The following is a 115,343-nucleotide window of genomic DNA, read 5'->3' as shown; positions in this document are numbered from 1 at the left end:
AGGTCGGCGACGTGGCCAAGGACGAGATCTTCGGCGCCATGGCAGTGTTCACCAACGAGAAGCGCAGCGCCACGGTGATCGCCAGCGAGCCCTGCACCGTCATGCTGATACCGCGCGACCAGTTTCTCAGCCTGACCCAGACCAATCCGCGGATCGCCCACAGCCTGATCGAAAGCATGGCCCGACGCATCGACCTGCTCAACCGCCAACTGACGGCCGCCGACAGTAGCCCTGAACAATCTTGATGCAAATAGTTCTCACTAGCTCTTGACGGCAAAATGAGAAAGGTTATTATTAGCGCATCCAGTCGCAAGACTGGATGATGACTTGGAAGGACCTTGGTCGGACCTTCCAGATTATCTCCTCATCAGGCTAATCACGGTTTTTGACCCGGATTTTTTCCGGGTCTTTTTTTGCCCGCGTTTTGCCTGAGCCGAGCTTTATAGCGCCACTGCCAAGGGGCGATCGATGTACACCTGCTGCGCATCCAGGTAGACACCACAGGCCAATACCTCTACGCCCTCCTCGATCGCTGACCGCAATGCCTGGCTGTACGCCGAATCTATTTCTTCCGCCGGCCGTACGGCCTCGATCCCGCTCAGGTTCACGCAATACAGCTGCACCGCACGAATCCCGTGGCGCGCCAGCTTGGCCAGTTCGCGCAGGTGCTTGGCGCCGCGCTGGGTTACCGCATCGGGAAAGGCCGCTACCGGCGACCCGTCGAATCCCAGGGTGACACTCTTGACCTCGACGTAGGCCGGCCCCTCGGCGTAATCCAGGCGAAAATCGATGCGGCTGTTCTCCTCGCCATAAGGGACCTCGCGCTTGAGCGCATGAAAGCCGCTCAACGCTTCGATCCGCCCGGCGCGCAATGCCTCTTCCACCAGGGCATTGGCTCGCCCGGTGTTGACGCAGGCCAGACGCCCCTGCGGCGTCTCGCTGATTTCCCAAGTACCCGGCAGCTTGCGCTTGGGGTCATTGGAGCGGCTGAACCAGACCCTGCCGCCCTCGCTCATGCAGTTGAACATCGAGCCGGTATTGGGGCAGTGAATGGTCAACTGCTCGCCACTGGGGAGTTCGATATCGGCGAGAAACCTCTTGTAACGCTTTATCAGGCGGGCCTCTTCCAGAGGCGGCATGAAAATCATAGCGGGCTCCAGCTGCGCAAGCCGCGAGCGATGCGCTCTACCGCCTGTTCCAGACGCGGCAGATCCTGGGTATAGGCGAAACGCACATGATGGCCGGCCTGATAACGGCCAAAATCCAGGCCGGGGGTGAAGGCCACGTGCTCGGTTTCCAGAAAATGCCGGCAGAAGGTGAAGGCATCACCGCCGAACGCCCGGATATCGGCGTACAGGTAGAACGCGCCCTCCGGCTCCACCTCGATCCCGAAACCCAGCGCACGCAGCGCCGGCAACAAATAGTCACGGCGACGGGCAAAGGCGTGCCGGCGCTCTTCGAGGATTTCCAGAGTGGCCGGTTCAAAGCAGGCCAGCGCGGCATGCTGGGCCAGGGTCGGCGCACTGATGTAGAGGTTTTGTGCCAACTTCTCCAGCTCAGGTACGGCAGCGGGAGGCGCCACCAGCCAGCCAAGGCGCCAGCCGGTCATTCCAAAATACTTTGAAAAACTATTCAGAACAAAGGCCTCATCGTCCACTTCCAGCACGCTGGGCGCATCCATGCCGTAGGTCAGGCCATGGTAGATCTCGTCGACAACCATGTGGCCGCCCCGCTGCTTGAGCGTGGCGCAGAGACTGGCCAACTCGTCGCGGCGCAGCACTGTGCCGGTGGGGTTGGCGGGCGATGCCAGCAAGGCGCCAACACTTTCCTGATTCCAATGCTGCGAAACCAGCTCGGCGGTCAGCTGATAACGCACCTCAGGGCCGACCGGCACCAATTGCGCCGCGCCTTCCACCAGCCGCAGGAAGTGACGGTTGCAGGGGTAACCGGGGTCGGCCAGCAACCAGTGCTTGCCCGGATCCACCAGCAGGCTGGCCGCCAGCAGCAGCGCACCCGAGCCACCCGGGGTGACCAGGATGCGCTGGGGGTCGATGTCCAGGCCGTGTCGGGTCTGGTAGAAGCCGGCAATCGCCTCGCGCAAGGCCGGCAGGCCTCTGGCTGCGGTATAGCGTGTCTGCCCGCTGGCCAGCGCCGCTTGCCCGGCCGCGATAATAGGCCCTGCGGTGGTGAAATCCGGCTCGCCGATCTCCAGGTGGATGACATCATGCCCGGCGGCCTGCAGCTCATTGGCCCGCGCCAGCAGCGCCATCACGTGAAAGGGTTCGATGTCGCGGCTGCGCGCACTGTACAGCTGGGCCATGGGGCCTCCCTTGAGTGGAAGTGCAAAGCGAAGTGAAAAACCGCGATTCTACCGAACGATTCCGCAAACCACCGATCGATATCAACCACGTTCCTGCGACAGGCCCCACAGCCACAGGCTCGACAACCGGGAGTAGCGCACCCCGATTCGATCTGGTAAGTTCGCCGGCTTGCAGTCGCAGGGCCGGCGGGTGTCGGAGATGGAGCATCCTGCGCAATGGATTAGTAGAGCGAGAGGCGGTCAATTCATGCCCACCAATGAAAAGCAACAAAGCAATCAGCTTGTGCAAGGCTTCGAACCCTACGTTGAAAGCAAGGGCGAAGAGTACATGGGCGAGCCCATGCGCAAACACTTCACCAAGATCCTGAACAAGTGGAAACAGGACCTGATGCACGAAGTGGACCGTACCGTGGACCACATGAAAGACGAAGCCGCCAACTTCCCGGACCCCGCCGACCGCGCCAGTCAGGAAGAAGAATTCAGCCTCGAACTGCGTGCTCGCGATCGGGAGCGCAAGTTGATCAAGAAGATCGACAAGACCCTGCAACTGATCGAAGACGAAGAATACGGCTGGTGCGAATCCTGCGGCATCGAGATCGGCATTCGCCGTCTGGAAGCCCGTCCCACAGCCGATTTGTGCATCGACTGCAAGACATTGGCCGAAATCAAGGAAAAGCAGGTCGGCAAATAAGCTGACCGCTCTTCTTCAAGCGGTATTCGCAGAAAGGGCGCTCATGGCGCCTTTTCCTGTTTCAGGTTCTCCCGCCATGACCTCATCATGACTGCCTATATCGGACGCTTCGCCCCCACGCCCAGTGGCTTTCTGCACTTCGGCTCGCTGGTGGCGGCCCTTGCCTCGTACCTGGACGCGCGCGCGGCGGGCGGTCAATGGCTGTTGCGCATGGAAGACCTGGACCCACCTCGGGAAGTGGCCGGCGCTCAGGCCGGGATCCTCCAGGCCCTGGACAACTATGGGTTGCATTGGGACGGCGAGGTCGAGCACCAGAGCCTGCGCCACGCCGCTTATGAAGAACTGATCCAACGCCTGTTCCAGCAAGGTCTGGCCTATGCCTGCACCTGCTCGCGCAAACAACTGGAAGGCACCCACGGGATCTACCAGGGCACCTGTCGCAACGCCGGACATGACCCGCACGACGCGGCGATTCGTCTGCGGGTGCCGGAACTGACCTACCACTTCATCGACCGGGTCCAAGGGCGCTTCGAGCAGCACCTGGGCCACGAGTCGGGGGACTTTGTCATTCGCCGCCGTGACGGCCTGTATGCTTATCAGCTGGCCGTGGTGCTGGACGATGCCTGGCAAGGGGTGACCGACATCGTGCGCGGCGCCGACCTGCTGGACTCGACCCCGCGCCAGCTCTACCTGCAGGAGCTGCTGGGGTTGGCGCAACCGCGCTACCTGCATGTACCGTTGATTACCCAGCCGGATGGGCACAAGCTGGGCAAGCGCTACCGCTCACCCCCGCTTCAGGCCGACCAGGCCGCACCCTTGCTGGTGCGGGCGCTGCATGCACTGGGCCAGGCGGTGCCTGCTGGCTTGGCGCGAGCGAGCGTGGCCGAGGTGCTCGGTTGGGGAGTGGCGCATTGGGATGCAGCGTGTATCGCCAAGGTTCAGGCATTGCCGGAGGCGGATCTACCCTCCGTCTCAGGCCTGTCTCTGTAGGACCGAGGCAGTTCATCCAGGCCAGCGCCATTCCTCCATTTGCAGCCCCCCCCACTTCCGTTACCATCCCCCGCACCTTTGCGCACAGAGGCCGCCATGTACATTTATCGATTGGTCCTGCTGCTGGTGGTAGGCATCTACCTGTTTTCCCCCGCCATCATGGATTGGTGGATCGAGCCCACGGGTGCGTGGTATCGACCTTACCTGCTGTGGCTGATTCTGATCGTGGTGACCTTTATCCTGCAGAGTCAACGAGATGCCGATGAGCTTTAGCCTGACCCAGATGCTGCTGGTCAGCGCCGCCTACCTGCTGGTGCTGTTCGGTGTGGCCTGGATCAGCGAGCGTGGGATGATCCCGCGGGCAATCATTCGCCATCCACTGACCTACACCCTGTCGCTGGGTATTTATGCCAGCGCCTGGGCGTTCTACGGCAGCGTGGGGCTGGCCTACCAGTACGGCTATGGCTTTCTGGCCTGCTACCTGGGGGTGTCGGGGGCCTTTCTGCTGGCGCCGGTCTTGTTATATCCGATCCTGAAAATCACCCGCACCTACCAACTCTCGTCCCTGGCCGACCTGTTCGCCTTCCGCTTTCGCAGTACCTGGGCCGGCGCCCTGACCACCGTGTTCATGCTCATCGGCGTACTGCCATTGCTGGCACTGCAAATCCAGGCGGTGGCCGACTCCATCGGCATTCTCACTCACGAACCGGTGCGCAACCGCGTGGCCCTGTCGTTCTGCGGGCTGATCATTCTGTTCACCATTTTCTTCGGTTCACGGCACATCGCTACCCGGGACAAACATGAAGGGCTGGTGTTTGCGATGGCCTTCGAGTCGGTGATCAAGCTCATCGCCCTGGGCGGGGTCGGCCTCTACGCACTGTACGGCGTGTTCAATGGCCCTCACGAGCTGGAGCAATGGCTGCTGCAGAACCAGACCGCCCTGACCGCCCTGCACACGCCGCTTCAGGAAGGCCCTTGGCGCACCCTTCTGCTGGTGTTCTTCGCCTCGGCTATCGTCATGCCACACATGTACCACATGACCTTCACCGAGAACCTCAACCCCCGCGCACTGGTCAGCGCCAGCTGGGGCCTGCCGCTGTTTCTGCTGTTGATGAGCCTGGCAGTGCCGCTGATCCTCTGGGCCGGCCTGCGCCTGGGGGTGACCACCGACCCCGAGTATTTCACCTTGGGCATCGGCATCGCCGCCAACCAGCCGGCCTTGGTACTGCTGGCTTATGTAGGGGGCCTTTCGGCGTCCTGCGGGCTGATCATCGTGACCACACTGGCCCTGTCCGGAATGATGCTCAACCACTTGGTGCTACCGCTGTACCAGCCGCCGGCCGAGGGCAACATCTATCGCTGGCTGAAGTGGACCCGGCGCGGCCTGATCGTTGCCATCATCCTGGCCGGCTACGGTTTCTACTGCCTGTTGGGGACCGGGCAGGACCTGGCCAACCTCGGCATCGTCGCCTTCGTCGCCACCTTGCAGTTTCTGCCCGGCGTGCTGTCGGTCCTGTACTGGCCCAGCGCCAACCGTCGCGGTTTCATGGCCGGCTTGCTGGCCGGCGTACTGGTCTGGGGCGTGACGATGCTGCTGCCGCTGATCGGCAACCTGCACGGGTTCTACATTCCGCTGCTGAACATGATCTATGTGCTCGACGACACCAGTTGGCACATGGCGGCGATCGCCTCGCTGGCCGCCAACGTGCTGGTGTTCACCCTGGTGTCCTTGTTCACCGACGCCAGCAGTGAAGAAGTCAGCGCGGCCGAGGCCTGCGCGGTGGATAACGTGCGGCGACCGCAACGCCGCGAGTTGCATGCCGTATCGCCTCAGGAGTTCGCCACGCAATTGGCCAAGCCGCTGGGCGCCAAGGCCGCGCAACGGGAAGTCGAACAGGCGCTGCGCGACCTTTACCTGCCGTTCGACGAACGTCGCCCCTATGCCCTGCGACGTCTGCGCGACCGCATCGAAGCCAACCTGTCCGGGCTGATGGGCCCCAGCGTTGCGCAAGACATGGTCGAGACCTTCCTGCCGTACAAAAGCGGCAGCGAGAACTATGTAACCGAAGACATCCACTTCATCGAAAGCCGCCTGGAAGACTACCATTCGCGCCTGACCGGCCTGGCCGCCGAGCTCGATGCGCTGCGTCGCTATCACCGCCAGACCTTGCAGGAACTGCCCATGGGCGTTTGCTCGCTGGCCAAGGACCAGGAAATCCTCATGTGGAACAAAGCCATGGAGGACCTCACCGGCATCGCCGCACAACGAGTGGTCGGCTCGCGCCTGGCGACCATCGCCGAGCCTTGGCGCGCCATGCTGCTGGGCTTCATCAACCTGCCGGATGAGCACTTGCACAAACAACGCCTGGGCCTGGACGGCCAGACCCGCTGGCTGAACCTGCACAAGGCGGCCATCGACGAACCCCTGGCCCCGGGCAGCAGCGGCCTGGTGCTGTTGGTGGAAGACCTGACCGACACGCAGATGCTGGAAGACAAACTGGTGCACTCCGAACGTCTGGCCAGCATCGGCCGCCTGGCGGCCGGGGTCGCCCACGAAATAGGCAACCCGATCACCGGTATCGCCTGCCTGGCGCAGAACCTGCGCGAGGAGCGCGAAGAAGACAGCGAGATCACCGAGCTCAGCAGCCAGATCCTCGAACAGACCAAGCGCGTGTCGCGCATCGTCCAGTCACTGATGAGCTTCGCCCATGCTGGCAGTCGCCAGCACAGCGACGAGCCGGTCAGCCTGGCGGAAGTGGCCCAGGATGCCATCGGCTTGCTGGCCCTTAATCGACGTAACTTCGAAGTTCAGTTCTATAATCTATGCAATCCCGAACACTGGGTCGAAGGTGACCCGCAACGCCTGGCACAAGTATTGATCAACCTGCTCTCCAACGCCCGGGATGCCTCCTCCGCCGGCGGTGCGGTCAGGGTCAAGAGCGAAGCCAGCGAACACACGGTGGACCTGATCGTCGAAGACGAAGGCAGTGGTATTCCGAAGAACATCATGGACCGGCTTTTCGAACCATTCTTCACCACAAAGGAGCCAGGGGAAGGCACCGGACTGGGCCTCGCTCTGGTCTATTCCATCGTTGAAGAGCATTATGGACAGATCACCATCGACAGCCCGGCCGATATAAAGAGCCAGCGAGGCACCCGCATCAGGGTCACTCTGCCGCGGCATGTCGTAGCGACGTCCGCTGTGAACTGAGACCGTCGAGAGAATCGAATCAATGCCTCATATCCTGATCGTTGAAGACGAAACCATTATTCGCTCTGCCCTGCGCCGCCTTCTTGAACGCAATCAATACCAGGTCAGCGAAGCCGGTTCCGTGCAGGAAGCACAGGAACGTTTCACCATCCCCACCTTCGACCTGATCGTCAGCGATCTGCGTCTGCCAGGCGCTCCCGGTACCGAGCTGATCAAGCTGGGCCAGGGCACGCCCGTGTTGATCATGACCAGTTACGCCAGCCTGCGCTCGGCGGTCGACTCGATGAAAATGGGTGCGGTGGACTACATCGCCAAGCCCTTCGACCACGACGAAATGCTCCAGGCCGTGGCCAAGATCCTGCGTGATCGCCAGAACAGCCCCGTCCCTGGCGCCGAACGTCCGGCAGCCAAGAGCGCCGGCAGCGACAAGCCCGCATCCGAGGCAGCCAACGGCGAGATCGGCATCATCGGCTCCTGCCCGCCGATGCTCGACCTTTACAGCAAGATCCGCAAAGTCGCACCCACTGACTCCAACGTCCTGGTACAGGGCGAGTCGGGTACCGGCAAGGAGCTGGTGGCGCGGGCCCTGCACAACCTGTCCCGTCGCGCGAAGGCGCCGATGATATCGGTCAACTGCGCGGCCATTCCCGAGTCGTTGATCGAGTCCGAGCTGTTCGGCCATGAAAAAGGCGCGTTTACCGGCGCCAGCGCCGGGCGCGCAGGCCTGGTGGAAGCGGCCGACGGTGGCACGCTGTTTCTCGACGAGATCGGCGAGCTGCCACTGGAGGCCCAGGCCCGACTGCTGCGGGTGCTGCAAGAAGGCGAAATCCGACGTGTGGGCTCGGTGCAATCGCAAAAGGTCGACGTCCGGCTGATCGCCGCCACCCATCGTGATCTCAAAAGCCTGGCCAAAGTGGGGCAGTTCCGCGAGGATCTTTATTACCGCCTGCACGTGATCGCTCTCAAACTTCCGGCATTGCGCGAGCGTGGTACCGACGTCAACGAGATCGCCACTGCGTTTCTCGCACGCCAAAGCCTGCGCATGGGCCGCCCCGACATGCGCTTCGGGGCCGATGCCGAACAGGCCATCCGTCACTATTCCTGGCCCGGCAATGTGCGTGAGCTGGAAAACGCGGTGGAACGCTCGGTGATCTTGAGCGAGAGCTCGGAAATTTCCGCCGACCTGCTGGGCATCGACATCGAGTTGGGTGACCTGGACGACGATCCTTTCAGCAACCTGCCGCCGCAGCAGCCTCACAGTGCGGCCGGCGCGAACCACGAGCCGACGGAGGACCTGTCGCTGGAGGACTACTTCCAGCACTTCGTCCTCGAACACCAGGACCACATGACCGAAACCGAGCTGGCACGCAAATTGGGCGTGAGCCGCAAGTGCCTGTGGGAACGCCGCCAGCGCCTGGGCATCCCGCGCCGCAAGGCTGGGGTGGCGAGCGAAAGCTGATTCGTTTCAGCGATTTACAAACTGTTACCCCGTCATCGGCACGTAACAAAGCACGGGGTTTACGGTAACGAATTCAGGACGTTTTTGTGCCACAGCTGGCACAGCGAAGCCGGCAAACCCCTGGTTTCAGGGGGGTTGCAAAAGTTGGCACAGGTCCTGCTATATCATTGGTACAAGAACAATAAAAAGCACGGTAACCCATAATAAAAACAAGACGAATCGACTCACGCATAACAAGAACAACACGGCGGAGGCGTAGCTAACTGATTCTTTTGGAGAGGCGTTGTATTTGGGGCTTGCCCCACACCCAGGCCGAGAACAACAAAAACTGCACTCATAGCAGGGCCCGCACTGGATGGATCGGTTGATCATTGCAGCACAGCGACCAAAGCAATCCGTTTGCTCTTGACTCCCGACTAGGGAGCGTCCTGAGGCCAAGGCCTTCTGGACTGGGCAATCTACAAAAACAAGAAGCCCGACAAAAAAACAATAAAGAGCATGCACACTACTTTCTTGGGGAGCTTCGGCTCCCCTTGTAGCTTCTGCTTTTTGTCGACGCCGAAGCGTGCCTGCCAGCGTCCTTCCTGCCCTTCGCTACACCATCCCTCGACTAAATGCTAGAATCCCCGCCCATCATGCGGTCATTCTTCGTTTATGGCCGAAAATTCCTTCAAACAGTGCATCCCATGCTGAAGAAGCTGTTCCAGTCACTCCGTCCCCCTGTGCACGTGACGCACCATGTGCGCACGACGCCTGAAGTCCTCAACAGCGGCCAACATTCGCTGCAACGCGGCCAGTTCAGTCGCCATGCCGTGGGCATCGTCGAGCGCCTGCAGAGCGCTGGCTACCAGGCCTACCTGGTCGGCGGTTGCGTGCGCGACATGCTGCTAGGCATCACGCCCAAGGACTTCGATGTCGCCACCAGCGCCACGCCCGAGCAGATCCGCGCCGAATTCCGCAACGCGCGCGTCATCGGCCGGCGCTTCAAGCTGGTCCACGTGCATTTCGGCCGTGAAATCATTGAAGTCGCCACCTTCCGCGCCAACCACCCCCAGGATGAAGAAGAAAACAGCAACCACTCCTCGCGCAACGAGAGTGGACGCATCCTGCGGGACAACGTCTACGGCACCCTTGAAGACGATGCCCAGCGCCGCGACTTCACCATCAACGCGCTGTACTACGACCCCGTCACCGAGCGCATCCTCGATTACGCCAACGGCGTCCACGACATTCGCAACCGCCTGATCCGCCTGATCGGCGATCCCCGCCAGCGTTACCAGGAAGATCCGGTGCGCATGCTGCGAGCAGTGCGCTTCACCGCCAAGCTGGACTTCGGCATCGAGAAGCACACGGCGGCACCGATCCGCGAACTGGCAGCCATGTTGCGCGAGATTCCCTCGGCTCGCCTGTTCGAGGAAGTGCTCAAGCTGTTCCTCGGTGGCCATGCGGCCGACACCTTCGAAATGCTGGTGGACCTGAAACTGTTCGACTCCCTGTTCCCGGCCAGCGCCGAGGCCCTGGAAGAGCAGCCGACGTACACCCACACGCTGATCAGCCAGGCCTTGGTCAACACCGATTTGCGCATCAAGCAGGGCAAGCCGGTCACGCCGGCGTTCCTGTTCGCCGCCCTGCTGTGGCCCGCCCTGCCAGCCCGGGTGCTGCGCCTGCAATCGCGCGGCATGCCGCCAATTCCAGCCATGCAGGAAGGCGCCCATGAGCTGATCGCCGAGCAATGCCAACGCATCGCCATTCCCAAGCGTTTCACCATTCCAATCCGGGAAATCTGGGACATGCAGGAGCGCCTGCCACGGCGCAGCGGCAAACGCGCCGACCTGCTGCTGGACAACCCGCGCTTCCGTGCCGGCTACGATTTCCTGCTGCTGCGCGAAAGCGCCGGCGAAGAAACCGACGGCCTGGGCGAATGGTGGACGGAGTATCAGGATGGCAATGACAGCGAGCGCCGGGTGATGATTCGCGACCTCGGCTCGCGTGATGATGCCCCTGCCGCCGCCCGCAAGCGCAAGCGCAGCCCGTCCAAGCGCAAGCAAGCCGATGGCGCACCAGACAGCGAATGAGCCGGGAGACCGCGTTCATCGGCCTGGGCAGCAACCTTGACGAGCCGGGCGAGCAATTGCGCCAGGCACTCGAGGCACTCGGGCAATTGCCCCGGACAGTGCTGACGGCGCATTCGGCTTTCTATACCAGTGACTCGCTGCTGGCGGGCCAGCCGCGTTACACCAATGCAGTGGCTGCGTTAAGTACCGAACTGCATCCCCTGGAGCTGCTCGACAGCCTGCAGGCAATCGAGAGCGGTCAAGGGCGGGTGCGCAAGGAGCGCTGGGGGCCGCGCACGCTGGACCTCGACATCATCCTGTACGGCCAGCAGTTGATCGATGAGCCTCGCTTGAAGGTGCCGCACTACCATCTGCATGCGCGGGCTTTTGTCCTGTACCCACTGGCGGAGTTGGTGCCGGCTGATTTTGTCTTGCCGGATGGGCGGGCGTTGAACGAGCTGCTCGCCGCGTGTCCGTTGATCGGGCTGGAGAAGCTTTAGGTCTACGGCAACACCCGATTGACTTCCCACCCCCTCCTCACGACTATAGGCGGCGCGTCGCTGCCCCTACCGCAAAAACGACGCGAACCCTACCGGAACAGGTCGCTTTCAAAACATCACCCCAGAGGATGTCCTGCTCCGGCAACAACGATTTGTCCGCACACGGCCTATGCCACAACGGCTGACCGAGGAGCCTTTGATGCCTGATATCACCCTGACCACCCTGCAGAGCCTCAAGCTCAAGGGCGAGAAAATCACCATGCTGACCTGCTACGACGCGACCTTCGCGCGAGCGGCCAGCCAGGCCGGGGTCGAAATGCTGTTGGTGGGCGACTCGCTGGGTATGGTCCTGCAAGGCCACGACAGCACCTTGCCGGTGACTAATGCCGACATGGCTTACCACGTGGCCAGCGTCAAGCGCGGCAATCAAGGCGCATTGATCGTCGCCGACCTGCCCTTCATGGCCTACGCCACCGTCCCACAGGCGTTGAGCAACAGCGCCGAACTGATGCAGGCCGGTGCCCATATGGTCAAGCTTGAAGGCGGCGCGTGGCTGGTGCCCACCGTGCAGCAACTGACCGAACGTGGCATTCCGGTGTGCGTGCACATGGGCCTGACCCCGCAATCGGTCAACGTACTGGGCGGCTATAAAGTGCAGGGTCGCCAGGAACATCAAGCCCGGCAGTTGCAAGCCGACGCGCTGGCCCTGGAACAGGCCGGGGCGGCGTTGCTGTTGCTTGAGTGCGTACCCAGCGACCTGGCCACGCAGATCACCCAGGCAGCCAAGGTCGCGGTGGTCGGTATCGGTGCTGGCAGTGGCACGGATGCCCAGGTGCTGGTCCTGCACGACATGCTCGGGCTGAGCCTGAGCGGCCGCGTGCCGAAGTTCGTGAAGAACTTCATGGCGGGCCAGCCGGACATCCAGAGTGCCCTGGCTGCCTACGTCAGAGCCGTCAAAGACGTCACCTTCCCTGCCCCCGAACATGGATTCAGCGCATGATCACCGTACACACCATTGCCCAATTACGCGCCGCCGTGGCCCGTGCCCGCCTCGAAGGCAAACGCATCGGTTTTGTACCGACCATGGGCAATCTGCACAGCGGCCATGTGGCGCTGGTGACCACGGCCACTCACCACGCCGACTTCATCGTCGCCAGCATCTTTGTCAATCCACTGCAATTCGGGCCCAACGAAGACCTGGACAAGTACCCGCGTACCCTGCCCGCCGACCAGGACAAATTGCTCTGGGCCGGCTGTAACCTGCTCTTCGCCCCCGGCGTAGAGCAGATGTATCCCGACGGCATGGCCGCGCAGACCATCGTCAGCGTGCCGCGGGTGTCCGAAGGCCTGTGTGGCGCGAGCCGTCCAGGACATTTCGATGGCGTGGCCACGGTGGTCAGCAAACTGTTCAACATGGTCCAGCCGGACGTGGCTGTGTTCGGCCAGAAGGACTATCAGCAACTGGCGGTGATCCGCGCTGTGGTCCGCGACCTGAACCAGCCCATCGAGATCATCGGCGAACCCACCGTGCGTGCGGCCAATGGTCTTGCGCTGTCGTCACGCAACGGTTATCTGAGCGAGGCAGAGTTGGCCGTGGCGCCGATCCTTTACCAGACCTTGGTTAAGGTGGCCGAAGCCATTCGCCAGGGCGAGCGCAACTACCCGGCCTTGCTCGCGACCCACAGCGAAAGTATTCGCGCCGCCGGCCTGCTGCCCGAATATCTGGAGATACGCCACGCCCTGGATCTGCGCCCGGTGACGGCCGAGGACCGGGACCTGGTGATCCTGGTGGCCGCCGTGCTGGGCAAGACACGCTTGATCGATAATCTGCACCTGGATCTGGACGCCAGCGTCCGAGATTGAAACGCCGGACTGAAAAAAAGTACCGAGCATCTTCATGCGAAGGCGCAGACAAGCGGCTTGCGGGCGTTTACTGTGGGTTGATTTGATCTGACAGACGTCCCGCAGAAGCCGATCGATCCGATTGCACACATTTCATACAACCTTTGCGATCCGTTGATTGTCCTAAAGCTGTTCAAGAAAAAGGAAGCCCACAGCAATGGCGTACTACCGCAACCCTCCCGACGTTACCACCCTGCCCGCGTGGCAGGCACTCGTGAAGCACCGCGAAGCCATGCAGGATTTCAGCATGCGCGATGCTTTCCAGGCCCACCCTGAGCGCTTCAAGGAATTCTCCCTCAGTACCTGTGGGCTATTCCTGGACTACTCCAAAAACCTGATCACCGGAGAGACCCGCGACCTGCTGGCGCAGTTGGCCAAGGACGTGGACCTCGAACAGGCCATCAAGGCCATGTTCGCCGGGGAGATCCTCAATGCCTCGGAACAGCGACCCGTCCTGCACACCGCCCTGCGTCGGCCCATCGGCGACAAGCTGAAGGTCAACGGCACGGACATCATGCCTGACGTGCACAAGGTGCTGAACCAGATCACCGAGCTGGTCGGCCGCATCCATGACGGCCTGTGGCGCGGTTACAGCGAAAAGCCGATCACCGACGTGGTCAACATCGGCATCGGCGGCTCGTTTCTGGGCCCCGAACTGGTCTCCGAAGCGCTGCTGCCCTACGCCCAGAAAGGTGTGCGCTGCCACTACCTGGCCAACATCGACGGCAGCGAGTTCCATGAGCTGTCGGCCAAACTGCGCTCCGAGACCACCCTGTTCATTGTCTCGTCTAAGTCGTTCAGCACCCTCGAGACTCTGAAGAACGCCCAGGCAGCCCGGCGCTGGTACCTGGCGCAAGGCGGTCCCGAAGCCGAACTGCATCGTCACTTCATCGCCGTCTCCAGCAACAACAAAGCGGCCGTGGAATTCGGCATCCGCGAAGAGAACATCTTCCCGATGTGGGACTGGGTCGGGGGTCGCTATTCACTGTGGTCGGCAATCGGCCTGCCCATCGCGATGTCCATCGGAATGGCCAACTTCAAGGAGCTGCTGTCCGGCGCCCACGTCATGGACCAGCACTTCCAGACCACGCCGTTCGAGCACAACATGCCGGTGTTGCTGGCACTGCTGGGTGTCTGGTACGGCAACTTCTGGAACTCGCACTCCCACGCGATCCTGCCGTACGACCATTACCTGCGTAACATCACCAAGCACTTGCAGCAGCTGGACATGGAGTCCAACGGAAAGAGCGTGCGTCAGGACGGCAGCCCGGTGACCACCGAAACCGGCCCGGTCATCTGGGGCGGCGTGGGTTGCAACGGTCAACATGCGTATCACCAGCTGTTGCACCAGGGCACCCAGATGATCCCGGCTGACTTCATTGTCCCGGTGGTCAGCTTCAACCCGGTGGCCGATCACCATCAGTGGCTGTTCGCCAACTGCCTGTCCCAGAGCCAGGCCTTGATGGTGGGCAAGACCCTGGGCGAAGCCGAGGCCGAACTGCGCGCCCGTGGAATGGCCGAAGCCGATGTCGAGAAGCTGGCACCGCACAAGGTCATTCCGGGCAACCGCCCCAGCAACACCATTGTCGTTGAGCGCATCAGCCCTCGCCGCCTGGGTGCGTTGGTGGCCATGTACGAGCACAAAGTGTTCGTGCAGAGCGTGATCTGGGGCACCAATGCCTTCGATCAGTGGGGTGTCGAACTGGGCAAGGAGCTGGGCAAGGGTGTGTACGAACGCTTGACCGGCGCCACCGACGAGCCTGCCGAAGACGCATCGACCCAAGGTCTGATCCACTTCTTCCGCAGCCGTCACCGCGGTTGATCGCCTGACCGCAAGACAGCCCGGCCGTGACTGGTTTCACGGGCGGGCTGGTCGGCGGCAACTATTGCCGCGCCCCGCCTTGACTCTGATCAATACTCGCCCACATTTACCCTGAACGTCCTATTCACGTGAAAGGGTCCCAACATGCTCGATATCAGCGCCTATCCCGCTGCGCACAAGGTCAGCCTTGCGGCTGTGCCAAGCGACGCCGACTACCAGCGCCTGTATCGTCAATCCATCGATGACCCGCACACTTTCTGGTCCGAACAGGCACAAGCCGCCCTGAATTGGTCACGCCCCTGGAAACAGATCAACGCGTTCGATTCGGCCACCGGCCATACGCTCTGGTTCATGGGCGCACAATTGAACGTCAGCCACAATTGCATCGACCGGCACTTGGACCTGCGCGGCGAGCACACCGCAATTATCTGGGAAAGCGACGACCCGGAAGAATCCCTGCGCATCAGTTACCGCCAGTTGCACCGTTATGTCTGCCGGCTGGCCAACGCGCTCAAGGCGCGGGGTATCGGCAAGGGCGATCGGGTGTGCATCTACCTGCCGATGGTGCCGGAAGCGCTGTACGCGATGCTGGCCTGCAGCCGGATCGGCGCGGTGCACACCGTGGTGTTCAACGAGTCGTCGGCGGAAGCCTTGCGCGACCGCCTGCTGGATGCCGACTGCCATACCTTGATCACTGCCGACGAGTCCGTGGCTGCGGGCAAGCATCACCCACTCAAGCTGCAAGCCGATCAGGCCCTGCTGGAATGCCCGGCGGTGAAAACCGTGCTGGTGGTCGAGCGTACGGGGGGGCGCATCGACTGGGTCGCCGGGCGCGATTACTGGTTTCATGAAGTCCTGCGTTTGGCCCCCGAAGACTGCCCGGCCGAGCCGATGAACGCCGAGGACCCGCTGTTCATCCTGTACACATCCGGCAGCACCGGCAAACCCAAAGGCGTGGTTCACAGCACGGGCGGCTATCTCCTGCAAACCGCCATGACTTTCAAGACGGTGTTCGATTACCACGAGGACGAGGTGTTCTGGTGCACCGCCGACATCGGCTGGATCACCGGCCAGAGCTACATTGTCTATGGCCCCTTGGCCAACGGTGCCACCACGCTGATCTATGAAGGCATTCCTGATTACCCGAACGCCGAGCGGTATTGGCAGATCGTCGACCGTCATCAGGTCAACATCCTCTATACCGCACCGACCATCCTGCGCTCCCTGATGCGCGAGGGGCCGCGTTTTCTCCAGGAAAGTGCGCGCACCAGCCTGCGAATTCTCGGCAGTGTCGGCGAACCCATCGACCCGGAAGCCTGGGAATGGTACTTCAATGCCGTGGGCCTGCAACGCTGTCCGATCATCGACACCTGGTGGCAGACCGAAACCGGCGCCATCATGCTCAGCCCCTCAGTGAGCAGCCAGCAGCTCAAACCCGGCTGTGCGATGCAGCCGTTCTACGGCGTGCAACCGGTATTGCTGGATGACGATGGCGAGGAAATCCACGGGCCGGGCGCCGGTGCGCTGGTCATCAAAGGCAGCTGGCCGTCACAACTGCGCGCCTTGCATGGCGACACCGAGGGCATGACGACCCGTTACTTCCAACCCCATCCAGGCTACTACTTCACCGGCGACGGCGCTCGCCGCGATGCCGACGGCGACTGGTGGCTGACCGGCCGTATCGACGACGTTATCACCCTCTCCTCCCAACGCCTGGGTGCCGCCGAAATCGAAAGCGCCTTGCTGCTCCACCCCAACATCGCCGAAGCCGCCGTGGTCGGCTATCCCGACCCGGACAAGGGGCAAGGCATCTATGCGTTTGTCACGCCCATGAACGGCGTCAGCGCCGACGAAGACCTGCATCAGGAATTATTGACCTTGGTCAGCACGCAAATAGGTCGTTTCGCCCGTCCTGCGTGGCTGCAATTCGCGCCGGCCTTGCCAAAGACCCGCTCGGGCAAGATCATGCGACGACTCCTGCGCAAGATCGCCAGCAACGACCTGGGCAGCCTCGGCGATATTTCGACCCTGGCTGACCCCGAGGTGGTACAGGCCTTGATCGAGGCGCGTCTCAACACTTGAACCGCAGGCCGTATGGACTTCATTCGCCGCCGCATCGAAACCCAGATCATGAGCCTGACCGGTCTTTCCCTCGGCCAGCTCGACCTCGAAAACCCCAAGGGTGATCCCGGCCTGTTCGGCCCTGATTCCATCAGCTGGAAGGTCCACGGCGATTTCACCAGCATGCTGGTGGGCGGCATCAGCGCGTTGATGCTGCAGGCCCTGCACCCGCTGGCCCTGGCCGGCGTGTGGGACCACTCCAACTTTCGCCAGGACATGCTCGGCCGGCTGCGCCGCACCGGCCAGTTCATTTCCGGTACCACTTTTGGCGCCCGCCACGACGCCGACTGGCTGATCGACAAGGTACGCACCATTCATTTGCAGGTGGCGGGTCATGCCGAGGACGGCCGCCCCTATGCCGCCAGCGATCCGGCACTGCTGACCTGGGTGCACGTGGCCGAGGTCAGCCATTTTCTCGCTGCCCACCTGCGCTACCGCAACCCACTGCTGTCCGGTACCGATCAGGACCGCTACTACGACGAGATCGCGCTCGTCGCCGAACGCCTGGGCGCCACCCACGTGCCGCGCTCTCGGCAGGACATCGCCGATTACCTGAGTGATGTACGTCCCCAGTTGCTGTGCGACCACCGCAGCCACGAGGTGATCCGCCTGCTGCTCGACGCGCCGGCACCTAGTCGGCTGGCGCGGCCGATGGGGGCGCTGATGATGCAGGCCGGTATCGACCTTTTGCCACGCTGGGCCAGCGCCATGCTGGCACTACAGCAAGGGACGATCAAGCGCGAGCTGGTGCGCCAGGGGGTGCTCAGCATTGCCCCGGTGTTGCGCTGGTCGGTGCGCAATGGCTCGGTGCAGCGCGCGCGCAGAAGGATGGGCTTGCCGGAGACCGTGTAAAGGCCATCGCCGGCAAGCCTTGCCAACAGTGCGGTCAACCTGGGAGGCCATGGCCGGCCGCCATAGCGGTTGTCCCCGATGCAGGCGGTCTGACAGCCGATACCCACCCCTGATAAAATCCGCCGCATTCTCCTTCAAGGCTGCACCATGTCCTCTTTGACCCCGGCCCTCACCGCCGCCCTCGAACGGCGCCAGCCCCTGCTGGCCCGCCTGCATGCCGAAGGCACCGACTGTTACCGCCTGTTCCACGGCAGCCAGGAGGGCGCCGGCGGCCTGACTGTCGACCGCTACGGCCGGCAACTGCTGGTGCAAAGCTTTCACCAGCGCCTGTCCAGTGACGAACTGCTGGCCCTGCACGCCCAGGTCGAGCATGCCCTCGATTTGCCGTTGCTGCTGGCCTACAACGACCGCTCCCAAGGCAACTCGCGGATCGATCGCGACGACCCTGTCTACCGCGCCAGCCCTGAAGCCCTGGCCGACCTGGTGGGCCGTGAGTGGGGCCTGAACTACCGTGTCCGTGCCCGTCACGCCGGCCAGGACCCTTTGCTGTTCCTCGACCTGCGCACCGCCCGCGGCTGGGTCAAGCAACACAGCCAGGGCAAGAGCGTGCTCAACCTCTTCGCCTACACCTGCGGCGTGGGCCTTAGCGCAGCCGCAGGGGGTGCACGCGAAGTCTGCAACCTCGATTTCGCCGAAGGCAACCTGGCCGTGGGCCGGGAAAATGGCCAGCTCAACCCGCAACTGCCGACCATGACGTTTATCCAGTCGGACTACTTCCCCGCCATCCGCCAACTGGCCGGCCTGGCCATCACCCAGCGTCGCGGCCAGAAGCTGCCCAGCTACCCGCGGATGGATACGCGCCAATACGACCTGGTATTTCTCGACCCTCCAGCCTGGGCCAAGAGCGCCTTCGGCACCGTGGACCTGCTGCGCGATTACCAGAGCCTGCTCAAGCCCGCCGTGCTTGCCACCGCCGACGACGGTGTGCTGGTCTGTTGCAACAACCTTGCCCGGGTGGCCATGGAGGACTGGCGCGAGCAGGTGTTGCGGTGCGCCGAGAAAGCCGGCAGACCGGTGCGCGAATGGCAGATCCTGCAGCCCGCCGAAGATTTTCCGTCCTTCGACCAGCAGCCGCCCTTGAAAACCCTCGTGCTGCATTTTTAGGCGCCAACGTATCCAGAAAATCATCTGATGCTTACAGGCCGGTACAAGGGAACCCGTCTAGCGTGCCATACTCAAAGCACCTTCGATCGACAGGCGATGCCTTGCAATGGCCAAAGCTTTGAAACGCATCATCGGCACCCTGGTGGTATTGTTGGCGCTGTACAGCCTGCTGGGGTTCTTGATTCTTCCGGGCGCAGGTCTGCGCATCGCCAACCAGCAGCTGGCCAATTACGCCACCCTGCCCGCCCACATCGAGCGCCTGGAGTTCAACCCGTTCAGCTTCGAACTGACTGCCTGGGGCCTGCACATTGGCGAGCCGGGCCACGAACAGGTGGCCTTCGAGCGGTTGTACGCCAACCTGCAAGTCGACAGCCTGTGGACCGGTGCACTGCACCTCGAGGCGGTCGAACTGGACAAGCCGCGCAGCGAATTGCTGTTCGGCAAGGATGGCAAGCTGAACCTGGCCAGCCTCTTCAAGCTGCCGCCTGCCGCACCGCAACCACAGACCCCGTCCAAACCCTTCCCCCTGCGTATCGGCAGCATCAAGCTGGTCGACGGCTACCTGCACTTCAAAGATGAACGCCCCAGCGAGCCCATCGAGTTCCTCTACAACACGATGAACCTGGAGCTGAAGAACCTCAGTACCCTGCCGGACGACCAGGCCGACATGACGCTGGTGGCAGCCGGCCCGGAGGGCGGGCAGATCGAATGGAGCGGCACGGTGGGACTCAACCCCATCGTATCCGCCGGCAAGCTCAAGCTCAGTGATGGACAGATGAAAGTCTGGTGGCCCTATGTACGTGATGCGCTACCGTTGGTGCTGGAAAACGGCGTACTCAATTTCAGCACCGACTACCAGCTGGACCTCAGCCATGACACCCAGCTGCACCTGAACAACGCCGCTGTGAGCATCGCGCCGTTTGCACTCAATACGCCTGACGGCCGGCCGCTGGTGAAACTCGAACGGCTGGACGTCACCGATACCTCGCTGGACCTGGCCAAGCAGCAAGTCACCGTAGGCCAGATCCGTAGCCAGAAGCTGGAAACCTGGGCCGCCCGGGAAAAAGACGGTCAGCTGGACTGGCAGAAGCTGTTTGCCAGCCAGCCCGCCAAGCCGTCACCCCAGGCTGCAGCAGCGCCCGCGACCGCCGATGCCCCAACGCCGCCCCCTGCGCCGTCGAAGCCCTGGCAGGTGTTGCTCAAAGACGTGCAACTGCGTGACTACAGTGTGCATCTGGCAGACCGCATGCCGGCCGATGCAGTGGCCATCGACCTCGGGCCGCTAAACGTCGACCTGAAAGACTTCGACAGCCTGGGCCAGAGTCCCTTCACCCTGAAGCTGGACACCGGCGTGGGCAAGCAGGGCAAGGTGACTGCCAGCGGCTCGGTCAGCCTCAAGCCCATGTCAGCCAAACTCGCCGTCACCACCCGCGACATCGACCTGCGCGTCGCTCAGGCCTACATCAGCCCCTTCATCAAGCTGGAGCTGCGCAGCGGCATGCTCGACAGCGACCTGGCCGTCGACCTCAAGAGCACCGAGCCGCTGGCCCTGAACGTGACCGGCCGGGCCGAAGTGGACCAGCTGCACACCCTGGACACCGTCGGCTCGCAAGACTTCGTCAAATGGCAGCAACTGATCGTCGAGGGCCTGGACTTCCGTCTTGGTGACAGCCTGACCATCGCCAAGGTCACCCTGCAGCAGCCCTACGTGCGCTTCATGATCAACGCCAACCACACTACCAACGTGGATGACCTGCTGATCCCGCAGCCGGTGGACAAGCATGCACCGGCCCCGGTGAAGTCCAAACCCATGGGCATCCGGATCGGTCAGGTAGCGATCAACGACGGTTCGGCCAATTTTGCGGACTTCAGCCTGACGCCCAACTTTGCCACCGCTATCCAGCAGCTCAACGGCCAGGTTGGCACCCTCGACAACCGCCAACCACTGCCGGCCAAGGTCGATATCAAGGGCAAGGTCGATCGCTATGCGCCGGTGACCATCGCCGGCAGCCTGACGCCCTTCGACCCCCTGTCGAGCCTGGATATCGCGACCAGCTTCAAAGGCGTCGAGCTGACCACCCTGACTCCGTACTCTGGAAAATTCGCTGGCTACCGGATCCGCAAGGGCCGCCTGAACCTGGACTTGCACTACAAGATCGACAAGGGCCAACTCGTTGCCCAGAACAAAGTGCTGGTCGAACAATTACAGCTCGGCGACAAGGTCGACAGTCCGGACGCCACCAGCTTGCCGGTACGCCTCGCCGTGGCCCTGCTCAAGGACACGGACGGCAACATTTCCATCGAACTGCCGATCTCGGGCAACCTCAACAATCCGCAGTTCAGCGTGATGCCGATCGTTTGGCAGACTCTGCGCAACCTGGTCTTGCGGGCCGCTCAGGCACCCTTCAAGTTCATCGCTGGCCTGGTGGCCGGCGGCGATAACCAAGACCTCGGCAATGTGGCATTCGCCCCCGGGAGCAGCGACTTGAGCCCCGCGGCGCAGCAGACCCTCGGCAAGCTCGCTGCCGCCCTGAAGGCGCGTCCGACTCTGCGTCTGGAAGTCGAGGGTACCAGCGCGCAAAACGCTGATGGTCCGCTGCTCGCCCAGCAGCGCCTGGCCGTGGAATTTCAGAATAGCTATTACAAGATTCTCCAGCGACGTGGCGACAAAGTCCCCGCCCAGGCCTCGCAATTGCAAGTGCCCGATAACGAGCAACTGCCCTTGCTCGAAGCGATCTATCGCACCCGCCTCAAGCAGCAGCCTCCCGAGCAATGGGCGAAACTGGAAGAATCCCAGCGCACCGAACAACTGCGTAACGCCGTGCTGGGCACCTGGACCGACGACGAAGCTCTGCTGCGCAAGCTGGCCCAGGCGCGCGCAGGCAGCGTCAAGGCATGGATGGTGGATCAGGGCAAGCTGAGCGACGATCGTGTGTTCTTGCTTGACGCCAGCTTTGGACCGCCTGAAAGCGATGGCAAGGTGGTAACACAGATGCATCTGGACGCCGAGTGATGAGTCGCCTTCGCTATGCGGTGGTGCTGGCGTTTGCTGTCCATGGCCTCGCCCAGGCCGCTGACACCTTGCGCTGCGGCAGTACCATCGTGTCCCGTGGCGATCCGGCCGAAGAAGTGCTGCGCAAGTGCGGCCAGCCGGTCAGCCGGTCCTTCGTGGGCTACCTTGAGGCACCCGGCTACGGCGGGCGCTACAACCAGTCGCCCATCGAAGAATGGCTGTATGGCCCCACTAACGGCATGTACCAGTATTTGCGCTTTGAAGGTAACCGCTTGAACGAGATCCGCAGCAAGCGCGGCGATTGATCCCCCCCATAAAGTCGAGAGCAAAAAAACCCTGGCACCAGGCCAGGGTTTAAAGTGGCCGGATCCTTCCGGCCTTCGCATGAACTTACTCGGCTTTCAGACCGTCAGCCGATACGGCGCGTACGCCGTGGATCTTTTTGGTGATCGCCACGGCAGTGGTTTTCTGCGCTTCGGTGACCGCGACAGTCGACGACAGGGAAACCACGCCTTTGTTGGTTTCTACCTTGATGTCGGTGCCAGGAATGCCTTTTTCGGTGACCAGATCGGATTTGACCTTGGTGGTGATCCAAGTGTCGGAGGTAGCGCCTTCAGCCTTTTTCATCGACGCGCCGGCCGAATCAGTGGCGGTCTCGGCCGCGAAGGCAACGTTGCCCAGAGCCAAGGTCAGGGCGGCGGCAGTAGCGGCAGCAATTGCAAACTTCTTCATACGAGTCACTCCTGTTTTTCGAAAAACTGCAGCCTGTTGATCCTGGCGGCAGGGTTAGTCAGGTAGTTGCACGGCCTGTGCCACTTGGCCAAAAACATAAAACCCATAAAATTCAAATAGTTACGTTAACAGCGTGATTCATCGATCGTGCACCTTGCACGCTTGCCGGAAAAGCTGCGTGCAAGTTGCATGTTCGCTAAAGGTTGGACACCGACGCGGCAGGCAGGCTCATGCCTGCACGCCGATGGTGTTTGAGCAGGCAAAAAAAAGGACCCTCGCGGGTCCCTTTTTTTCAAACCATCAGATGTGCTTAAACACCTGACTTCTTGGCATCTTCAACGTCCTTGATGGACAGCTTGATACGGCCGCGGTTGTCCACGTCCAGTACCAGCACTTCCACTTCCTGACCTTCCGTGAGGATGTCAGTGACTTTGTCGACGCGTTCTTTGCTCAGCATCGAGATATGCACCAGGCCGTCCTTGCCAGGCAAGATGTTGACGAAGGCGCCGAAGTCGACGATACGCTCGACCTTGCCCACGTAGATCTTGCCGATCTCGGCTTCTGCGGTGATGCCCAGAACGCGCTGACGTGCTGCTTCAGCTGCCTCCTTGGATTCGCCGAAGATCTTGATCGAGCCGTCGTCTTCGATGTCGATCGAAGCCTTGGTCTCCTCGCAGATGGCGCGGATGGTGGCGCCGCCCTTGCCGATCACGTCACGGATCTTGTCGGTATCGATTTTCATCGCAATCATGGTCGGCGCGTTTTCCGACAGCTCGGAACGCGACTGGCCAATGATCTGGTTCATCTGGCCGAGGATATTCAGGCGCGCTTCCAGGGCTTGGCCCAGAGCGATTTCCATGATTTCTTCGGTGATACCGTTGATCTTGATGTCCATCTGCAGCGCGGTCACGCCCTTGGCGGTACCGGCTACCTTGAAGTCCATGTCGCCGAGGTGGTCTTCATCACCCAGGATGTCAGTCAGGATGGCGAACTTGTCGCCTTCTTTCACCAGACCCATGGCGATACCAGCAACCGGAGCCTTCAACGGCACACCGGCATCCATCAGGGCCAGGGAAGCGCCGCAGACCGAAGCCATGGAGCTCGAACCGTTGGACTCGGTGATCTCCGACACCACGCGGATGGTGTAAGGGAACACGTCGGCGGCAGGCAGCATGGCCTGAACCGAACGGCGGGCCAGACGGCCGTGACCGATTTCGCGACGGCCTGCGCCGCCCATGCGACCACACTCGCCCACCGAGAACGGAGGGAAGTTGTAGTGCAGCATGAAGGGGTCTTTCTTCTCGCCTTCCAGGGTGTCCAGCAGCTGCGCGTCACGGGCGGTGCCCAAGGTCGCAACGACCAAAGCCTGAGTTTCACCACGGGTGAACAGGGCCGAACCGTGAGTCTTGGGCAGAACGCCCACTTCGATGTTCAACGGGCGCACGGTCTTGGTGTCGCGGCCGTCGATGCGTGGTTTACCGTTGACGATGTTCTCGCGCACGGTACGGTATTCGATCTCACCGAAGATTTCTTTGACCTCGCCAGCGCTCGGGCCGCCTTCGGTGGCGAACTTGGCCACGACCTGGTCACGCACTTCGCCCAGACGGGCATAACGATCGGCCTTGACGGTGATGGTATAGGCGTCGGAAACAGCCGCACCGAATTCGCCACGGATGGCGTCCAACAGCGGGGTATTCTGCGGCTTGGCCGACCAGTTCCAGGTCGGTTTGGCAGCTTCGGCGGCCAGTTCCTTGACGGCGGTGATCACCGACTGGAACTCGTCGTGGGCAAATAGCACGGCGCCCAGCATCTGGTCTTCGGTCAGCTCTTTGGCTTCCGATTCAACCATCAGCACGGCGTCGGAGGTACCGGCCACGACCATGTCCAGGCTCGAAGCAGCCAGTTGCTCGTAAGTCGGGTTCAGCAGGTAGCCGGTGCTTTCGTGGAACGCCACGCGAGCGGCGCCGATCGGGCCTTCGAATGGAATGCCGGAGATGGCCAGGGCTGCCGAAGTACCGATCATCGCAGCGATGTCCGGATCGGTTTTCTTGCTGGTGGAAACGACGGTGCAGACAACCTGCACTTCGTTCATGAAGCCTTCAGGGAACAACGGGCGGATCGGGCGATCGATCAGACGCGAGGTCAGGGTTTCTTTCTCGGAAGGACGGCCTTCACGCTTGAAGAAACCACCGGGGATCTTGCCGGCCGCGTAGGTTTTTTCCTGATAGTGCACAGACAGGGGGAAGAAGCCCTTGCCTGGATCGGCTTGCTTGGCACCGACCACGGTCACCAGCACGGTGACGTCGTTGTCGACGGTAACCAGCACGGCGCCGGAAGCTTGACGAGCAATACGGCCCGTTTCGAGGGTAACGGTCGATTGACCGAACTGGAATTTCTTGATGACCGGGTTCACGGTTTCCTACCTTCTTTGTTGGCTCTTGGGGAATCGTTTTCTTTCGAATTTGTGGGCAGCACGGGGTATCGGCCCCATTTTGCTGCGCCAGATAAAACTTGAGGCTGGATGCCTGCCTCGCCGGGTGATGCAATCACCGCAGCATGACAAACAACCAACCTCATTGATACGCCGACGCGAGCGTCGCTCCAGGCATGACTGCCCGGCTCGACGGCCTCGCGTCTGCACACCACTCTGGCAGGGCCGCTATTAGCGACGCAGGCCCAGACGACCGATCAAGGTGCTGTAACGAGTGGTGTCTTTGCCTTTCAGGTAGTCCAGCAGCTTGCGGCGCTGGTTAACCATGCGGATCAGACCACGACGGGAGTGGTGATCTTTGCCGTTGGCTTTGAAGTGACCTTGCAGCTTGTTGATGTTGGCGGTCAACAGGGCGACCTGAACTTCAGGCGAACCGGTGTCGCCGACAGCTTGCTGGTAGTCGGTAACGATTTGAGCTTTTTCTTCAACGCTGAGTGCCATGAGGGCTTCTCCATTTCAAGGAAACCGCGAACGATTTCCAACAGGCCGAGGACAGATCCTCGTATTTAAAAGTAGGGACAACCGTGCCTGCTGACAGCAGCCCTAGTTCGGTCATTCCGACCGAATCAAGCGACGCGGCGCAATGCGCCCGTCTTCGGCCACTTCACCGATACCGATGAAACGACCTGTGTGATCTTGCACCCGCACCATGCCGAACTGCGGCGCGTCGGGAGCTCGGACAGCCTGGCCGTGTAGCCAGTAGAACGCGCTGTGCTCGGAAAACTGCAGCAGCGGCCAATCCTGCAAGCCACTGTCGGAGGGCATCAGGAACCGGTCGAGGGCTTCATTGCCACCTTCGGCGTGAGCTTGTTCCAATGCTTCCAGCGTGACCGTCTGCGCCAGGCTGAAGGGGCCTGCCTGGGTACGGCGCAGCTCGGCGACATAGGCACCACAGCCCAGACGCTCACCGATGTCTTCCACCAGAGTCCGAATATAGGTGCCTTTGGTGCAGTCCACCACCAGCCTTGCCCGGGTGCCTTCGTGTTCCAGCAACTCCAGGCGCGCAATAGTAACAGAACGCGGCTCGCGCTCCACCACTTCCCCTGCACGCGCCAGCTTGTACAGCGGCTGCCCGTCGCGCTTGAGCGCCGAATACATCGGCGGGATCTGCGAGATAGGGCCGCGGAAAGCCGGCAGCACGGCCTCGATATCAGCACGACCGACCGTCACTTCGCGGGTTTGCAGGACCTCACCCTCGGCATCGGCCGTGGTGGTGGTCTGGCCCATCTGCATGACGGTCTCGTAACCCTTGTCGGAGTCGAGCAGGTATTGGGAAAACTTGGTCGCTTCGCCGAAGCACAACGGCAGCACGCCACTGGCCAACGGATCGAGGCTGCCGGTGTGCCCTGCCTTCTCGGCGTTGAGCAGCCAGCGCACCTTCTGCAAGGCAGCGTTGGAGGTGAACCCCAGCGGCTTGTCGAGCAGGATGATGCCACTGACGTTACGACGGATACGCTTGACCTGAGCCAACGGGGCTACTCCTTGTCTGCCTGGTCGGCGTCATCGGCCACGTGCTGGCTGTCTTCAGCCACTGCGCGTTCGATCAGGGCCGACAAGTGGGCACCACGGGTCACGCTTTCGTCGTAGTGGAAGTGCAACTGCGGCACGCTGCGCAGCTTCATTTCCTTGCCCAACTGCACGCGCAGGAAACCGGCGGCGCTGTTGAGCACCTTGATGCTCTGAGCGATGTCTTCCTTGCTGTCTTCGCCCATGACGGTGATGAACACCTTGGCATGACCGACATCGCGGCTGACGTCGACGGCGGTGATGGTCACCAGGCCGACGCGCGGATCCTTCACTTCACGGCGGATCAACTGAGCCAGCTCGCGCTGAATCTGATCACCGATACGTTGGGTACGGCTGTATTCTTTTGCCATGTCTTGCTACCTGTCACTGAAGCGGCAAACGCCCGGTCACGTTGTCCCTGAATGGGCTTCCCTGACCGGGCGTCACCTTTGGAGCCGAGCCCGCGAGGGCGTCGACTCATGCAGCTCGCGTCTCTGGTTTTGAAACCTTAGAGGGTACGAGCAACCTGGACCTTCTCGAAGACTTCGATCTTGTCACCGACCTTGACGTCGTTGTAGCTCTTGACGCCAATACCGCATTCCATGCCGGCACGGACTTCCGAAGCATCGTCCTTGAAGCGGCGCAGGGATTCCAGCTCGCCTTCGAAGATAACGATGTCTTCGCGCAGAACACGGATCGGACGGTTACGGAAGACCGTACCTTCGATGACCATGCAACCGGCGATCGCACCGAACTTCGGCGAACGGAACACGTCACGCACTTCGGCGATGCCCAGGATATTCTCGCGAACGTCGCTGCCGAGCATGCCGGTCAGGGCTTTCTTGACGTCTTCAATGATGTCGTAGATCACGTTGTAATAACGCATATCCAGACCTTCCTGCTCGACGATCTTGCGCGCACCGGCATCGGCACGTACGTTGAAGCCGAACACGACCGCATTGGAGGCCAGTGCCAGGTTGGCATCGGATTCGGTAATACCACCGACGCCGCCACCGACCACACGCACTTGTACTTCGTCGTTGCCCAGACCGTTGAGCGCGCCCTGCAAAGCTTCCAGCGAACCACGGACGTCGGATTTGAGGACGATGTTGAGCGTCTTCTTCTCTTCCTGGCCCATGTTTTCGAAGATGTTTTCCAGCTTGCCGGCGTGAGCACGGGCCAGTTTCACTTCGCGGAACTTGCCTTGACGGAACAGCGCGACTTCACGGGCCTTCTTCTCGTCAGCCACAACGCTCATTTCGTCGCCAGCATCCGGGGTACCGTCCAGACCGAGAATCTCGACCGGGATGGAGGGGCCGGCTTCCTTGATCGGCTTGCCGTTCTCGTCGAGCATGGCGCGCACGCGGCCATAGTTCGAGCCGACCAGGACCATGTCACCTTGACGCAGTGTACCGTCCTGAACCAGAACAGTTGCCACCGGGCCACGGCCCTTGTCCAGGCGCGATTCAACGACCACACCACGACCCGGAGCCGAAGGCGTTGCCTTCAATTCCAGTACTTCGGCTTGCAGCAGCACGGCTTCGAGCAATTCGTCGACACCGGTACCCATCTTGGCCGAAACCGAAACGAACGGCGTATCACCGCCCCACTCTTCGGAGGTCACGCCATGCACGGACAGCTCGCTGCGGATACGATCCAGGTCAGCGCCGGGCTTGTCGATCTTGTTCACGGCCACTACCAGCGGAACGCCGGCAGCCTTGGCGTGCTGAACGGCTTCAACGGTCTGCGGCATCACGCCGTCGTCCGCTGCAACCACCAGAATCACGATGTCGGTGGCCTTGGCACCACGGGCACGCATGGCGGTAAACGCGGCGTGGCCCGGGGTGTCGAGGAAGGTCACCATGCCACGGTCGGTTTCGACGTGGTAGGCACCGATGTGCTGCGTGATACCACCGGCTTCGCCAGCGGCCACTTTGGCACGACGGATGTAGTCGAGCAGCGAGGTCTTGCCGTGGTCAACGTGACCCATGACGGTGACAACCGGTGCACGGGAGAACGCCTCGCCTTCAAACTTCAGCGATTCAGCCAGGGAATCTTCCAGTGCGGTGTCGCTGACCAGCGTCACTTTGTGGCCCAGTTCCTCGGCAACCAGTTGGGCAGTTTCCTGATCCAGTACCTGGTTGATCGTGGCTGGGGTGCCCAGCTTGAACATGAACTTGATGACTTCAGCAGCCTTGACCGACATCTGTGCAGCCAGATCGCCAACCGTGATGGTCTCGCCGATCTGCACGTCACGCACGACAGGACCGGTAGGGCTCTGGAAACCGTGGGCGTTGCGCTTTTTCAGCTTCGACTTGCCACGACCGCCGCGACGGAAGCTGTCGCTTTCCTCTTCGGTGGTACGCGGGGCGGCACGTGGAGTCGGCGCCTTTTCCTTGACCGATGCACGATGCGGCGTGTTCTTGCGCTCGCTGTCGCCACCACGACGGTTGTCGTCGGCGCGCGGCTTGTCCGGGCGACGTGGCTCCTCTTTCTTGCGAGCGTCGGCAGCCGGAGCTGGGGCAACGCTGGCCAGATCGATATCAGGCACGGAAGCGACCGGCGCAGGCGCCGCGGCCGGAGCCGGTGCAGCCGCCTGGGCAGCCGCAGGCTGGCCGGCGGTCCCGGGCTGGCGACGGGTTTCTTCGTCGGAACGCTGACGAGCTTCGGCTTCAGCCTTCTGGCGCGCAGCATTTTCAGCGGCACGACGTTCTTCGAGCTCGCGCTTTTGCTCGGCCTGAATTTCTTCAGGGCTGCGCTGCACGAACACTTTCTTCTTGCGTACTTCTACGCTGATGCTTTTGCTACCGGCCACACGCAAGGTGCTTTGGGTTTTACGCTGCAAGGTAATCTTGCGCGGTTCTTCCACTTTCACCTTGTGGCTGCTTTTCAAATGAGCCAGCAGAGCCTGCTTCTCATTATCGGTCACAACTTGAGCGGCGTCGGTGTGCGGCAGACCTGCCTCACGCATCTGCTGCAACAGGCGCTCTACCGGTGCGGCGACCTCTTTGGCCAGTTCTTTCACCGTGACTTGCGTCATGCACTTCTCTCCTCAGGCCGCGCCTACTTACTCGAACCAGTGGGCTCGGGCGGCCATGATCAACTTGCCGGCACGATCATCGTCAATGCCGTCGATGTCGAGCAGGTCGTCAATAGACTGCTCGGCCAGGTCTTCGCGGGTAATTACGCCGCGCACCGCCAGTTCCATCGCCAAATCCTTGTCCATACCCTCAAGCGAGAGCAGGTCTTCGGCCGGATGGGCGTCTGCCAGCTTTTCCTCAGTAGCGATGGCGTGAGTCAACAAACGATCCTTGGCCCGAGCGCGGAGCTCGTTGACGATCTCCTCGTCAAAGCCGTCGATGTTGAGCATTTCTTCCAACGGTACGTAGGCAATCTCTTCCAGGCTGGTGAAGCCTTCGTCTACCAGCACCTGCGCCAGGTCTTCGTCGATTTCCAACTCGTCGATGAAGTTGCGCAGGATGTCGCCGGTTTCCGCTTGCTGCTTGGCCTGGATGTCCGATTCGGTCATTACGTTCAGGGTCCAGCCGGTCAACTGGCTGGCCAGACGCACGTTCTGCCCGCCGCGACCAATGGCCTGAGCCAGGTTGTCGGCGCCGACCGCGATGTCCATCGCATGGGCGTCTTCGTCAACGATGATCGCTGCCACTTCGGCAGGCGACATGGCGTTGATCACGAACTGCGCGGGGTTGTCGTCCCACAGCACGATGTCGACACGCTCGCCGCCCAACTCACCGGAGACTGCCTGGACGCGCGAACCGCGCATACCGATGCAGGCACCCTGTGGGTCGATACGCTTGTCCTTCGAGCGAACGGCGATCTTGGCGCGCGAACCCGGGTCACGGGAAGCGGCCATCACTTCGATCAGCCCTTCGGCGATCTCCGGCACCTCGATGCGGAACAACTCGATCAGCATTTCCGGCGCAGTACGCGACAGGATCAGCTGCGGGCCGCGGTTCTCGGTGCGGATTTCCTTGAGCAGTGCACGCAGGCGCACACCCACCCGGAAAGTTTCACGGGAAATAATGTCTTCGCGAGCCAGCAAGGCCTCGGCGTTATTGCCCAGGTCAACGATGACGTTGTCGCGGGTCACTTTCTTGACCGTACCGGCGATGATCTCGCCCAGACGTTCGCGGTAAGCGTCAACCACCTGGGCGCGCTCGGCTTCACGAACTTTCTGCACGATGACCTGCTTGGCGGTCTGTGCAGCGATACGGCCGAATTCGATGGACTCGATCTTTTCTTCGACGACATCGCCAACCTTGGCTTCAGGGTGCGTGAGCACAACCTTGTCAGGCCAGGTTTCGATGGCGGGATCGTCCAGATCGGCTTCTTCGACCACGGTCCAGCGACGGAACGTTTCATAAGCACCGGTGTGGCGGTTGATTTCCACACGCAGGTCCACTTCATCTTCGAACCGCTTCTTGGTCGCGGTTGCCAGCGCAATTTCCAGCGCTTCAAATATTACGCCTGCCGGTACACCCTTTTCATTGGATACCGACTCAACAACCAGCAGTACTTCTTTGCTCATCGTACGCCTCGCCTTTCGCACGCCATCGGATCCGCGGGATCCGCAGTATCTGGCACGTCTCAGTCAAAACTGGGAATAATGTTGGCCTTGTCGATCGAATCGATCGGCAGCAGGAATTCATGGTCATCCACTTGCACCACGACGTCCTGCTCCTCCACCCCGCGGAGAAGGCCCTGAAAGTTGCGGCGACCATCAAAGGGCGTGCGCAACCTTATCTTCACTTGATCGCCGGCATGCGAAGCGAACTGTTCAAGAGTGAACAGCGGGCGATCCATGCCTGGAGAAGAAACTTCAAGGGTGTATTCAACGCTGATTGGATCTTCGACATCCATGATCCCGCTGATCTGGCGACTGACGATTTCGCAGTCCTCCACCAGTACACCGCCTTCTTTATCGATATAAATACGCAACAATGAGTGGCGACCCTGAGCCGAAAACTCGATACCCCAGCATTCATAGCCAAGGGCCACGACCACCGGGGCCAACAAGGCCTGCAACTGTTCTAGCTTGCTCGACACCTGAACCCCCTCGTGCATGCTTCACAAATAAAAAATGGGCAAAGCGCCCATCCCTGATACGCCGTTTGAATACCGGCGCTGAGAACTGTCCAGCTAACAAAAAGCCCCTTGAAAGGGGCTCTGCTAAAACTGGTTGCGGGAGCTGGATTTGAACCAACGACCTTCGGGTTATGAGCCCGACGAGCTACCAGACTGCTCCATCCCGCGACAAAGCTGGGGCGAAAGTATACGGCTGAACCCGTTGATGGGTCAATCCAAGACTTCCGCCGACAAGAAAGCCCGCATCTGCGGGCTCTCCTGATAATTGGTACCGAGAAGGGGACTCGAACCCCTACACCCTATGGGCACAACCACCTCAAGGTTGCGTGTCTACCAATTCCACCACCTCGGCAATACTACAGTTGAAACCTTGCCTCTCGACTCCGTGTCACTTTTTCTCTGGCGCTTGAGGTACGTCAGTAGTTTTCACGTCTGTCTTTTGCTCTTGAAGCACCGGAACATCATCTGCTGCCGGCTTTTGCTTCGGTGCCTCCATGACCGCTGGTGCTGGCAAACCTACTTGAGTCAGCGCGTGAGCTTTCTCTTTAGCAAAGTAACCTAACCCCAAGCTGGTTATGAAGAAACTGGCGGCAAGTATAGCAGTAAACTTACTCAGAAAGGTAGAGGAACCTTGGCTTCCGAAGACAGTATTTGATGCCCCTGCTCCGAAAGACGCGCCAGCGTCCGCACCTTTACCCTGTTGCATCAATACCAGGGCAACAACGCCCAAGGCAGCCAACAGATGAAGAACGACTACGACTGTTTCCAGCATTTTTCAGTTTCCCGCGGCACGAATGATCGCACCGAACTCATCTGCATTCAGGGAAGCTCCACCAATGAGCCCCCCATCGATATCCGGCATGCCGAACAGTTCGACCGCATTGGCCGCCTTGACGCTGCCGCCGTAGAGAAGCCGCACACCGTGTGCGACTTCGGCATTCTCTGCCGCCAGCTGAGCCCGGATGGCGGCGTGCACATCCTGAGCCTGCTGGGGCGTTGCCGTGAGGCCGGTGCCGATGGCCCACACAGGCTCATAAGCAATGACCGCACGAGCGAAGGCACTGATTCCCAGCGCCTTGATCACACTGCCGAGCTGATGCCCGACCACTTCCAGCGTCTTGCCCGCATCACGCTGCTCCAGGGTTTCCCCAACACAGAGCACCGGTACCAGGCCGCTGGCTTGAGCCGCAGAAAACTTGCGGATCAACACCTCGTCCGTTTCGCCGATCAACTGGCGGCGCTCGGAATGACCCACGAGCACCAGCGAGCAACCGAGGTCGGCCAATTGACTGGAAGCAACTTCCCCGGTCAATGCGCCCTGCTCCGATTGCACCGCGACGTTCTGTGCGCCGACCGCGATCGCTTGCCCCTTGAGGCTGTCGATCACGCCTTCGATGTGCAGAAAGGACGGAAACACCGCCACATCCACACTACTCGGTACTGTCAAGGCGCTCAGACCCTGGGTCAGCTCAACGACGCTGGCGCGGGTACCGTGCATTTTCCAGTTACCAGCTACCATAGTGCGACGCATGCTGTACCTCGTCGGTCAAAGTGGGCGCAGATGTTACCCAACGGATTCATGGCTGGCAAGCCGAATTCAGCCGCAAACTTCAGTCACCAGTTTTGCAAGCTCTTCGGCATAGCCGCGGACCGTGCTTTCTTCTTCGCCTTCGACCATCACCCGCACCAGCGGCTCGGTGCCGGACTTGCGCAGCAACACACGGCCACGGCCACCCATGGCCTCGGTGACGCGGCTGCAGGCATCCAGCACGGCCGGGTGGGTCACTGGGTCGACACCACCGGCAAAGCGTACGTTGATCAACACCTGAGGGCACTTGCGCACACCCAGACGGGCCTGAGCCAGGGTCTCGTCACGACGCTTGAGCGCCAGAATCACTTGCAGCGCGGCAATCGCGGCGTCACCCGTGGTGGTGTGACGCAGACAAATAATGTGTCCGGACGCTTCACCGCCGAGGTCCCACTCACGCTCCAGCAGTTCGGCGATGACATAACGGTCACCGACATTGGCGCGCGCGAATGGAATGTCGAGGTCGGCCAAGGCCAGCTCCAGGCCCAGGTTACTCATCAAGGTGCCGACTACCCCGCCGTGCAGGCGATCGCGCTCCTTGAGGTCACGGGCAATGATGAACAGGAGCTCGTCACCGTCGACCACCACACCGGTGTGATCGACCATCAGCACACGATCGCCGTCCCCGTCGAAGCCGATGCCCAGGTCAGCCTGCTCGGCCACTACGGCTGCCTGCAGCGACTCCATGTGGGTCGAGCCGCAGTTGTCGTTGATGTTCAAGCCGTTGGGCTGGGCCGACAGCACGGTGACCTTGGCGCCCAGCTCGCGAAACACGTTGGGGGCAATCTTGTAGGTCGCACCGTGGGCGCAATCGATGACCACGTGCAGACCGGCAAAATCGGTGCTGGTGGGCACGCTGCTCTTGCAAAATTCGATATAACGGCCGGCAGCGTCGTTGATCCGCGACACCTTGCCCAGCTTGCTGGACTCGGCCACTGTCATCGGCACGTCCATCAGTTCTTCGATCATCAGCTCCAACTCGTCGGGCAGCTTGGTGCCCTGCCCGGAAAAGAACTTGATACCGTTGTCGTCGTGAGGGTTGTGCGAGGCACTGATCACAATACCTGCTTCGGCATGGAAGGTGCGAGTCAGATAAGCAATGCCTGGCGTCGGCATCGGCCCCAGCAACATCACATCGGCGCCGGCCGCAGACAGGCCGGCCTCGAGTGCGGATTCGAACATGTACCCGGAGATGCGTGTGTCCTTGCCCACCAATACCCGGCAAGTGCCCTGCTTACGGAACGCCATGCCGGCTGCCCAGCCCAGTTTCAGCATGAAATCAGGGGTGATCGGAAACTGGCCGACCCGACCGCGAATGCCGTCGGTGCCAAAATATTTCTTGCTCATGAAACGCTCCGTAGTGCTTATTCGGCGGTCTCGACCGCTTCGATCATCCGAACCAGATCGACGGTTTCAGGGACATCGTGTACCCGCAGGATACGCGCGCCCTTCTGGATCGCCAAGGCGGCGAGCGCCAGGCTGCCATAGAGGCGTTCCGATACCGGCTTGTCCAGCGTGCGCCCGACCATGCTCTTGCGCGACACGCCCACCAGCAGCGGCCGCTCAAGGGCAAACAGCTCGGCCATGTGTTTGAACAGGCTGAGGTTGTGGGCATGGCTTTTGGCAAAACCGAAGCCGGGGTCCAGCACGATGCGCTCCAGAGGGATGCCGACTGCCACGCAGGCGTCCATGCGCTCGCGCAGGAAGCTGCAGACTTCGCCCACCAGATCGTTGTAGTGAGGATCGTCCTGCATGTTCCCAGGCTCGCCCCGCATGTGCATCAAACACACCGGCAGGCCAGTGGCTGCTGCGGCCGCCAGCGCGCCGTCACGGCGTAGCGAGCGCACATCGTTGATCAAACCGGCGCCGAGTTGTGCGGAGCCGGTGATCACCTCAGGGGTGGACGTGTCCACCGAGATGATCACCTCCAGCTCGCGATGGATGGCTTCGACGGCTGGCAGCACGCGATCCAGCTCTTCCTGCACGCCCACGGGAGGCGCGCCGGGACGAGTGGACTCGCCGCCAATATCGATCAGCGTAGCACCGGCTTCAACCATGGCTCGCGCATGGCTCAAGGCCAGGTCGCGACGGTTGAAGCGGCCGCCATCCGAAAAGGAATCCGGGGTGATGTTGAGAATGCCCATGACGTGGGTCCGGGACAAATCAAGAACCCGGTTGCCGCAAGGCAACCGGGTTGGGTACAGCGAGGAGGACATGTAAAACCTTAGCGTTGAATGGACGACTCAGTGCTGGGCCGCAGGGCCACCAATCGGCGCCTCGGGACGATCGATCGGGGTGATCGGCGTGCCGGTCGAACCACCGCCGCCAGACCAGTCGCGAGGTTCACGCGGCGTGCGACCGGCCATGATGTCGTCGATCTGATCGGCATCGATCGTTTCGTATTTCATCAGGGCATCGGCCATGGCGTCGAGCTTGTCCCGGTTGTCCGTGAGGATCTGCTTGGCCGTGGCGTAGCACTGGTCAATGATGCTGCGCACTTCCGAATCGATGACTTTCGCGGTCTCGCCGGAAACGTTTGCACTCTGACCACCACCGCCACGACCCAGGTAGCCTTCGTTCTCGTCTTCCGCATACATCAACGGACCGAGCTTCTCGGACAGACCCCACTTGGTCACCATGTTTCGTGCAATCTGGCTGGCACGCATGATGTCGTTGGACGCACCGGTGGTTACACCGTCGAAGCCCAGGGTCATTTCCTCGGCAATACGGCCGCCGTACAGCGAACAGATCTGACTGATCAATGCGCGCTTGGAAAGACTGTAACGATCTTCTTCCGGCAGGAACATGGTGACACCCAGCGCTCGACCGCGCGGAATGATCGAAACCTTGTACACCGGATCATGCTCAGGCACGACGCGACCGACGATGGCGTGGCCCGCCTCGTGGTAAGCAGTGTTCTGCTTCTCTTTCTCGGACATGACCATGGTCTTGCGCTCGGCGCCCATCATGATCTTGTCTTTGGCCAGCTCGAACTCTTTCATCTCGACAATGCGCTTGCCGTTGCGCGCGGCAAACAGCGAGGCTTCGTTGACCAGGTTGGCCAGGTCGGCACCGGAGAAACCCGGCGTACCGCGAGCGATGACCGCTGGGTTGACGTCGTCGCCCAGCGGGGCCTTCTTCATGTGAACCTTGAGGATCTGTTCGCGACCGCGGATGTCTGGCAAGCCCACCACCACCTGACGGTCGAAGCGACCTGGACGCAGCAGCGCGGGGTCCAGCACGTCAGGACGGTTGGTCGCAGCGATGACGATGATGCCATCATTCATCTCGAAACCATCCATCTCTACCAGCAACTGGTTGAGGGTTTGTTCACGCTCGTCGTGACCGCCACCCATGCCGGCGCCACGATGGCGGCCGACGGCGTCGATTTCGTCGATGAAGATGATGCAAGGCGCGTGTTTCTTGGCCTGCTCGAACATGTCACGGACCCGGCTCGCACCGACACCCACGAACATTTCGACGAAGTCCGAACCGGAAATGGTGAAGAATGGCACTTTTGCTTCGCCGGCAATCGCCTTGGCGAGCAACGTCTTGCCGGTACCCGGTGGGCCGACCATCAGCACACCCCGAGGGATACGCCCGCCCAGTCGCTGGAACTTGCCCGGATCGCGAAGGAATTCCACCAGCTCGCCGACCTCTTCCTTGGCTTCGTCGCAGCCGGCGACATCGGCCAAGGTGGTCTTGACCTGATCTTCAGAGAGCAGTCGTGCCTTGCTTTTGCCGAAACTCATCGGCCCGCCCTTGCCTCCCGCACCGCCTTGCATCTGGCGCATGAAGAACATGAACACGGCGATGATCACCAGGATCGGGAAGCTGGCCACCAGCAACTGGGTCCAGATGCCCTGCTGCTCAGGCATTTTGCCTTCGACCGAAACATGGTTCTCGACCAGGTCGCCAATCAGGCCATTGTCCGGAATGTTCGGGCGAATGGTCTTGAAAGAGTCGCCATCATTGCGCTTGCCGGTGATGACCAGGCCATCGACCGCCACGCGCTCGACCTTGCCATCCTTGACCTGCTGAATGAAGTCGGAATAGTTGAGGGTCTGCGGCTCATTAGGGCTGGAAAAGTTGTTCATGACCGTGACCAGCACGGCTGCAATGATCAACCACAGGATCAGGTTCTTTGCCATATCGTTCAATTCGCTACCCTCTGAAGCCTGCTACCCGCAACCCACGCAGGCGTGCTTCGCATGATTTTTCACCGGCTTAACTTACACCATATCCCATGGCCTTGCAGTCAACGTCTGTAACCCTTTGTGACGATAGACTACAAAATCATCGAACAGGTTCGGCAGGCTCAGCCATTTGAAAAAAGCTATCACCCACCTAGGGAGTTCTCGCTTGGCATCTGCAAACCCTTGAAACCGCGGGCCAGCAAGTACTGCTCACGGGAGCGGTCGCGCGACGACGAGGGTTTGCGCATCTGCACCTTGTCGAACATCTGCCGAACGGTCTTGTGATAAACGTCGAAACCTTCGCCCTGAAACACTTTGATAAGGAAGTCGCCACCGGGGCTCAAGACCCTTCCTGCCAAATCCAGCGCCAATTCACACAAGAACATGGCGCGAGGCATATCGACGGCTGCCAATCCACTCATATTGGGGGCCATGTCGGAAATCACAAGGTCTACCGGCGAATTCCCGACCGCCTCCAGGATCTGGGCCAGTACGGCCGCCTCGGTGAAGTCACCCTGAATGAAGGTGACGTCCTCGATGCTGTCCATTTCCAGGATGTCGGAGGCGATCAGGCGACCCTGGCCGCCGATCAGCCGGCTGGTGACCTGCGACCAGCCGCCTGGCGCTGCGCCCAGGTCGATCACGGTCATCCCCGGACGGATGAGTTTGTCCTTCTCCTGGATCTCCAGCAGCTTGTAGCTGGCGCGCGAGCGGTAGCCGTCCTTTTGCGCCAGTTTGACGTAAGGATCGTTGAAGTGTTCTTTGAGCCAGTTAAGGCTGGTCTTGGAGCGGGCCACAGGGCACCTCGAATAACGGTCGTGATTAACTGGGCGGACTCTCGGGCGCTCGGGTAAACTGGCCGCCGCTTTTTACAGATCAGACAAAGGGTCAGATTATGCCGCTCACTCAGGAGCAGAAGAAACAATACAAATCCATTGGCCACCATCTGAAACCAGTCTTGACTGTGGCAGATAATGGTTTGACCGAAGGCGTTCTGGCCGAACTGGAACGCGCTTTGGGCGATCATGAGCTGATCAAGATCAAGCTCAACATCCTTGATCGCGAAGCACGCCTGGAATCCATTGCCGGGCTGTGCAAGGCCGGCCGTGCCGACCTGGTCCAGGTCATCGGCAAAATGGCGCTGATCTATCGCAAGAACCCGCAGGTCAACAAGCAATTGTCGAACGTGCATCGGTTCCATTGATGGCTGTGTAACGCCACCCCTATGGAAGCAAGGCTTGCCTGCGATGAGGGCCTTCCGGACGCCATCGCAGGCAAGACTTGCTCCCACAAGGGTGACAAGCCTGCCTGATCACGCACTCAGACGTGCGCAACCTCGACGATTTCATACTCGATCACGCCGCTCGGCGTCTTCACCACCACCACATCACCCTCTTCCTTGGCGATCAAGGCACGGGCGATGGGCGACCCCACCGACAGCTTGCCCCGCTTGATGTCGGCTTCGTCTTCCCCGACGATCTGATACTTCACGCGCTCGTCAGTCTCGACGTTGGCGATCTCCACCGTCGTGCCGAAAATCACCTTGCCGGTGTGCGGGATGGTCGACACATCGATGACCACGGCATTCTGCATGCGGCCTTCGATGTCGCGGATCCGCGCTTCGACCATACCTTGCTGCTCACGGGCAGCATGGTATTCGGCGTTTTCCTTGAGGTCACCGAGCTCGCGCGCGGTGCCGATGTCCTGGCTCAGCTTGGGACGTATCACCTTGGTCAGGTGATGCAGCTCCTCTTCCAGGGCGCGCGCGCCCTGAACAGTCATGGGGTACTTGATCATGCTTTAAGCCCTGCATGTAGATCCTGCAAGCGACGCACGGTCTTTTCCGGACCGAATTTCAGCGCTTCGCAGATCGCCTCGCCCGCAGCAATGGTCGTGGTGCAGTAAATCTTGTGCTGCAGGGCGTTGCGACGGATGGAATAGGAATCGGCAATCGACTGACGGCCTTCGGTGGTGTTGATGATCAGCGTGACTTCGTCATTCTTGATCATGTCGACCACGTGCGGACGGCCTTCGGTCACTTTGTTCACGCGACGCACCTTCAGGCCCGCCTCTTCGATGATACGCGCGGTGCCAGCGGTGGCTACCACTTCGAAGCCAAGGGAGATCAGGTCGCGTGCAACGCCGGCCACCAAGGGCTTGTCGTCGTCGCGCACGCTGATGAATGCAGTACCGCCAGTCGGCAACACTTCGCTGGCGCCCATCTGAGCCTTGGCGAAAGCTTCGCCGAAGGTATCGCCCACGCCCATGACTTCACCGGTGGACTTCATCTCCGGGCCAAGGATCGGGTCGACACCGGGGAACTTGGCGAACGGAAATACCGCTTCTTTTACGCTGTAGAAGTTCGGGATGATCTCCTTGGTGAAGCCAATTTCCTTCAAGGTTTTGCCAGCCATGACGCGGGCGGCGATCATCGCCAGGGAAACACCGATGCACTTGGACACGAATGGCACGGTACGCGAGGCACGTGGGTTGACTTCGATCACGTAGATCTTGTCGCCCTGCAGGGCCAGCTGCACGTTCATCAAGCCGATGACACCCAGTTCCAGGGCCATCTTCTTGACCTGCTCGCGCACTTCGTCCTGCACGTGAGCCGGCAGCGAGTACGGTGGCAGCGAACAGGCGGAGTCACCGGAGTGAACACCGGCCTGTTCGATGTGCTGCATGATCGCGCCGATGACCACGTCGGTCCCGTCGCACACCGCATCCACGTCCATTTCGATGGCGCAGTTGAGGAAGTGGTCGAGCAGCACCGGGCTGTCGTTGGACACCTGCACCGCTTCACGCAGATAACGCTTGAGCTCATCCAGTTCGTAGACGATCTCCATGGCGCGGCCGCCCAGCACGTAGGACGGACGAACCACCAGCGGGTAACCGATCTTGCCGGCGGCGCGGATGGCTTCTTCTTCGCTGCGAACAGTAGCGTTTGGTGGCTGCAGCAGGTTCAGGCGCTCGACCATCTGCTGGAAGCGCTCACGGTCTTCGGCCCGGTCGATGGAGTCCGGGCTGGTGCCGATGATCGGCACGCCGGCTTCTTCCAGCGCGCGCGCCAGCTTCAGCGGGGTCTGGCCGCCGTACTGGACGATCACGCCTTTGGGCTTCTCGACGCGCACCACTTCCAGCACGTCTTCCAGGGTCAACGGCTCGAAGTACAGGCGGTCGGAGGTGTCGTAGTCAGTGGAGACAGTTTCCGGGTTGCAGTTGACCATGATGGTCTCGTAACCGTCTTCGCGCAGGGCCAATGCCGCGTGCACGCAGCAGTAGTCGAACTCGATGCCCTGGCCGATACGGTTGGGGCCGCCACCCAGAATCATGATCTTGTCGCGAGTCGACGGGTTGGCCTCACACTCCTCCTCGTAGGTGGAGTACAGGTAGGCCGTGTCGGTGGCAAACTCGGCGGCGCAGGTGTCGACGCGCTTGTACACCGGAAACACTTCGAGCTTGTGACGATGACGACGCAGGTTCTTGTCGGTAATGCCCAGCAGCTTGGCCAGACGCTGGTCGGAGAAGCCCTTGCGCTTGAGGCGGAACATCAAGTCCTTGTCGATATCGGCCAGACCCAGGGTCTTGACCTTCTCTTCGTCCTTGATCAGGTCTTCCATCTGCACCAGGAACCAGCGGTCGATCATGGTCAGCTTGAAGATCTGGTCGACGGTCATGCCAGCGCGCATCGCATCGGCCACATACCAGATACGCTCGGCGCCCGGCACGGTCAGCTCGCGTTTGAGGATGCTGTGAAAGTCGGGGTTGCTCGGGTCGACTTTAGGGTCCAGACCCGAAACGCCCACTTCCAGGCCGCGCAGGGCTTTTTGCAGGGATTCCTGGAAAGTCCGGCCGATGGCCATGACTTCACCCACCGACTTCATTTGCGTGGTCAGGCGCGCGTCGGCCTTGGGGAATTTCTCGAAGGCAAAGCGCGGCAGCTTGGTCACGACGTAGTCGATGGATGGCTCGAACGACGCCGGGGTCTTGCCACCGGTGATGTCGTTGGACAGCTCGTCCAAGGTGTAACCCACGGCCAGCTTGGCGGCGACCTTGGCGATCGGGAAACCGGTGGCCTTGGACGCCAGGGCCGAAGAACGAGAAACACGCGGGTTCATCTCGATCACGACCATGCGGCCAGTGTCCGGGCAGATGCCGAACTGGACGTTGGAACCGCCGGTCTCGACGCCGATCTCGCGCAGCACCGCCAGGGAGGCGTTACGCAGGATCTGGTATTCCTTGTCGGTCAGGGTCTGGGCCGGAGCCACCGTGATGGAGTCGCCGGTGTGCACGCCCATCGGGTCGAAGTTCTCGATGGAGCAGACGATGATGCAGTTGTCCTTTTTGTCGCGGACCACTTCCATCTCGTACTCTTTCCAACCGATCAGCGATTCGTCGATCAGCAGTTCCTTGGTCGGCGACAGATCCAGACCACGGGCACAGATTTCTTCGAACTCTTCACGGTTGTAGGCGATGCCGCCGCCGGTGCCGCCCATGGTGAAGGACGGACGGATGATGCACGGGAAGCCGAGCTTCTCCAGCACCGCATTGGCCTCTTCCATGTTGTGGGCGATACCCGAGCGCGGGCAAGCCAGACCGATGGACTTCATGGCCTTGTCGAAGCGTGAACGGTCTTCGGCCTTGTCGATGGTGTCGGCGTTGGCGCCGATCATTTCCACGCCGAACTTCTCGAGTACGCCTTCGCGTTCCAGGTCCAGGGCGCAGTTCAGAGCGGTCTGTCCGCCCATGGTCGGCAGCAGCGCATCGGGGCGCTCTTTCTCGATGATCTTGGCAACGGTCTGCCACTTGATCGGCTCGATGTAGGTGGCGTCGGCCATGGCCGGGTCGGTCATGATGGTCGCCGGATTGGAGTTGACCAGAATGACGCGGTAACCCTCTTCGCGCAGGGCTTTGCAGGCCTGGGCGCCGGAGTAGTCGAATTCGCAGGCCTGGCCGATGACGATGGGGCCGGCACCAAGAATCAGGATACTTTTAATGTCTGTACGTTTTGGCATGTTTGTCTCGAATCCGCAGGTCAACGGGCTAGCCGCTGAACGTTCACAGGCGGCGCTGGGAGGCTGTCTCCGGAGTTCCGGGGCCTGCGCCAGCGCGCATTACAATCAGAGCGATCAATCAGCGGCGCTTGGCCATCGAATTGATGAAACGGTCGAACAGCGGTGCCACGTCGTTCGGGCCCGGGCTGGCTTCAGGGTGACCCTGGAAGCTGAAAGCGTCCCGGTCCGTCAGCTCGATGCCTTGCAGGGTGCCGTCGAACAGCGATTTGTGGATGGCGCGCACATTGCTCGGCAAGGTCGCTTCGTCCACCGCGAAACCGTGGTTCTGGCTGGTGATCATCACCACGCCCGTGTCCAGGTCCTGGACCGGGTGGTTGGCGCCGTGGTGTCCGTGACCCATCTTGATGGTCTTGGCGCCGGCGGCCAGGGCCAGCAGCTGGTGACCCAGGCAGATGCCGAAGACCGGGATGTCGGTTTTGAGCACTTCCTGAATCGCCTTGATAGCGTAGTCGCAAGGCGCCGGATCACCCGGGCCGTTGGACAGGAACACGCCGTCCGGCTTGAGGGCCAGAACGTCGGCAGCGGGGGTTTGGGCCGGCACCACGGTGACGCGGCAGCCGCGCTCGACCAGCATGCGCAGGATGTTCAGTTTGACGCCGTAGTCGAACGCGACGACGTGATGCGGCAGATCCGCTTCGGCCAGCTCGGCGTGGCTGTCGGTTTTCAGGTCCCAGACCGTGGAGCGCCACTGATAGGTTTCCGTGCAGCTGACTTCCTTGGCCAGGTCCATGCCGTTCAGGCCCGGGAACGCACGGGCAGCGGCGATGGCAGCTTCTTCGGAAATATTGTCGCCGGCCATGATGCAGCCGTTCTGCGCGCCTTTCTCACGGAGGATCCGGGTCAGGCGGCGGGTGTCGATACCGGCGATGGCGACAACGTTGTTGGCCTTCAGGTAGTCGGACAGCGACATCGTGTTGCGCCAGTTGCTGGCCACCAGCGGCAGGTCACGGATGACCAGGCCAGCCGACCATACACGGCTGGATTCAGCGTCTTCAGGGGTGGTGCCGGTGTTGCCGATGTGCGGGTACGTCAGCGTGACGATCTGCTGGGCGTAGGAAGGATCGGTGAGGATTTCCTGATAGCCGGTCATTGCAGTGTTGAACACCACCTCACCAACGGTTTGACCGTCGGCTCCGATGGCCTCACCGCGGAAAATGCTGCCGTCGGCAAGGGCGAGTATGGCTGGCGTAGTCAAGAAGACCTCCGGTAAATAAACCTGAAAGGGCGATCGCAGGTTGTAAAAAAGCGGAATGACGTAGACCGTCACCCCGCTTCTTATCGAATACTCTGCGCGCTTTTAGTGGACACACTAAAGCTGTAGCTTACAGAAAAAGCCTTTTTTGGTCTACCGGTAATGGGGCGATTTGAGCGAGGGATGCGACAAGGTGGGGCAAAATGCCCTATTGCAGGGCCTTTCAGGTTTCGCCATGAATGTAGGGGGAGGCAGCAGGCCTCCCCACAAAATCGATCAATGCAGGTCCAGCACATCCTGCATGTCATACAGCCCAGGCTCGCGCCCATCCAGCCACAGCGCCGCACGAACGGCACCCTTGGCAAAGGTCATGCGGCTGGACGCCTTGTGGGTGATCTCCACTCGCTCGCCTTCCGCTGCAAACAAGACGGTGTGATCGCCCACCACGTCACCACCTCGCACCGTGGCAAAACCGATGGTCTCGCGCTGACGCGCACCGGTCTGGCCTTCACGGCCGTAGACGGCGACCTCCTTGAGGTCACGCCCCAAGGCCTTGGCCACCACCTCGCCCATGCGCAACGCGGTACCCGACGGCGCATCGACCTTGTGCCGGTGATGGGCTTCGAGAATTTCGATATCGGCATCGTCACCCAACACCCGCGCCGCCGTATCGAGCAATTTCAGGCACAGGTTGACGCCGACGCTGAAGTTGGCAGCGAAAACGATGGGTATATCCTTGCCAGCTTCCAACAGACGCAACTTCTCATCGTCGGTAAAGCCGGTGGTGCCAATGATCATCGCCTTGCCGTGCTTGCGGCAGAACGCGAGGTTTTTCAGGGTCACCGACGGATGCGTGAAGTCGATCAGCACGTCGAACTCATCGACCACCCGATCCAGATCACCCGACAGCGGGACCCCGATACGACCCAGGCCCGCCAGCTCGCCGGCATCGGCGCCCACCAGGCTGCTTTCAGCCCGATGTACAGCGGCGGTCAAGCCTGCGCCCGGCGCCAGATGCACGGCCTCGATCAGCGCCTTGCCCATGCGCCCGGCGGCGCCCATTACAGCTATACGTCGCATGCTCGATCCTTTTTACAAATCGCCAAAGAAGCGCTTCACACCGTCGAACCAACCGGTGGCCTTCGGCGAATGAGAGCTGTCGCCTTCCAGGGTCGCACGCAACTCTTCAAGCAATTCGCGCTGACGCTTGCCCAGATTGACCGGGGTTTCCACGGCCACACGACATAGCAGGTCGCCCGCACCACCACCGCGCACCGGCGCCACGCCCTTACCGCGCAGACGGAACTGCTTGCCGGTCTGGGTGCCCTCGGGGATACGCAGCTTGACGCGGCCATCCAGCGTAGGCACTTCCAATTCGCCCCCCAGCGCCGCATCGGTGAAGCTGATCGGCACATCGCAGTACAGGTGTTTGCCGTCGCGCTGGAAAATGTCGTGGTCACGAACGTTGATCACCACATACAGATCGCCAGTCGGGCCACCCTGGGTGCCCGCCTCGCCTTCGCCCGACAAGCGAATGCGGTCGCCGGTGTCGACGCCCGCTGGCACCTTGACCGACAGCGTCTTGAACTCTTCGACACGGCCTTCGCCGTGGCAGGAATCGCACGGATCGGAAATGATCTTGCCCTGGCCATGGCAACGCGGGCAGGTCTGCTGCACCGAGAAGAAGCCTTGCTGCATGCGCACCTGACCGATACCGCCGCAAGTCGGGCACGTCACTGGCGCCGAGCCTTTCTTCGCGCCACTGCCATCGCAAGGTTTGCAGTTGACCAGGGTCGGCACCCGGATGCTGACCGTGGTCCCGCGCACCGCCTCTTCCAGGTTCAGTTCCAGGGTGTAACGCAGATCGCTGCCGCGCTGTGCGCCGCCACGGCCGCCACGACCCTGGCCGCCACCGAAGAAATCGCTGAAAACGTCACCGAAGATGTCGGAGAAGTTGGCACCGCCGGCCGCGCCGCCAAAACCACCGCCGCCGCCCATGCTTGGGTCGACGCCGGCGTGGCCGTACTGATCGAATGCCGCCCGCTTGCTGGCATCGGAGAGCACTTCATAGGCCTCGTTGGCCTCCTTGAATTTCTCTTCAGACGCTTTGTCATCAGGGTTACGGTCCGGGTGATACTTCATCGCGAGACGGCGGTAGGCCTTCTTCAGGTCCGCTTCGCTGGAGCTGCGCTCCACCCCCAACACTTCGTAATAGTCACGCTTTGCCATATGTCTTCGTACTCTTCAGGGAGCCAGCACGCCTGGGCGCCAGAGGCCGTACTACCAACACGCCACCGGGGCCTGTTGTAACAAAAAATTCGTGTATTCCAGATACGCCAACGCGGGAGCTAGGCTCCCGCGCGGCGACATCCTACCAGTCACACCCCGAACAGGGTTAGCCGGCCGACCAACAAGCCGTGATTACTTGTGGTCTTTGACTTCTTCAAACTCGGCATCCACGACGTCGTCGTGCTTGGCCGGCTCTTCAGCCTGCTGAGCCGCTGCGCCTTCAGGCTGTTGGGCCTGATCGGCGTACAGCTTCTGTGCCACTGGCGCGGAAACCTTCGACAGCTCTTCGACCTTGGCGTCGATGGCAGCCTTGTCGTCGCCTTTGACAGCGGCTTCCAGGGCAACCACGGCCGCTTCGACCGCAGTCTTCTCTTCAGCAGTGACTTTGTCACCGGCGTCAGCGACCATTTTGCGCGTCGAGTGCACCAGTGCATCACCCTGATTACGGGCAGCGGCCAGCTCTTCGAACTTGCGGTCTTCGTCGGCGTTGGTTTCAGCGTCACGAATCATCTGCTGAATCTCTTCCTCGGACAGACCGGAGTTGGCCTTGATCACGATGGACTGAGTCTTGCCGGTCGCCTTGTCTTTCGCGCCGACGTGCAGAATGCCGTTGGCGTCGATGTCGAAGGTCACTTCGATTTGCGGCACGCCGCGTGGCGCCGGTGGAATCTCGGCCAGATCGAACTTGCCCAGCGACTTGTTCTGCGTGGCTTGCTTGCGCTCGCCCTGCAGTACGTGGATGGTCACGGCGCCCTGGTTGTCGTCGGCGGTCGAGAACACTTGCGATTTCTTGGTCGGAATCGTGGTGTTTTTCTCGATCAGCGCGGTCATCACGCCGCCCATGGTTTCGATACCCAGGGTCAGCGGGCTGACGTCCAGCAGCAGCACGTCTTTGACATCACCGGCCAGCACGGCGCCCTGAATGGCAGCACCCATGGCAACGGCTTCGTCCGGGTTGACGTCTTTACGGGCTTCTTTGCCGAAGAAGTCAGTCACCGCTTTTTGCACCAGCGGCATACGGGTCTGGCCACCGACCAGGATCACGTCGTTGATGGCGCCAACGTCGATACCCGAGTCTTTCAGCGCGATGCGGCAAGGCTCGATGGTACGCTTGACCAGATCTTCCACCAGCGATTCCAGCTTGGCGCGGGAGATCTTCACGTTCAAGTGCTTCGGACCGGTTGCGTCTGCAGTGATGTACGGCAGGTTGACGTCGGTCTGCAGGCTCGAGGACAGCTCGATCTTGGCTTTTTCAGCAGCTTCTTTCAGGCGCTGCATCGCCAGCGGGTCACCTTTGAGGTTCATGCCGCTTTCTTTCTTGAACTCGTCGACGAGGTAGTCGATCAGGCGGATGTCGAAGTCCTCGCCACCCAGGAAGGTGTCGCCGTTGGTGGCCAACACTTCGAATTGGTGCTCGCCATCGACTTCGGCGATTTCGATGACCGAAACGTCGAAGGTACCGCCACCCAGGTCATAAACGATGACAGTGTGGTCGCCCTTGGCCTTGTCCATGCCGTACGCCAGTGCCGCAGCGGTCGGTTCGTTGATGATGCGTTTTACGTCCAGACCGGCGATACGACCGGCGTCTTTAGTCGCTTGACGTTGGCTGTCGTTGAAGTAGGCCGGTACGGTGATGACCGCTTCGGTAACCGCTTCACCCAAGTAGTCTTCGGCGGTTTTCTTCATCTTTTTCAAGATTTCAGCCGAGATCTGTGGCGGCGACATTTTCTGACCGTTGACTTCGACCCACGCGTCGCTGTTGTCAGCCTTGACGATCTTGTAAGGGACCATCTGGATGTCTTTCTGCACGACTTCTTCGTCGAAACGCCGGCCGATCAGACGCTTTACCGCGTACAGGGTGTTGTGCGGGTTGGTGACTGCCTGGCGCTTGGCCGACTGACCGACGAGGATCTCGCCGTCGTTGGCGTAGGCGATGATCGACGGGGTGGTGCGAGCACCTTCTGCGTTTTCAATGACTTTGACGTTGCCGTTTTCAAGGATCGAGACGCAGGAGTTGGTGGTCCCCAGGTCGATGCCGATAATCTTGCCCATTGTTGACTCTCCCGAAACTGGTGTGTTTCTAAATACTGAATTTGGATGCCGCAGCAGTGGTGGCTAACTGCGGTAGCACTTAAACGCTTGACATCTAAATGGGGGCCTGAGGGTCGATTTCAAGCCCGCGACACATTTTTTGCTCAGGCTGTTTCATTGATCGACGGCGAGGACGGCGCCGGCGCCTTGCTGACCACGACCATGGCTGGACGCAACAGGCGGCCGTTGAGCGAATAGCCTTTCTGGAACACTTTCAACACGCTGTTGGGTTCGACGTCAGCGCTTTCCTGCATGGCCATCGCCTGGTGATGCTCGGCGTTGAACGGTTCGCCATGGGGGTCCAGCGCCTCGAGGTTATAGCGCTTGAGGGTGTCGTTGAACATCTTCAGGGTCAGCTCGATGCCTTCGCGCATCGGACGGATGCTTTCGTCGTCGGGGTTCGACAACTCCAGACCGCGCTCCAGGCTATCGACGATCGGCAGCAGGTCGCCTGCGAATTTTTCCAGGGCAAATTTGTGCGCCTTCTCGACATCCTGCTCGGCACGGCGACGGACGTTCTGCAGGTCGGCAGCCACTCGCAAGGCCTGATCCTGCGCGCCAGCCAACTGCTCTTCGAGCAACTGCACACGTGCGCCAAGCTCTTCGCCACCGGCCTCGCCAGCGGTCGCTTCGGTGTTCTGTTCGTCCAGCTTCTGTTCGTCAGCCATAGGTTTCTCCTTCAATCTTCCGCGAGCCCGACTCGCGCTTGTGCCGGGTATATGGGGTCGCGAATCCGAGGTTCAAGGGCAAATCGATTCAGGGCCACTGTTAATCCGTTGATGCAATTAAATTATTGCGCCCCAGATAAAGGACCCGATGAGAGGCATTGTCAGCCCCACGAAAAACACTGTATAAATAACCAGACCTCAAGCCTGGGAGCCGCCTCTATGCTGGTGCACCTGTCCGTACACAACTACGCCATCGTTGAACACCTCGACCTCGAACTCGAGCGTGGCATGAGCGTGATCACCGGCGAGACCGGCGCCGGCAAGTCGATCATGCTCGACGCCCTGGGCCTGACCCTCGGCGACCGCGCCGACAGTGGCGTGGTGCGGCCTGGCGCCGACAAGGCGGATATCCTCGCCACCTTCGACCTGGGCGACATTCCCGAGGCCGGGGTGTGGCTGGCCGAGCGCGACCTGGCCAACGACGGCCCGTGCATCCTGCGCCGGGTGATCACCGCCGAGGGGCGTTCGCGCGGTTATATCAATGGCACGCCCTGCCCGCTGGCCGACCTCAAGGCCCTGGGCGAGCTGCTGATCGATATCCACAGCCAACACGAGCACCAGTCGCTGCTCAAGACCGATACCCATCGCCGCCTGCTTGACGAATACGCCGGCGCCACGGATCTCGCCCGGCAAGTACACCTGGCCGCGCAGAAATGGCGTCAGACGCGCTCCGAGCTCGACCGCCTGTCCAACTCCGGCGACGAGCAACGGGCCCGCCATCAACTCTTGAGCTACCAACTGGAAGAACTCGACAACCTCGGACTGGGCGAAAACGAGCTGGAGCATCTGGAGCAGGAGCACAAGAACCTGACCAATGCCGAAGCCCTGTTCGGCATCTGCCGCCAGGTCATCGAGCACTGCAGCGAAAGCGATTCCGGCAACGTGCTCAGCGCCCTGACTACCAGCCTCAACCGCCTGGGCGCGGTCAACAACGCCCCCCACGCTCTGGGCGAAGCCACCAATCTGATCGCCAGTGCGCAGATCCAGGTGGAAGAAGCCGTGGGCGAACTCAACCGTTTCCTCGATAACTTCGACGCCGACCCTGCGCGCCTGCAGCAGCTCGAAGAACGCCTGGACACTATTTACACCCTGGCCCGCAAACACCGCGTGCACCCCAGCGAACTGCCGGTGCTCCAGCAAAAGCTGATGGACGAGATCGAAGGCCTGAACGCCAGCGACGAATCCGTCGAGCAACTGGGCGAAGAGCTGGCGGCCTATGCCCGCCATTATCAGAAAAAGGCCGTCGAACTCAGCGGCCTGCGCACCCACGCTGCCGCGCAACTGGCCGAGGCCGTGCAACAGGAGATCCAGCGCCTGGGCATGCCGGGCGGGCGCTTCACTATCGAACTGCGTCTCAACAGCCAGGACGACCTGCAGCCTTATGGCCTGGAACAGGTCGAACTGCTGGTCAGCGCCAACCCGGGCCAGCCGCTCAAGCCACTGGCCAAGGTGGCCTCCGGTGGCGAACTGTCGCGCATCAGCCTGGCGATCCAGGTGATCACCGCCCAGACCTCACGGGTCCCGACCCTGGTGTTCGACGAAGTCGACGTGGGCATCGGCGGCCCGACGGCCGAAATCGTCGGCCAACTGCTGCGTCGCCTCGGCGAGCGGGGCCAGGTCCTCACTGTGACCCACTTGCCCCAGGTGGCCGCCCAAGGTCATCACCACTTGTTCGTGCACAAGGTCCGCGGCAGCGACGAGACCCGTACGGCGGTGTCGAGCCTGAGCAAAAGCGAGCGAGTGGAAGAAGTGGCGCGGATGTTGGGCGGTATTGATCTGACCAAGGAATCCCTGGCCCATGCGAAGAAGATGGTGGTAACGGCCAAGGGTTGATACCGCCGCCCCCCCCTACAAAAAAACCACAAAAAAAGGCGACCCAAGGGCCGCCTTTTTTATGAGCAGATGTGTAACTCAGCTCTTCTTCTGACGCACATACAACACCAGATTGTGATCGACCAGTTCAAAGCCATGCTCGATCACGATTTCTTTCTGACGGCGCTCGATCTCGGCATCGAAGAACTCGATGACCTCGCCGGAATCCACGTTGACCATATGGTCATGGTGGCCGCCGTCGGCCAATTCAAACACCGCATGGCCACCGTCGAAGTTGTGGCGCACCACCAACCCGGCGGCCTCGAACTGAGTCAGTACACGGTAAACCGTGGCCAAGCCCACATCCTCACCGGCTTCCATCAGTGCCTTGTAAACGTCCTCGGCGCTCATGTGACGCTGCTCTGCAGAGTCCAGCATCTGCAGAATCTTCACTCGCGGCAGGGTAACCTTGAGGCCCGCTTTACGTAATTCGCTATTTTCAACCATGGTCAGCTTTCTCGCCGATGCTGCTTCGCAGCTTCTCTTAATGCGGGTATGATCGGGGTTTAGTTTGTCCCAGCCAAGATAGTGGAAGTCGCCCACCGATGCAAAACACCAAGCACTTGCTAACCAGCCTCACCTTCGTGGGACTGCTCGCACTCGCCGGTTGTTCATTCCCCGGGGTTTACAAAATCGACATCCAACAGGGCAATGTCGTGACGCAGGACATGATAGACCAGTTACGGCCAGGAATGACCCGCCGGCAAGTACGGTTTATCATGGGCAACCCCCTGATCGTCGACACCTTTCACCCTAACCGCTGGGATTACATGTACACCCTGCAGCCGGGCGGTGGTGAACGGCAGCAAGAAAGCATGAGCATCTTCTTCAACGAGAATGATCAGCTTGCGAGCCTGTCAGGTGATTTCATGCCAGGCGTGAGCCGCGACCAGGCCTTGCTCGGCAAGCCTGCCGACAGCACCGCAGCCCCGGTTCAGCAGGGCGACACGCCAAAACCGGACGCCCCGGCCAAGCCAGGTTCGCTGCTCGACCAAATCCAGAAAGACGTCGACGGTGTGAAAACCATACCGGTCCCGACCGTGCCGCCGCTGGAACCCGGTCCGCAATAAGCCGGACAGCGCCCACAAAAAAGCCCGACATGTTCGGGCTTTTTTATGGGCGCAATTGACTGCGTGAAAAAACCTTCAGCCACCCGAGGCCGCCCGATCGCGTGCTGCCTTGGCTGCGCGCAAACGACGCACCTCTTTCGGATCCGCCAACAACGGTCGGTAGATCTCGATCCGCTCACCGGCCTGCATCACGTGTTTGTTCGGGTCGGCAACCACCTTGCCAAAGATCCCCACCGGCATTTGGCCCAGGTCGAGCTGCGGCCACTGCTGCTGGACCAAGTCCAATTGCAGCACGGCTGACAGACTGCTGCCAGCCGGCACGTCCAGGCGAATCAAACCCTGCTGCTCGGGCGTGGCGTACACCACCTCGATCGCAATCGGCTCAGCCATGGAGTTGCTTGGCACGCTGACAGAAGGCATCGACCAACTGATTCGCCGCCTGATTGAACAGCGGCCCCAACGTCGCCCGAACCACCGGCCCGGCATAGTCAAACGACAGGTCGAGGCTGATCTTGCAGGCCTTCTCACCCAGCGCCTTGAACACCCACAGCCCATGCAGCTGGCTGAACGGACCTTCCTCAAGGTTCATCTCGATGGACTGCCCCGGCACCAGCTGGTTTTTCGTCACGAAATGCTGGCTGAGGCCACCCTTGGCCACCTCGACTTTGGCCCGCATCGAGACATCCGTGGCATCCAGCACGGTCGAGGCCGAGCACCACGGCAGGAACTCCGGGTACCGGGCCACATCGTTGACCAGGTCATACAGAGCCTGTGCGGGATACGGCAACAAGGCCGAGCGTTGAATGTGTGTGGTCATGTTCTTCCCCTGAGGGCCATTGCCTTGTGTCGACAGCAGGCAGGCCCGGGTGATCAAAAAAGTTGCCGCATTGTCCGGGATTCAACTCAGTGTCTCAAGCACGCAGGATGCCCATAGCCGACAAGCCGCCGCTTCCCTATAATGCCGCCCCTATGGCCAAACAGAAGAAACACCCCACAGGGACCATCGCGCAGAACAAGAAAGCGCGACACGATTACTTCATCGAACACCGTTTCGAAGCCGGTCTGGTCCTGTCCGGCTGGGAAGTAAAAAGTCTGCGTGCCGGCAAGGCTCAGCTGATCGACAGTTACGTCCTGCTCAAGGATGGCGAAGCCTGGCTGCTGGGCAGCCACATCGCACCCTTGACCACGGCCAGTACCCACGTCATCGCCGACCCGGTGCGCACCCGCAAACTGCTGCTGAACAAGCGCGAGCTGGAAAAGCTGTTCACCAACGTGCAACAGAAAGGCTACGCCTGTGTCGCTTTGTCGCTGTACTGGAGCAAGCACTTGATCAAGTGCGAAATCGCCCTGGGCAAAGGCAAGAAGGAATACGACAAGCGCGACACCGAGCGCGAACGCGATTCCAACCGCGAGCTGCAACGCGCTGTCCGCAGCAAGGGTAAAGAAGACTAAACGAGCGGGGCTGCCTGCAGCCCCTCGTTTGACACCCACCGAAGCTGAACCTACCCTCGAGCAGGTACCGGCCTGCGTCTCCACGGCCGAATAATCTGATTTTCCTCACCCTGGAAAACCGATGACCCTGCCGCCCGCGTTCCTCCAGTCCATCGCGCAACTGATCCCGCCCGACCGCCGCTTCGACGACCCGCCCCAGACCCTGGCCTTCGGCACCGACGCGAGCTTTTATCGCCTCATCCCTCAATTGATCGTGCGCGTGGAATCCGAAGCCGAGGTCATCGGCATCCTCCAACTCGCTCAGCGCGAACGCGTGCCCGTGACCTTCCGCGCCGCCGGCACCAGCCTCAGCGGCCAGGCCATCAGTGATTCGGTGTTGATCGTCCTCGGCGAGCACTGGAACGGCCGCGAAGTGCGCGACCAAGGCCGGCAGATCCGCCTGCAACCCGGCGTGATCGGCGCCCACGCCAACAGTTGGCTAGTCCCCTACGGCCGCAAGATCGGCCCCGACCCCGCCTCGATCAACGCCTGCAAGATCGGCGGCATTGTCGCCAACAACGCCAGCGGCATGTGCTGTGGCACCGCGCAAAACAGCTACCATACCCTCGCCGGCATGCGCCTGATCCTCGCTTACGGCACCGGCCTCGATACCGAAGATGCCGTCAGCATCACAGCCTTTCGCCAGAGCCACGGCGCCCTGCTCGACGAACTGAAACGCCTCGGCGAAGCGACCCGCGCCAACCTCCCACTGGCCCAACGCATCCGCCACAAATACCGACTCAAGAACACCACCGGCCTGTCCCTCAACGCCCTGATCGACCACGACGACCCGCTGCAGATCCTCACCCACCTCATGGTCGGCTCCGAAGGCACCCTCGGCTTCATCAGCGCGGTCACCTACGACACCGTCATCGACCACCCGCACAAAGCCACTGCCCTGCTGGTGTTCGCCGACATCGAAACCTGCTGCAACGCCGTCACCGCCCTCAAGCAACAGCCCGTGTCCGCCGTCGAACTGCTCGACCGCCGAAGCCTGCGCGCGGTGGAGCACAAACCCGGCATGCCGACCTTCGTCGCCACCTTGCCCGTCGAAGCCTGTGCCCTGCTCATCGAAGCCCGCGCCAGCTCGCAGCCCGCCTTGAAAGCACAGGTCAGCGACATCATGGCGGCACTGACCCGCTTCGCCGTCCTCCAACGCATCGACTTCACCGAAGCCCCCGAGGAAAACACGCGCCTCTGGGCCATCCGCAAAGACATTTTCCCTGCCGTCGGCGCGATCCGTCAGACCGGCACAACCGTCATCATCGAAGACGTCACCTTCCCGGTGGAGCAACTGGCCGCCGGCGTGCGCCGCCTCATCGCGCTGTTCGACAAACACCGCTATGACGAAGCGGTCCTGTTTGGCCACGCCCTGGAAGGCAACCTGCACTTCGTCTTCACCCAAGGCTTCAGCACACCCGAAGAAATCCAGCGCTACCGAGCCTTCATGGACGACGTCGCGCAACTGGTCGCCGTGGAATTCGGCGGCTCACTGAAGGCTGAACACGGCACCGGCCGCAACATGGCGCCCTTCGTCGAACTGGAATGGGGCCGCGACGCCTACGCGCTGATGTGGCAGATCAAACGCCTGCTCGACCCAAACGCAATCCTGAACCCGGACGTCGTCCTCAGCCGCGACCCGCACATCCACCTCAAACACCTCAAACCCTTGCCCGCCGCCGACGAAATCATCGACACATGCATCGAGTGCGGCTTCTGTGAACCGGTCTGCCCGTCCCGCAGCCTCACCCTTACCCCACGCCAACGCATCGTCCTCTGGCGCGACATCCAGGCCCGTGAGCGCGCCGGCGAAAACACCGACACCCTGCGCCGAAACTTCCAGTACCAGGGCATCGACACCTGCGCCGCCACCGGCCTCTGCGCACAACGCTGCCCAGTGGGGATCAACACCGGCGAGCTGATCAAAAAACTCCGCGCCCAAAACGCCACCCACCCCCGCGCTGCCCATTGGCTCGCCGACCACTTCAGCACCGCCCTGCAAGGCCTGCGCTTCACCCTCCACGCCGCCAACGGCGCACGCATGCTCATCGGCGCGCCCCGGCTCAGCGCACTGTCCCAACGCCTCACCCGCCTCACCCAAGGCAAAGCCCTGCAGTGGACCGCCGCCGTACCCCAACCGGAGCAAGCCCTGCGCATCCCGGCACCGCGCAACGACGAACGCCCCCGCGTCGTCTACTTCCCCGCCTGCGTCGCCCGCACCATGGGCCCGGCCGCCAGCGACCTTGAACAAATGTCCCTGCCCGCCAAAACCCGTCAATTGCTGGAAAAGGCCGGCTACCAGGTCATCCTCCCAGACCACCTGGACAGCCTCTGCTGCGGCCAACCCTTCGCCTCCAAAGGCTACCCCGAGCAAGCCGAACGCAAACGCCAAACCCTGCTCGACACCCTGCTCACCGCCAGCCGCGGCGGCCGCGACCCCATCTACTGCGACACCAGCCCCTGCACCCTGCGCCTGCTCGACAACCTCAACGACACCCGCCTGGGCATCCACGACCCCGTGCGCTTCATCCGCACCCACCTGCTCGACCGCCTGACCTTCACCCCCCAATCCGCCCCTGTCGCCGTACACGTCGCCTGCAGCACCCAACACCTGGGCGAAAGCGAGGCCCTGATCGACCTGGCGAGACGTTGCAGCTCAAACGTGGTCATACCAGAAGGCATCCACTGCTGCGGCTTCGCGGGCGACAAAGGCTTCACCACCCCCGAACTCAACGCCAGCGCCCTAAAGACCCTGAAAAGCGCGGTACACGGCTGCCAGGAAGGCATCAGCACCAGCCGAACCTGTGAAATCGGTTTGTCACAACACAGTGATATCGACTACCACAGCCTGGTTTACCTGGTGGACAGAGTCACCACCGCCAACGTGCACAAAGGGCTCTAAACCGCAGATTTGCGCCCTTCTTTGGTGCATTTGAGCGCTTTTGGTGACGAAATCGAGTTTTCTTTGCCCGTATCAAAGAAAAAATAGAACCCCTGAGAATCGTTAGAGTCCGTGTATTTAGGCCCTGAACAAAAGGGCTCTTAACCACCTCGGAAGGTATGCCTCTCTGGCGGATTCCGGGCCATCTAGTTCGAGGAGATACCCATGAAGCGCACCCTGATTTCTGGTCTGTTCATCACCGCCGCCCTGCTGGCATCCCCTGTCTTCGCAGCCGAAGACCTCTGCGGCGCCAACCTGCAGACCCTCAAAGACGCCCACACGTCGAGCAACACCAACCTCAGCACCGAACAGCTGAAGGGCATCAAGAAAACCGAAAACCAGGCCATGAAAGCTCACAAGGCCGGCGACGACAAGAAATGCATCGAGATCACCACCCAGGCCATCAACAGCCTGAAAAACACCGGCTCCAGCAGCGACGGCGCCAAGTAACACCCCGCAAATCCGGCACCTCGGCCAGCCCAAGCTGGCCGGTTTGCTAGCGCGGCCCCCTTGGGGTACACTGCGCGACCTGACTGCTCAGGCAGAAAGGCAAGAGCTGCAAGCGGGGCCGATTAGGATTCGACGCCGGTAACGAAACTCTAGGGGCATGCCGAGTTGGTAACAGAACTCGTAAATCCACTGTTGCAAAACTCTATAATTGCCAATGATGACAATTACGAGGGCTACGCTCTCGCCGCGTAAGCGGTGTTAGCAAGTCCTTTCTGGTAGCTTCGGCTCCAGCAATCGTTAGGGGATGTCTGTAAACCCGAAGCGATTGTCATATAGAACAGAATCGTCGCCTAGTACGTTGTGGACGAAGCGCCTAAAACTTACACAACTCGCCTGAAGCACCCTGCCCGTCGGGCGGCCGAGGGTTAACTTAATAGACACGGCTAAGCATGTAGAACCGACAGCAGAGTACTGGCGGACGGGGGTTCAAATCCCCCCGGCTCCACCACTTCATCATCTAAAGACGTCCACGGACGTCTTTTTTTGTGCCTGGAATCCAGTAAATACGAGGCATCCAGCGCTTTTTCGGTCTTTTGAGAGTTTTTGAGTTCCAGCCATTCGGGTATTCCAGACGGTATTCCAGTCCGTCCGGTGCTAATCTTTGGAATACCGAATTAGTGCCTGAGGACAATCTCATGCCTGCTCAAAACCTCCGCCTCTCCGATCGACAGCTCAAGGGAGTCAAACCGGCGTCCAAGGATTACGTCCTCACAGACGGTGACGGTTTGCAGCTCCGCGTACGCAGCAACGGCTCGTTGCTGTGGAATTTTAACTACCGCGAACCAGTGACCAAAAAGCGCATCAACATCGGCTTCGGGACCTACCCCGAACTGTCGTTGGCGAACGCACGAAAGATGGCAGTCGATGCGCGGGAGCTGCTCGCCCAGGGCATCGATCCGAAGGTGCAGCGTAATACGCTGAATGAAGCCAAGCGCGCAGAAACGGAACACACCTTCGAGAACGTGGCCACCGCTTGGTTCGAACTCAAGAAGGACTCGGTCACCCCTGCCTACGCCGAGGACATTTGGCGGTCGCTCACGCTGCACGTGTTCCCCGATTTGAAGACGACACCACTCACGAAAATCACGGCGCCGATGGTGATCGCATTGCTTCGTCCAATCGAAGCGAAAGGCAGCCTGGAGACTGTCAAACGTCTTAGCCAACGGCTAAACGAGATCATGACCTACGGCGTCAACTCCGGCCTGATCTTCGCAAACCCTCTCACCGGTATAAGGGCGGTGTTCAAAAAGCCCAAGAAAGAAAACATGGCAGCGCTACCGCCCGAAGAGCTCCCCGAGCTCATGCTGGAGATCGCTAACGCCAGCATCAAACGCACAACCCGTTGCCTCATCGAATGGCAGTTGCACACGATGACTCGCCCCGCCGAGGCGGCGACTACTCGCTGGGCAGACATCGACTTTGAAAGGCGTGTCTGGACTATCCCACCGGAGCGGATGAAAAAGCGCCGCCCTCACAGCATTCCGTTGAGTGATCACGCTGTCGCTCTGTTGGAGTCACTGAAAACTCACAGCGGCCATCGCGAATTCGTATTCCCGGCAGACAGAAATCCACGTACCCACGCCAATAGCCAAACCGCCAACATGGCGTTGAAGCGCATGGGGTTCCAGGATCGGTTGGTCAGCCACGGCATGCGCTCGATGGCCAGCACCATCTTAAATGAGCATGGCTGGGACCCGGAGCTGATTGAGGTTGCACTGGCGCATGTCGACAAGGATGAGGTGCGGAGCGCCTACAACCGAGCCGACTACATTGAGCGCCGACGCCCGATGATGGCCTGGTGGAGCGAGTACATCCAAAAGGCCGCCACCGGCAGCCTGCTCGCCTCAGCATATGGCCAAGCCAGAGACAGGAACGTGGTGCCGATCCGCTAGCGCTGTACAGGCGCGGTAACGGTGGCGACAGCAACTGAGCGCTCAGGAATCAGGGAAAGCAGCCTCGTTTATCCGCTTGTCAGCGCGGGTCCATCCAAACAGGGCTGCAAAGCCGCCCTGTTTGGATGGACCTTACTTTGAAGAGCTAAAAGCCACGACGTTGTCCAGGATTTACCACGGAATTCCACCGGTGGATAACTGCTCTTGAAGTCCAAAGTGGCGCTGAATTTCGAACCTTGACCAGATTTTTCCACAGGCGTAGAACTGGCCGTGCAACCGCTGTCGATGACAGCAACCCAGGTGGTCCGAACCTTGAAGGCCACGCCGCTCCTGCGGTGGTTCTCCCCCCAAATGGCGATTCGCGTCCGGCAGCTCGCCCGGTCACCTCCCCGGTGATGGATGCCTACTTCAGATCATGGCCCTCGTGCGCCAGACGACACTTCCTACTTCGCTGCCCTGCAGCAACCTATCCGCTTGGCCGAATCTTGCGCCAACCTGTGCCCGTCTCTTTCTTCTGGAAAGAGACGGGCACTTCCACCACTGCTGCAGCCCTGATCGCACATGGCTTTGCGGCATTCCCCCTCGTGACAATCGGCGTGACAAACGCCGATGTCACCAGCAACAGCGATGTAGATGATGGTGCCGCAGACCAAGGAATGGACTGCACCTGACTGACAGTCAGGCATGCCCCGGTCATCGCATTGCTGCTTGCACCTGGCTCAGGATCTCGCGGCACTGGTCTCGTTAGCCAATGCAGCCTCCACCCGCCCACCGGTAACGGTGCTCAGGAGGCCAGATCATGAGATGCCCTTGCTCCTGGTCGTAAGGAGCCGCCAGTCCCGCGTTAGAGGACATCCCCACAGGTCGCAGGGGCCTTGATCCCTGATAACACTCAGCATTCTTGGCGGGATGACGTGGGGCGAGGGTTGGAGATCGGATGATGAGGTGACTGACATGGCATTGGTAGGTAGACGCGATGGCCGCAATTTCGGTTACGGCAGGCAGTTGAGCTATGCGGGTCAGCAGGCGCTGAAAGATATGTTCGGTGGTGGCCATTACGGCACGGTCAAGGCGCACAGCGATCGGTGGCGGGCATTCGTGAAGTGGTGCCGGTCTGAAGCGGGACCCGGGGTCAACGATGCGCGGCAGATTGACCGCGAGGTGTTGTCGAACTATGCCGCATACCTTCGCGGCCTGGTTGAGCACAGCGACCTAGCAATCAGCACTGCACAAAACCGGCTATCCAGCGTTAACCGAACCATGGCAGCCCTTCGCGGTGATCAATATGTAAAATTGCCAAGTCCGAGCAAGGCCTTGGATATGCAGCGCACCGGTGTACGTCAATCGGCGCCGCAAGGCCAAGACCGCGAACAGGTACAGCAGATCGTCGAGACGCTTTGTAGTCGTGATCAGATGCGAGTAGCAGCGATAGTTCAGTTGACGCGAGCCACGGGGATGCGTTTGCGCGAGGCCATCCTGGCTGACCTGCCACGGCTGAGCCGTGAAGCCGCGCTCTACGGCAAAATCAATATTCAGGATGGCACCAAAGGCGGCCGCGCCGGTGCATCTGCCCCCCGCTGGATTAAGGTGGATGACCATATTCGTGGTGCACTTAGATTTGCATTGCAAGTATCCCCCACGGATAGCCGCAACCTGATTGCTCCAAACGAGAGCTATCTGGACATTCTGCAGGAAATAGCACGGCCAGCGAGAGAGGTCCTGAAAGCACACGACCTCAAAGGCTTTCACGAACTGCGGGCGGCGTTTGCATGTGAGCGCTATGAACAGATCACACATCACCGTGCGCCTGTAAATGGTGGTCAGTGCTACGCCATAGACCGGCGCCTAGATCTTGAGGCTCGCATGCAGATCAGCGATGAGCTGGGGCATGGACGGATTGAAGTGGTTGCTGCCTACATAGGGGGGAGGGTATGACTAAGGCGTTTGATATGGAGTTGTTCTTGAGTACCGTGCTGACAGGATCGCATGCGACGCGGCACCGGCATTTGCGGCAGGCGAGAATCATCCAATCTGAAATCGCAAAACGCTGGCAGCGATCAACTCCTTGGGCCTGGCAGCGAAAGCATTTGGTTTGGTTTCTTGAACACTTCCTCACCGGCCGCAGTGAGGCAACACAGTATTACTATTTGCTTACTGTCCAACTGCTCGCACGACGCCTGGAAAGGCCATGGGTTTTTAAGCGTTGAGTGGAGCTCCCGTTCCTAACCATCGGTAATCGCCACCGCCTCGGAAAATCATGGCGTCAACGCGCCTATAAGCAACCTCCTCAGTGCTGAGGAAATCATGACTTTTAAACGCCAGCCCGATTATGCGCAAGTCGCGCCGCATACAAGCGTAACATCTCGCCCTCGGCCAGAAGCTGGTCACGCTGGACCGACGGCACATGGTTATACACGCACCACGCTTCGTCTGGCATTATGCCTTTATAGCGCCACCACTCTCGGGATGGCTGGTGACGAACTCAAGGGATGGAACATGGCAGAGAACAGCAACTTCGCCTTTTTCAAAGAACACGATCCGGTTTTTTTCCAACTTGCCAATGCGGCCGAGCGAGTATTTTCCAGTGACCCCAACACGACGCTGATCAAACTGCGCCAGTTGGGCGAAGCGCTCGCCCAGGATCTGGCGGTAAGAGCAGGCATTGAGTTCGACGCCACCACTTCCCAAGCTGATCTGCTGTTCCGTCTGAGTCGTGAAATCCAGCTCGACGGTAACATCCGTAACCTATTCCATACGCTGCGCATCGAAGGCAATAAGGCTACCCATGAATTCCGCACCCAGCATCGTGAGGCACTGGACGGGCTGAGGGTCGCCCGCGCCTTGGCGATCTGGTATCACCAGTCATTTGGCACGGGCGGCAACACCTTCAAGCCTGGGCCTTTCATGGTTCCGGCCGATCCGAGTGAGCCTCTACGTGAGCTGCAGGGGCAGATCGAAAAACTTCGCGCAGAACTCGGCGACAGTCGCCAGCAATTGGAGAACAACCACCAATTAGCCGAGCTATTGGCGCAAGAAAGGCAAGAGCAAGCCAATCTTGTTGGGCAGATGAACGAGGAAGCCCGCGTCTACGAGCAGATTGCCCTTGAACGCGAGGCAGAGCTATCGAAGGCTCGAGTTGATTTCGAGGCGCGGCTGAAAGTGCTGCAACAACAGCTTGAAGATCAGCCGCAAGCTGCCCAGCAGGTCACGCGTAAAACTCAGCAGGCAAGCAGCCAGTTCGACCTCAATGAAGACCTCACCCGTATTCTCATCGATCAACAGTTGAACGATGCCGGCTGGGAGGCCGATTCGCTCGATCTTACCTACAGCAAGGGCGCTCGGCCCGAAAAGGGCAAGAACAAGGCCATCGCCGAATGGCCAACCAGCAAGCCGAAAGAAAACGCTGATTACGTGCTGTTCGCCGGCCTAATCCCAGTCGCCATCGTCGAAGCCAAGCGCAAGCGTGTCAACATAGCGGACCGCATTCCCCAAGCCGAGCGCTATTCACGCCAACTGATCGTTACCGACAATCTGCAACCGGCCGGGCAGAACACGGGCTGGGCGGATGGCCAGGGCGGCTACTTCAAAGTCCCGTTTGCCTTTGCCTGCAATGGCCGGCCCTTCATTAAGCAGCTCGCTGAGCTGTCTGGCATCTGGTTTCGTGACTTGCGCAGCCCGGCCAACCTGCGCCGGCCGCTGCAGGACTTCCACACGCCGGGCGGCCTACTCGACCTGCTCAAACGCAGCCGTGAGGACGCCGAGGCGAAACTACAGCAGGAAGGCTTCGCCTATCTCAAGCTGCGTGACTATCAGGAAAACGCCATCCGCGCCGTCGAACAGGCCCTAGCCGCCAATCGCCGCAACTGTCTGCTGGCCATGGCGACCGGAACCGGCAAAACGCGCACTATCATTGGCTTGATGTACCGCCTGCTCAAGGCCGAGCGCTTTCGCCGTATTCTTTTCCTGGTCGATCGCAGCGCCTTGGGGGAACAGGCCATCGAAGCCTTCAATGAGGCGACGCTGGAACAGAACCACACGCTGGCGCAGATCTACGACGTCAAAGAACTAGGTGACATGGCTGCCGAAGCTGAAACACGGGTTCAGGTCGCCACTGTGCAGGCCATGGTCAAGCGCATCTTCCAGTCGGACACTCCGCCGCCCATCGATGCCTTCGACTGCATCATCGTCGACGAAGCCCACCGCGGTTACACCCTCGATCAGGAAATGACTGAAGGCGAGCTGGCAGTGCGCGACTTCAACCAGTATCTATCGCAGTATCGTCGCGTGCTCGACTATTTCGACGCCTGCCGCGTCGGGCTCACCGCTACCCCAGCCAAGCACACCAGCGAGGTCTTCGGGGCTCCGATATACACCTACAGCTACCGTGAGGCCGTGGCTGACGACTGGCTGATTGATCACGAACCTCCAATCCGCTACCAAACCCTGCTGAGCCAGAATGGCATCCACTTTGCCAAGGGCGAGAGCGTCAGCGTCATCGATACGAGCACCGGCGAGGTGGATGTCGCCGAGCTCGAGGACGAACTCGACTTCGAAATCGAGTCCTTCAATCGTCGCGTGATTACGCCCGGTTTCGACAAGGTCATCTGCGAGCAACTGGCACAAGAGCTCGACCCGTCGGGCGACGAAAAAACGATGATCTTTTGCGTTAACCAAGCCCATGCCGAGCGAGTCAAAAACCTTCTCGACGAAGCCTTCAAGGACGTTCACGGCGAGGATTACAACCAGGCAGCTGTACAGATCATCACCGGGCAAAGTGACAAGGTCAAACAACTGATCCGCCAGTACAAGAACGAGCGCTACCCGAGCATTGCCATCACGGTCGACCTGTTGACCACCGGTATCGACGTACCACGCATTTGCCACTTGGTGTTCATGCGCCGGGTGCGCTCGCGCATTCTCTACGAACAGATGAAGGGCCGCGCGACTCGCCGCTGCGATGAAATCGGCAAGACGGTATTCAGAATCTACGATCCGGTTGATCTGTACGCTGCCCTCGAGCCAGTAGATACAATGAAGCCACTAGTGAAAGACCCAAGCATCAGCCTCGAACAGTTGGTCAGCGAGCTAACCAACCCAGCCAGCCTCGATGCTCCTGGTAACCAGCCAGACACTAGTCATGCCCACGACGTCCTGGACCAGCTTAGCCAGCGGATCATGCGTATTCTGCGCAAGGCCAGCCATAAGGCCGAGCAAAAGCCAACCCTAGAGGCCAAGCTCGCCGAACTGGAGAACACCTGGGGCGTAGCCCCGGACAAACTGCATCAGCACCTTCACCAGCTCGGCCCACAGCAAGCTGCCCAGTTCATCCAACAGCATGCCCAACTGCTCGATCAGCTCGCCACGGTCAATGCCCTGCTGGGATCGCTGAACTACCCGGTGATCTCCACTCACACGGACGAACTGATGGTCCGTGAGCAGAACTACGGCAATTACCAAAAGCCCGCCGACTATCTGGAAAGCTTCAACGACTTCATTAAGAATCAGTTGAACCAGTCAGTGGCCCTCGGCGTAGTGGTCAACCGCCCGCAAGACCTGACCCGTGAACAATTGCGCGAAGTGCGCCTGCTGCTCGACGGGCATGGCTACAGTGAGGTGAACCTGCAAAGCGCCTGGCGCAACCAAACCAACCAGGAAATCGCTGCCAGTATCGTCGGTTTCATCCGCCGCGCCGCCCTTGGAGAGGCTTTGCTACCATTCGAGCAGCGCGTAACCAAGGCGATGGAGACGATTTATACCCTGCAGCCTTGGACTCAAATTCAGCGTAAGTGGCTTGACCGCCTGGCCAAGCAGCTGGTGCACGAGGTCGTTATTGACAAGAAGCAGATTGGTGAGGCGTTCAAGAGCGATGGCGGCAGCACGCGGCTGGACAAGATGCTCGGCGGCAACCTGGGCGTGGTACTGGACGCCCTGAATGACAACCTGTGGGCACAGACGGGATGAGGCCGATCCTGAACGCTGGGTTGGCCACGGTACTCGTTCATGAGGGATAATGCCCTCCTATTGCACGAGTTATCGACTGCAACATCTAGAGACGCTTAATGACCCTTGCCGAGCTTCATCAGATCCTTGACCGTGGTGAGGACAGCCGCCATCAGTTCAAGCGCGACTTCAGCAATATCGATGCCTTGGCAGCCGAGTTGGTGGCGTTCGCCAATACGTCCGGTGGCTATTTGCTGATTGGCGTAGACGACTCCGGCACGGTGAGCGGATTGAGTAGCGCCGACATTTCGCGACTCAATCAACTGCTCTCCAACGCGGCCTCACAGAATGTCCGTCCGGCGATCAATCCATTGTCCAGCAACCTTCAGACCGAGCACGGGCTGGTCATGGTGGTGACAGTCGAACAAGGGCTGAATAAACCCTATGTCGACAACCAGGGTCGCATCTGGGTTAAGAACGGCGCCGACAAGCGTCGGGTCACGGCCCGTGAAGAACTGCAGCGTTTGTTCCAGCAGGCCGGGCTGGTGTGCGCCGATGCGGTACCGGTCGCGGGCAGCAGCGTGGCGGATATCGACGCCAAAGCGCTTGGCGAGTACTTCCAAAGACGCTTTCGGCAGAGCCCCGAACAGACAGGTTTGGAAACCACCCGCATCCTGGAAAATCTTGGCCTCGCCAGTGGCGACACACCCAATTTGGCCGGTTTGCTGCTCTTCGGCCAAGCGCCACAACGCCTGTGCCCGGCGTTCGATATCAAGGCCGTGGCGTTTCCGGGCACGGTTCTGCATGACCGCCACTATCTAGACAGCGAAGATATCGACGGCAATCTGCAGGAACAGTACCGACGCAGCCTTGCCTTCATAAAGCGCAACCTACACCACGTGCAGCGCCAGCAGGGCTTCAATACCCTCGGCCAGCTGGAAGTGCCGGAGGAGGTGTTTGAAGAACTGCTGGTCAATGCCCTGATCCACCGCGACTACTTTGTCAGCGCCTCCATCCGGATCATGATCTTCGCCGATCGCATCGAACTGATCAGCCCCGGGCACCTGCCTGACGTGCTCGATACCGAGAAAATTCGATTCGGCCTGTCCAACCGTCGCAACCCGACGCTCACCTCCCATGCTGTGCACATTCTTCCCTATCGCGGTTTGGGCACCGGCATCCCGCGCGCTATCGATGCTTGGCCAATGATCCGGCTGGAGGACGACCGGCAGAGTAATCAGTTCAAGGTGGTGATTCAGCGCGCCGTTGAAAAAGGGCCTCTTTCGGGCCCAAGTGGGGACCAAGTAGGGACTAAGTCGGGACCAAGTAGGGACCAAGTAGGGACTGAGTCCGCTGTCGAAGAAGAACAAGCCGAAACTCGCCTGTCTTTGCAGCAAGAGCAGATAACGCTGCTGTGCAAGATGACAGGCGATCACACTGCGCCAGAGCTAATGACCTTCGTCGGGCGCAGCAACCGCAGCAAGTTCCGCGAGCAGGTTTTGGCCCCACTACTGGCGCTTGGCGTGGTCGAGATGACCATTCCAGACAAACCCAACAGCAGCAAGCAACGCTATCGCCTGACTGCGGCCGGCCGAGCGCTAAAGGCCGAACAACGCTCCTCAGACGACTGAGCCCAGACAACCACTTCTTTGCGCCAGCGCAATCTGGCGCTTTACACACTTCGCCACAGGTACCCCATGACCAACTCCGATATCGTCCAGAAACTCTGGAACCTCTGCGACGTCCTGCGCGACGATGGCATCAACTACAGCGACTACGTCACCGAGCTCGTGCTTCTGCTGTTCATCAAGATGGAATACGAACAGGTGCAGAACAACGACAGCTTCGGCCACAAGCTGCCCGAAGGCGCGCGCTGGCCAGACCTGGCTGGCAAGTCCGGCGTTAACCTGCTCGATCACTACCGGCAGATGCTGCTGGACCTTGGCAAAAACCCTGACCCGCTGATCGCCGCCATCTACGCCGACGCTCAGACTCGCCTCAAGGAACCGCGCCACCTCGAGCAGTTGATCAAGAGCCTCGACGGCATCGACTGGTTCAGCGCCCGCCAAGACGGCCTCGGCGATCTTTATGAAGGCCTGCTGGAAAAGAACGCCAGCGAGACCAAGTCCGGGGCCGGCCAGTACTTCACCCCTCGGCCGCTGATCGACAGTATCATCCGCTGCATCAAGCCGCAGCCGGGTGAGGCTATTCAAGATCCAGCCGCAGGTACTGCGGGCTTTTTGATTGCTGCTGACGCTTACATCAAAAGCCAAACCGACGACCACTACGACCTCGACGCCAAAGCACAAGCATTCCAGCGCAATCGAGCCTTTGTCGGCGTAGAACTGGTTCCCGGCACCCGCCGCTTGGCGCTGATGAATACCCTCCTGCATGGCATGGAAGGCGATGAAGAAGGCGTGGTGCACCTGGGCAATGCACTAGGTCAGGTCGGGGCCAACCTGCCCAAAGTCGACGTCATCCTCTCTAACCCGCCGTTCGGCACCGCCAAGGGTGGCGGTGGCCCAACCCGCGACGACCTCACTTATCGCACTAGCAACAAGCAATTGGCCTTTCTCCAGCACATCTACCGCGGCCTCAAGCCGGGTGGCCGCGCCGCCGTGGTGCTGCCGGACAACGTGCTGTTCGAGGCCGGCGTCGGCACCGAGGTGCGTCGCGACCTGATGGGCAAGTGCAACCTGCACACCATCCTGCGCCTGCCTACCGGTATCTTCTACGCACAGGGCGTGAAGACCAACGTGCTGTTCTTTCAGAAGGGCACCGTGGAAAACTCGCGCCAGGAGGAGGATTGCACTAAGCGCGTTTGGATCTATGACCTGCGCAGCAACATGCCCAGCTTCGGCAAACGCACCCCCTTCGGCCCAGCCCACCTCAAGCCGTTCGAAGATGCCTATGGCGAAGACCCGAACGGCGCAAGCCCACGCGCTGAAAACGTCGAGGGCATTGGCGACGCCAGCCGCTTCCGCTGCTTTACCCGCGATTACATCCGCAATGAACGTGGTGACTCGCTGGACCTCAGTTGGCTAAAGGACGATAGCAGCCTGGACGCCACCGACCTGCCCGCTCCGGAAGTTCTGGCAGGGGAGGCCATGGCAGAACTGACTGAGGCGCTGCGTGAGTTGGAAGATCTGATGAAGGCGCTGGGGGCAGGGGATGAGGTGGGGGCGCAGAAGCGGCTACTAGCAGAAGTCATGGGTTTTTCTAGCGAGGAAGACGCATGACTAGTAATGATATTCCCGCAAACTGGTTAATCCTTGGATTCGACGAAGTATTTAGTCAGATCTCTATTTCCGGAAAAAAGGTAAAGTCAGCTGACGTTCTGACTGAAGGAAAATTCCCCGTCGTAGATCAAGGACGGAGCTTCATTTCCGGCTATTTGGATGATGCAAGTTTTGTGGTATCTGAAAATAAGCCACTGATAATTTTTGGCGATCACACTCGCGAAGTAAAATGGATAGACTTTCCATTTATTCCAGGTGCAGATGGCGTGCAGGTTCTAAAGCCGCACCCTGAAATAGATACACGGTTCTTGTATTTCTTTCTGCGCAACCTTCCGATTGAAAGCAGAGGGTACGCAAGGCATTTCAAAATCGTGAAAGATGCAGCGTATCTGGTTCCACCATTCGCCGAGCAAACCCGCATCGCCGCCAAGCTCGACGAACTGCTGGCACAGGTCGATACCCTAAAAGCCCGCATCGACAGCATCCCCGCGCTGCTGAAGCGATTTCGCCAGTCCGTCCTCGCTGCCGCCGTATCCGGGCGGTTGACAGAGGAGTGGCGCACTAATAGCCCCCCCATGGACAAGGGCTCCGAGCTACATCAGCAAATAAAAAATGCTCATATTGCGGAAGGCGGACATGCTCGTGGTAATGCATCTAACCCTACAGAAGAGGCTCACGACCTCAGCTCAGATGATTTGCCGGATAGTTGGGATATTGCCGAACTGCGTGACGTGTGTGTGCCGGGACGACCAATCACCTACGGCATTCTAAAACCAGGACCAGAGTTGGAAGAGGGCGTCCCGTACATCCGAGTTGCGGATTTTCCAGGTAACAAGCTCAACATAACCAATATCAAGAAAACCAGCTCCGAGATTGATCAACAATTCAAGCGTGCCCGACTTCTAGAAAACGATCTTTTGCTATCTATCAGGGGGAGCGTTGGCCGTCTGATCAAGATCCCGGCAAGCCTTGAGGGAGCAAATATTACGCAGGATACTGCTCGACTCTCAATATCACCGCTCATTTCGACTGATTTTGTATATTGGGCATTGCTGGCAGACTCAACACAGCGTCGAATGAAAAACGCCACTCGCGGCGTCGCCGTTCGCGGCATAAACATCGGCGACGTAAGAGCCCTTCAAATTCCGTTACCTCCTCACGATGAGCAAGCTGAAATTGTCCGGCGCGTCGAGCAACTCTTCGCCTTCGCCGATCAACTGGAAGCACGTATCAAAGCAGCCCAAGTACGTATCGATCTCCTGACCCAAAGCATTCTCGCCGAAGCCTTCCGCGGCGAACTAGTCCCACAAGATCCGAACGACGAACCGGCCAGCGTGCTGCTGGAGCGCATCAAGGCTCAACGCGCCGCCATGCCCAAGGCCAAGCGCGGTCGCCAGGTTGCCAAATTGAGCTAAGCCTTACATCAGGAAGAAAACGAACCATGTCTGTCCCGACCTACGACCAGTTCATCGAGCCCATCCTGCGTTTTCTCGCCGCCCACCTGGAGGGTGCCACGGCGGGCGAGGCCCACGAAGCGGCCTCCGTGACGCTTGGTCTAAGCGAGGCGCAGAGGCAGGAGACCATCGCCAGTGGCCAGGCCACCTACAAGAACCGTTCAGGCTGGGCACATGATCGGCTCAAGCGCGCCGGCTATTCCAGCAGCGCCAAGCGTGGTTACTGGCAGTTGACCGACACCGGCCGCGCATTCGCCCAGGCCAACCCGACCCCGTTGACCCCAGAGCAGGTCGAGTATCTAGCTGTGAACTTCATGAGCGTGAAGCTGAAGGCTGCACCGGATGCCGCCTCGCTGGATGAGAGCAACGACACGCCAGCGCTTATTACCAAGACCGACCTCGCCACTAGCAGCCCGCAAGAGCGCCTGAACCAAGCCATCCTCGAGTTGCGCACCAGCGTCGCGGGCGACCTGCTGGACAGCCTGCTGCAAGCGAGCCCGACGCGCTTCGAGCACATCGTACTCGATGTGCTGCACAGCTTGGGCTACGGAGCGAACCGTCAGGCGCTGCAGCAGGTCGGCGGCAGTGGCGACGGCGGCATTGACGGCGTGATCTCGCTGGACGCACTGGGGCTGGAAAAGGTCTACGTGCAGGCCAAGCGCTGGCAGAGCACCGTCGGCCGCCCCGACCTGCAAGCGTTTTATGGCGCCCTTGCCGGGCAGAAAGCCAAACGCGGTGTATTCATCACCACTTCCGGCTTCACCGCCCAAGCCGTTGAATTCGCGCGCTCGGTTGAGGGGCTGGTACTGGTCGATGGCAAACGCCTGGTCAATCTGATGCTCGACCACGATGTGGGCATTAGCTCGCAGATTTACAAAGTCCCCAGGCTCGACAGCGATTACTTTGACGAATCACTCGGCTGAGCCGACGTTGCAGCCCAAATACCTGAGCGCAACGGGTGTCGCTCCTACGTACCTTAAAATCAGGGATGGAAGTAGTTATCAAAAGCCGTCGGCTACACTTCGATATCGAATCCTGATAGAGACTGAGCTCAACAAGCATCATCCATGGGAAGCAAAATTACGCAGCAATTATTCGCGCGCCTGGCAAAATCGCCATGAGCTTATACAGCGATGACCCCACCTCGCCATTTAAGATCGAGTCCTCAAGGGCCGGCACGTCCACGAAAACTTTCCCTTGGGCTTGGAGGGCGAGGTATAGATGGTTCCCACATACAGAGCTTCTGCTCATTATTTTCCTGAGATTCCAAAAAACGCTCTTCGCCGGGCGATGGCCGACTGGATCAATACGCCTGACAGATGATCTTTTCCATACATCGCCCCAATGTAAGCGTCCGCCGAAGTCACCTTGCACGACTTAGGCAGATACTCACTGATGCGGCAGCAGTTGCTCAATCTCACTCGCCCGCTGCGTCGGCAACCGCGCCAGCACATCTTTAAGATAGGCATACGGATCGTGCCCATTCATGCGCGCCGATTGGATCAAACTCATGATCGCCGCCGCCCGCTTGCCGCTGCGAAGCGATCCGGCAAACAACCAGTTGGAACGTCCAAGTGCCCACGGCCGAATCTGGTTTTCGACTGCGTTGTTGTCTATGGGTACAGCTCCATCTTCCAGATAGCGCGTCAGCGCTACCCAGCGTTTAAGGCTGTAATCCAGGGCTTTGGCTGTTGCTGAGCCGTTAGGCACAAGATCGCGCTGGGTGAACATCCACTCGCGCAGTGCTTTCGCCAATGGTGCTGCTTTTTCTTGCCGGATTCGCCAACGATCCTCGTCACTCATGTCTCGCGCTTGGCGTTCAACCTCGTACAAGCCGCCAATCGAGTGCAGCGCCTGCTCTGCCAACTGGCTTTTATTGGCCACGTGCAGATCGAAAAACTTACGGCGGGCGTGGGCCATGCAGCCGATTTCGGTCATGCCCTTCTCGAAGCCTGCTTTGTAGCCAGCAAAGTCATCGCACACCAGCTTGCCGTTCCACGTGCCGAGGAAGTTACGCGCATGCTCACCGGCCCGGCTCGGGCTGAAGTCATAAACCACAGCTTTAATTGCCGAGAACGGTGTGGTGCAGTAAGCCCATACATAAGCTCGGTGCGTTTTCTTCTGTCCGGGCGCAAGCATTTGAACCGGCGTCTCGTCGGCGTGGACAACTTGCTGCGCCAGAACGGCTTCTCGCAAGGCATCAACCAACGGTTGAAGCTGCACACCGGTCTGCCCAACCCATTGCGCCAGTGTCGAGCGCGGGATCGCTAAACCGGCGCGCCCGAAGATTTTCTCCTGCCGATACAGCGGCAAGTGGTCAGCAAACTTCGCCACCATCACGTGAGCCAGCAGGCCTGCGGTTGGGATGCCCTTGTCGATCACCTGGGCCGGTACCGGCGCCTGGATCAGTGTTTCGCACTGACGGCAGGCCCACTTTCCACGCACGTGTTGTTCGACGGTGAACACGCCTGGCGTGTAATCCAGCTTCTCGCTGACGTCCTCGCCGATGCGCTGGAGCTGGCAACCGCAGGAGCACTGGGTGTTTTCTGGCTCATGATGAATGACGGTGCGTGGAAACTGTGGCGGCAACGGCGCGCGCTTCGGCTTTTGGCGCGCCTCTGCTGGAGCAGGAGCGGGAAGCAGTGCCGTCAGCTCGGCGTCGATAGCCTCAAGATCGATGTTCAGCAGATCGTCGAGCAAGCTGCCTTGCTCGGGACTGATCTGCTCGCTGCGCTTGGCAAACCGGTGCCGCTTGAGAAGTGCGATCTCGTGGGTCAACTGCTCGATGATGGTGTCATCGCGGTGGCTCTTTCTGCCCATGGTGTCGACCTTCGACAGCAACTGCGCAGCGAGAGCGCGCAGCTGGTCGGGGGTCATTTGGTCGAGGTTGGGCAAGGAAGTCATGCCGTGGATTTTACCAAAGCAGACCGCCTGCGGCAGCAAGCTCAGACGTTAATTACAGCCTTTTTAAAGGATCGTTATTGCACCGCCAGCGCCAACGCGCTGCCAAGGCAGACCAAGTACCAGGGCCTGAAGTTGCTCGGCATCCAGTTCGAGCTCGCTACCTTGTCGAATGCCTGGCCAGTGAAATTTGCCTTGGTTCAACCGGCGTGCCGCCAGCCAGACACCAATCCCGTCGTGCACCAGTACTTTCATTCGGTTGGCCCGTCGATTGGCAAAGATATAAGCGCAGTGCGGCTTCGCCGCACCGAACACCGTGACAACTCTGGCCAAGGCGGTCTCGGTGCCGGCGCGCATATCCATGGGCTCGGTGGCGAGCCAGATGGCGTCGATGCGGATCATTGAGTGAGACCACGGATAAAACGGGCGCACCCGTCGGGATCGGCCAGCGGCCACTTCACGATGAGGTTTTGATGGCCGAAAGGAACGTCGATACTGACGGACATTTCCAGATCGGCCTGGGGTGGGGATGGTAGTTTTATCGGAACAAAAGCGGGCAGCGTTGTCGGCTCACAATCACGATAAAGAGGTATCCATTTGCGAACCAGATTGGCGTTGATGCCGTGGCGCAGGGCTACGCTGGCCATCGACATGCCAGGTTGCAGGCATTCCTGGACGATCTGAGCTTTAAAGGGCTTGGGGTAAGAAGTTCTCTGACGCATGGCAATCCTGATGATAAGGGCGATGGTGTCCACGTATTTTTTAAGTGGAGAACATCGCCCTTATTACAGGGATCGGGTAGGTGACTTCGCCGGACGGTTACGCCCCAATAACTAAAACGCCACCCCAGACGCAGGTGACGCCCCTCCTAGACGTTATTCTTCCAGCTCATAAAGGTCGGCCACTGCCCACCTTGTTGCATTTGCGCCCGAGCATACTTCTCGCTCATATCATCCATCTGCCGCTGCGCAGGCGCCTGGAAATCAAACTCCAGCTCATCGCGGTAAGGCATGCGTGGCCGCCAATAGCCCATGCCCTGATCAAATAGAATCTGGCTGACCCGTCCCGATTGCCATGTAACCGTCAAGGCTCTGCCGTGCAGCACGTCACGGCTATTACGCTCCAAGGTAAGCTGGGGTTCGATACCGACCAGCTCTGACAACCAATCAACCATGAGCGCCTTCTGATCCTCGGCTCGTTGCCAATCATGGTGCATCAACGTGCTGGCTGGGCCATTACCGACGGCCAGAGTGGCCAAAGAGATGGTCTTGAGCTCCGGCCCCTCGAACAACTTCAGAAAACCAGTAAACAACATCAACGACCATGGCGATTTAAGGTAACGATCGGAGTAGCTGATGCTCATCGCGTGATCACTTGCCAGCAACTGCGCCAGCTCTGGCATTTTGTCTTCAATCAAGACGGCCAGACGCTTGCTCAACGTGTTGACCGGCCCATCAAGTTCAGCGGTGACTTCAACGATGCGTGCCGCCTGGTTGTCGCTCTGCCATCTGCTGGTGCTGAGGGGTTGCCCTTGTATTGCTGACTCCGCGCTGGTAGCAACCCAGGTGATGTCGCCTTGGCCGCTCAGCCAACCGGCCCCCGGTAGTGCTGCGGACTGGTCGCTCGCGTAGACGCTGTGGCAAATGTTGCAAGTCTCTAGCTGAGCAAGCAGAAGCGAACGAGTTGGCACGTCGCTTCTGGGCAGTACGGCAAGGTCTATGCCCATCCGCGCCAGTTGTAGCAGTACGCTTTTCTGGTCGGAGTGCAGCGCACAGTCCACAGCTATGCCCAAGGTCACTTTGAGCCCATCGGAAATTGCCCAAGTGAGTACCTGCTGCCTGAAACGCGGGTTGTCCAAGTCCCATTCCTGTGGATCGCCCTGCAGACACAGCAGCAACCGAGCGGGGGCGGTGCCCTGCTCATGGCTGTTGAGTGCACTGGCAAGATAGCGCAAGGGTCCGACCGGGCAATAGCGCGCGCCGGGGATTGGATCGAACACAGAGGGCAGACCTAGATGGTCGATCAAGGCGGCATCCTGCAGCCACTGTAGGGCAAGACGCCGATCAAGCTCCTCCCGTTCGACTCGGCTGTCCTGGCCGGCGAGGCAATGCGAACACACCGTTTCGCAATCGGCAGGACATTGAAGGCGCTGCATGGCTTTTTTCAGCAGGCTGGTAATGTCGTTGAGCCCCTCAAGAACAAAGCCTGCGCCGCCGCTGACCTCGTCGTACAGTTGAATCACGGCTCTGCCCTGACGGCTTTCGCGGTCGCGATCGACTCGATGGCAGAAGCCCATTTCCGTACTGACGATTCCCAGTTGATCTGCGATAACATCTCGCAGCGCTGCGCCCAGAGTCGAGGCGATGACGCGGCCATCAGCCGAGTCGGGCAACCAGTGACCGGTCAATGGATTACGCAGATAAAGCTCAAGTACGTCGGTATGAATTTGGTAGCCGAGATGTACGTGGTGAGTGACCGCCGCGCCGGAGCAATCCTTGTCCTTGCGACTGCCCGCCAGACCGCCGACCGGTCGATGCATTTGATCAGCGCGCAAACCAGGCGGCACCTCCGCTCCCGGAAGCATTGACTCTGCCCGCCCGCAACTCAGACACACGGCATACCCTTGCTCGTGCTCGCCAGAGGAATGGTGGAATACGGTGCCGTCGTGACCGAAGTGGAAGAATCCGCAACGAGGATCGGGTAATGCACTGCTCTCCCCACTCAGCTGGATACGTGGGTCCTCAACGCGGATGAATTTCTGTGAGCTGACGTCATTGGTGGTTTCTTCATAAAAATCGGTTACGAAACCCGCGGGACGCAGCACGCGGCGACGTAGATCGGCCGATATCATGGTACTGCAGTAGGTGCAGCGCACGTTGTCACTGTTGGCATAAGCGTTTTCGATCATGCCGCTGTTCCCGCACTCCGGGCAGCGCCAGGCCAGATCGAATTTCTGTGCCTCGTTGATCTCGCCGTTAGCATGCCATTGCAGGCTTATTCCGGCCGAGCGGAACACTCGTCCATCGATTACGATTTGCGCGCCTGGTGCGTATTCGCGAATAGCGATGTTCAACCCGCGAGATGGCATTTCCCGACTGCTGGCCAAACTGTCCTCGCGGCTTTCCTTTTTATCGTTGCGCTTTTGCACGAAGTCCTCGATGTTGTAGGTCTTGAGCGTGACCACATCGGTCGGGAAGCCATAACCTGGCAGGAAGGCCCGCGAAGCGAGATCACGTAACAAGTACTCACCTTCATGGCGCTGCTTCTCGAGAGTGAGCGCACGCTTGTAGGCCTCGTCCTTGGCGCCTTGAATTTTTTCGTTGAGGTTGCGGTATTCGTCCAGCCAGCGATGCTCCAAGGCCTTGAGCGCGCCTAGCGTGCTCTCCACCACATAGATCATTGCCCGCCCAGCGAGGCTCGTACCCGCCACGAGATGTCGAACGGCCTGGGTGAACTCCTCCGGGCATGCCCGCAGCCAGCCCACCATGGTTTGGCAGGGCGAGTCTTCTGTGCCGAAAAACCAATGCAAGGTCAGTTTGGTGCGATCGCCGTCGGCGCTGCTGTGCGCTCGCAGAAAAATGCCCAGCAGTAGTGAGTTGACATGGCGCTGCACTATGCGGGTCGAACTCAAAGTAATTGCCGGTGCAGGAATTGCGGTCACGAAAGGCCATTTGGGATTGGCAAATGCACGTTGGTTATGCGGGTCGGCTTTGCACAGGGTGTAGGCAATGGCTCGCGCTTCGTCGCGACGGCCAGCGCGGCCAGCTCGCTGCAGGTAATTGGCGGGATGAGGCGGGAGGTTATTCATCACCACTGCTGAGATACCGCCAATGTCCACACCCATTTCCATGGTGGTCGAACAGTTCAGCACATTGATATCGCCACGTTTGAACCATTCGACATATTTGTCCAATAATTCAGCTGGCTGTTGCGCTGAGTGCTCGGCAACGCGGTAGTAGAAACCGCCCTCCAGCGTGCGATCGCAAATGTCGCTCCATAGTCCTTGCTCACGCAAGCCAGCAACGGTGGCGTCGGCGTTGACTAGCTTGCGAACTTGCTGTTGCTTCGACTGAGCACTGGCGCCGGCGCCCAGCATAGCGAACCTTGGCATGTCGACTCGCGTGCAGCGATAACTACGCGTACCCATGGTTCGTGGTAAGTAAGGGGTGAGCCCACGGAACGTAGTTTCCAGCAGCCTATGGGTAACAGGGCAAAGCCAGGCGTTGGTGGGTAGTGAAAAGTTGAGAGTTTCCAATTTCAACCGGTGGCCGGTGTCGGAGCCTTCAAGAATCTGCGCTCCCACCAACGCAACCCATGCACCCTCCAACCAGCCGCTCATCGTATCGGCATCGCCAGGGTGGCGACGGTCCAGTCCCGTAGCGGCTTCCAGTAACTTGACTAGCCGGTGTGCGCTATGCAATTTGACCTGTGGCCATTTCTTGATGTTGCTGCTTTCCTGCACATCACTGGTGGGTGCATAGAGTGACTTCGGACTGAGCCGACTGCCCATCCAGCGACGCAGCTTGTTTTCCATGGGGATGAACGTGTTTTCCCTCACAAAGAAGTCAAGCGCCACATGCAGAAAGTCGCGCCAGTCTTGCAGGGTCAAGGCAGTGCGGGGCGCATCGGTCTGACCAGTGGCAGCGTAAGCCTGCGTAGTCGTCCAGTGTGATGGCGTAGTGGCGACCTTTTCCAAGCCCGTATAGCCCACTTTGATAAGGCCCAAGGTCTCGGAACTGTTCTGATACTTCGGCCTTCTGGAAAACTCACGGCTCATCAACAGCCGCGCCATGGTCAGGCCGCCCTCATGGCCATCGAACAATGCCGGGTTGGCGTGGCGATTGTACTTGATGATGAAAGGGTCGATATCCTTGGCGGCAGCCAACTCATGAAGAATTTGAGACCACGTCAGGGAAACGGTAGATGACGCCGCAGCAACGCCGCTTTGCATCTTTGCAGCCATTTGCCGAAGATCTGCGGCCGCGGCAGCCAAACCGATACCTTCAAGCTCGATAGCTTTAGTCAGCAACTCTTCCGCGGTGGCAGTTGGCAAGTCCTGCGGCTGTGCATCAGCTTTCGCCTGGGCGTTTCTCAAGGTCTCGAACACCAGGCCGCGCAGCCGCGAACGCTCTGCTTCCTGCTGCATGCGTACCGCCATGCGCGCTGTGCCTTGACGGCTGTCGGTAAAGGTAATCAGCTTACGACCACGGCCCGGCAGCTCTTCAGGAGAGCGTCCCTCCGAGTCAGCTTTTTCCGGATCTGGGCAAAACTCCAGTAAGGTGGGGACGGCGTTAGCCACATAGAACGGGGCGCCTAGATAGGCGCCACGCAAAAAACGACTGGTGCCCGACTTTGCGTGTTCGCAAACGCTGCAGCAGGAGAAATGTTCCGGCTCTCCGCCCTTTGGCTCACGCCCTTCCAGCGCAAACGCGATGGACAAAGGTCGCTGAGCATTGACCGTCCCCAGTTTAAGGCTGACAAGATCCAGCGGCTGACGGTGAAACGGCTTGGCAAGCGTACTACCCCCAGCAACTACAACACGTTGCGCAGCAGTTCGTACTCGTTTCGAAGGGCCAGTACCACCAGCGTCGCCATCATCAGCGCCAGCGTCATCGTCGTTCAGCGCAAACTCGTCGCCGGCGTAAGCCCGCGGCTGCAACAGCTCTCCATTCCGGTCCTCAGCCAAGAGGTGCGGCGCCTTGCACTCCTCGCAGAAGCCTATCTCGTAGACCGGGGCCTCGCATGTGCATCTTGCCTTCTGCGACACATATACGTTGCCGAAAGGCCAGTCACACAGATGCTCGGACTTGCTGCCGCATTGCGGATCGATACATGACCAGAGCCCGTGCAGCATGCGCTGGTACATGTGGATACGTAACTTGAGAAAGGGAGGCTGCTTGGCAGCCGGCCGTGTACCAGTCAGCACATCCAGCCACTGCAACACTTCACGCTGCTGCCCAACGCGCTCCTTGCTCTCGAGCTGATCGGCAACTTCGGCCACGAGGTCATTGAGCCCGAGCGGTTTTCCTGAGCTGACCACGGCGTGGCGCAGTTGCCGGGCTATCGGATGTGCGCACAGCGCCTGATAGCGCTCGGTGGAAGTCTCCTCTGCAGGCTGCATGGCCTGCAGCCCAGCGAGACTCAAAGTTTGCTGGCTGCCAGCCTCAGGCAAGTCGGGCCATTTACGCGAACCATCAATGACATCCACTTGCTCTTCCGCAACCCCAGCCAGACGAGCCAGGTAACGGCGCAGCCGGTCGGTGGCTTCAGCCCCGGCAATGGTTGCAGATGTGGCAACAAAGCGCAGCTGCTCCGGGCTTCGGCCGAAAGCGTGCACCACCCGACGCAACAACATCGAAAGCTCCGCGGCCTGCGAACCCACATAGGTATGTGCCTCGTCCAAGACGATCCAGCGCAACGATTGGCTCGCGCGCGAGATCTCCAATATGGGGCTGTCAACCTGACGGACCAGCATGTACTCCAACATGGTCGCATTGGTCATCAGAATTGGCGCAGGCTCGCGGCGAAGCAATTCGCGAGAGAGGATTTGGTTCGGCTTGAGCTTTTGCTCATTGCGTTTGGACGACGCCTTTTCCGCAGTTTTGCCGTTATACAAACAAAAGCGGATGTTATCGCCATAGCGCTGGGTCCACGCGTCCAGACGCTCCTGCTGTGAATTGATGAGGGCATTGAGCGGGTAGAGAAATAGCGCGCGCACGCCAACCAACGCTTGCTGACTGCGCTGATATTCACGAATCAAGTCCTCCAGGATTGGCACCATGAAGCACTCAGTTTTACCAGAACCAGTGCCCGTGGTAACGATTGCCGAACGAGGTTTCTCATTGAGGAGTGAACGCCAAGCCTGCACCTGATGGACGTAGGGCCGCGCTGTTTTTGGAAAAACATAAGCAGGCGCCGTCGCCAGAGTTTCAAGTAGCTCAGCGCTGAGAAGCTTCTCTGCTTGCAGATCCTGCAGCCGCAGGTTGGCTTCGTGCCAGCCAAAAGTATGCTCGAACACGGGCGGGGCCAGCATGCAGCCATCGGCCCCTAGTTCGTTGCACAGGCTCTGGTGCAAATGACGCCGCAGACCTCCATCGCTGATTCCCAATACGCCGAGGGTTGCTTCGCGCGTACGATCCAGGGTTTGCTCGACAAGCTCAGAGAAGTTACGCATGGCTATTCCTTAGCGATCTGTATGGGCAGCAAGCAGGTAGGAAACGGTAAGTGCATGAACAGGGTTGAACCAGCCATGCCGATCAAAATCAGCTAGCCAACGCGCGGCAAACTTGAAATAGGCCGTCGGTATGCCGAGGTCGTTGACCGAGGCTTTGCCGGCCGTTACGTAAGCCATGAAGATAGGCAGATAGGTCACTGCGTCGGTAAACTCGGCCAGGCTCATAGCCTTAACGCGGAGTGGCAACGGTTGCTCGGCCACCCAATGGGCCAATGCCTCTCCAAGGACGTTCGGCCAGTCCAGGTTAGCCGCATGAAGACGGCGCAGGTCCTGATACCACATTGGCAAGATATCTTCGGCCGACAAACGCCTGAGTTCACAACAATCACCGGTACCCAGATAATTGCCTACATAGTCAAAGCCGGAAACGATGTAGCGCAATACAATCGCACGATCTTTCACCAGCCGCTCGACATGCTCAGACGGCAGGCCTGTCAACTTGAGCCCCTCAGCAAATATCTGGTAAGCAGAGGCCCACATGGGCAGCGGTATGGTTTCCCACATCAGCGCCAGCTCATCGGCAATGCGAGCGCAAAAGGCTTCGTCCATTTCCAGTCGGAATACCGCCAGCCCTAATGCCTGAGGATTTTTAGCCAAGGCTTTCCAGGCTTCGAATGAAGACAATGGCAAGTGAGCGTATTGGCGCTTCAAGTCCGCGAGGTATTGCCAACCACTGTGAGCGAAATCATTCGCCATCGCGCGGATCTGCTCTTCGATGACGTCCGGACGGTGGATCGGATGGAACACTTGTGCGGCACGGTGCAATGAACGCACTTGCAAATCGACGGGCACGCTCATAGACGCAGGCAAGTATAGCTGGGGGCGGAATTGAATCGGTGATTCCTTGCCTGGGTAGATCAACCAAGGGCCATCAATCAGCATCGATTGAGGGATAGCGAAGCGACCCGTTCCGACCCCTTCCGTGGTGTTTTCAACCAATTGCAACGGAGCTTGCTTAGGGTCCGACAGCAGCATGGCTTCGGCACGCGCGTCATCAAGGATATCGGTGCCATCGACTCCGCATACGTAAAAAGCGCTGGCCTCCTCCATCAACACTCGACCACCGTATCTTCTGATGTCCAATTGCATCAGTAACTGTTCGGTTTCTACAGTCAAGTGTACATAGGCATCTTGCTCATCAACTGCAGCTAGCATAGTTTGCAGGTCAGCAACATAGCTGAAGAGATTGAGGACCATCGGCATCTGACCAACGCGTACCGCGAAGACCCTTTTGGGGTGAGACTGCTCTCGGCACATAAGTTCGAATTGCAGATAGAACATCTGTCCTTGTGGCAGACCGGAGCTTAGTTGCAACCGGTGCCCAGTCAGCTCGGCAAGGTTCAAAGTCTTCACTGCAGTATGCTGGCCGTCGACACTAAGCAGGCGTGCACCCTGATAAGGAAAGGGCAAACGCAGGTGCAATAGACCCGCTGCGGGGCCGATCTGCAACGTAAACGCCTGCGGACAATGCTGGCCGCTCAGCTCCATCTGGTAGCTGCCCTGACTGGCCGAGCACAGCAATCCCTCACCCGCTACATGCAAAGACAGGTTATCGGCGTTCTTGACCTGTAACCTGGCCGGACGGCGGCCGTAAGCAGGGTATAGCCCCAGCTCGAAGCCGCGGGGCAACACACCAAATCGGCGCCGTAGCAGCGTTTCTCCTTTACGGCTGCGAACGATATAGTTGATTGCGCCGAACACTAGAGCGTTGCGTCGATCGAGTGGCCGGCCGTTGGCGAATTCGATCAATTCATCCCTTCGCCAGGTGCTTCCTTCGGCCAACTCCAAGGTGGGCCAGCCCAGATAAACGGTTGATGGCGAGCATTCGAACAGCGCGTAAACCCCCGTCAACATTAAAGGCGCAACATCGCCGCCAGGCTGCGAAAGGCATATCTCGTAGCGCTCAGCATCATCCTTGAGAATCAGGTTGCCAGTGGTTTCGATCCATTGCCCGGACTCGACGTCAGTTAGCACCGGTACGGTCGACTCCAGTGCATCACTGAAGGTAAAACGCTCGGGCACTCGTACCCTAACCTTGCTGCTGGCGAGCTTGCAGCTGGATGTCCCTACTAGATGCCAACGATCCGCTCGGCACTCGAACACCAGCGGTACATCCTGATAATCCAGAGCGCTGTTCTCGAATAGGAAGGTGTGGATGGTGCTACCGCTTTCCATAACCCGCAAACTCACAGGTTTGTTCAGATATCGACGCCGCAGGGAGACCTGCACATTGGCAAAGCGGATCTTTACTGCTTTCTCCGCCAACTGGGCATAAACAGCAGGCCCCCGCTCAAGCAGGGTTTCACCTTCGAAATAAGCCAGCTCGAGGCGGGTATTACGAAGTGAGGATGGATTGATCGGCAGTAAAGTCTCTGGGGGCAGATTAAGCTCGGTCAAGATTGTCCAGTGCGGTAACTGTCCCTGCTGAATGTGTTCGCAGGTAAACGCTCGTGCTTTGGCTAACGCCTCTTTGCGTTCCTGCCTTTTAATGCCTGCGTCACGTAGCCACTCGTTGAGCAGATGACGGGCATTGGTCTCGTCCAACGGTATGGGAAAGGCTTCGTGCCAATGGGGATCAACTCGATCCAGATAGGCCGCCGGATCAACCTCGTCCTTGATAGGGTAACGATCAACCAGCGTCATCAGTTGATCGACGATTCCAGCCAGCAACGTGCGTGTTTCCAGATTGCGGAACGACAGCGGCAGCCCATCTTCAAAGTCGGCCAGCAGATCAGCGGTGGTGCGCCGGTGCCCCTCGGTACGGTAAAAGTGCTTGATACCACGGCGCACCGCTCGGCCAAACCCGTGGGACTCGCTGCTGAGCAGCGGCCAAGGCAGTCCACCCTCCGTAAACAATGTGCCCAGCCAATCCCGACCTTGGTCTCGGATGCGCACTTTCCGCTTCCAGTAACCTAAGCCCTTTCCGGTCAGGCTGGCGTGCTGCGCCGGTGTGAGGGTTATGCCTATACGAGACTCAGCCCCCTGCCACGACCAATTGCCGTCGTAATGGCGACGGTAATTTTCGCTGACGAATAGACAAAAACAAGCCGCCACATACAGCTCCTGCGTCGGGCTATTAGCTATAAGCGCCATTTTCAGGATGGCTGCCAGCCCGGTATATTCGTCCTCCGTGACATGGTAGCTATAGAGCGGCTGACCAGTAGGCCCTGTGAACAAGACGCGAGTGAAAAGAAACTCGGTCAGCCATGCTTTGGCTGGTAGATGGTTAACTGCCAACTGAGCCATCGAAAATCCCTTTTAGAATTGGGCGCCGAAACAGTGCCGCTTTAGCCAACACCTCGCTTTACACAGAGGGGCTTAGTGTGTGCTGGATGGGTCAAGCGGAATACATTGTTGCCGATCAAGGGATCAGCCGGAAGCCCGCTCGCTCCAAAGCGCCTACGACCTCGTCGACGCTCAATTCCATTTTCATTCCCTGAAAGCGCGATATTGAATGGCCACACCCTAAGCAACTGCGGTTGATACGTCTAGATTTTTGATACAAACCTCGATCAGTTGCACTGCAAAGCATTGGCGCGGTATCCATAAAACGCGAAATACGGCGCGCGCCGCTCAGCTGCAGTGCTCGTGGCCGTTGCCCTACCCCCGCTGCTCGGTGAAAAGTGTTGGTAGCGTTATGACTGTACCGTACCCCACGTAAATACTGGCGGAAGGCGGTAGATTAAAATGGTTGGGACGACTCAGCGTTGTACCCGGTCTCGCCAATCACCCTGCTGGGCAAACGCGCTGGGTGGGTATTCCAAAGAGTGTTCCAGTGAAATTTCTAAACTGAAGAAGTCTATTAAAATCATTAAATTAAGTAGCGCGTTCAACTTACCCCGGCACTGAAGCACCACAGGAAAAGCACCTTCAGCGGTCCCTGGTTTGCTGGCTGGACCTCATCCACCCCCAAATCCTCACCACCTAACCACCCGAACAACACCGCCGTGCACCTCAAACCTTAATCCGTTGAAGCCACTGATTCACACGCTCGCACTCAAATGCCGCAGGATCAAAATCATCACCATGCCACTCAATCATCGCCTCATGCTCTGGATGATCGGGGTTGGCCATCGCTTTCAGAAATTCCTCGTAACCGGGCCCGCCACCGACGTCTTCCGGAGGGCATGCATTGGCACCGTCGATGCAGCATGGCACCTGTGGACAGGCAATGGCGGGTAGCGTTTTTTCGACCTTGATACGGTGGTGCCAACTGTCACCGAAGTCATAGAGGTAGTCGAATGTTCGTTTTCCGCTCAGCGCCTTGATCAGCGTTTTACGAGCTTCCGGGTTCACCGTCGGCCCCCAGCCTTCGGGATCGGGCACGCCATAACGCTCGCCGGCAATTTCAAACTCGTGCAGATGACTATCAGTCCAGCCCATGACGGCCTGGATGACATGGTGCAGTTTGCCCAAGGTGATATTTTCAGGCACCGCGAACCGACGCCAGATCGCCGGAGTGATCCACTTCAGTTCAATGTGCAGCAGCAACAAGTCGCTGGCGGGTTTGGGTAAGCGGACAGTTTTAACCATGGATCAAGCGGCCTCGCAGTGTTCAGTGGGGTTGGAGAACATGTTCCAGGGCAGCCATTCGCTCTCCCATGCATCGGCGTTGCCGAATCGCTTTGCGCTGGTCGGGCGGTTGCCCTCGAATTTTGCTCTCGATGATACAAAGCGCCGAGAGAAGGTGCGAGGTGGCGATTCGGTTGGCGGCATGAATTCGGTTTGGCTGACACCACCGCCAGACCCAGCGGCAAGCGGCCCATCATCAGAAGGAACGAGCCCATGTCACTGCCACCGGACGGATTGCCGATTTACCGCGTGCTCACCGAGCCTGATGATGCCGCTTTCTGCCTTCGCGTGAGTGCAGCGTTGAAGATGGGCTACCGGCTGCATGGCGCTCCCGCTGTCACCTTTGATGTGCAGCGTGTGATCGTGGCGCAGGCGATCGTCTGGAAGGGTCTACACCTTCATAATTCGGGTAACGCGCGAATCGATTAAAAAAATGGCACATCGCCATGTCCACGGGTATTCTGGCGGCCCTTTTTTTGGATAGGAATCCACCATGACTCTGAAATTTGCCTCTGCGCTGCTGGCTGTCGCTTGCCTGTCCGGCTGCGTACAGACCGCGTACAGCAAGAGCGTCGCTGTCACCAAGGATGCCAACGGGCATATCGTGCAAACGGTCGAGACCGAGACGGTCACCCAACCTGGCCAGGGTTATCCCATCCGGCTGGAACAGATCAAAGGCGTGCAACGCTGATCGCGTTGATCGGCCCAGTGCTGGCAGGGCCTGCACTGGGCCGAATCGGGTTTCCCCCGTCCTGAGTGACGAGATTTAGCGCCCACCCCGGCCACTACGGCCTTATAGTGTCCTCCAGTGCCAACCGCTCCCTGCGACCTGCGCTCAACCCGCTGCTGGAGAGACACCGCATGCCGCAAGAAAGACTCGACCTGCTGAAACTGCCCAAGCCGGTCCGTGGACCGATCAACGACCTGGTGCGCGCGCTGAATGCCGCCAGTACCCGCGCCGACATCGAGCGCGAAGGCGAGATGCAGATTGCCGTGATTCTCGAGCTGGAGAAGACCCGACGGTTGAAACCGGCAGATATCGAGACGCTGTACATGATTTTTGACGATGCGGTGCAGGAGCGGTTACAGGCGCTGGCCTAGGGCGCCTCGTCGCGGGATCAGTGCTGAGCGCCGGTTACGGTTGCCGGCGATGCTGACGCCCCCTCTCGGCGGAGTTGCGCGGCGATGCCATCACAGGCAAGCCTGACTCCTACACGTTGACCTTGAGCTTGCCCCACCCCTCCTCCACAGGCCATCATCAGGCCACTCTGCCACCTCGTCGCGAAGCACATCCAATGGCCCACCATCCTGCCCCCTTTCCCCGCCACGAGGAAGACCGCCTTCAGTCCCTCCAGCATCTGCGCATACTGGATACCGCCCCCGAGCGAGGCTTCGACGACCTCGTGCTGCTGGCCACGACCCTGTGCGAGGCGCCGATTGCCTTGGTGTCGCTGGTGGATCGTGACCGGCAGTGGTTCAAGGCCTGCGTGGGGTTGGACGTGGGCGAGACCCATCGCGACCTGGCGTTTTGCGCCCATGCGATCCTCGCGCCCGAGGAGGTGCTGGTGGTAGAGGACGCCCGCCTGGACCCGCGCTTCCACGAGAGCCCCCTGGTGCTGGGGCCGCCCTATATTCGCTTTTACGCCGGCGCGCCGATTGTCAGCGAGGGTGGCCAGCCGTTGGGTACCGTTTGTGTGATCGACACACGCCCTCGCCATTTGAGCTCCACGCAACTGAACGGGTTGCAGGCGCTGGCCCAGCAGGCCGCCGCCTTGTTGCAGCTGCGCTGGCTCAATCAGCAGCGCGAGCTGCAGGCAGAGCAGTTGCAGGTCGAGTTGGAGCAGGCCCTGGAGCAGACCGAGCAGGCTCAGCAGTCCTTGCGTCACTCGCGACGGGTGTCGTCGCTGGGCATGCTGACTGCCAGCATTGCCCATGATTTCAATAATCTGCTGCAGGCCTTGAGCGCCAGCCTGCAGATGGTGCGCATGCGCGCCCGGCGACCGCTGGATGTGGAGCGCATCAGTGACACCGGCTTGCAAGCGGTGGAACAGGGGCGGCTGCTGGTGAGCCGCTTGATGAAGCATGTGCGCACCGACGGGCCCGAGGTCATGTGCGTGGATATCAGCGAGCGCATCGAGGCGAGTCGCGAGTTGTTGCTGCGCACCGTCACCGGCGAGCTGGCGCTGTCGTTCGATCTGTCCGCGCGGGGCATGGGGGTGATGTGCGTGGAAGTCCAGCTGCTGGCGGTACTGATGAACCTCGTGGCCAATGCCCGCGATGCCTTGGCCGGGCCTGGCCGGGTGCACATCGCCACGCGGCTGGAGACGGTGGATGACGACCTGGAACTGGCCGAGGGGGATTATCTGGTGCTGAGCGTCAGTGACAACGGCCCGGGCATGAGCGAGGCCGTCGCGGCTCAGGTGCTGGAGCCGTTTTTCACCACCAAGGCAGAGGGACAGGGCACCGGGCTGGGGCTGGCCCAGGTGCAGGAATTCGCTGCCAGCGCCGGAGGATTGGTGCGTATTGCCACGGCACTGGGCGCGGGCACGACCATGAGTCTGTACCTGCGGGTGATCGGCCGGGTCGATGCGGTTTCGGACTAATCGCCAATTACCCTTAAAAGTCCTTAAAGAACCCCTCCGAAGCGCCGATGTAGAGCGTACATGCGACCTCACTTCCTTCGGATGCTACGCCATGTTCAACGCCAAACTCATAAAAGCACACAAAGAGCTTGAACGCCGCCTGGCGCAGCTGGAGCAAGTCAAGACCTCGATGGAAAGCGAGATGATCGCCATGACCATTGCAGCCAATGGCTCGATCGAGTGGGTCAACTCGCTGTTCGAGACCGAGCTGGGTTTCAAGGCCAGCGAGGTGGTCGGCCGCAGGATCAGTGACCTGGTACCCGCCGACGTGGCGCGCGACCCTCACCAGATCCGTTCGCTGACGGCCATCCAGGAGAGCAAGACGTTCAGCGGCGCGCTGCGCCTGTCCCACCGCGACGGCACCCATGTGTGGCTGCGCACCATGGTCGTGCCGCTCAAGGATGAGCAAGGCAAGATTGAGGAAACCCGTCTCTATTCCAGCAACCTGACCCGCACCATCGAGGCTTCCCGCGAGAACGAGAACCTGGTCAAGGGCCTGCTGCGCTCCACCGCCGTGATCGAGTTTTCGCTGGATGGCAAGGTCATCACTGCCAACGATATCTTCCTCGGTGCGATGGGCTATTCACTCAACCAGATCAAGGGCCAGCACCACCGGATCTTTTGCACCCCGGCCGAGACCAGCACCGATGCCTATGCGCGTTTCTGGGAGCGTCTGCGCAAGGGCGAGTATGTGGCGGGTCGTTTTCAGCGGGTCAACAGTGGCGGCCGGGATGTATGGCTGGAGGCGACCTACAACCCGATCATCGACGCCAACGGCAAGCTGTCCAAGGTGGTCAAGTTCGCCACCGTGATCACCGATCAGGTGGACCAGGAGCGTTCGGTGTCCGAAGCCGCCAGCATTGCCTACGCCACCTCGGTGCAGACCGACAGCAGTGCCCAGACCGGCCGTGACGTGATCCAGCAGACCTTGAGCGTGCTGCAACGCCTGGGCGAGTCCATGGAAGAAGCCACCCAGGGCATCGAAGCGCTGGACCGGCAGAGCCAGACCATCGGCACCATCGTCAAGACCATCAGCGGCATTGCCGAGCAGACCAACCTGCTGGCCCTCAACGCGGCCATCGAAGCGGCAAGGGCCGGTGAGCAAGGACGCGGGTTTGCGGTGGTGGCAGACGAGGTCCGGCAACTGGCCTCGCGAACGACCCTGGCGACGCAGGAAATTGTCAGTGTTGTGCGTCAAAACCAGGAATTGGCCTCGACGGCGGTGGGGATCATCGGCTCGAACAAGGAGCAGGCAATTCAGGCGCTGGAGCTGGCCGGGGATGCCGACACCGTGATTCAGGACATGCAACAGCGAGCGCAAACCGTGGTGTCGGCGATCAGCAAGTTTGCCGGGGCTATTTCCAAGTAGACAACTCCTCCTGTGGGAGCAGCCCTTGGGCTGCGTAGCGATGCTATCGCGGGCAATCCCTGCTCCCACACGGCAGTCCGTTACAGCACGATGTAGTCGCAACCCACCTCAATGCCTTGGTGCGGCCCCTTGAGCAACTGCACATAGCGCCCCCCCACCTGATCGATAGGAATGCAGTCGTCCACTTCCAGCAGGGCATCCACGTGCCCTTGCTGCCAGCCTTTGATCATTCGCGAGCGCGCCTGTGTACGGGCAGCGGCTTTGTCCGTCGCCACCACCAGCAAATAATGATGGGCCTCGCCAAACACCCCGGGCTCGTAACCGCCCAGGTTGATGAAGTACAGCCGTGGCTCGTGCGCACCGGGCGCCAGGTCGCTCATCTGCACCTTCCATGCGTCCACACCGTCAACCCGCATCCAGGCATCGATGTGCACACCCTTGGCGCTGCCAAACCAGGCCTCGCGCAACTGTGGGTAAGCGGATTGCAAATCCGGCGCAACGACGAACACCACGTCGTGCACTTCGATACTGGCCCGTGGGTGCCTGCCCCCCAGCATCACCACATGGAGGCGCGCTTCAGCCATGCACCGAGACCTGGTTGCGGCCGCCCTTCTTCGACGCGTACAGCGCCTGGTCGGCCCATTCGATCAGTTCCTTGTAATCCTTGGCCGGGCTATTGAGGTCGGCCACGCCGAGGCTGATGGTGAACGGTATGCGCGCGCCTCCGTGGAACACTTCTTCAGCTTCGATGGCGGCGCGTATGCGTTCGGCAAGAATACGCCCGCCGGCCTTGTCGGTGCCGGGCAAGAGGATGGCAAACTCCTCGCCGCCGTAGCGCCCGACGATATCGGCATCGCGCACCAGAGCCTTGGCCACACTGGCCACCCGCTGGATCACCACGTCGCCCACCGGGTGCCCGTAGGTGTCGTTGACCCGCTTGAAGTGATCGATGTCGAACATGATCAACGCCGCGGCGTGGCCATACCGGCTGTGCCGGGCGAACTCCAGTTTCAGCGATTCTTCCCAGTGGCCACGGTTGTACAGCCCGGTCAACCGGTCGGTACTGGACAGCTCTTGCAGTTGCAGATTGCTGCTCTGCAGTTGCCGGCGATTGACTGCCACGTCAGTGACGTCATAGATCACCACGCAAATATGGTTGATCTCGCTGGTGACCGAACGCAGCGGCAAGAAAGTGGTGTTCTGATACATGAACTCTTCTTGCGCCGTGATCGGCTGATAGTTCTTGAACTTGACCAGATACGGCCGCTGCTCCCAGACGGTGAACGCCGGGGTGCCGAGGGTCGCCACGCTCTCCACTTTCTTGCGGAACCAGCTGTCGCTGACTTCCGGAAACAGCGCGAAAAATGAATGATTCAAGGCATCCCGTGACGGCACCCCGGAACGGTTTTCCATGAAGGAGTTCCACACCTGCACCTGATAGTTGCGGTCCAGCACCACCACCCCAACGTCAATGCTCTGGGTGATCGCCAGCAACCAGTGAAGCTCGTTGATTTCGATTTGCGCGGACATAGTCAATTCATCAAGTAGGCGAGTTTGTTGCGCAGCCGTTGCACCGAGTCTTCGGTAAACAGCAGCAGCAAATCGAAGTGGATGCCATGACCTTCCAGCGCGTAGCTGATTTCCACCGCGAGGGTGGGCTTCCAGCGGGGCTGGTTGCTACGAATCAGATCATCGATCGGCATGTGCACGCCCAATTGCTGCGGGTGGTTCTGCGCAAACTGCACGTCGACCTGCTCGGCGATGCCGCTCAAGCAGGCGCCCACCAGCAGCGACGACAGGTCCAGCAGCATTTCCGTGTCGGTGTATTCGTTGGCCTGGGCGCGCAGCATCAGGCGGCCGAGGTCAGCGACGTCGCAGTCGTGGTAGATCACCAGCGCCTCGCCGGCGATACCACTGCCGATGAAGCCTTGGCAAATGGCGGTGAGCTGCGGGTTGGCGTGAGCGTCGGCGAGGGCCATTTGCAGCTCGCCGACGTAGAGGATGTTGACGTTGGGCACCGGCAGTTCGACGAACACATTCAGCACCCGTGCCATCAGCGCGGCCGCGCGGCCCATGGCCACGTTGACCACTTCGCGCAGGGCTTCGTTGAAGCTCACCTCGGCGTTGGCACTGGGCCGCGCCGGGAAGGCAGTGCGGCCGGGAGCGCCTATCAGCCCCAAGCGTTTGAGCGTGGCGTACAGGTCATCGGGAGCCACGGGCTTTTTCAGGAAAGCCAGCGCGCCCAACGCCATGACACGGCGCACGGCTTCATCCTGCACATCCCCGGACACCACGATGATCCGCGAGGCATGGCCCTCGTCGCGCACCGCTTCGAGCAACTGGTAGCCGTCCATGACCGGCATGGTCAGGTCCAGCAGCACAACCTGGCCTTGGGCCCGACGAATGGCTTCCAGCCCCTCCTGACCGTTGGTGGCCTGGGTCACCGACACTGCCCAGTCCTGGGGCAGTGCACGCAACAATTGCTTGCGCGCCATGCTGGAGTCATCACAGATCAACAGGGGAACGGCAGCCATCAGCAAATATTCTCGGTCGTTGAACGTGAGTGTGCACTGCATTGGGGCTTTGTATTGCCCACGATACCGACAAAAGCAAGAACGTTGCCACTCTTTCGCCATGCTATTGATTACATCGAACCGGCAAACAAAATGTTCAGCTCTGCCAAACGCCGCCGATAACTCGGTCTAGAGCACAGCCTCGCAGCCTTAAAACCGACAATTCATGCGGCGTGTTTCGTATTTGGCAGCTTTTTGGAGAAATGCATGAACACTTGGTTTGGCAACATCAGCGTAACCTTGAAGCTCTGCCTGGGCTTTGGCCTTGTGCTGGTGTTGACCGCTCTGCTGGCGCTGATCGGCTGGACCAGCCTGGGTGGGTTGATCGCCCGCAGCAACTGGATGGGGGATATCTCCCAGCTCAACAGCGGGCTGACGAAACTGCGCGTGGTGCGTTTGCAATACATGCTCACCAATGGTGACGAGACCGCCGCCCAGGCAGTACAAGTCCAGCTGGATGCCTTCAGCGCGCAACAACGTCAGTTGCTGGACACGTTCAAGAGCCCGGATAACTTGCAGCGTCTGCAAGAGCAGAACAAGCGTATTGCCGACTACGGCCAGTCCCTGACCCGCATGCGCCAAGGCTATGTGGCCAGCGCCACCGCGCGGGTGAACATGGCCGATGCCGCCACCAACGCTTACGCCCTGGTGGAAGAGATGAACAAGACCGTGCTGGCGGAGCCGGCCGGGGAAACCCAGGTCGCTCACATCGGGGCCGTCACCCAGGCCCGCGAACAGGTCATGGCGGTACGCTATGAAGTGCGCGGGTACGCCGGGAACGTCACCGAAAAAACCGAACAGACCGCTTTCGCCCAAATGGACACGGCTATAGCTGCCCTGCCCGCCTTGCAGGCTGCGCTGCCCGACCAACAAGCCACCTTTGCAAAGTTGCAGACGGCGCTGGGCGCCTACCGTGATGCCTTGCGCGCGTTCAAGGCCGACATCGGCGAGATCAACGCCGCGCGCAAGGACATGACCGAGCAAGGCAACGACATCGTGCGCCTGAGCGACGAGCTGTTCCAGATCCAGGTCGACCGCCGCGACGAAGAAAGCGCCCAGGCCCGCACTCTGCAAGTGGGCGCCGCGCTGCTGGCATTGTTGCTCGGCATGTTATCGGCCTGGATCATCACGCGGCAGATCACCCGCCCCCTGCAACAGACGATGGCCGCCGTGGAGCGCATCGCCGGTGGTGACCTGAGCGAGACGCTGGTAGTCACCCGCCGCGACGAACTGGGCGTGCTGCAACAAGGTATTCAGCGCATGTCCGCAACCCTTCGCCAGCTGATCGGCGGGATTCGCGACGGCGTGTCGCAGATCGCCAGCGCCGCTGAAGAACTGTCCTCGATCACCGAGCAGACCAGCGCCGGGGTCAACAGCCAGAAAATCGAAACCGACCAGGTGGCCACGGCCATGCACGAGATGACCGCCACCGTGCAGGAAGTCGCGCGCAGTGCCGAGCAGGCGTCCGAAGCCGCCACCGATGCCGACCGTGAAGCCCGCGCCGGTGACAAGGTGGTGGCCGAGGCCATTGCCCAGATCGAGCGTCTGGCCGAAGAAGTGCGCCGCTCCACCGAAGCCATGACCAATTTGCAGAACGAGAGCAACAAGATCGGCAGCGTGATGGACGTGATCAAGGCGGTGGCCGAGCAGACCAACCTGCTGGCCCTCAACGCCGCCATCGAGGCCGCGCGCGCCGGTGAAGCAGGACGGGGTTTTGCTGTGGTTGCCGATGAAGTGCGCGGGCTGGCCCAGCGTACGCAGAAGTCCACCGAGGAAATCGAAGGCCTGGTGGCCGGCCTGCAAAGCGGCACCCAGCAAGTGGCGGCGGTGATGCTCAACAGCCGCAACCTGACCGACAGCAGTGTCGAGTTGACGCGGCGTGCCGGGTCTTCGCTGGAAACCATCACCCGCACGGTGTCGAATATCCAGGCGATGAACCAGCAGATCGCCACCGCGGCCGAAGAGCAGAGCGCGGTGGCCGAAGAGATCAGCCGCAGCATCGTCAACGTCCGCGATGTGTCGGAGCAGACCGCCTCGGCCAGCGAACAGACCGCCGCATCAAGCGCCGAGCTGGCGCGGCTGGGTGGGCAGTTGCAGACCTTGGTAAGTCATTTCAAGGTGTGAGGGTGTCTACAGGAATGCCCTGAAGCGTGCTTACTCTGCCGACTCGACCTTGCGCGTTTCAAAGTAGAACGCGTTAGGGTCCACCCCGGCCTTGAAGAACCAGCCGTAATCCATCAGGTAGTACACCGTCTCCACCCGTTTGTACTCATCACCGTCGGTGCTGCAGCGCAAGGTCCGGGCGTTGCCGGTGAAGGCCGGGTTGAGCGTGCTGGCCGGGCCGTCGGCGGTGACGTCGCAGTGCACCGTGGTGGGGTCGCGGTCATAGGCGCCAGCGGCGCTGTTCACTGTCACGCCCACGCTCATGTAGCTCAGCTTTTCTCCCACCGGCAGGGTCTGCCAGTTGCCGCTGAAGGTCAGCCCCAGCAGTTGCTGGTTGCTGACCATCTCTTGGCCTTCGCTTTGAAAACGGTTCTGGCCCGCCAGCGAGAACAAACCTCGGAAGGTCACTGAGCTGCCCTCATACCCCTCCCCGCGGGCACGCACCACCATCTGGCCGGTGGCCCGGTCCGTGTCGAAGTACTGATCCTCATGCAACGTCCCGGCCTTGCCTTTGAGGCTGGAGGTACCGGTTTCAAGCACATGTTTGAGAGATTTGGGTGGCGCGCGCAGACCGAGGCGCTTGATCGCCGTCAGCGCCTCGGGGGTCACACCGGGCATTTTCATCGCGGCGGGCGCCATGGCCCGCACCGTGAATGCAGGCAGCTGCGCCAGGCGCTCGGGCTTCTTGCACACCAGTTCGAACAGCAGGCGGTAGTCCACATGGGCCTTGGCCACGGGCGCCGATTTGGGGTGTTCGAAGACCTTGCCATCGGTCACGGTCTGTTTGTCGTCCAGGTCGAAAGCGGCCAGCAGGCTGTAGGTCTGCTGGCCGCAATCGACGGCATAGTGCTCGCGCTTTTGCGCGACGGGGGCGTTGTAGGGTTTGTCATGGCCCAGTTGCGGCTCGTCGTAGGCACCCCAGAGCTGGGTGACGCCGCCTTCGGTCTTCAGGCTGCTGCGGTCGATCAGGATCATCGAATCCTTGGCCGTGCCGTGAGCCACCCGCCAGTCCGCCGCCGGCAGTTGGCTGCAGGCCAGCTGGAAGGCCGTGTTGGCCTTGAGCTGAGCGAGGTATTTGCCGGGGATGCCGGTCGGGGGCGCGTACTTGCCGTCCTTGCTGCCGAGGTAGACGCGCTGGGCGCCGTCGAGGTAGATCAACCGCGCGCCGCTGCCATCGCAGTTGGCATCCATCTGCGCTTGATAGGGCTCAGCCCCTTCCTTTTTCGATTGCGCCACCGCATAGCTCAGGCGCTGACCGTCGCGCATCAGGCTGGCAGGGATCGGCGAGCCGGCCAGGGTGTCGGCCAGCATCTGTTCGGCGGCCGAGGGCGGTGTGGCCTCGGCCGCTGTTTCCGGCGTTCCCGGCGTGCTCGGCTTGCTGGCACAACCGGCGAGCACCAGCGCGCCCAGGCCCAGACACAGCGTCGCGCGCGGGGTCATTTGACGATTTTGCCAACGCCACGTCCGCGAGGGTCAGACGCGGTCTGCACCGTGGTGCCCGTGACCTGCACGGCCTGGATATCGCCCATGCTCCAGCCTTGGTTCTGCAAGGTGTAGCCCATGCCCTGGAGCTCATCGGCCACGGGGCTGACCAGCGGTGCGAAGGTGTCGAAGAAAATCGTGTCCTTGGGCAGCAACTGATGGTGCACACGCTGGGCCGCCACGGCCTGATCCAGCGGCAGGTGATAGTCGTAGATGTCGTTGATCACCTGGAAGATCGAAGTGAAGATCCGCGAACCGCCCGGCGTGCCGATGACCAGCTTGACGTTGCCGTTGCGGGTAATGATGGTCGGTGCCATGGACGAGAGCATGCGCTTGCCCGGGCTGATGGCGTTGGCGTTGCCGCCCACCACACCGAAGGTGTTGGCCACGCCGGGCTTGGCGCTGAAGTCGTCCATCTCGTCGTTCATGAGAAATCCGGCGCCCTTCACCACCACGCCACTGCCGTATTCCCAATTGAGCGTGTAGGTGTTGCTGACCGCGTTGCCTTCCTTGTCGATGATGGAGAAGTGCGTGGTCTGGCGTGACTCCAGGCCCGGCTTGACCTTGTCCGTAGGCGAGATTGCCGTCGGGTTGATCTCGGCCGCACGCTTTTTGAGGTATTCGGCAGAGATCAGGTGGTGCACCGGCACCTGGGTAAAGGCCGGGTCGCCGAGGTAATCGGCACGGTCAGCGAAAACCCGCTTCTCGATTTCCGCGAGCAAATGGATGTAGCGCGAGGAGTTCAACGGTACGCCCTTGAAGTCCGCCGCACGCAGCTCCTTGATGCCCAGCAACTGGGCCAGGGCGATACCACCGGAGCTGGGCAACGGCGCGGTGTAGATGACGTTGCCGCGCCAGGTGATGCGGATCGGCTCACGCCATTCGGCGCGGTAATCCTGCAGGTCCTGATGGGTGATCAGGCCTTTGTCGTGCTGCATCTGCGCCACCAGCAACTGCGCGGTCTTGCCGCGATAGAAATCCTTGGCGCCCTGCTCGGCGATGCGCCCCAGGGTTTCGGCCAACTCGGGCTGGCGCAAGGTGTCGCCGGCCTTCATGGCACCGAAGTAGTCAGCGAAGTTGGTGCTGTTGTTGTAGGTGGTCATTGCGTCTTGCTGGTACTGCGCCTGACGGTCGGCCACAGTGAAACCATTCTTCGCGTAGGCGATGGCCGGGGCCAGCAGCTCGGCCCAAGGCAACTTGCCGAAACGCCGATGCACTTCCCACATGCCCAGCACGGTGCCAGGCACACCGCTGGCCTTGGCGCCGACCAGGCTGGCGTTCTTGATCACCTCGCCCTTGTCGTCCAGGTACATGTTGCGGGTGGCCGCCTTGGGCGCCACTTCACGATAATCGAGGAAGTAAGGTTTGCCATGCACGTACAAGGTCATGAAGCCGCCGCCGCCGATGTTGCCAGCTTCGGGGTAGGTCACCGCCAGTGTGAAGGCCGTCGCTACCGCAGCATCGACGGCGTTGCCGCCTTTTTTCAGAATCTGCGCCGCCACCTCGGCAGAGTACTGATCGGGAGCCGCCACCGCCCCTGCATCCAACGCCACGGCATAGGCCGACGAACTGGCAAGCAGAGCGGCGCTGAGCGCCAACGAACGAAAACAGACGACGCGCATGAAGTGTCCTTAGCGACGGAATTGGTACGAATGATGTCATTAAGGCTCATGTGATCGCAGTTATCAAATACTCAACACGCGTATTGCGCCAGCTTGGCCTGAATGAAGTCGAGAAAGCACTGAATCCGCAGGGCCAATTGCGAGTTACGGTAGTAGACCGCGTTGATCGGCTGACGATAGCCGCTGTTGGCGTCGGCGAGCAAAACCACCAGGCGCCCCTGTTCGATGTCAGCGAAGGTCATGAAATGTGACAGGCACACCACCCCCTCGCCGGCCAGCGCCAGGTGGCGCAAGGTCTCGCCGCTGGAAGCGGACAGATGAGGTCGAATCAGCCAGCGGTCCCCCTCCTCGTGGCGCAGGGGCCAGTGGTTGAGAGTCTCGGTATGAGTGAAACCCAGTAGCGTGTGATCGGCCAGGTCCTGCACCCGCTGCGGCGTGCCACGGCAGGCCAGATACTCGGGGCTGGCGAGGATGTTCAGCGGGCTGCAGCCCAATGAGCGGGCATGCAGGCTGGAGTCGGCCAGTGCGCCAATGCGGATGGCGATGTCGGTGCTTTGCTCCAGCAGGTCGATGATCAGGTCGTTGCTGTTGAGCTCAAGCTGGATGTCCGGGTAGAGCGCGCGAAACTCGCCCACCCAGGGCACGATGGCGTGCAGCATGAAGGGTGAGGCCGCATTGATCCGCAAACGCCCGGAGGGCCGCTGATGACGGGCCGCCAGGCGCTCTTCGACGGCGTCCATCTGACCGAGAATGAGCCGCGCCTGCTCGAAGAAGTAACGGCCCTCTTCCGTCAGGTCCATGCGCCGGGTGGTGCGGTTGATCAGCGTGGTGTCGAGCTTGGCTTCGAGGCGCGACAGGCTGCGGCTGACCGCCGAAGGCGTTTGCCCCAATTGTTCGGCCGCCGCCGAGATCGAGCCGCACTCGATCACCGCGACAAACAGTTGTAACTCATCGGATCGGGCCTTCACCGCAGTGCTCCTTCAGCAGAACCGCGATGTAACCGCACAATGGGTTCAGATGCCAGTGCCCAGAACCTTGAGCAGGTGTGCCTGGTAGCGGGCCACGTCGCCTTCGATGTTCGGACGCTTCATCACGTCGACGCTGAGAAAGGTCGGCAGCGCGGTCATGCCCAGGAACTCGTTGGCCTTGTGGAACGCAAAGTAGACCGCGTCCACACCCTTGCCTTCGAAGAAGTCGGTGGGGTCATCGAACGCCTGCTGCGGCGCGTTCCAGGTGGCGGCAATCATGTACTGCTTGCCCTTGATCAGACCGCCGCTGCCGTACTTCTGCGAGGCATCGGAGCGAGTGCGACCGTCATTGGCATAAAGGCTGCCGTGGCCTTCGGTGAAGACTTCGTCGATGTATTTTTTCACCGTCCAGGGCGCACCCATCCACCAGCCGGGCATCTGGTAAATGATGACGTCGGCCCAGAGATATTTCTGCACTTCTTCGCTGATGTCGTAGCCACCGTCGATGAAAGTGGTCTGCACGTCGAAACCGGCGTGGTCCAGGGCCGACACGGCAGCGTCGTGCAGGGTGGTGTTATAGCGGCCTTCGGAATGGGCAAATTGCTTGCCGCCGTTGAGGAGCAGAATCTTTTTCATGGGGCGTGCCTCGTTAATGAATGGAGGCAGGTTACCGGGGGATCAAGGTAAGAGTAAGGCAGGGTGGGGCAAATGACCTTTGCCTATAGGGAACGAATGGAAGCCAATTAATGCATTTGATTGAGAGGATGACTTCACCTGAAGCCGCGGGATTCTAAGGCTGGCTGGAATAGCTTCGGCTGCCACTGCACCCGGTGGGAGCAAGGCTCGCCTGCGATGGCATCATCGGTCGATCCCGCCCGACCGGGTCACCTGCATCGGGCCCAAGGGCTGCTCCCGCAGGGGGCGGGGTCAGCCTCGGGCCTAGGCTCAATCGCACAGCCACTACGCTTTGCGATACCCCTTGATGATCGCCGAAAAGTCCAGCCCGCCCTCCCCGCGCAGGCTCATCGCCTGATACAACTGCTGCGCCACCGCCCCCAGCACCACCGGCTGGTGGACCTGACGCGCGGCCTCGGTGGCCAGGCCAAGGTCCTTGAGCATCAACTCGGCACCGAAACCGCCGGTATAGCCCCGCGACGCGGGTGCCGTGTCGATAATCCCCGGCCAGGGGTTGTAGGTGTCCGAACTCCAGCATCGTCCGGTGGAGCTGTTGAGAATTCCGGCGAGCACCTGGGTGTCAATGCCCAGGGCATCCCCCAGCGCCATGGCCTCCGAGACACCGATCATGGAAATTCCCAGCAGCATGTTGTTGCAGATCTTGGCGATCTGCCCAGTACCGACGCCGCCGCAATGGACGATGTTGCGGCCCATCTGCGCCAATACCGGTTGCAGGGTCGCAAATAATTCTGGGCTCGCGCCGACCATGAAGGTCAGTGTTCCTGCCTGAGCGCCGCCGGTGCCACCGGACACCGGCGCGTCGCCCAGGCTCACGCCTTGCCTGGCGGCGGCGGCGCAGATGTCCCGTACGGTCTGCGGGTCGATGGTGCTGCAATCCACGGTCGGGGTGCCGGGACGGATGCCGGCCAGCACGCCGTCCTCGTTCAGGTAGACGCTGCGCACATGGGCGGCCGCCGGGAGCATGGTGATCACCAGTTCCGCCACGCGAGCGGCGTCCCGTGGCGAGTCGCTGACCTGGCCGCCCAGTTCCGCCAGCTCGCCAAGCACTTGTTGATTGAGGTCGAACAGATGCAGGGTATGGCCCGCCTTGATCAGGTTGCGCGCCATCGGGGCGCCCATGTTGCCCAGGCCGATGAATGCAATGTGCATGATCGTTCTCCTACTTCAGGCTGATGGTAGTGTTGACGCCGTCGTTGATGCTGTCGTCGTCAAACCAGCGCGCAGTGACCGTCTTGGTCTGGGTATAGAACTGCACCACCTGCTTGCCGTAGGGTCCCAGGTCGCCGAGCTTGGAGCCACGGGAACCGGTGAAACTGAAATACGGCACGGGCACCGGAATCGGAATATTGATGCCGACCTGACCGATGTCGATTTCGCTCTGGAACTTGCGCGCTGCCGCCCCGCTCTGGGTGAAGAGCCCGACGCCGTTGCCGAAGGGGTTGCGGTTGACCAGGGCGATCGCTTCATCAAGGGTGTCCACCGCCAGCACCACCAGCACCGGGCCGAAGATTTCCTGGGTGTAGATCTGCATATCGGTGGTCACACCGGAGAACAGCGTCGGCCCGACAAAGTTACCCGATTCAAAACCCGGCACCGTGATCTCGCGCCCGTCCAGCTCCAGGGTCGCACCTTCCTCCACGCCGCTGGCAATCAGGCTCAACACCCGTTGCCGCGCCCGTTTGGAGATGACTGGGCCGACATCGGTGCCCGGCTCGCTGCCGGCATTGACCTTGAGTTTCTGTGCCAGCGCCTTGAGCTCCGGCAGCCACTGCTGCGCAGCCCCTACCAGCACCGCCACCGAGGTGGCCATGCAGCGCTGCCCGGCAGCGCCAAAGGCGGCCCCCACCAAGGCATTGAGGGTCTGCTGCCGGTTGGCATCAGGCAGCACCACAGCGTGGTTCTTCGCCCCCATCATCGCCTGCACGCGCTTGCCATGCTGGCCAGCGAGGTCGTACACATGGGTGCCCACCGCCGTGGAGCCGACGAAGGACACTGCCTTGATGTCCTGGTGAGTGCACAGCGCATCCACCACCGCCTTGCCACCCTGCACCACGTTCAGCACACCCGGCGGAACGCCCGCTTCCAGCGCCAGCTCCACCAGTTGCACGGTGGACAGCGGGTCCTGTTCGGAGGGTTTGAGGACGAAGGTGTTGCCACAGACGATGGCCATGGGAAACATCCACAGCGGAATCATCGCCGGGAAGTTGAATGGGGTGATGCCGGCGCACACGCCGATGGGCTGGCGCAGGGTGTAGGTGTCCACGCCCCCGGCCACGTTCTCGGCAAACTCGCCCATCTGCAGGCTGCCGATGGAGCAGGCATGCTCCACTACTTCCAGCCCGCGAAAGATATCGCCCTCGGCATCGGCAATCGTCTTGCCCTGCTCGGCGCTCAAGGTCCGGGCAATGCGTGGCGAGTGCTCGCGAATCAGCGCCTGCAACTTGAGCATGATGCGCATGCGCGTGCCAATGGGCGTGTTGCGCCAGCCCTTGAAGGCCGCCTGGGCCGCGGCGACGGCAGCGTTCACTTCGGCCGCCGTGGCCAAGGGGACTTTGGCCAGGACTTCCTGGGTGGCCGGGTTGACCACGTCGAGCCAGTCCTGGGTTTCGGACTCGACCCATTGGCCATTGATCAGCAGTTTGACGGTGTGAACCTGGGTGTGGGATTGCAGTGAAGCGTTCATCAAAACCTCCGCATATTGTTTTTGTAGGGAGCTTGGTGAAGGAGTATAGATGTGCAAACTTCCAATAATAATGCTCATTAAAGCCGGTTCATCATGCAAAAAAACCCGACCTCACCACGGCTCGCGACCCTGAACTGGGACGACCTGAAGTTCTTTCTCGAAGTGGCCCGCGTGCGCAAGGCCAGCGCCGCCGCCAAGCGCCTGGGGGTGGACTACACCACCGTGTCGCGGCGCATCACCGGCCTGGAAACCGCGCTGGGCACCTTGCTCTTCGAAAAATCCCGCCACAGCGGCTTCATCCTCACCGCCGACGGCCAGCGCCTGCTGAGCTACGCCGAAACCGTCGAAAGCACCCTGCACATGGCCTGCGAGCAGGTGTCAGGCGCCAGCATGGCGCTGTCCGGGCACGTGCGCATGGGCTGTACAGAAGGCTTCGGCAGTTTTTTCATCACCCCGCAGCTCAGCCATTTCGTTGATCAGTACCCGGCGATCAGTGTCGATATTCTGCCGTTGCCTCATTTCATCAGCCTGTCCAAACGCGAAGCCGACATCGTCATCGCCCTGGAACGCCCGGAGCACGGTGCCTATGTGTGCTGCAAATTGTGCGACTACCGCCTGCAGCTGTTCGCCACTCAGGATTATCTGCAGCGTCATGGGCCGATCGAGCGCCTGGTACACCTGAGCGAACACCCTTTCATCAGCTACGTCGACGACTTGGCCTTCAGCTCGGAACTGCTCTACCTCAACCACCTGTTGCCCAATGCCAACGCCCATTTGCGCAGCACCAGCGTGGTGGCGCAGTACGTGGCGGCGTTGCAAGGACGGGGGCTGGCGATATTGCCGTGCTTTCTGGCGGCGCAGGATGCGCGGTTGGTGGCGGTGTTGCCGAGGGAAGTGGATATCACTCGGCAATTCTGGATGTACTGCCGGGAGGACTTGAGAAAGCTCAAGCGGATTACCCTGTTGTGGGATTACATCCGCCAGGTGACCGAGCTGAACCGCCCGTATTTAATGGGCGAGACGCAAAGTCTCAGGTTTGTCGACTGACAGACCGTCTGGTTACTTCAGAAATTCCTGAACTATCGATTTGCAGTTTCCTATTCTTTCCCTTTCCCCTCCCTGCCTAACATCGGCGCCAGGGGCCCAGAGAGGCCCCATCCGGCCCGATCCTTTCGCAACTGCCCACTACAAAGTCACAAGACCGTGCTGAGGGGCATTTGATGAAACTGGAAATTTTCCGCAGCCTGTGGGGCTACGCCGCCAGCAAGGCGCAAGCCCTGGAGGAAATGCTCGAACATGGCTTTACCGGCCTGGAAGCCCGGCTGCCCCTTGTAGCCTCTGATCGGCACGAATTCGCCGCCTTCCTCAAGGCCAATACCGTCGGCTACATCGCTACCGTATTCACGGCTTATGACGTGTTGCCCAAGCAATCCGCCAGCATCGCCGAGCATCTGGCCGACCTGGACATGAAGCTGGGCCTGGCCGGCGAAATGGCGCCGCGCTTCGTGAATCTGCTGGCCGGCAACGACCGCTGGAGTTTGAGCGAACAGGTCGAGTTCCACGGCCAGGCCATGGCTCTGGCGCGCAAGCATGGTCAATTCTGTACCTTCGAAACCCACCGTTCCCGTTCGCTGTTCAGCCCCTGGGTCACCCTGGAGCTGATCCGCCAGCTGCCGGACCTGCGTTTTACCAGCGACATCAGCCACTGGGTCGTGACCTGCGAGCGCCTGCTGGACGACCCGGCGGACGACCTGTCGGCTTTCATCGAGCGCGTGCACCACATTCAGGCCCGGGTCGGTTATGACCAGGGGCCGCAAGTGCCGCACCCCGGCGCACCGGAATATGCTCGCGAACTGGCGTTCCACCAGCGTCACTGGGAAGCGGTGTGGCGCTCCCAACTAGCGCGGGGAGTCGAGATCAGCACGTTGACACCGGAGTTCGGCGCCGACGGTTATCTGCATCACCTGCCGTTCACCGATGTCCCGGTTGCCGACCTGTGGTCACTGAACGTGTGGATGGCCCACTGCGAACGCGCGCATTTCGATCGATTCAATCAGGCCTGCCAGACCCCAAAAAACCCATAAAAGGAGCCATGCCGTGAGCGAAGCCAATTTCAGCAGTATCCCGGTGGTGGACATCACCGGGCTGTTCAGCAGCGAGTTGGAAGACCGCCTGAGGGTGGCCGAAGCACTCGGACGCGCCGCCAGTGATGTCGGTTTTCTGTACATCACCGGGCACGGCATCGCGCCAGCGCTGATCGCCAACCTGCGTCAGGCGGCCGAGGATTATTTCGCCCAGCCGCTGGACACCAAGATGCAGCATTACATCGGCGCATCGGAGTCCCACAAGGGCTTCGTGCCCGAAGGCGAAGAGGTGTATTCCAAGGGCAAGCCGGACCACAAGGAGGCGTTCGACATCGGCTACGAAGTGCCCGCCGATGATCCATTGTTTCTCGCCAAAACTCCCTTGCTGGGCCCGAACCACTGGCCGGAGGTCCCCGGCTTCAAGGCCTCGGTGCAAGCCTATTACGCGGCGGTGTTTGCCTTGGGCCGCAAGCTCTTCGGCGGCTTTGCCCTGGCGTTGGGTCTGGAGGAAACCTACTTCGACGCCATGGTCACGCGGCCACCGTCCAAGCTGCGTTTGATCCACTACCCCTTCGATGCCAGCGCGGTGGACGCACCGGGCATCGGCGCCCACACCGACTACGAGTGCTTCACCATCCTGCATGCCGACCAGCCGGGCCTTGAGGTGATGAACGATCAGCATCAATGGATCGATGCCCCGCCGCTCCCGGACGCGTTCGTGGTCAACATCGGCGACATGCTGGAAGTCATGACCGCCGGGACTTTCGTGGCCACCGCTCACCGGGTGCGCAAGGTGGGCCAGGAGCGCTATTCGTTTCCGTTGTTCTACGCCTGCGACTACCACACCCAGATCAAGCCGCTGCCCAGCTTTGCCACGGCCGGTCAGGCGTACGAAGAAATCGCCATTGGCGAGCATATGTTCGGCCAGGCGCTGCAGAGTTATCAGTACTTGCGTCGCAAGGTCGAAAACGGTGAGATCCAACTGCCGAGCAAGGCGCGCAAGCCGTCGAGCTTCGGCCATTTGAAAGACCAGGCGCAGCCTTCCTGATCGTTGCCTTGATGAAATCAGTGTGTCGCACCCCCATCACGCCCCCGGAGCACTCGTACATGTCCAAAAAGACCGCCAGCCTGACCCTGCTCGCCACCGCCGTGTTGTGCGCCAGTACCAGCTTTGCCGCCGAAAAACCCTTGAAGGTCGGGATGGAAATCACCTATCCACCGTTCGAGTCCTATGACGCCGACAAGAAAGTGGTCGGCTCGGACCCCGAGCTGTCCCACGCACTGGCCAAGGAAATGGGCACCACCGCCGAGTTCGTCGACACCAAGTTCCCCAACCTGATCCTGGGCCTCAACGCCGGCCATTACGACGCGATCATTTCCGGCATGTACATCACCCCCGAACGTCAGGCGCAGGCGCAGACCATTCCCTACGCCAAGACCGGCGCGGCGATCATGGTGCCAAAGGACAGCGACCTCAAGCCGGCTGTACCGGAAGACCTGTGCGGGCTGAAAGTCGGTCTTGAGCAGGGCACCACCTGGGTGGCGGCGTTCAACAAACTTTCGGCTGACTACTGCGTGCCGAACAACAAAGGTGCCATCACCATCAGCGAGTACCCGTCGGCGCCGGAAGTCACTCAGGCGTTGCTGTCGAAAAACATTCAGGCTCAGGTGGAAATTTCCGGAGCTGCGCACATGATCGCGCAGAAAACCAATGGGCGCGTGGTGGTGACCTCGCAGAAGCTGGTGTATCCGCAAACCTTGGGTATCTATGTGAAGAAAGGCGATGACGCCACCTATCAGGCCTTGCTCAAGGCCGTCGCCGCGGCCAAGAAAAGTGGCGAATACTCTGCCATTCTGAAGAAGTACGACCTGGAAGAAGCGTCCAACTGACACCGGCGGCCACCTGTCGACCAGGTGGCCGCAGGCCTTGCCCGAGAGCCATCCATGACATTTGATTGGTCGTATTTTCTTTCGCTGTTTTCCATGCCGTCCTTCTGGGAGGCCAGCCTCACGGTCATCGAGCTGAGTGGGCTGGCCTGGCTGATCGGCATGGTACTGGGCTTCCTGCTGGCCTCGGCCAAGCTGTCGAGTTCTCGCCTGCTGAGCGTTCCGGCAGGTATTTATATCTGGTTTTTCCGCAGTGTCCCGCTGCTGGTGCTGGTGGTGTTTGTCTATAACCTGCCGCAGTTGCTGCCCGGCACCGGAGGGGTGCTGTCCAACCCATTCAATTCCGGGTTACTGGCCCTGGTGGTCACGGAAGCCGCGTACATGGCCGAGATCCACCGTGGCGGTCTGATTTCCGTGGTCAAGGGCCAGAAGGAAGCAGGTCGTGCCTTGGGTGTCGGCACCCTTGGCATGCAGCGGCTGATCGTGATTCCCCAGGCCTTTCGTATTTCCCTGCCCACGCTGATCAATGAATACATCACCGTGGTCAAGCTGACCTCGCTGGTATCGGTGATCTCCCTCACCGAACTGCTCACCGTGGGCCAAAGGCTCTACGCTCAGAACTTCCTGGTGATGGAAACCCTGGCGGCTGTGGGGCTGTACTACGTGCTGATCGTTTCGGTGTTTGGCTGGTTGTTCCAGCGCCTGGAGCATTATTTGAGCCTGGATCGGCGCAAGCCAAGAACCCTGACTGCGCCCCAATTGGCAGACCTCAAGGCCTCCCTGAAAGCCAGCGCAGTCAACGTACGGCCGGCCAGCGCGCCGGGGGATGCGCCTGCGCTGCAACTGCAGAATATTCACAAGAGCTACGGCGACCACGACGTGCTCAAAGGCATCGACCTGCGTATCAATGCCGGGCAGGTGGTGGCGATCATCGGCCCGTCAGGCTCGGGCAAGACGTCGCTGATTCGTACCATCAACGGGTTGGAAACCATTGATCAGGGCGAGATCGTGCTGTTCGGTGAAAGCTTCATCAACGCGAGCGACACCCCGGGCAATCCGCAGGTGCGTCGTGGCGTCAGGCACATCGGCATGGTGTTCCAGAACTTCAACCTGTTCCCGCACCGCACCATTCTCGACAACATCACCCTGGCGCCGCGCTACCACGGCCAGGCGCGAGACGTAAGCGAGCATCGGGCCTTTGCTTTGTTGGACAAAGTCGGCCTGCTCGCCCACGCCAGCAAATATCCCCACCAGCTGTCGGGCGGCCAACAGCAACGGGTGGCCATTGCGCGTGCCTTGGCCATGGACCCCGAGATCATGTTGTTCGACGAGCCCACCTCGGCGCTGGACCCGGAGTTGGTGGGCGATGTGTTGAACGTGATCCAGAGCCTGGCCCGCGAAGGCATGACGCTGCTGATCGTGACCCACGAAATGGAGTTCGCCATGTCGATTTCCGATCGAGTCATTTTCATGGAGAACGGCCATATTCAGCTCGACGCGGCGCCTGATGCGATCCGGCAGGATGTGCACAGCGAGCGAGTGCGCAAGTTCATGGGGATCGAACGGGCAGCGTAGGAGCGCGGTTCAGAGGTTATCGGCCAGCAATCCACTCAAGCGTTTCACCCGACGCTTCACCGCTTCTTCGAACACCCCCTGGCGCGGTTCGATCAGGCTGAACCAGCTTTTCGCGCGAGTGATGCCCGTGTAGATCAACTCCTTGGTCAGCACCGGGTTCAAGGCGTCGGGAAGCACCAGAGCGGTGTGAGTGAACTCCGAGCCTTGGGACTTGTGCACGGTCATGGCATACACCGTGTCCACGTCGTTCAACCGGCTGGGCAGGACAAAGCGCACACCCCCGCTTTTGCCGTCGTTGCGGGCGAAGGCCACGCGCAAGACCTGATGCTCACTGCCGGTGGTTTCCGGCAGGCGCAGGACAATGCCGATGTCGCCGTTCATCAAACCCAGGCCGTAGTCGTTGCGGGTCATCAGCACGGGACGGCCTTCATACCACTGGCTGTCGTTTTCGATCAGGCCATGGTCGAGCAACGTGCGAGTGGCCAACTGGTTAAGCCCCTCCACGCCCCACGGGCCCTTGCGCACGGCGCAGAGCAATTGAAAGGTGTCGAAGGCCGTCAACACTTGGCGGGCCCAATCGCTCCATGCCAGGTCATCGAGGGACAGCCCTGGCGCTGGACGAGTATCGCGCAGCACTTGCAGATAATGCCGGTAACCCTGGGGTGGGTCCTCGCCGCCGCCGTGGCCGTCCAGCACCAGGCGTTCGAGGGCCCGATCTTGTTCGCCCTTGAGCTGCACCGAATAAATGTCTGGATAGGCCCGCTCCTGCAGCAAGGTCCTGGCACCCGGGGCATTCTGGCGGTTGACCTGGCGGGCCAGTTGGCCAATGCCACTGCTCTGCCCGAAGCGCCGCGAGTGGCGCAACATCACCACCTGCTGCGCCAGTGGAAACTGTTCGGCACTGCCTTCCTGCAACTCGCCAGTGCCCAGGTTCTCGCCGCTGACCTGCTCCAGCCAGGTGCGGGTCTGGGGGCTGTAGCGACCGGCTTCGGCATCGCGGCACAGGTCACCGAGCACCGCACCGGCTTCCACCGACGCCAACTGGTCCTTGTCGCCCAACAGCACCAGGCGCGCATGGGTGGGCAGCGCGTCCAGCAGGTTGGCCATCATTTCCAGGTCGATCATCGAGGCTTCATCCACCACCAGTACGTCGAGAGGCAAGGGATTGGCGGCGTTGTGGCGAAAGTGGCGGGTGCCCGGACGGCTGCCGAGCAGGCGATGCACAGTGGTGACGGCACTGGGGATCTTGTCGCGAACGTCTTCACTGACCTTGAGGTTGAGCACCTGTGCACTGATGGACTCGGTCAGACGGGCAGCGGCCTTGCCGGTCGGCGCCGCCAGCCGGATACGCAATGGCTGCCCCGCGGCCACGGCGGGTGCTTGCAGCAAGGCCAGCAGACGCACCACGGTGGTGGTCTTGCCCGTGCCGGGGCCGCCGGTGACAATGCTGAAAGCCCCTCGGGTGGCCAGGGCGCAGGCGAGCTTCTGCCAGTCGATGGGCTCGCCCGTCGCCGGCCCGAACAACTGATCGAGGCGCACGCGCAGGTCGTCGGGGGTAGGCTCGGGCGCGGCCAGCCGCCGCCCCAGGGCTTCATCGATGCGTCGCTCGTAGTTCCAGTAGCGGCGCAGGTACAGCCGCGAACCGGACAACACCAGCGGCGCCTCGGCGGCATTGCTGTCGTCAGCCTCGGCCACCAGGACACTCTGCGCGACCGCACGGCGCCAGGTGGCACCATCGAGGTTTTGCAGCAATTGCGAGGGCAGCAGCAAGGGACCGGACAGCGCGTCGCCTTCCGGTGGCAGGGACAGCGCGAAGTCGGGTTCAGCGAGGGTGGCGTTCAGGTCCAGGCAGACATGACCATGGCCCAACTGGTGACTGGTCAGTGCCGCCGCCAGCAACAGCAGCGGGTCGGCCAGGGGGTCGCGCTCGGCTAGAAAGGCCACGAAAGCCTTGTCCAGGGCGCGCAGCCAGCCGCGTTCGACCCAGCGCTCCAGCAGGGTCAGCAAGTCATCCACGGCGGTCAACGGGCTTAACCGCGCCAGGCCTTCGGCGTCCAGCGGGGTGGGCAACAGATCGGCGAAAGTGCGCATCAGAACAGCTCTCCCTGCAATTGGGCGGCAGGCTGTACGCCACCGCTGAACAACACATCGAGCTGTTCGATCAGCTCACGGGGCGGTCGGGTGAAATACAGGCCCTGGCTGGCCGAATCGATACCGCGCAGGAACACGAACAAGGCGCCGCCGACATGTTGGTCGTAGTCATAGTCGGGCAGCCGTGCCTTCAACTGCCGGTGGAGGGCCAATAGATACAGCACGTATTGCAGGTCATAGCGGTTATCGAGGATAGCGTTGACCATGGCCGCGTGGGTGTAGGACAGTGCATCCGGGCCGAGCCAGTTGGATTTGTAATCAACGACGTAATAGCACCCGTCATGCTCGAAGCACAGGTCGATGAATCCTTTGAACATGCCGTTGAGCAGTGCCCCTTCCGCCGCCGCACGCGACTGGCCGAGGTGGGTGCCGGCCGTGACCAGCGCATCCAGACGCTTCACGTCGACACGATGGCTGGCGAACCAGAACTCCATCTCGATCCGGTACTCGCTGAGCTGGCCGAGGCTGAAAGGCGCAATCTGTGGATCAAGGTTCAAGGGAGCTTGCAGCAGATGCTCCAGCCATTGAGTCAAGGTCGCAATCCAGCCGTTCCAGCCGCGGCGATTGCACCGACGTGCTACGGCATCCTGCAACAGTTCCGGTTGCCGGCTGACGTCGGCGAACCCTTCATTGCCCGCCCATTCCAAGAGGCTGTGCAGGAACGTGCCAGGGCCCGGGCCGCGAGGAAAACGGTGAATGTCGCCACTGGTGGCCGGTATCTGGCGTGCGGCCAGTGGATCAAGACGCTCGTCATCGGTGAGCTTCTGCGCCTGGGCATCGTCCGGTGCGGCGGAGGCGCTACCGTCGCTGATGCGCAAGGCGCTGTAAGACGCGATCCACCAGTTTTCCGCCGCGCGGCGTCGTGGCAGTCGCGGGCGCCGCAGAGCCGCTTCGTTACGCGGCGGCACGAAGCGCTGACCGTCATCCTCGGGGACCGCGCCGTGGCTGATGGCGGCGCACCCTTGTTGGGCGTCCGCCAGCCAGCGGGAAAGCTGCGCCGACTCGCGCAGCACGTCACCGCCACCCAGCAGATAGCCCATGGCACTGCGGTGCAGCAGCGATTCCTTGCGAGTGCCGCGCTTGAGGTCCGCGACGCCCAGCCAGCAGGCATGACGTGCTCGGGTAAGGGCCACATACAGCAAGCGCAGATCTTCGGCGAGACGCTCGTTGTCCGACAGCTCGATTTGCTCTTCGGTGGGTGCCAAGGTGACCTGCACCTGGCCCTGTTCATCATGCCAGGCCAAGGGCAGACGCTTGCCGTCCACCGGTTTTGCCGAGCAAATGAAGGGCAGGAACACCAGAGGGTATTCCAGACCCTTGGACTTGTGGATGGTGACCACCTTCACTAACTGCTCATCGCTTTCCAGGCGCAGGATCTGCTCCTCGCCCGCCTGCCCCGACAAGGCCAGGTGCTCGGAAAGATGGCGAATCAAGGCCTGCTCGCCGTCCAGTTCGCCGGAGGCCTGCTGCAGCAATTCGCAGAGGTGCAGCAGGTTGGTCAGGACGCGCTCGCCGTCGCTGCGGCCGATCAAGGTCAGCGGCAGATTGAAGTCATGCAACAGCTTGCGCAGCATCGGCAGCACACCCTGTACCCGCCAGATGTGCCGGTAGCTGCGGAATTGCATGATCCGCTGCTCCCAGGCCAGCTCATCCTCGTTCAGGCGTTCTAGCTCAGCCAGCGACAAGTTCAAGGTGATGCTGGCCAGCGCCGCGCGCAATGGCCGCTCGGCATCGGGTTCGGCACAGGCCTTGAGCCAACTCAGCAGGTCATGGGCCTCCTGGGCGGCGAAGACCGAGTCCTTGTCCGACAAATAGACGCTGCGCACGCCACGAGCAGAAAGCTCGGCACGCACGGCCTGGGCCTCACGGCCATCGCGGACCAGAATGGCAATGTCGGCCGGGAGGATGCTGCGCAACGCCTCACCTTGGGTAAACCCCGCGCGACCTTGTTGCCCGGCATTGAGCAAACCCACGATTTCACTGGCGCAGGCACTGGCCAGGCGGCTGCGATAGGCCGGACCGGAAACGGGTTCGTCGGCCGCCAACTGCCAGAAATTCATCGCCGCCACTTCGCCGCCATCGACAACCAGGCGTTCCCTGCGGCCCTGTGCCAAAACCGGCTGAAACGGCACAGGGTTGTCGGTCCCTTCACGAAACAGGAAGGCACCGCGCCCTGTCGGCCGCTGTTCGGCGCGCAGGAAGAGGTGGTTGACCGCCTCGACCATCGCGTGGCTGGAACGGAAGTTGGTATTCAGAGTGTGCAGCCGGCCCTCGGTGGCTCGCCGCGCACGCAGGTAGGTGTAGATGTCCGCGCCTCGGAAGGCGTAGATGGCCTGCTTGGGGTCGCCGATCAGAAACAGGCCGATGCCCGGATCGTTCTGTTCGAGGGGATAGATGCTGGCAAAGATCCGGTACTGCACCGGATCGGTGTCCTGGAATTCATCGATCAGCGCCACCGGAAACTGCTCGCGAATCAGGCTGGCCAGGCGCTCGCCGCCACTGCTTTGCAGGGCCGCGTCCAGGCGCAGCAACATGTCGTCAAAACCCATTTCCGCGCGGCGGCGCTTCTCTTCGTCGAAGCGTTGCCCGACCCACTGCGCGGCATGCTCCAGCACGGCGGCATCGGGTGTCGGCAACGCGGCCAGACGCTGGGGCAAGTCGAGCATGGCAACCAGCGCCGGGTGCGCGGGCGGCTCGGTTTTCCAGGCCTCGGCGACGCCATCCGGAGTCAGTCGGGTAAAACCGGTGCCGATGTCCAGTGGTTCCAGACTATCGTCCTGGGCCCAGGCACTGAGCTTTTCAAACCAGGGTTCGAAGTAGCGCGCCTGGATCTTGCGGCCATCCACAGCCTTGCTGGCCAGCGCCGAATGAAAGATCTCTCGCAGTTCGGCCGCCCATTGCAGCCAGGGCAGTTTCAGCTCAGCCAATGACTGCCGGCGCTCCAGCAAGGTGGCCTCGATCATGGCGGCAGGCTCCAGCCCCGAACCTTCTTTGCGCGGGCTGCCGAACAAGGCCCGCACGCGAGGCAGCAGGGCGGCTGGACCGCCCCAGTTGCTGCGTACCCAGTTCAAGGTGCCGCCCTGCATGCTGTAACAGAAGCGCCGCCAGTAATCGCGCAGAACTTCGCCCAGCAGTTCGCTGTGGTCGGTCTCCAGAGTCTGGGTGAACAGGCTGCCGCTGTCGAAGGCGTGCTCGCGCAACATACGCTGACACCAGCCATGGATGGTGGAGACTGCCGCCTCGTCCATCCACTGGGCGGCGATGTCCAGACGCGCGGCGCAGCCGGGCCACTGCACCGCGAGGTACTCGTCGCGCAGACTGGAGAGCAGCGCATCGGGGCTGGCGATCTCGTCGCGGAAAAAGCGCGCCGCCTCGGTCAGGCGCAGGCGTATACGGTCGCGCAACTCCTGGGTGGCGGCCTCGGTGAAGGTCACTACCAGAATCTGCGGCGGCAACAGTTCGCGGCCGAAGCCGGCTTCGGCGCCACCGTGGCCAAGGATAAGACGCAGATACAGCGCAGAAATGGTAAAGGTCTTGCCGGTGCCGGCACTGGCCTCGATCAATTGGCTGCCACGCAGCGGGAACGTCAAGGCCAGCGGCAGACGCGGCTCAATGGGCGAATTCATGGGCGCTCCCTCGCGTCGGTGTCGGCAGAGGCGTCGATGGATTGCCAGCCGGCCTCGAACATGGGTTTGTAAAGGGCTTCGGCCCAGCCTTCGAACTCTTCGCTGGCCAGCAAGCTATCGAAATCGGGGTACTGGCGGGCCAGGGCAGGACTTTCCCGACGCTCGCCATCGGTGGTCAAACCATCGCCTTCATAGGCTTTGCGGGCAGCAGCCAAGGCTTTGTCCGGGTCGCTCTGGCCCAGCCAGGCGAAGGCTGTCTTGACAGCAACCGGCAGCGGCCGACGCATGCCGGACTGCCAGGCCAGCAACAGATCACCCAGGCACTGGCGCGCCATTGCAAGGGGCACGGCCTTGAGCACAAGGGTGTCGTCACTGGCGACCAACGCGGTGGTCAGCGGCAGGTCCATGGCGCAGGCGGCCAGATGGGTAACCCAGGCCCGGGTCAGGCGATGCCATTTGCGGGTACGCAACGGGCCGATGGCATTGGCAATGGTCTCGACGCTCAGCAGCCCGCCGTCGGCACGCCGATGCAAGCCACCCAGCCAGCCTTCCAGCATCAACCCCTGGTGCTCGAACGAGAGTGGCATGGCGCTGTGCACCGGGGTAGGCCACAGCACCCGCAACTGCTGGTAGCGCTCTAGCAGATCGGGCAGAGGCGCGATCAATTCCTGCTGCATGAATTCGCCGAAGCCGGCCATGGGCAGTTGCCCGCTGCCTTGCAGACGCAATGCCTGTTGCGCCAGCGCAACCTCGACGCTACCTGAGTCAACCATGGCGGCGCGCAGCAGGCTTTCGCTGAGGCTGTAACGCTGCAGCGCGTCGAGCACGAAAGGTTCTTCATCGGCCAAGGGCGCCTGGGCGGCCTCGAAATACACTTTCAATCGCTGGCTGAAGAAGTGCCGTATGGGGTGGCGCAGGAAGTCTTGCAGTTGCGCCAGGCTCAGCGGTTCTTCCGCCTCATAGGGGGCCAGCGGCCGAGGCGCCGAGGCTGGCGGCTGGGGTTGATGGAGCAATTGCCATTCACCGGCGAAGCTGAAGAGCTGCGGGTTGCCCTCATGGAAGTAACGGGCGCTGAAGGGTTGCAACGGATGTTCCAGGGTCAGGGCATGCAGCAGCTGCTCACCGGCCAGGGCCCTGTCAGCGGATTGATCGCTGGCCAGCTGCCAGCCACCTGCCAGATGATCGCGCAACTGCCCGATGAGTACCGACGCCGGTCGCTCGCTGTTGTCGCGAATACTGCGGCCCACCCAACTGACATATAACTGTTCACGTGCGGACAACAGCGCTTCAAGCAGCAGGTAGCGGTCGTCTTCGCGCCGGGAGCGGTCACCCGGCCGGTAGTCGCTGCCCATCAGGTCGAAATCCAGCGGCGCCTGGGCTCGCGGATAGTCGCCGTCGTTCATGCCCAGCAGACAGACCAGCTTGAAGGGAATGGCACGCATGGGCATCAGGGTGCAGAAATTGACCGCGCCGGCGAGAAAGCGCTGGGACAACTTGCCCTGGTCCATACCGGCCAGCCATGCTTCCCGTACCACGGTGAGAGGCAGCGATTCCTGCAAGTTGACCGACTCACAGATGTGCAGCCAGTCTTCGCGCAGGTCTTCCAGTTGAGCCAGCAGGTACTCGTCGTGTTCATGGCTGGCGAGGAAGAAGACTTGCAGCAGGTCACGCAGCCGTGTCCCCCACGCTGCGGGCGTTGCCGGTGCGGACAGTTGCTGATGAGCAATTTGCAATGCATCCAGCAGCGCAACCAGTGGCCCGATCAGGGCAGCGTCAAGACCACCGATTTCATCGTAGGGCTCGATGCCGCCGCAGGCCTCGCCCGTGCCGACGGCATAGCCGAGCAACATGCGGCGCAGGCCGAAACGCCAGCTGTTCTGCTCCAGGTCCCCGGGCAGCCCCATGCCGGCACGCTGCTCGGCGTTCAGCCCCCAGCGAATGCCTGCGCCTTCGATCCAGCGGTGCAGCGTGGGCAGGTCGCGCTCGGCAATGCCAAAACGGTTGCGCAGCGCGGGTACATCCAGCAGGTCGAGAATCTCGCTGACAGGAAAGCGGCTGTCTGGCAGTTTCAGCAGGTGCTCGATGGCAATCAGCAAGGGCTCGCGGCCGCGCTGTCCCTGGTCGGTCAGGGTAAAGGGAATGAAGCGCGGATCGTTGTGTTCGAGCTGACCGAACACGGCACGGATATGCGGGGCGTAGGCATCGATGTCGGGCACCATGACGATGATATCCCGTGGCCTCAGTTTCGGGTCGGCGCTGAAACGGGCCAATAACTGATCATGCAATACCTCGACTTCACGCTGGGCACTGTGGGTCACATGGAAGCGGATCGAACGGTCATTGCCGGTATCGACAGGCGGCCAGGTGGCACGGGTTTCGGCCAGGGGGCGCAGTTCGAGGATGTCGTCCTGCAATTGACTCAGCACGGTGGTGGGCTCGCTCTCGCTGAACAGGTCGATCCGCGCATCGCGGAAGGCCTCGCGGTAGAGGCTAGGGTCGTCGTGACTGTCCAGGAGATTGATGTAGTCTCGGCCCTGCTTGCCCCATGCGGCCAGAAGAGGATGGGCATGCTGGTGCAGCGAATCCGCGTCGATGATGGCCGGCGTACCCGGCTTGCGGGCCTGGCGCTTGTACTGGTGACGCAACAGGTCTTTGTCCGCGACGATGTCCGCCCAGTGGTGTCGGCAAGGGTTGTGCACGCACAACAGGACCTGACTGAAACGCGCCAGACCGGCCAGGGCTTCGAGCGCCTGAGCGGGCAGCGAGGAAATACCAAAGACAATGACTCTGGACGGCAGCCCTTTTGGCGCATCTTCCAAGGTGGTGATGCGCTCGAGGAAACGCCGGTGCACGCCGGCGCGACTTTGCGCCATGCCCTCTGCGCCGACGTCTTGAAGGAGCGCGCCCCATAGCTCGGCCTGCCAGCAATTGGCAGGAGGTAAAGGTTTGGCTTCACCTCGACCGCTGCGCAACTGATGCTTGCCGGCCGCCCAGTCTTCGAGCCAGTCGGCGCGGTAGACCTGGTATTGATCGAACAAGTCTGCCAGACGCTCGGCCAGTTGGTAACGCTTGCGCAGGTCGTTGTCGTCGGTCAGAAAACGCTGCAACGGTTCGAAGTGAGGCCGATTGATCAGTTCGGGTAGCAGACGCATCAAGCGCCAGGTCAGAGGTGCCTTGTCCAACAGCGATGATGGCGGGATCTGGTCGCGGCCCAGAACATTGCGGTAGAGCTGCCACATGAAGCTGCCTGGGAGTTGGACGTCGATCGCAGCCGCGATGCCGCAACCACCTGCGCCATCCTCCTGCGGGTCCTCGGCCAAGGCAAGTTTGAGCCATTGAGCAATGCCGTTGCTCTGCACCAGGGCAATTTCATTCTCGAGCGGAGCCAACGGGTAACGCTGCATCCAGCTGACCACCAGGTTGCGCAATTCATCCAGGCGATTGCCGTGAACCACCATGAAACCGGGGGTGAGAGGGCGGGCTTGCGGCATGCTGGCGTCCTTGTTGTGAGCAGGCATTGAGGCTTTTCAGGGAGGAAACCTTACCACAAGGGTACAGAGAGGCCTGCGCTGGGGTCAGTCAAAACGTTGCGACGTTGTGGCGTCGAGCTACT

General features: G+C 60.7%; 85 protein-coding genes, 2 tRNA genes and 1 other RNA gene (1 of these 88 running past the window's edge). 42 read left to right on the top strand and 46 right to left on the bottom strand.

Annotation, left to right across the window (positions count from 1 at the left end; translation table 11 throughout):
- On the top strand, positions 1 to 245 hold the final stretch of the coding sequence (locus tag HB675_RS19875; RefSeq protein ID WP_213880664.1) for a cyclic nucleotide-binding domain-containing protein. It extends 556 nt beyond the left edge of the window; only the last 245 of its 801 coding nucleotides appear in the window; the start codon falls outside the window, past its left edge; the stop codon is at positions 243 to 245.
- Between the two features lie 195 nt (positions 246 to 440).
- Here the strand turns inward: HB675_RS19875 and sfsA are convergent, their stop codons facing one another.
- Positions 441 to 1,148, bottom strand: a complete 708-nt coding sequence (gene sfsA, locus HB675_RS19870; protein ID WP_213880663.1) for a DNA/RNA nuclease SfsA — start codon at positions 1,146 to 1,148, stop codon at positions 441 to 443.
- The gene (locus tag HB675_RS19865; RefSeq protein ID WP_213880662.1) at positions 1,145 to 2,320 is read right to left on the bottom strand and encodes a pyridoxal phosphate-dependent aminotransferase; all 1,176 of its coding nucleotides are present in this window, start codon (positions 2,318 to 2,320) and stop codon (positions 1,145 to 1,147) included. Before HB675_RS19865 ends, sfsA begins: the two co-directional genes overlap by 4 nt.
- A gap of 247 nt (positions 2,321 to 2,567) precedes the next feature.
- Between HB675_RS19865 and dksA the strand changes: the two genes are divergently transcribed.
- The 15 genes from dksA (at position 2,568) to HB675_RS19790 (ending at position 22,404) form a co-directional block, all read left to right on the top strand.
- Positions 2,568 to 3,011 carry an RNA polymerase-binding protein DksA gene (dksA, locus tag HB675_RS19860; RefSeq protein ID WP_213880661.1) on the top strand — a complete coding sequence of 148 codons (444 nt, stop codon included), beginning with the start codon at positions 2,568 to 2,570 and terminating at the stop codon, positions 3,009 to 3,011.
- A gap of 87 nt (positions 3,012 to 3,098) precedes the next feature.
- On the top strand, positions 3,099 to 4,001 hold the full coding sequence (gene gluQRS, locus HB675_RS19855; RefSeq protein WP_213880660.1) for a tRNA glutamyl-Q(34) synthetase GluQRS: 903 nt from the start codon (positions 3,099 to 3,101) through the stop codon (positions 3,999 to 4,001).
- 96 nt (positions 4,002 to 4,097) lie between these two features.
- Positions 4,098 to 4,274: a hypothetical protein gene (locus HB675_RS19850; protein ID WP_003250005.1), complete on the top strand. Its 177-nt coding sequence runs from the start codon at positions 4,098 to 4,100 to the stop codon at positions 4,272 to 4,274.
- Positions 4,258 to 7,212, top strand: coding sequence for a sensor histidine kinase (locus HB675_RS19845; RefSeq protein ID WP_213880659.1), 2,955 nt, complete (start codon positions 4,258 to 4,260; stop codon positions 7,210 to 7,212). Before HB675_RS19850 ends, HB675_RS19845 begins: the two co-directional genes overlap by 17 nt.
- Positions 7,213 to 7,234: 22 nt before the next feature.
- Complete coding sequence (locus HB675_RS19840; RefSeq protein WP_213880658.1) at positions 7,235 to 8,671, top strand: sigma-54 dependent transcriptional regulator; 1,437 nt, start codon at positions 7,235 to 7,237, stop codon at positions 8,669 to 8,671.
- Positions 8,672 to 9,357: 686 nt separating this feature from the next.
- Positions 9,358 to 10,746 (top strand): polynucleotide adenylyltransferase PcnB, encoded by a 1,389-nt coding sequence (locus HB675_RS19835; RefSeq protein ID WP_213880657.1) that lies wholly within the window; start codon positions 9,358 to 9,360, stop codon positions 10,744 to 10,746.
- Complete coding sequence (gene folK / locus HB675_RS19830) at positions 10,743 to 11,225, top strand: 2-amino-4-hydroxy-6-hydroxymethyldihydropteridine diphosphokinase (protein WP_213880656.1); 483 nt, start codon at positions 10,743 to 10,745, stop codon at positions 11,223 to 11,225. The genes HB675_RS19835 and folK overlap by 4 nt, the downstream gene beginning before the upstream one ends.
- Before the next feature lie 199 nt (positions 11,226 to 11,424).
- Positions 11,425 to 12,225 carry a 3-methyl-2-oxobutanoate hydroxymethyltransferase gene (gene panB, locus HB675_RS19825; protein WP_213880655.1) on the top strand — a complete coding sequence of 267 codons (801 nt, stop codon included), beginning with the start codon at positions 11,425 to 11,427 and terminating at the stop codon, positions 12,223 to 12,225.
- On the top strand, positions 12,222 to 13,088 hold the full coding sequence (panC, locus tag HB675_RS19820; protein WP_213880654.1) for a pantoate--beta-alanine ligase: 867 nt from the start codon (positions 12,222 to 12,224) through the stop codon (positions 13,086 to 13,088). Before panB ends, panC begins: the two co-directional genes overlap by 4 nt.
- Positions 13,089 to 13,284: 196 nt before the next feature.
- Positions 13,285 to 14,949: a glucose-6-phosphate isomerase gene (pgi, locus tag HB675_RS19815; RefSeq protein WP_213880653.1), complete on the top strand. Its 1,665-nt coding sequence runs from the start codon at positions 13,285 to 13,287 to the stop codon at positions 14,947 to 14,949.
- A 144-nt stretch (positions 14,950 to 15,093) separates the two neighbouring features.
- Entirely contained in the window at positions 15,094 to 17,031 is a 1,938-nt protein-coding gene (gene acs / locus HB675_RS19810; RefSeq protein WP_213880652.1) for an acetate--CoA ligase, read from the top strand.
- Between the two features lie 12 nt (positions 17,032 to 17,043).
- Positions 17,044 to 17,922, top strand: a complete 879-nt coding sequence (locus HB675_RS19805) for an oxygenase MpaB family protein (RefSeq protein ID WP_213880651.1) — start codon at positions 17,044 to 17,046, stop codon at positions 17,920 to 17,922.
- Between the two features lie 147 nt (positions 17,923 to 18,069).
- Positions 18,070 to 19,086 carry a class I SAM-dependent methyltransferase gene (locus tag HB675_RS19800; RefSeq protein ID WP_213880650.1) on the top strand — a complete coding sequence of 339 codons (1,017 nt, stop codon included), beginning with the start codon at positions 18,070 to 18,072 and terminating at the stop codon, positions 19,084 to 19,086.
- Between the two features lie 106 nt (positions 19,087 to 19,192).
- Positions 19,193 to 22,099 (top strand): DUF748 domain-containing protein, encoded by a 2,907-nt coding sequence (locus HB675_RS19795; RefSeq protein ID WP_213880648.1) that lies wholly within the window; start codon positions 19,193 to 19,195, stop codon positions 22,097 to 22,099.
- The gene (locus HB675_RS19790) at positions 22,099 to 22,404 is read left to right on the top strand and encodes a DUF2845 domain-containing protein (protein WP_213880646.1); all 306 of its coding nucleotides are present in this window, start codon (positions 22,099 to 22,101) and stop codon (positions 22,402 to 22,404) included. The genes HB675_RS19795 and HB675_RS19790 overlap by 1 nt, the downstream gene beginning before the upstream one ends.
- A gap of 85 nt (positions 22,405 to 22,489) precedes the next feature.
- Here HB675_RS19790 and HB675_RS19785 read toward each other — a convergent pair whose 3' ends face one another.
- The 16 genes from HB675_RS19785 to rlmE all read right to left on the bottom strand — a co-directional run bounded on the left by HB675_RS19785 (position 22,490) and on the right by rlmE (position 38,515).
- The gene (locus HB675_RS19785; RefSeq protein WP_213880644.1) at positions 22,490 to 22,831 is read right to left on the bottom strand and encodes a BON domain-containing protein; all 342 of its coding nucleotides are present in this window, start codon (positions 22,829 to 22,831) and stop codon (positions 22,490 to 22,492) included.
- A 310-nt stretch (positions 22,832 to 23,141) separates the two neighbouring features.
- On the bottom strand, positions 23,142 to 25,244 hold the full coding sequence (pnp, locus tag HB675_RS19780) for a polyribonucleotide nucleotidyltransferase (protein WP_213880642.1): 2,103 nt from the start codon (positions 25,242 to 25,244) through the stop codon (positions 23,142 to 23,144).
- A gap of 249 nt (positions 25,245 to 25,493) precedes the next feature.
- A complete protein-coding gene (gene rpsO, locus HB675_RS19775) occupies positions 25,494 to 25,763 on the bottom strand; it encodes a 30S ribosomal protein S15 (RefSeq protein ID WP_213880640.1) in 270 nt (89 codons plus the stop codon).
- Positions 25,764 to 25,874: 111 nt separating this feature from the next.
- Positions 25,875 to 26,792 (bottom strand): tRNA pseudouridine(55) synthase TruB, encoded by a 918-nt coding sequence (gene truB / locus HB675_RS19770; RefSeq protein WP_213880639.1) that lies wholly within the window; start codon positions 26,790 to 26,792, stop codon positions 25,875 to 25,877.
- Positions 26,793 to 26,797: 5 nt separating this feature from the next.
- The gene (gene rbfA / locus HB675_RS19765) at positions 26,798 to 27,199 is read right to left on the bottom strand and encodes a 30S ribosome-binding factor RbfA (RefSeq protein ID WP_213880637.1); all 402 of its coding nucleotides are present in this window, start codon (positions 27,197 to 27,199) and stop codon (positions 26,798 to 26,800) included.
- 137 nt (positions 27,200 to 27,336) lie between these two features.
- Positions 27,337 to 29,868, bottom strand: a complete 2,532-nt coding sequence (gene infB, locus HB675_RS19760) for a translation initiation factor IF-2 (protein WP_213880635.1) — start codon at positions 29,866 to 29,868, stop codon at positions 27,337 to 27,339.
- Between the two features lie 27 nt (positions 29,869 to 29,895).
- A complete protein-coding gene (gene nusA, locus HB675_RS19755) occupies positions 29,896 to 31,377 on the bottom strand; it encodes a transcription termination factor NusA (RefSeq protein WP_213880634.1) in 1,482 nt (493 codons plus the stop codon).
- Between the two features lie 59 nt (positions 31,378 to 31,436).
- Positions 31,437 to 31,895, bottom strand: coding sequence for a ribosome maturation factor RimP (gene rimP / locus HB675_RS19750; protein WP_213880632.1), 459 nt, complete (start codon positions 31,893 to 31,895; stop codon positions 31,437 to 31,439).
- Between the two features lie 130 nt (positions 31,896 to 32,025).
- Positions 32,026 to 32,102, bottom strand: a tRNA-Met gene (locus tag HB675_RS19745).
- A gap of 98 nt (positions 32,103 to 32,200) precedes the next feature.
- Positions 32,201 to 32,286, bottom strand: a tRNA-Leu gene (locus HB675_RS19740).
- 36 nt (positions 32,287 to 32,322) lie between these two features.
- Positions 32,323 to 32,706: a preprotein translocase subunit SecG gene (secG, locus tag HB675_RS19735; RefSeq protein ID WP_213880630.1), complete on the bottom strand. Its 384-nt coding sequence runs from the start codon at positions 32,704 to 32,706 to the stop codon at positions 32,323 to 32,325.
- Positions 32,707 to 32,709: 3 nt separating this feature from the next.
- The gene (gene tpiA, locus HB675_RS19730; RefSeq protein WP_213880628.1) at positions 32,710 to 33,465 is read right to left on the bottom strand and encodes a triose-phosphate isomerase; all 756 of its coding nucleotides are present in this window, start codon (positions 33,463 to 33,465) and stop codon (positions 32,710 to 32,712) included.
- 66 nt (positions 33,466 to 33,531) lie between these two features.
- Positions 33,532 to 34,869, bottom strand: a complete 1,338-nt coding sequence (gene glmM / locus HB675_RS19725) for a phosphoglucosamine mutase (RefSeq protein ID WP_213880627.1) — start codon at positions 34,867 to 34,869, stop codon at positions 33,532 to 33,534.
- Between the two features lie 17 nt (positions 34,870 to 34,886).
- The gene (gene folP, locus HB675_RS19720; RefSeq protein ID WP_213880625.1) at positions 34,887 to 35,738 is read right to left on the bottom strand and encodes a dihydropteroate synthase; all 852 of its coding nucleotides are present in this window, start codon (positions 35,736 to 35,738) and stop codon (positions 34,887 to 34,889) included.
- A 27-nt stretch (positions 35,739 to 35,765) separates the two neighbouring features.
- Complete coding sequence (gene ftsH, locus HB675_RS19715; RefSeq protein WP_213880623.1) at positions 35,766 to 37,673, bottom strand: ATP-dependent zinc metalloprotease FtsH; 1,908 nt, start codon at positions 37,671 to 37,673, stop codon at positions 35,766 to 35,768.
- 188 nt (positions 37,674 to 37,861) lie between these two features.
- Complete coding sequence (gene rlmE, locus HB675_RS19710) at positions 37,862 to 38,515, bottom strand: 23S rRNA (uridine(2552)-2'-O)-methyltransferase RlmE (protein WP_213880621.1); 654 nt, start codon at positions 38,513 to 38,515, stop codon at positions 37,862 to 37,864.
- A gap of 98 nt (positions 38,516 to 38,613) precedes the next feature.
- On the opposite strand from rlmE, the gene HB675_RS19705 reads away from it, so the two are divergent.
- On the top strand, positions 38,614 to 38,922 hold the full coding sequence (locus HB675_RS19705) for a YhbY family RNA-binding protein (protein WP_213880619.1): 309 nt from the start codon (positions 38,614 to 38,616) through the stop codon (positions 38,920 to 38,922).
- Between the two features lie 116 nt (positions 38,923 to 39,038).
- Here HB675_RS19705 and greA read toward each other — a convergent pair whose 3' ends face one another.
- From greA to grpE, 7 genes are all read right to left on the bottom strand, one after another.
- The gene (gene greA, locus HB675_RS19700) at positions 39,039 to 39,515 is read right to left on the bottom strand and encodes a transcription elongation factor GreA (RefSeq protein ID WP_213880617.1); all 477 of its coding nucleotides are present in this window, start codon (positions 39,513 to 39,515) and stop codon (positions 39,039 to 39,041) included.
- Entirely contained in the window at positions 39,512 to 42,733 is a 3,222-nt protein-coding gene (carB, locus tag HB675_RS19695) for a carbamoyl-phosphate synthase large subunit (protein ID WP_213880616.1), read from the bottom strand. The genes greA and carB overlap by 4 nt, the downstream gene beginning before the upstream one ends.
- A gap of 118 nt (positions 42,734 to 42,851) precedes the next feature.
- Positions 42,852 to 43,988, bottom strand: coding sequence for a glutamine-hydrolyzing carbamoyl-phosphate synthase small subunit (gene carA, locus HB675_RS19690; protein WP_213880615.1), 1,137 nt, complete (start codon positions 43,986 to 43,988; stop codon positions 42,852 to 42,854).
- 273 nt (positions 43,989 to 44,261) lie between these two features.
- The gene (dapB, locus tag HB675_RS19685) at positions 44,262 to 45,065 is read right to left on the bottom strand and encodes a 4-hydroxy-tetrahydrodipicolinate reductase (RefSeq protein WP_213880613.1); all 804 of its coding nucleotides are present in this window, start codon (positions 45,063 to 45,065) and stop codon (positions 44,262 to 44,264) included.
- A 12-nt stretch (positions 45,066 to 45,077) separates the two neighbouring features.
- Positions 45,078 to 46,214: a molecular chaperone DnaJ gene (dnaJ, locus tag HB675_RS19680; RefSeq protein ID WP_213880611.1), complete on the bottom strand. Its 1,137-nt coding sequence runs from the start codon at positions 46,212 to 46,214 to the stop codon at positions 45,078 to 45,080.
- Between the two features lie 192 nt (positions 46,215 to 46,406).
- Positions 46,407 to 48,326, bottom strand: coding sequence for a molecular chaperone DnaK (dnaK, locus tag HB675_RS19675; RefSeq protein WP_213880609.1), 1,920 nt, complete (start codon positions 48,324 to 48,326; stop codon positions 46,407 to 46,409).
- Between the two features lie 143 nt (positions 48,327 to 48,469).
- Positions 48,470 to 49,033 (bottom strand): nucleotide exchange factor GrpE, encoded by a 564-nt coding sequence (gene grpE / locus HB675_RS19670; RefSeq protein WP_213880607.1) that lies wholly within the window; start codon positions 49,031 to 49,033, stop codon positions 48,470 to 48,472.
- Positions 49,034 to 49,252: 219 nt separating this feature from the next.
- Here grpE and recN point away from each other — a divergent pair, with 219 nt between their 5' ends.
- Entirely contained in the window at positions 49,253 to 50,926 is a 1,674-nt protein-coding gene (gene recN, locus HB675_RS19665) for a DNA repair protein RecN (RefSeq protein ID WP_213880605.1), read from the top strand.
- A gap of 78 nt (positions 50,927 to 51,004) precedes the next feature.
- Here recN and fur read toward each other — a convergent pair whose 3' ends face one another.
- A complete protein-coding gene (fur, locus tag HB675_RS19660; RefSeq protein WP_213880603.1) occupies positions 51,005 to 51,412 on the bottom strand; it encodes a ferric iron uptake transcriptional regulator in 408 nt (135 codons plus the stop codon).
- A 98-nt stretch (positions 51,413 to 51,510) separates the two neighbouring features.
- Here fur and HB675_RS19655 point away from each other — a divergent pair, with 98 nt between their 5' ends.
- Positions 51,511 to 52,035, top strand: a complete 525-nt coding sequence (locus HB675_RS19655) for an outer membrane protein assembly factor BamE (RefSeq protein ID WP_213880601.1) — start codon at positions 51,511 to 51,513, stop codon at positions 52,033 to 52,035.
- Between the two features lie 75 nt (positions 52,036 to 52,110).
- Here HB675_RS19655 and HB675_RS19650 read toward each other — a convergent pair whose 3' ends face one another.
- Positions 52,111 to 52,425, bottom strand: a complete 315-nt coding sequence (locus tag HB675_RS19650) for an RnfH family protein (RefSeq protein WP_213880599.1) — start codon at positions 52,423 to 52,425, stop codon at positions 52,111 to 52,113.
- Positions 52,418 to 52,852: a type II toxin-antitoxin system RatA family toxin gene (locus tag HB675_RS19645; protein WP_213880597.1), complete on the bottom strand. Its 435-nt coding sequence runs from the start codon at positions 52,850 to 52,852 to the stop codon at positions 52,418 to 52,420. The genes HB675_RS19650 and HB675_RS19645 overlap by 8 nt, the downstream gene beginning before the upstream one ends.
- A gap of 152 nt (positions 52,853 to 53,004) precedes the next feature.
- Between HB675_RS19645 and smpB the strand changes: the two genes are divergently transcribed.
- From smpB to HB675_RS19580, 12 genes are all read left to right on the top strand, one after another.
- Positions 53,005 to 53,487: an SsrA-binding protein SmpB gene (gene smpB, locus HB675_RS19640; protein ID WP_213880595.1), complete on the top strand. Its 483-nt coding sequence runs from the start codon at positions 53,005 to 53,007 to the stop codon at positions 53,485 to 53,487.
- Between the two features lie 121 nt (positions 53,488 to 53,608).
- A complete protein-coding gene (locus HB675_RS19635) occupies positions 53,609 to 56,428 on the top strand; it encodes an FAD-binding and (Fe-S)-binding domain-containing protein (RefSeq protein ID WP_213880593.1) in 2,820 nt (939 codons plus the stop codon).
- A 204-nt stretch (positions 56,429 to 56,632) separates the two neighbouring features.
- Positions 56,633 to 56,917: a hypothetical protein gene (locus tag HB675_RS19630; protein WP_213880591.1), complete on the top strand. Its 285-nt coding sequence runs from the start codon at positions 56,633 to 56,635 to the stop codon at positions 56,915 to 56,917.
- A 114-nt stretch (positions 56,918 to 57,031) separates the two neighbouring features.
- Positions 57,032 to 57,425: a transfer-messenger RNA gene (ssrA, locus tag HB675_RS19625) on the top strand.
- A gap of 187 nt (positions 57,426 to 57,612) precedes the next feature.
- Positions 57,613 to 58,869: an integrase domain-containing protein gene (locus HB675_RS19620; protein WP_213880589.1), complete on the top strand. Its 1,257-nt coding sequence runs from the start codon at positions 57,613 to 57,615 to the stop codon at positions 58,867 to 58,869.
- A gap of 954 nt (positions 58,870 to 59,823) precedes the next feature.
- On the top strand, positions 59,824 to 60,804 hold the full coding sequence (locus HB675_RS19615; protein ID WP_213880586.1) for an integrase domain-containing protein: 981 nt from the start codon (positions 59,824 to 59,826) through the stop codon (positions 60,802 to 60,804).
- The gene (locus tag HB675_RS19610; protein WP_213880584.1) at positions 60,801 to 61,076 is read left to right on the top strand and encodes a hypothetical protein; all 276 of its coding nucleotides are present in this window, start codon (positions 60,801 to 60,803) and stop codon (positions 61,074 to 61,076) included. Before HB675_RS19615 ends, HB675_RS19610 begins: the two co-directional genes overlap by 4 nt.
- Before the next feature lie 289 nt (positions 61,077 to 61,365).
- Positions 61,366 to 64,830, top strand: coding sequence for a type I restriction-modification system endonuclease (gene hsdR, locus HB675_RS19605; protein ID WP_213880582.1), 3,465 nt, complete (start codon positions 61,366 to 61,368; stop codon positions 64,828 to 64,830).
- A gap of 98 nt (positions 64,831 to 64,928) precedes the next feature.
- Positions 64,929 to 66,440, top strand: a complete 1,512-nt coding sequence (locus tag HB675_RS19600) for an RNA-binding domain-containing protein (RefSeq protein WP_256737617.1) — start codon at positions 64,929 to 64,931, stop codon at positions 66,438 to 66,440.
- Positions 66,441 to 66,506: 66 nt separating this feature from the next.
- Positions 66,507 to 68,048, top strand: coding sequence for an N-6 DNA methylase (locus HB675_RS19595; protein ID WP_213880580.1), 1,542 nt, complete (start codon positions 66,507 to 66,509; stop codon positions 68,046 to 68,048).
- A complete protein-coding gene (locus tag HB675_RS25995; protein ID WP_256737616.1) occupies positions 68,045 to 69,463 on the top strand; it encodes a restriction endonuclease subunit S in 1,419 nt (472 codons plus the stop codon). The genes HB675_RS19595 and HB675_RS25995 overlap by 4 nt, the downstream gene beginning before the upstream one ends.
- A gap of 26 nt (positions 69,464 to 69,489) precedes the next feature.
- The gene (locus HB675_RS19580; protein WP_213880578.1) at positions 69,490 to 70,425 is read left to right on the top strand and encodes a restriction endonuclease; all 936 of its coding nucleotides are present in this window, start codon (positions 69,490 to 69,492) and stop codon (positions 70,423 to 70,425) included.
- 466 nt (positions 70,426 to 70,891) lie between these two features.
- Here HB675_RS19580 and HB675_RS19575 read toward each other — a convergent pair whose 3' ends face one another.
- From HB675_RS19575 to HB675_RS19550, 6 genes are all read right to left on the bottom strand, one after another.
- A complete protein-coding gene (locus tag HB675_RS19575; RefSeq protein WP_213880691.1) occupies positions 70,892 to 72,406 on the bottom strand; it encodes an IS66 family transposase in 1,515 nt (504 codons plus the stop codon).
- 63 nt (positions 72,407 to 72,469) lie between these two features.
- Complete coding sequence (tnpB, locus tag HB675_RS19570; RefSeq protein WP_256737618.1) at positions 72,470 to 72,760, bottom strand: IS66 family insertion sequence element accessory protein TnpB; 291 nt, start codon at positions 72,758 to 72,760, stop codon at positions 72,470 to 72,472.
- Positions 72,761 to 72,801: 41 nt separating this feature from the next.
- The gene (locus HB675_RS19565) at positions 72,802 to 73,158 is read right to left on the bottom strand and encodes a transposase (RefSeq protein ID WP_345945783.1); all 357 of its coding nucleotides are present in this window, start codon (positions 73,156 to 73,158) and stop codon (positions 72,802 to 72,804) included.
- 113 nt (positions 73,159 to 73,271) lie between these two features.
- Positions 73,272 to 79,577: a DEAD/DEAH box helicase gene (locus HB675_RS19560; RefSeq protein ID WP_213880576.1), complete on the bottom strand. Its 6,306-nt coding sequence runs from the start codon at positions 79,575 to 79,577 to the stop codon at positions 73,272 to 73,274.
- 9 nt (positions 79,578 to 79,586) lie between these two features.
- On the bottom strand, positions 79,587 to 82,883 hold the full coding sequence (locus HB675_RS19555) for an STY4851/ECs_5259 family protein (protein WP_213880574.1): 3,297 nt from the start codon (positions 82,881 to 82,883) through the stop codon (positions 79,587 to 79,589).
- 708 nt (positions 82,884 to 83,591) lie between these two features.
- Positions 83,592 to 84,170 carry a plasmid pRiA4b ORF-3 family protein gene (locus HB675_RS19550; protein ID WP_213880572.1) on the bottom strand — a complete coding sequence of 193 codons (579 nt, stop codon included), beginning with the start codon at positions 84,168 to 84,170 and terminating at the stop codon, positions 83,592 to 83,594.
- Between the two features lie 252 nt (positions 84,171 to 84,422).
- Between HB675_RS19550 and HB675_RS19545 the strand changes: the two genes are divergently transcribed.
- The 5 genes from HB675_RS19545 (at position 84,423) to HB675_RS19525 (ending at position 88,220) form a co-directional block, all read left to right on the top strand.
- Positions 84,423 to 84,638: a DUF1737 domain-containing protein gene (locus HB675_RS19545; protein WP_213880570.1), complete on the top strand. Its 216-nt coding sequence runs from the start codon at positions 84,423 to 84,425 to the stop codon at positions 84,636 to 84,638.
- A 64-nt stretch (positions 84,639 to 84,702) separates the two neighbouring features.
- Positions 84,703 to 84,900 carry a hypothetical protein gene (locus HB675_RS19540; RefSeq protein ID WP_213880695.1) on the top strand — a complete coding sequence of 66 codons (198 nt, stop codon included), beginning with the start codon at positions 84,703 to 84,705 and terminating at the stop codon, positions 84,898 to 84,900.
- 170 nt (positions 84,901 to 85,070) lie between these two features.
- Complete coding sequence (locus HB675_RS19535) at positions 85,071 to 85,310, top strand: hypothetical protein (protein ID WP_213880568.1); 240 nt, start codon at positions 85,071 to 85,073, stop codon at positions 85,308 to 85,310.
- Positions 85,311 to 85,504: 194 nt separating this feature from the next.
- The gene (locus HB675_RS19530; RefSeq protein ID WP_213880566.1) at positions 85,505 to 86,812 is read left to right on the top strand and encodes an ATP-binding protein; all 1,308 of its coding nucleotides are present in this window, start codon (positions 85,505 to 85,507) and stop codon (positions 86,810 to 86,812) included.
- 91 nt (positions 86,813 to 86,903) lie between these two features.
- Positions 86,904 to 88,220, top strand: a complete 1,317-nt coding sequence (locus HB675_RS19525; RefSeq protein WP_213880564.1) for a methyl-accepting chemotaxis protein — start codon at positions 86,904 to 86,906, stop codon at positions 88,218 to 88,220.
- A gap of 80 nt (positions 88,221 to 88,300) precedes the next feature.
- Here HB675_RS19525 and HB675_RS19520 read toward each other — a convergent pair whose 3' ends face one another.
- Genes HB675_RS19520 through HB675_RS19510 form a run of 3 tightly spaced genes read right to left on the bottom strand, consistent with a single transcriptional unit; the run spans position 88,301 to position 90,754 of the window.
- On the bottom strand, positions 88,301 to 88,804 hold the full coding sequence (locus tag HB675_RS19520; protein WP_213880563.1) for a DUF1543 domain-containing protein: 504 nt from the start codon (positions 88,802 to 88,804) through the stop codon (positions 88,301 to 88,303).
- Positions 88,797 to 89,750, bottom strand: a complete 954-nt coding sequence (locus HB675_RS19515; protein WP_213880562.1) for a diguanylate cyclase — start codon at positions 89,748 to 89,750, stop codon at positions 88,797 to 88,799. Before HB675_RS19515 ends, HB675_RS19520 begins: the two co-directional genes overlap by 8 nt.
- Before the next feature lie 2 nt (positions 89,751 to 89,752).
- The gene (locus HB675_RS19510) at positions 89,753 to 90,754 is read right to left on the bottom strand and encodes a response regulator (RefSeq protein ID WP_213880560.1); all 1,002 of its coding nucleotides are present in this window, start codon (positions 90,752 to 90,754) and stop codon (positions 89,753 to 89,755) included.
- 246 nt (positions 90,755 to 91,000) lie between these two features.
- Between HB675_RS19510 and HB675_RS19505 the strand changes: the two genes are divergently transcribed.
- A complete protein-coding gene (locus HB675_RS19505; RefSeq protein WP_213880558.1) occupies positions 91,001 to 92,917 on the top strand; it encodes a methyl-accepting chemotaxis protein in 1,917 nt (638 codons plus the stop codon).
- A 30-nt stretch (positions 92,918 to 92,947) separates the two neighbouring features.
- Here HB675_RS19505 and HB675_RS19500 read toward each other — a convergent pair whose 3' ends face one another.
- The 6 genes from HB675_RS19500 to HB675_RS19475 form a co-directional block, all read right to left on the bottom strand.
- Positions 92,948 to 94,396, bottom strand: a complete 1,449-nt coding sequence (locus HB675_RS19500; RefSeq protein WP_213880556.1) for a hypothetical protein — start codon at positions 94,394 to 94,396, stop codon at positions 92,948 to 92,950.
- Positions 94,393 to 96,060 carry a gamma-glutamyltransferase gene (gene ggt / locus HB675_RS19495; RefSeq protein WP_213880554.1) on the bottom strand — a complete coding sequence of 556 codons (1,668 nt, stop codon included), beginning with the start codon at positions 96,058 to 96,060 and terminating at the stop codon, positions 94,393 to 94,395. The genes HB675_RS19500 and ggt overlap by 4 nt, the downstream gene beginning before the upstream one ends.
- Positions 96,061 to 96,131: 71 nt before the next feature.
- Complete coding sequence (locus HB675_RS19490; RefSeq protein WP_213880552.1) at positions 96,132 to 97,028, bottom strand: LysR substrate-binding domain-containing protein; 897 nt, start codon at positions 97,026 to 97,028, stop codon at positions 96,132 to 96,134.
- Positions 97,029 to 97,073: 45 nt separating this feature from the next.
- A complete protein-coding gene (locus HB675_RS19485) occupies positions 97,074 to 97,664 on the bottom strand; it encodes an NAD(P)H-dependent oxidoreductase (protein WP_213880550.1) in 591 nt (196 codons plus the stop codon).
- 324 nt (positions 97,665 to 97,988) lie between these two features.
- Positions 97,989 to 98,873, bottom strand: coding sequence for a 3-hydroxyisobutyrate dehydrogenase (gene mmsB, locus HB675_RS19480; RefSeq protein ID WP_213880548.1), 885 nt, complete (start codon positions 98,871 to 98,873; stop codon positions 97,989 to 97,991).
- 10 nt (positions 98,874 to 98,883) lie between these two features.
- Positions 98,884 to 100,407, bottom strand: coding sequence for a CoA-acylating methylmalonate-semialdehyde dehydrogenase (locus HB675_RS19475; protein ID WP_213880546.1), 1,524 nt, complete (start codon positions 100,405 to 100,407; stop codon positions 98,884 to 98,886).
- A gap of 93 nt (positions 100,408 to 100,500) precedes the next feature.
- Between HB675_RS19475 and HB675_RS19470 the strand changes: the two genes are divergently transcribed.
- From HB675_RS19470 to HB675_RS19450, 5 genes are all read left to right on the top strand, one after another.
- Positions 100,501 to 101,454, top strand: coding sequence for a LysR family transcriptional regulator (locus tag HB675_RS19470; RefSeq protein WP_213880544.1), 954 nt, complete (start codon positions 100,501 to 100,503; stop codon positions 101,452 to 101,454).
- A gap of 173 nt (positions 101,455 to 101,627) precedes the next feature.
- Positions 101,628 to 102,491, top strand: coding sequence for a sugar phosphate isomerase/epimerase (locus HB675_RS19465; RefSeq protein ID WP_213880542.1), 864 nt, complete (start codon positions 101,628 to 101,630; stop codon positions 102,489 to 102,491).
- Positions 102,492 to 102,504: 13 nt separating this feature from the next.
- Entirely contained in the window at positions 102,505 to 103,539 is a 1,035-nt protein-coding gene (locus HB675_RS19460) for a 2-oxoglutarate and iron-dependent oxygenase domain-containing protein (protein ID WP_213880540.1), read from the top strand.
- Positions 103,540 to 103,598: 59 nt separating this feature from the next.
- Positions 103,599 to 104,381 (top strand): transporter substrate-binding domain-containing protein, encoded by a 783-nt coding sequence (locus HB675_RS19455; RefSeq protein WP_213880539.1) that lies wholly within the window; start codon positions 103,599 to 103,601, stop codon positions 104,379 to 104,381.
- Between the two features lie 54 nt (positions 104,382 to 104,435).
- Complete coding sequence (locus tag HB675_RS19450) at positions 104,436 to 105,953, top strand: amino acid ABC transporter permease/ATP-binding protein (RefSeq protein ID WP_213880537.1); 1,518 nt, start codon at positions 104,436 to 104,438, stop codon at positions 105,951 to 105,953.
- 9 nt (positions 105,954 to 105,962) lie between these two features.
- Here the strand turns inward: HB675_RS19450 and recD are convergent, their stop codons facing one another.
- The 3 genes from recD to recC are packed head-to-tail and all read right to left on the bottom strand — an operon-like array spanning position 105,963 to position 115,221.
- Complete coding sequence (gene recD, locus HB675_RS19445; protein WP_213880688.1) at positions 105,963 to 108,047, bottom strand: exodeoxyribonuclease V subunit alpha; 2,085 nt, start codon at positions 108,045 to 108,047, stop codon at positions 105,963 to 105,965.
- Positions 108,044 to 111,718, bottom strand: coding sequence for an exodeoxyribonuclease V subunit beta (recB, locus tag HB675_RS19440; protein ID WP_213880686.1), 3,675 nt, complete (start codon positions 111,716 to 111,718; stop codon positions 108,044 to 108,046). Before recB ends, recD begins: the two co-directional genes overlap by 4 nt.
- An 8-nt stretch (positions 111,719 to 111,726) precedes the next feature.
- Positions 111,727 to 115,221: an exodeoxyribonuclease V subunit gamma gene (gene recC, locus HB675_RS19435; RefSeq protein ID WP_213880534.1), complete on the bottom strand. Its 3,495-nt coding sequence runs from the start codon at positions 115,219 to 115,221 to the stop codon at positions 111,727 to 111,729.
- Positions 115,222 to 115,343 lie beyond the last annotated feature (122 nt).

It is taken from the genome of Pseudomonas sp. dw_358, assembly GCF_018449655.1.
Lineage (GTDB): Bacteria > Pseudomonadota > Gammaproteobacteria > Pseudomonadales > Pseudomonadaceae > Aquipseudomonas.
This window is presented reverse-complemented; position numbering and strand designations above follow the sequence as displayed.

Coding starts and splice junctions, on each gene's coding strand:
- sfsA (WP_213880663.1), bottom strand. CDS start 1,148: ATGATTTTCATGCCGCCTCTGGAAGAGGCCCGCCTGATAAAGCGTTAC.
- HB675_RS19865 (WP_213880662.1), bottom strand. CDS start 2,320: ATGGCCCAGCTGTACAGTGCGCGCAGCCGCGACATCGAACCCTTTCAC.
- dksA (WP_213880661.1), top strand. CDS start 2,568: ATGCCCACCAATGAAAAGCAACAAAGCAATCAGCTTGTGCAAGGCTTC.
- gluQRS (WP_213880660.1), top strand. CDS start 3,099: ATGACTGCCTATATCGGACGCTTCGCCCCCACGCCCAGTGGCTTTCTG.
- HB675_RS19850 (WP_003250005.1), top strand. CDS start 4,098: ATGTACATTTATCGATTGGTCCTGCTGCTGGTGGTAGGCATCTACCTG.
- HB675_RS19845 (WP_213880659.1), top strand. CDS start 4,258: ATGCCGATGAGCTTTAGCCTGACCCAGATGCTGCTGGTCAGCGCCGCC.
- HB675_RS19840 (WP_213880658.1), top strand. CDS start 7,235: ATGCCTCATATCCTGATCGTTGAAGACGAAACCATTATTCGCTCTGCC.
- HB675_RS19835 (WP_213880657.1), top strand. CDS start 9,358: ATGCTGAAGAAGCTGTTCCAGTCACTCCGTCCCCCTGTGCACGTGACG.
- folK (WP_213880656.1), top strand. CDS start 10,743: ATGAGCCGGGAGACCGCGTTCATCGGCCTGGGCAGCAACCTTGACGAG.
- panB (WP_213880655.1), top strand. CDS start 11,425: ATGCCTGATATCACCCTGACCACCCTGCAGAGCCTCAAGCTCAAGGGC.
- panC (WP_213880654.1), top strand. CDS start 12,222: ATGATCACCGTACACACCATTGCCCAATTACGCGCCGCCGTGGCCCGT.
- pgi (WP_213880653.1), top strand. CDS start 13,285: ATGGCGTACTACCGCAACCCTCCCGACGTTACCACCCTGCCCGCGTGG.
- acs (WP_213880652.1), top strand. CDS start 15,094: ATGCTCGATATCAGCGCCTATCCCGCTGCGCACAAGGTCAGCCTTGCG.
- HB675_RS19805 (WP_213880651.1), top strand. CDS start 17,044: ATGGACTTCATTCGCCGCCGCATCGAAACCCAGATCATGAGCCTGACC.
- HB675_RS19800 (WP_213880650.1), top strand. CDS start 18,070: ATGTCCTCTTTGACCCCGGCCCTCACCGCCGCCCTCGAACGGCGCCAG.
- HB675_RS19795 (WP_213880648.1), top strand. CDS start 19,193: ATGGCCAAAGCTTTGAAACGCATCATCGGCACCCTGGTGGTATTGTTG.
- HB675_RS19790 (WP_213880646.1), top strand. CDS start 22,099: ATGAGTCGCCTTCGCTATGCGGTGGTGCTGGCGTTTGCTGTCCATGGC.
- HB675_RS19785 (WP_213880644.1), bottom strand. CDS start 22,831: ATGAAGAAGTTTGCAATTGCTGCCGCTACTGCCGCCGCCCTGACCTTG.
- rpsO (WP_213880640.1), bottom strand. CDS start 25,763: ATGGCACTCAGCGTTGAAGAAAAAGCTCAAATCGTTACCGACTACCAG.
- rbfA (WP_213880637.1), bottom strand. CDS start 27,199: ATGGCAAAAGAATACAGCCGTACCCAACGTATCGGTGATCAGATTCAG.
- infB (WP_213880635.1), bottom strand. CDS start 29,868: ATGACGCAAGTCACGGTGAAAGAACTGGCCAAAGAGGTCGCCGCACCG.
- nusA (WP_213880634.1), bottom strand. CDS start 31,377: ATGAGCAAAGAAGTACTGCTGGTTGTTGAGTCGGTATCCAATGAAAAG.
- secG (WP_213880630.1), bottom strand. CDS start 32,706: ATGCTGGAAACAGTCGTAGTCGTTCTTCATCTGTTGGCTGCCTTGGGC.
- tpiA (WP_213880628.1), bottom strand. CDS start 33,465: ATGCGTCGCACTATGGTAGCTGGTAACTGGAAAATGCACGGTACCCGC.
- glmM (WP_213880627.1), bottom strand. CDS start 34,869: ATGAGCAAGAAATATTTTGGCACCGACGGCATTCGCGGTCGGGTCGGC.
- folP (WP_213880625.1), bottom strand. CDS start 35,738: ATGTCCTCCTCGCTGTACCCAACCCGGTTGCCTTGCGGCAACCGGGTT.
- ftsH (WP_213880623.1), bottom strand. CDS start 37,673: ATGGCAAAGAACCTGATCCTGTGGTTGATCATTGCAGCCGTGCTGGTC.
- HB675_RS19705 (WP_213880619.1), top strand. CDS start 38,614: ATGCCGCTCACTCAGGAGCAGAAGAAACAATACAAATCCATTGGCCAC.
- greA (WP_213880617.1), bottom strand. CDS start 39,515: ATGATCAAGTACCCCATGACTGTTCAGGGCGCGCGCGCCCTGGAAGAG.
- carB (WP_213880616.1), bottom strand. CDS start 42,733: ATGCCAAAACGTACAGACATTAAAAGTATCCTGATTCTTGGTGCCGGC.
- dapB (WP_213880613.1), bottom strand. CDS start 45,065: ATGCGACGTATAGCTGTAATGGGCGCCGCCGGGCGCATGGGCAAGGCG.
- dnaJ (WP_213880611.1), bottom strand. CDS start 46,214: ATGGCAAAGCGTGACTATTACGAAGTGTTGGGGGTGGAGCGCAGCTCC.
- dnaK (WP_213880609.1), bottom strand. CDS start 48,326: ATGGGCAAGATTATCGGCATCGACCTGGGGACCACCAACTCCTGCGTC.
- grpE (WP_213880607.1), bottom strand. CDS start 49,033: ATGGCTGACGAACAGAAGCTGGACGAACAGAACACCGAAGCGACCGCT.
- recN (WP_213880605.1), top strand. CDS start 49,253: ATGCTGGTGCACCTGTCCGTACACAACTACGCCATCGTTGAACACCTC.
- fur (WP_213880603.1), bottom strand. CDS start 51,412: ATGGTTGAAAATAGCGAATTACGTAAAGCGGGCCTCAAGGTTACCCTG.
- HB675_RS19655 (WP_213880601.1), top strand. CDS start 51,511: ATGCAAAACACCAAGCACTTGCTAACCAGCCTCACCTTCGTGGGACTG.
- HB675_RS19650 (WP_213880599.1), bottom strand. CDS start 52,425: ATGGCTGAGCCGATTGCGATCGAGGTGGTGTACGCCACGCCCGAGCAG.
- HB675_RS19645 (WP_213880597.1), bottom strand. CDS start 52,852: ATGACCACACACATTCAACGCTCGGCCTTGTTGCCGTATCCCGCACAG.
- smpB (WP_213880595.1), top strand. CDS start 53,005: ATGGCCAAACAGAAGAAACACCCCACAGGGACCATCGCGCAGAACAAG.
- HB675_RS19635 (WP_213880593.1), top strand. CDS start 53,609: ATGACCCTGCCGCCCGCGTTCCTCCAGTCCATCGCGCAACTGATCCCG.
- HB675_RS19630 (WP_213880591.1), top strand. CDS start 56,633: ATGAAGCGCACCCTGATTTCTGGTCTGTTCATCACCGCCGCCCTGCTG.
- HB675_RS19620 (WP_213880589.1), top strand. CDS start 57,613: ATGCCTGCTCAAAACCTCCGCCTCTCCGATCGACAGCTCAAGGGAGTC.
- HB675_RS19615 (WP_213880586.1), top strand. CDS start 59,824: ATGGCATTGGTAGGTAGACGCGATGGCCGCAATTTCGGTTACGGCAGG.
- HB675_RS19610 (WP_213880584.1), top strand. CDS start 60,801: ATGACTAAGGCGTTTGATATGGAGTTGTTCTTGAGTACCGTGCTGACA.
- hsdR (WP_213880582.1), top strand. CDS start 61,366: ATGGCAGAGAACAGCAACTTCGCCTTTTTCAAAGAACACGATCCGGTT.
- HB675_RS19600 (WP_256737617.1), top strand. CDS start 64,929: ATGACCCTTGCCGAGCTTCATCAGATCCTTGACCGTGGTGAGGACAGC.
- HB675_RS19595 (WP_213880580.1), top strand. CDS start 66,507: ATGACCAACTCCGATATCGTCCAGAAACTCTGGAACCTCTGCGACGTC.
- HB675_RS25995 (WP_256737616.1), top strand. CDS start 68,045: ATGACTAGTAATGATATTCCCGCAAACTGGTTAATCCTTGGATTCGAC.
- HB675_RS19580 (WP_213880578.1), top strand. CDS start 69,490: ATGTCTGTCCCGACCTACGACCAGTTCATCGAGCCCATCCTGCGTTTT.
- HB675_RS19575 (WP_213880691.1), bottom strand. CDS start 72,406: ATGACTTCCTTGCCCAACCTCGACCAAATGACCCCCGACCAGCTGCGC.
- tnpB (WP_256737618.1), bottom strand. CDS start 72,760: ATGCGCGCCGGCACCGAGACCGCCTTGGCCAGAGTTGTCACGGTGTTC.
- HB675_RS19560 (WP_213880576.1), bottom strand. CDS start 79,577: ATGCGTAACTTCTCTGAGCTTGTCGAGCAAACCCTGGATCGTACGCGC.
- HB675_RS19555 (WP_213880574.1), bottom strand. CDS start 82,883: ATGGCTCAGTTGGCAGTTAACCATCTACCAGCCAAAGCATGGCTGACC.
- HB675_RS19550 (WP_213880572.1), bottom strand. CDS start 84,170: ATGGTTAAAACTGTCCGCTTACCCAAACCCGCCAGCGACTTGTTGCTG.
- HB675_RS19545 (WP_213880570.1), top strand. CDS start 84,423: ATGTCACTGCCACCGGACGGATTGCCGATTTACCGCGTGCTCACCGAG.
- HB675_RS19540 (WP_213880695.1), top strand. CDS start 84,703: ATGACTCTGAAATTTGCCTCTGCGCTGCTGGCTGTCGCTTGCCTGTCC.
- HB675_RS19535 (WP_213880568.1), top strand. CDS start 85,071: ATGCCGCAAGAAAGACTCGACCTGCTGAAACTGCCCAAGCCGGTCCGT.
- HB675_RS19530 (WP_213880566.1), top strand. CDS start 85,505: ATGGCCCACCATCCTGCCCCCTTTCCCCGCCACGAGGAAGACCGCCTT.
- HB675_RS19525 (WP_213880564.1), top strand. CDS start 86,904: ATGTTCAACGCCAAACTCATAAAAGCACACAAAGAGCTTGAACGCCGC.
- HB675_RS19520 (WP_213880563.1), bottom strand. CDS start 88,804: ATGGCTGAAGCGCGCCTCCATGTGGTGATGCTGGGGGGCAGGCACCCA.
- HB675_RS19515 (WP_213880562.1), bottom strand. CDS start 89,750: ATGTCCGCGCAAATCGAAATCAACGAGCTTCACTGGTTGCTGGCGATC.
- HB675_RS19510 (WP_213880560.1), bottom strand. CDS start 90,754: ATGGCTGCCGTTCCCCTGTTGATCTGTGATGACTCCAGCATGGCGCGC.
- HB675_RS19505 (WP_213880558.1), top strand. CDS start 91,001: ATGAACACTTGGTTTGGCAACATCAGCGTAACCTTGAAGCTCTGCCTG.
- HB675_RS19500 (WP_213880556.1), bottom strand. CDS start 94,396: ATGACCCCGCGCGCGACGCTGTGTCTGGGCCTGGGCGCGCTGGTGCTC.
- ggt (WP_213880554.1), bottom strand. CDS start 96,060: ATGCGCGTCGTCTGTTTTCGTTCGTTGGCGCTCAGCGCCGCTCTGCTT.
- HB675_RS19485 (WP_213880550.1), bottom strand. CDS start 97,664: ATGAAAAAGATTCTGCTCCTCAACGGCGGCAAGCAATTTGCCCATTCC.
- mmsB (WP_213880548.1), bottom strand. CDS start 98,873: ATGCACATTGCATTCATCGGCCTGGGCAACATGGGCGCCCCGATGGCG.
- HB675_RS19475 (WP_213880546.1), bottom strand. CDS start 100,407: ATGAACGCTTCACTGCAATCCCACACCCAGGTTCACACCGTCAAACTG.
- HB675_RS19470 (WP_213880544.1), top strand. CDS start 100,501: ATGCAAAAAAACCCGACCTCACCACGGCTCGCGACCCTGAACTGGGAC.
- HB675_RS19465 (WP_213880542.1), top strand. CDS start 101,628: ATGAAACTGGAAATTTTCCGCAGCCTGTGGGGCTACGCCGCCAGCAAG.
- HB675_RS19455 (WP_213880539.1), top strand. CDS start 103,599: ATGTCCAAAAAGACCGCCAGCCTGACCCTGCTCGCCACCGCCGTGTTG.
- HB675_RS19450 (WP_213880537.1), top strand. CDS start 104,436: ATGACATTTGATTGGTCGTATTTTCTTTCGCTGTTTTCCATGCCGTCC.
- recC (WP_213880534.1), bottom strand. CDS start 115,221: ATGCCGCAAGCCCGCCCTCTCACCCCCGGTTTCATGGTGGTTCACGGC.